General features: G+C 72.4%; 106 protein-coding genes, 2 tRNA genes and 1 pseudogene (2 of these 109 cut by a window edge). 45 read left to right on the top strand and 64 right to left on the bottom strand.

Going from position 1 to position 112203, the window contains the following annotated elements; all coding sequences use genetic code 11:
* Positions 1 to 533, bottom strand: the 5' portion of a protein-coding gene (locus ACFP1Z_RS09355) for a hypothetical protein (protein WP_390315471.1). It extends 16 nt beyond the left edge of the window; 533 of the gene's 549 nt are visible here — the first part of the coding sequence; it begins with the start codon at positions 531 to 533; its stop codon lies beyond the left edge, outside the window.
* A gap of 192 nt (positions 534 to 725) precedes the next feature.
* On the opposite strand from ACFP1Z_RS09355, the gene ACFP1Z_RS09350 reads away from it, so the two are divergent.
* Complete coding sequence (locus ACFP1Z_RS09350; protein ID WP_390315470.1) at positions 726 to 1157, top strand: GIY-YIG nuclease family protein; 432 nt, start codon at positions 726 to 728, stop codon at positions 1155 to 1157.
* Here ACFP1Z_RS09350 and ACFP1Z_RS09345 read toward each other — a convergent pair.
* Complete coding sequence (locus ACFP1Z_RS09345) at positions 1154 to 1321, bottom strand: Rmf/CrpP fold protein (RefSeq protein ID WP_390315469.1); 168 nt, start codon at positions 1319 to 1321, stop codon at positions 1154 to 1156. The genes ACFP1Z_RS09350 and ACFP1Z_RS09345 overlap by 4 nt on opposite strands.
* 11 nt (positions 1322 to 1332) lie before the next feature.
* The gene (locus ACFP1Z_RS09340) at positions 1333 to 3156 is read right to left on the bottom strand and encodes a phage minor capsid protein (protein WP_390315550.1); all 1824 of its coding nucleotides are present in this window, start codon (positions 3154 to 3156) and stop codon (positions 1333 to 1335) included.
* Between the two features lie 68 nt (positions 3157 to 3224).
* Between ACFP1Z_RS09340 and ACFP1Z_RS09335 the strand changes: the two genes are divergently transcribed.
* Entirely contained in the window at positions 3225 to 3884 is a 660-nt protein-coding gene (locus tag ACFP1Z_RS09335) for a hypothetical protein (RefSeq protein ID WP_390315468.1), read from the top strand.
* On the opposite strand, the gene ACFP1Z_RS09330 is transcribed toward ACFP1Z_RS09335, so the two are convergent.
* The 15 genes from ACFP1Z_RS09330 to ACFP1Z_RS09260 form a co-directional block, all read right to left on the bottom strand.
* Positions 3829 to 5301, bottom strand: a complete 1473-nt coding sequence (locus ACFP1Z_RS09330) for a phage portal protein (protein ID WP_390315467.1) — start codon at positions 5299 to 5301, stop codon at positions 3829 to 3831. The genes ACFP1Z_RS09335 and ACFP1Z_RS09330 overlap by 56 nt on opposite strands.
* 66 nt (positions 5302 to 5367) lie before the next feature.
* Entirely contained in the window at positions 5368 to 6615 is a 1248-nt protein-coding gene (locus tag ACFP1Z_RS09325; RefSeq protein ID WP_390315465.1) for a PBSX family phage terminase large subunit, read from the bottom strand.
* 3 nt (positions 6616 to 6618) lie between these two features.
* Positions 6619 to 7131 (bottom strand): helix-turn-helix domain-containing protein, encoded by a 513-nt coding sequence (locus ACFP1Z_RS09320; protein ID WP_390315464.1) that lies wholly within the window; start codon positions 7129 to 7131, stop codon positions 6619 to 6621.
* Positions 7132 to 7199: 68 nt separating this feature from the next.
* A complete protein-coding gene (locus ACFP1Z_RS09315) occupies positions 7200 to 7685 on the bottom strand; it encodes a DUF732 domain-containing protein (RefSeq protein ID WP_390315462.1) in 486 nt (161 codons plus the stop codon).
* Between the two features lie 921 nt (positions 7686 to 8606).
* Entirely contained in the window at positions 8607 to 9452 is an 846-nt protein-coding gene (locus tag ACFP1Z_RS09310) for a hypothetical protein (protein WP_390315461.1), read from the bottom strand.
* A gap of 122 nt (positions 9453 to 9574) precedes the next feature.
* The gene (locus ACFP1Z_RS09305) at positions 9575 to 9826 is read right to left on the bottom strand and encodes a hypothetical protein (protein ID WP_390315460.1); all 252 of its coding nucleotides are present in this window, start codon (positions 9824 to 9826) and stop codon (positions 9575 to 9577) included.
* Positions 9823 to 10059 carry a hypothetical protein gene (locus ACFP1Z_RS09300; RefSeq protein WP_390315459.1) on the bottom strand — a complete coding sequence of 79 codons (237 nt, stop codon included), beginning with the start codon at positions 10057 to 10059 and terminating at the stop codon, positions 9823 to 9825. Before ACFP1Z_RS09300 ends, ACFP1Z_RS09305 begins: the two co-directional genes overlap by 4 nt.
* Positions 10060 to 10188: 129 nt before the next feature.
* Positions 10189 to 10647 carry a single-stranded DNA-binding protein gene (locus ACFP1Z_RS09295; protein WP_390315458.1) on the bottom strand — a complete coding sequence of 153 codons (459 nt, stop codon included), beginning with the start codon at positions 10645 to 10647 and terminating at the stop codon, positions 10189 to 10191.
* A 78-nt stretch (positions 10648 to 10725) separates the two neighbouring features.
* Positions 10726 to 11439: a zinc finger domain-containing protein gene (locus ACFP1Z_RS09290; protein ID WP_390315457.1), complete on the bottom strand. Its 714-nt coding sequence runs from the start codon at positions 11437 to 11439 to the stop codon at positions 10726 to 10728.
* Positions 11439 to 12275: a hypothetical protein gene (locus ACFP1Z_RS09285; protein ID WP_390315456.1), complete on the bottom strand. Its 837-nt coding sequence runs from the start codon at positions 12273 to 12275 to the stop codon at positions 11439 to 11441. The genes ACFP1Z_RS09290 and ACFP1Z_RS09285 overlap by 1 nt, the downstream gene beginning before the upstream one ends.
* Before the next feature lie 131 nt (positions 12276 to 12406).
* The gene (locus ACFP1Z_RS09280) at positions 12407 to 12955 is read right to left on the bottom strand and encodes a hypothetical protein (RefSeq protein WP_390315454.1); all 549 of its coding nucleotides are present in this window, start codon (positions 12953 to 12955) and stop codon (positions 12407 to 12409) included.
* The gene (locus tag ACFP1Z_RS09275; protein WP_390315453.1) at positions 12952 to 13968 is read right to left on the bottom strand and encodes a hypothetical protein; all 1017 of its coding nucleotides are present in this window, start codon (positions 13966 to 13968) and stop codon (positions 12952 to 12954) included. Before ACFP1Z_RS09275 ends, ACFP1Z_RS09280 begins: the two co-directional genes overlap by 4 nt.
* Positions 13969 to 14033: 65 nt before the next feature.
* Entirely contained in the window at positions 14034 to 14387 is a 354-nt protein-coding gene (locus tag ACFP1Z_RS09270) for a hypothetical protein (protein WP_390315452.1), read from the bottom strand.
* An 81-nt stretch (positions 14388 to 14468) separates the two neighbouring features.
* Entirely contained in the window at positions 14469 to 14720 is a 252-nt protein-coding gene (locus ACFP1Z_RS09265; protein ID WP_390315451.1) for a DNA-binding protein, read from the bottom strand.
* Positions 14717 to 15067 (bottom strand): helix-turn-helix domain-containing protein, encoded by a 351-nt coding sequence (locus ACFP1Z_RS09260; protein ID WP_390315450.1) that lies wholly within the window; start codon positions 15065 to 15067, stop codon positions 14717 to 14719. Before ACFP1Z_RS09260 ends, ACFP1Z_RS09265 begins: the two co-directional genes overlap by 4 nt.
* Positions 15068 to 15362: 295 nt before the next feature.
* Between ACFP1Z_RS09260 and ACFP1Z_RS09255 the strand changes: the two genes are divergently transcribed.
* A complete protein-coding gene (locus ACFP1Z_RS09255) occupies positions 15363 to 15758 on the top strand; it encodes an XRE family transcriptional regulator (protein ID WP_390315448.1) in 396 nt (131 codons plus the stop codon).
* Positions 15759 to 15900: 142 nt separating this feature from the next.
* Complete coding sequence (locus ACFP1Z_RS09250; RefSeq protein ID WP_390315447.1) at positions 15901 to 16131, top strand: hypothetical protein; 231 nt, start codon at positions 15901 to 15903, stop codon at positions 16129 to 16131.
* A gap of 2 nt (positions 16132 to 16133) precedes the next feature.
* Here ACFP1Z_RS09250 and ACFP1Z_RS09245 read toward each other — a convergent pair whose 3' ends face one another.
* From ACFP1Z_RS09245 to ACFP1Z_RS09225, 5 genes are all read right to left on the bottom strand, one after another.
* A complete protein-coding gene (locus ACFP1Z_RS09245) occupies positions 16134 to 17384 on the bottom strand; it encodes a tyrosine-type recombinase/integrase (RefSeq protein ID WP_390315446.1) in 1251 nt (416 codons plus the stop codon).
* Between the two features lie 112 nt (positions 17385 to 17496).
* Positions 17497 to 17569, bottom strand: a tRNA-His gene (locus ACFP1Z_RS09240).
* Between the two features lie 105 nt (positions 17570 to 17674).
* A complete protein-coding gene (orn, locus tag ACFP1Z_RS09235; RefSeq protein WP_390315445.1) occupies positions 17675 to 18283 on the bottom strand; it encodes an oligoribonuclease in 609 nt (202 codons plus the stop codon).
* Between the two features lie 5 nt (positions 18284 to 18288).
* Positions 18289 to 19572 carry a helix-turn-helix domain-containing protein gene (locus tag ACFP1Z_RS09230; protein WP_390315444.1) on the bottom strand — a complete coding sequence of 428 codons (1284 nt, stop codon included), beginning with the start codon at positions 19570 to 19572 and terminating at the stop codon, positions 18289 to 18291.
* 368 nt (positions 19573 to 19940) lie between these two features.
* Positions 19941 to 20294, bottom strand: a complete 354-nt coding sequence (locus tag ACFP1Z_RS09225) for a hypothetical protein (RefSeq protein ID WP_390315443.1) — start codon at positions 20292 to 20294, stop codon at positions 19941 to 19943.
* Between the two features lie 406 nt (positions 20295 to 20700).
* Between ACFP1Z_RS09225 and ACFP1Z_RS09220 the strand changes: the two genes are divergently transcribed.
* The gene (locus ACFP1Z_RS09220; protein WP_390315441.1) at positions 20701 to 21222 is read left to right on the top strand and encodes a universal stress protein; all 522 of its coding nucleotides are present in this window, start codon (positions 20701 to 20703) and stop codon (positions 21220 to 21222) included.
* A gap of 409 nt (positions 21223 to 21631) precedes the next feature.
* Here ACFP1Z_RS09220 and glmS read toward each other — a convergent pair whose 3' ends face one another.
* The 6 genes from glmS to ACFP1Z_RS09190 all read right to left on the bottom strand — a co-directional run bounded on the left by glmS (position 21632) and on the right by ACFP1Z_RS09190 (position 29873).
* Positions 21632 to 23452, bottom strand: a complete 1821-nt coding sequence (gene glmS, locus ACFP1Z_RS09215) for a glutamine--fructose-6-phosphate transaminase (isomerizing) (protein ID WP_390315440.1) — start codon at positions 23450 to 23452, stop codon at positions 21632 to 21634.
* A gap of 72 nt (positions 23453 to 23524) precedes the next feature.
* Complete coding sequence (locus tag ACFP1Z_RS09210; protein WP_390315439.1) at positions 23525 to 23800, bottom strand: hypothetical protein; 276 nt, start codon at positions 23798 to 23800, stop codon at positions 23525 to 23527.
* Positions 23801 to 23960: 160 nt separating this feature from the next.
* The gene (locus ACFP1Z_RS09205; RefSeq protein WP_390315437.1) at positions 23961 to 25127 is read right to left on the bottom strand and encodes an acyl-CoA dehydrogenase family protein; all 1167 of its coding nucleotides are present in this window, start codon (positions 25125 to 25127) and stop codon (positions 23961 to 23963) included.
* A gap of 5 nt (positions 25128 to 25132) precedes the next feature.
* The gene (locus tag ACFP1Z_RS09200; RefSeq protein WP_390315436.1) at positions 25133 to 26074 is read right to left on the bottom strand and encodes a hydroxymethylglutaryl-CoA lyase; all 942 of its coding nucleotides are present in this window, start codon (positions 26072 to 26074) and stop codon (positions 25133 to 25135) included.
* The gene (locus tag ACFP1Z_RS09195) at positions 26071 to 28227 is read right to left on the bottom strand and encodes an acetyl/propionyl/methylcrotonyl-CoA carboxylase subunit alpha (RefSeq protein WP_390315434.1); all 2157 of its coding nucleotides are present in this window, start codon (positions 28225 to 28227) and stop codon (positions 26071 to 26073) included. The genes ACFP1Z_RS09200 and ACFP1Z_RS09195 overlap by 4 nt, the downstream gene beginning before the upstream one ends.
* Positions 28228 to 28241: 14 nt before the next feature.
* Positions 28242 to 29873, bottom strand: a complete 1632-nt coding sequence (locus ACFP1Z_RS09190; protein WP_390315433.1) for a carboxyl transferase domain-containing protein — start codon at positions 29871 to 29873, stop codon at positions 28242 to 28244.
* A 90-nt stretch (positions 29874 to 29963) separates the two neighbouring features.
* Here ACFP1Z_RS09190 and ACFP1Z_RS09185 point away from each other — a divergent pair, with 90 nt between their 5' ends.
* The 3 genes from ACFP1Z_RS09185 (at position 29964) to ACFP1Z_RS09175 (ending at position 32247) form a co-directional block, all read left to right on the top strand.
* Positions 29964 to 30620 (top strand): SACE_7040 family transcriptional regulator, encoded by a 657-nt coding sequence (locus ACFP1Z_RS09185; RefSeq protein ID WP_390315432.1) that lies wholly within the window; start codon positions 29964 to 29966, stop codon positions 30618 to 30620.
* Between the two features lie 177 nt (positions 30621 to 30797).
* Entirely contained in the window at positions 30798 to 31955 is a 1158-nt protein-coding gene (locus ACFP1Z_RS09180) for an acyl-CoA dehydrogenase family protein (RefSeq protein WP_390315431.1), read from the top strand.
* A gap of 49 nt (positions 31956 to 32004) precedes the next feature.
* Positions 32005 to 32247, top strand: a complete 243-nt coding sequence (locus ACFP1Z_RS09175) for a hypothetical protein (RefSeq protein WP_390315430.1) — start codon at positions 32005 to 32007, stop codon at positions 32245 to 32247.
* 13 nt (positions 32248 to 32260) lie between these two features.
* Here ACFP1Z_RS09175 and ACFP1Z_RS09170 read toward each other — a convergent pair whose 3' ends face one another.
* Positions 32261 to 33058 carry a phosphatase gene (locus tag ACFP1Z_RS09170; protein ID WP_390315429.1) on the bottom strand — a complete coding sequence of 266 codons (798 nt, stop codon included), beginning with the start codon at positions 33056 to 33058 and terminating at the stop codon, positions 32261 to 32263.
* Positions 33059 to 33270: 212 nt separating this feature from the next.
* Here ACFP1Z_RS09170 and speB point away from each other — a divergent pair, with 212 nt between their 5' ends.
* The 4 genes from speB to ACFP1Z_RS09150 all read left to right on the top strand — a co-directional run bounded on the left by speB (position 33271) and on the right by ACFP1Z_RS09150 (position 36216).
* Positions 33271 to 34248, top strand: coding sequence for an agmatinase (gene speB, locus ACFP1Z_RS09165; protein WP_390315428.1), 978 nt, complete (start codon positions 33271 to 33273; stop codon positions 34246 to 34248).
* A gap of 141 nt (positions 34249 to 34389) precedes the next feature.
* The gene (locus ACFP1Z_RS09160; RefSeq protein WP_390315427.1) at positions 34390 to 34971 is read left to right on the top strand and encodes a Uma2 family endonuclease; all 582 of its coding nucleotides are present in this window, start codon (positions 34390 to 34392) and stop codon (positions 34969 to 34971) included.
* Between the two features lie 36 nt (positions 34972 to 35007).
* Positions 35008 to 35784 carry an alpha/beta fold hydrolase gene (locus ACFP1Z_RS09155; RefSeq protein WP_390315426.1) on the top strand — a complete coding sequence of 259 codons (777 nt, stop codon included), beginning with the start codon at positions 35008 to 35010 and terminating at the stop codon, positions 35782 to 35784.
* An 84-nt stretch (positions 35785 to 35868) separates the two neighbouring features.
* Positions 35869 to 36216, top strand: coding sequence for a hypothetical protein (locus ACFP1Z_RS09150; RefSeq protein ID WP_390315425.1), 348 nt, complete (start codon positions 35869 to 35871; stop codon positions 36214 to 36216).
* A 149-nt stretch (positions 36217 to 36365) separates the two neighbouring features.
* On the opposite strand, the gene ACFP1Z_RS09145 is transcribed toward ACFP1Z_RS09150, so the two are convergent.
* From ACFP1Z_RS09145 to ACFP1Z_RS09120, 6 genes are all read right to left on the bottom strand, one after another.
* Positions 36366 to 37493 carry a methyltransferase domain-containing protein gene (locus tag ACFP1Z_RS09145; RefSeq protein WP_390315424.1) on the bottom strand — a complete coding sequence of 376 codons (1128 nt, stop codon included), beginning with the start codon at positions 37491 to 37493 and terminating at the stop codon, positions 36366 to 36368.
* Between the two features lie 9 nt (positions 37494 to 37502).
* The gene (locus tag ACFP1Z_RS09140; protein ID WP_390315548.1) at positions 37503 to 38633 is read right to left on the bottom strand and encodes a methyltransferase domain-containing protein; all 1131 of its coding nucleotides are present in this window, start codon (positions 38631 to 38633) and stop codon (positions 37503 to 37505) included.
* 53 nt (positions 38634 to 38686) lie between these two features.
* Positions 38687 to 38821 carry a hypothetical protein gene (locus ACFP1Z_RS09135; protein WP_390315423.1) on the bottom strand — a complete coding sequence of 45 codons (135 nt, stop codon included), beginning with the start codon at positions 38819 to 38821 and terminating at the stop codon, positions 38687 to 38689.
* Between the two features lie 294 nt (positions 38822 to 39115).
* Positions 39116 to 39391, bottom strand: coding sequence for a DUF7848 domain-containing protein (locus ACFP1Z_RS09130; protein ID WP_390315422.1), 276 nt, complete (start codon positions 39389 to 39391; stop codon positions 39116 to 39118).
* Positions 39388 to 39873, bottom strand: a complete 486-nt coding sequence (locus ACFP1Z_RS09125) for a recombinase family protein (RefSeq protein WP_390315421.1) — start codon at positions 39871 to 39873, stop codon at positions 39388 to 39390. Before ACFP1Z_RS09125 ends, ACFP1Z_RS09130 begins: the two co-directional genes overlap by 4 nt.
* A 94-nt stretch (positions 39874 to 39967) precedes the next feature.
* Complete coding sequence (locus ACFP1Z_RS09120) at positions 39968 to 41179, bottom strand: helix-turn-helix domain-containing protein (protein ID WP_390315547.1); 1212 nt, start codon at positions 41177 to 41179, stop codon at positions 39968 to 39970.
* Between the two features lie 273 nt (positions 41180 to 41452).
* Between ACFP1Z_RS09120 and ACFP1Z_RS09115 the strand changes: the two genes are divergently transcribed.
* Complete coding sequence (locus ACFP1Z_RS09115; protein ID WP_390315420.1) at positions 41453 to 41818, top strand: hypothetical protein; 366 nt, start codon at positions 41453 to 41455, stop codon at positions 41816 to 41818.
* 155 nt (positions 41819 to 41973) lie between these two features.
* Here the strand turns inward: ACFP1Z_RS09115 and ACFP1Z_RS09110 are convergent, their stop codons facing one another.
* Positions 41974 to 42489 carry a DUF6879 family protein gene (locus ACFP1Z_RS09110; protein WP_390315419.1) on the bottom strand — a complete coding sequence of 172 codons (516 nt, stop codon included), beginning with the start codon at positions 42487 to 42489 and terminating at the stop codon, positions 41974 to 41976.
* A gap of 287 nt (positions 42490 to 42776) precedes the next feature.
* Positions 42777 to 43133, bottom strand: coding sequence for an NUDIX domain-containing protein (locus ACFP1Z_RS09105; protein WP_390315418.1), 357 nt, complete (start codon positions 43131 to 43133; stop codon positions 42777 to 42779).
* 426 nt (positions 43134 to 43559) lie between these two features.
* Here ACFP1Z_RS09105 and ACFP1Z_RS09100 point away from each other — a divergent pair, with 426 nt between their 5' ends.
* On the top strand, positions 43560 to 43877 hold the full coding sequence (locus ACFP1Z_RS09100) for a helix-turn-helix transcriptional regulator (protein ID WP_390315416.1): 318 nt from the start codon (positions 43560 to 43562) through the stop codon (positions 43875 to 43877).
* Positions 43878 to 44026: 149 nt separating this feature from the next.
* On the opposite strand, the gene ACFP1Z_RS09095 is transcribed toward ACFP1Z_RS09100, so the two are convergent.
* Positions 44027 to 44173 carry a hypothetical protein gene (locus tag ACFP1Z_RS09095; protein WP_390315415.1) on the bottom strand — a complete coding sequence of 49 codons (147 nt, stop codon included), beginning with the start codon at positions 44171 to 44173 and terminating at the stop codon, positions 44027 to 44029.
* A 155-nt stretch (positions 44174 to 44328) separates the two neighbouring features.
* On the opposite strand from ACFP1Z_RS09095, the gene ACFP1Z_RS09090 reads away from it, so the two are divergent.
* From ACFP1Z_RS09090 to ACFP1Z_RS09040, 11 genes and pseudogenes are all read left to right on the top strand, one after another.
* Positions 44329 to 45504 (top strand): helix-turn-helix domain-containing protein, encoded by a 1176-nt coding sequence (locus ACFP1Z_RS09090; RefSeq protein WP_390315414.1) that lies wholly within the window; start codon positions 44329 to 44331, stop codon positions 45502 to 45504.
* A gap of 30 nt (positions 45505 to 45534) precedes the next feature.
* Positions 45535 to 45744: a hypothetical protein gene (locus ACFP1Z_RS09085; protein WP_390315413.1), complete on the top strand. Its 210-nt coding sequence runs from the start codon at positions 45535 to 45537 to the stop codon at positions 45742 to 45744.
* Positions 45728 to 46237, top strand: coding sequence for a DUF6879 family protein (locus tag ACFP1Z_RS09080; protein WP_390315412.1), 510 nt, complete (start codon positions 45728 to 45730; stop codon positions 46235 to 46237). Before ACFP1Z_RS09085 ends, ACFP1Z_RS09080 begins: the two co-directional genes overlap by 17 nt.
* Positions 46221 to 46436, top strand: a pseudogene (locus ACFP1Z_RS09075) (helix-turn-helix domain-containing protein); the annotation flags it as partial. The gene ACFP1Z_RS09080 and the pseudogene ACFP1Z_RS09075, both read left to right, overlap by 17 nt.
* A gap of 133 nt (positions 46437 to 46569) precedes the next feature.
* A complete protein-coding gene (locus tag ACFP1Z_RS09070; protein ID WP_390315411.1) occupies positions 46570 to 47049 on the top strand; it encodes an NUDIX domain-containing protein in 480 nt (159 codons plus the stop codon).
* A gap of 6 nt (positions 47050 to 47055) precedes the next feature.
* Positions 47056 to 47823 carry a phosphotransferase family protein gene (locus ACFP1Z_RS09065; protein ID WP_390315410.1) on the top strand — a complete coding sequence of 256 codons (768 nt, stop codon included), beginning with the start codon at positions 47056 to 47058 and terminating at the stop codon, positions 47821 to 47823.
* Between the two features lie 417 nt (positions 47824 to 48240).
* Positions 48241 to 49176 (top strand): hypothetical protein, encoded by a 936-nt coding sequence (locus tag ACFP1Z_RS09060; RefSeq protein ID WP_390315409.1) that lies wholly within the window; start codon positions 48241 to 48243, stop codon positions 49174 to 49176.
* Between the two features lie 135 nt (positions 49177 to 49311).
* Positions 49312 to 51489 carry a potassium-transporting ATPase subunit KdpB gene (gene kdpB / locus ACFP1Z_RS09055; RefSeq protein WP_390315408.1) on the top strand — a complete coding sequence of 726 codons (2178 nt, stop codon included), beginning with the start codon at positions 49312 to 49314 and terminating at the stop codon, positions 51487 to 51489.
* A 133-nt stretch (positions 51490 to 51622) separates the two neighbouring features.
* Positions 51623 to 55534: an ABC transporter ATP-binding protein gene (locus ACFP1Z_RS09050; RefSeq protein ID WP_390315407.1), complete on the top strand. Its 3912-nt coding sequence runs from the start codon at positions 51623 to 51625 to the stop codon at positions 55532 to 55534.
* A 33-nt stretch (positions 55535 to 55567) separates the two neighbouring features.
* Positions 55568 to 56542: an NADP-dependent oxidoreductase gene (locus ACFP1Z_RS09045; RefSeq protein WP_390315406.1), complete on the top strand. Its 975-nt coding sequence runs from the start codon at positions 55568 to 55570 to the stop codon at positions 56540 to 56542.
* Between the two features lie 131 nt (positions 56543 to 56673).
* On the top strand, positions 56674 to 58107 hold the full coding sequence (locus ACFP1Z_RS09040) for a S28 family serine protease (RefSeq protein WP_390315405.1): 1434 nt from the start codon (positions 56674 to 56676) through the stop codon (positions 58105 to 58107).
* Between the two features lie 2 nt (positions 58108 to 58109).
* On the opposite strand, the gene ACFP1Z_RS09035 is transcribed toward ACFP1Z_RS09040, so the two are convergent.
* The 3 genes from ACFP1Z_RS09035 to ACFP1Z_RS09025 all read right to left on the bottom strand — a co-directional run bounded on the left by ACFP1Z_RS09035 (position 58110) and on the right by ACFP1Z_RS09025 (position 60625).
* On the bottom strand, positions 58110 to 58736 hold the full coding sequence (locus ACFP1Z_RS09035; RefSeq protein ID WP_390315404.1) for a hypothetical protein: 627 nt from the start codon (positions 58734 to 58736) through the stop codon (positions 58110 to 58112).
* A 356-nt stretch (positions 58737 to 59092) separates the two neighbouring features.
* Positions 59093 to 59713, bottom strand: a complete 621-nt coding sequence (locus ACFP1Z_RS09030) for a TetR/AcrR family transcriptional regulator (protein WP_390315403.1) — start codon at positions 59711 to 59713, stop codon at positions 59093 to 59095.
* Between the two features lie 72 nt (positions 59714 to 59785).
* Positions 59786 to 60625, bottom strand: coding sequence for a sugar phosphate isomerase/epimerase family protein (locus ACFP1Z_RS09025; RefSeq protein ID WP_390315402.1), 840 nt, complete (start codon positions 60623 to 60625; stop codon positions 59786 to 59788).
* A 107-nt stretch (positions 60626 to 60732) separates the two neighbouring features.
* On the opposite strand from ACFP1Z_RS09025, the gene ACFP1Z_RS09020 reads away from it, so the two are divergent.
* The 5 genes from ACFP1Z_RS09020 to ACFP1Z_RS09000 all read left to right on the top strand — a co-directional run bounded on the left by ACFP1Z_RS09020 (position 60733) and on the right by ACFP1Z_RS09000 (position 67873).
* Positions 60733 to 61857 carry a Gfo/Idh/MocA family protein gene (locus ACFP1Z_RS09020; RefSeq protein WP_390315546.1) on the top strand — a complete coding sequence of 375 codons (1125 nt, stop codon included), beginning with the start codon at positions 60733 to 60735 and terminating at the stop codon, positions 61855 to 61857.
* The gene (locus tag ACFP1Z_RS09015; protein WP_390315401.1) at positions 61854 to 63011 is read left to right on the top strand and encodes a dihydrodipicolinate synthase family protein; all 1158 of its coding nucleotides are present in this window, start codon (positions 61854 to 61856) and stop codon (positions 63009 to 63011) included. Before ACFP1Z_RS09020 ends, ACFP1Z_RS09015 begins: the two co-directional genes overlap by 4 nt.
* The gene (locus ACFP1Z_RS09010) at positions 63008 to 63916 is read left to right on the top strand and encodes a sugar phosphate isomerase/epimerase family protein (RefSeq protein ID WP_390315400.1); all 909 of its coding nucleotides are present in this window, start codon (positions 63008 to 63010) and stop codon (positions 63914 to 63916) included. The genes ACFP1Z_RS09015 and ACFP1Z_RS09010 overlap by 4 nt, the downstream gene beginning before the upstream one ends.
* Positions 63917 to 64164: 248 nt before the next feature.
* Entirely contained in the window at positions 64165 to 66375 is a 2211-nt protein-coding gene (gene recD2 / locus ACFP1Z_RS09005; RefSeq protein ID WP_390315399.1) for an SF1B family DNA helicase RecD2, read from the top strand.
* Positions 66376 to 66586: 211 nt separating this feature from the next.
* The gene (locus ACFP1Z_RS09000) at positions 66587 to 67873 is read left to right on the top strand and encodes a citrate synthase (protein ID WP_390315398.1); all 1287 of its coding nucleotides are present in this window, start codon (positions 66587 to 66589) and stop codon (positions 67871 to 67873) included.
* A 486-nt stretch (positions 67874 to 68359) separates the two neighbouring features.
* On the opposite strand, the gene ACFP1Z_RS08995 is transcribed toward ACFP1Z_RS09000, so the two are convergent.
* Positions 68360 to 68596, bottom strand: a complete 237-nt coding sequence (locus ACFP1Z_RS08995; protein WP_390315397.1) for a heavy-metal-associated domain-containing protein — start codon at positions 68594 to 68596, stop codon at positions 68360 to 68362.
* Positions 68597 to 68811: 215 nt separating this feature from the next.
* Positions 68812 to 69018 carry a helix-turn-helix transcriptional regulator gene (locus ACFP1Z_RS08990; protein WP_390315396.1) on the bottom strand — a complete coding sequence of 69 codons (207 nt, stop codon included), beginning with the start codon at positions 69016 to 69018 and terminating at the stop codon, positions 68812 to 68814.
* Between the two features lie 356 nt (positions 69019 to 69374).
* Here ACFP1Z_RS08990 and ACFP1Z_RS08985 point away from each other — a divergent pair, with 356 nt between their 5' ends.
* Together ACFP1Z_RS08985 and ACFP1Z_RS08980 are read left to right on the top strand one after the other, a co-directional pair.
* Positions 69375 to 70868 carry a CoA-acylating methylmalonate-semialdehyde dehydrogenase gene (locus ACFP1Z_RS08985; protein WP_390315545.1) on the top strand — a complete coding sequence of 498 codons (1494 nt, stop codon included), beginning with the start codon at positions 69375 to 69377 and terminating at the stop codon, positions 70866 to 70868.
* A 137-nt stretch (positions 70869 to 71005) separates the two neighbouring features.
* Entirely contained in the window at positions 71006 to 73099 is a 2094-nt protein-coding gene (locus tag ACFP1Z_RS08980; protein WP_390315394.1) for an FUSC family protein, read from the top strand.
* A 76-nt stretch (positions 73100 to 73175) separates the two neighbouring features.
* Here ACFP1Z_RS08980 and ACFP1Z_RS08975 read toward each other — a convergent pair whose 3' ends face one another.
* Positions 73176 to 73784: a TetR/AcrR family transcriptional regulator gene (locus ACFP1Z_RS08975; RefSeq protein ID WP_390315393.1), complete on the bottom strand. Its 609-nt coding sequence runs from the start codon at positions 73782 to 73784 to the stop codon at positions 73176 to 73178.
* Positions 73785 to 73921: 137 nt separating this feature from the next.
* Between ACFP1Z_RS08975 and ACFP1Z_RS08970 the strand changes: the two genes are divergently transcribed.
* The 3 genes from ACFP1Z_RS08970 to ACFP1Z_RS08960 all read left to right on the top strand — a co-directional run bounded on the left by ACFP1Z_RS08970 (position 73922) and on the right by ACFP1Z_RS08960 (position 77858).
* Positions 73922 to 74470 carry a PH domain-containing protein gene (locus tag ACFP1Z_RS08970; RefSeq protein ID WP_390315392.1) on the top strand — a complete coding sequence of 183 codons (549 nt, stop codon included), beginning with the start codon at positions 73922 to 73924 and terminating at the stop codon, positions 74468 to 74470.
* Entirely contained in the window at positions 74467 to 76032 is a 1566-nt protein-coding gene (locus ACFP1Z_RS08965) for a PH domain-containing protein (protein WP_390315390.1), read from the top strand. Before ACFP1Z_RS08970 ends, ACFP1Z_RS08965 begins: the two co-directional genes overlap by 4 nt.
* 110 nt (positions 76033 to 76142) lie before the next feature.
* Positions 76143 to 77858, top strand: coding sequence for a sigma-70 family RNA polymerase sigma factor (locus ACFP1Z_RS08960; protein ID WP_390315543.1), 1716 nt, complete (start codon positions 76143 to 76145; stop codon positions 77856 to 77858).
* 54 nt (positions 77859 to 77912) lie between these two features.
* Here the strand turns inward: ACFP1Z_RS08960 and ACFP1Z_RS08955 are convergent, their stop codons facing one another.
* The 3 genes from ACFP1Z_RS08955 to ACFP1Z_RS08945 all read right to left on the bottom strand — a co-directional run bounded on the left by ACFP1Z_RS08955 (position 77913) and on the right by ACFP1Z_RS08945 (position 81417).
* Positions 77913 to 78665 (bottom strand): succinate dehydrogenase/fumarate reductase iron-sulfur subunit, encoded by a 753-nt coding sequence (locus ACFP1Z_RS08955; protein WP_390315388.1) that lies wholly within the window; start codon positions 78663 to 78665, stop codon positions 77913 to 77915.
* 64 nt (positions 78666 to 78729) lie between these two features.
* Positions 78730 to 80676 carry a fumarate reductase/succinate dehydrogenase flavoprotein subunit gene (locus ACFP1Z_RS08950; protein WP_390315542.1) on the bottom strand — a complete coding sequence of 649 codons (1947 nt, stop codon included), beginning with the start codon at positions 80674 to 80676 and terminating at the stop codon, positions 78730 to 78732.
* A gap of 36 nt (positions 80677 to 80712) precedes the next feature.
* Complete coding sequence (locus ACFP1Z_RS08945; protein ID WP_390315387.1) at positions 80713 to 81417, bottom strand: succinate dehydrogenase cytochrome b subunit; 705 nt, start codon at positions 81415 to 81417, stop codon at positions 80713 to 80715.
* Between the two features lie 88 nt (positions 81418 to 81505).
* On the opposite strand from ACFP1Z_RS08945, the gene ACFP1Z_RS08940 reads away from it, so the two are divergent.
* Positions 81506 to 82399 (top strand): LysR family transcriptional regulator, encoded by an 894-nt coding sequence (locus tag ACFP1Z_RS08940; protein ID WP_390315385.1) that lies wholly within the window; start codon positions 81506 to 81508, stop codon positions 82397 to 82399.
* A 3-nt stretch (positions 82400 to 82402) separates the two neighbouring features.
* On the opposite strand, the gene crcB is transcribed toward ACFP1Z_RS08940, so the two are convergent.
* The 3 genes from crcB to ACFP1Z_RS08925 are packed head-to-tail and all read right to left on the bottom strand — an operon-like array spanning position 82403 to position 83564.
* A complete protein-coding gene (crcB, locus tag ACFP1Z_RS08935; protein WP_390315384.1) occupies positions 82403 to 82762 on the bottom strand; it encodes a fluoride efflux transporter CrcB in 360 nt (119 codons plus the stop codon).
* Entirely contained in the window at positions 82759 to 83100 is a 342-nt protein-coding gene (locus tag ACFP1Z_RS08930; RefSeq protein WP_390315383.1) for a DUF190 domain-containing protein, read from the bottom strand. Before ACFP1Z_RS08930 ends, crcB begins: the two co-directional genes overlap by 4 nt.
* On the bottom strand, positions 83097 to 83564 hold the full coding sequence (locus tag ACFP1Z_RS08925; protein WP_390315382.1) for a FluC/FEX family fluoride channel: 468 nt from the start codon (positions 83562 to 83564) through the stop codon (positions 83097 to 83099). The genes ACFP1Z_RS08930 and ACFP1Z_RS08925 overlap by 4 nt, the downstream gene beginning before the upstream one ends.
* Before the next feature lie 558 nt (positions 83565 to 84122).
* On the opposite strand from ACFP1Z_RS08925, the gene ACFP1Z_RS08920 reads away from it, so the two are divergent.
* Entirely contained in the window at positions 84123 to 85091 is a 969-nt protein-coding gene (locus tag ACFP1Z_RS08920) for a polyprenyl synthetase family protein (RefSeq protein ID WP_390315380.1), read from the top strand.
* Between the two features lie 191 nt (positions 85092 to 85282).
* Positions 85283 to 85555 carry a chaplin gene (locus ACFP1Z_RS08915; RefSeq protein WP_390315379.1) on the top strand — a complete coding sequence of 91 codons (273 nt, stop codon included), beginning with the start codon at positions 85283 to 85285 and terminating at the stop codon, positions 85553 to 85555.
* A gap of 300 nt (positions 85556 to 85855) precedes the next feature.
* On the opposite strand, the gene ACFP1Z_RS08910 is transcribed toward ACFP1Z_RS08915, so the two are convergent.
* A tRNA-Arg gene (locus ACFP1Z_RS08910) sits at positions 85856 to 85928 on the bottom strand.
* Between the two features lie 300 nt (positions 85929 to 86228).
* Here ACFP1Z_RS08910 and ACFP1Z_RS08905 point away from each other — a divergent pair.
* The 6 genes from ACFP1Z_RS08905 to ACFP1Z_RS08880 all read left to right on the top strand — a co-directional run bounded on the left by ACFP1Z_RS08905 (position 86229) and on the right by ACFP1Z_RS08880 (position 95176).
* Positions 86229 to 87941, top strand: a complete 1713-nt coding sequence (locus ACFP1Z_RS08905; RefSeq protein ID WP_390315541.1) for a dynamin family protein — start codon at positions 86229 to 86231, stop codon at positions 87939 to 87941.
* A gap of 88 nt (positions 87942 to 88029) precedes the next feature.
* Positions 88030 to 89928, top strand: a complete 1899-nt coding sequence (locus ACFP1Z_RS08900) for a GTPase (RefSeq protein WP_390315539.1) — start codon at positions 88030 to 88032, stop codon at positions 89926 to 89928.
* A 148-nt stretch (positions 89929 to 90076) separates the two neighbouring features.
* Positions 90077 to 90655 (top strand): single-stranded DNA-binding protein, encoded by a 579-nt coding sequence (locus ACFP1Z_RS08895; RefSeq protein ID WP_390315378.1) that lies wholly within the window; start codon positions 90077 to 90079, stop codon positions 90653 to 90655.
* Between the two features lie 328 nt (positions 90656 to 90983).
* Entirely contained in the window at positions 90984 to 92426 is a 1443-nt protein-coding gene (locus tag ACFP1Z_RS08890; RefSeq protein WP_390315377.1) for an LAETG motif-containing sortase-dependent surface protein, read from the top strand.
* A 214-nt stretch (positions 92427 to 92640) separates the two neighbouring features.
* Positions 92641 to 94305 carry an energy-dependent translational throttle protein EttA gene (gene ettA / locus ACFP1Z_RS08885; RefSeq protein WP_390315375.1) on the top strand — a complete coding sequence of 555 codons (1665 nt, stop codon included), beginning with the start codon at positions 92641 to 92643 and terminating at the stop codon, positions 94303 to 94305.
* A gap of 43 nt (positions 94306 to 94348) precedes the next feature.
* The gene (locus ACFP1Z_RS08880; protein ID WP_390315374.1) at positions 94349 to 95176 is read left to right on the top strand and encodes a DUF8010 domain-containing protein; all 828 of its coding nucleotides are present in this window, start codon (positions 94349 to 94351) and stop codon (positions 95174 to 95176) included.
* 85 nt (positions 95177 to 95261) lie between these two features.
* Here the strand turns inward: ACFP1Z_RS08880 and ACFP1Z_RS08875 are convergent, their stop codons facing one another.
* From ACFP1Z_RS08875 to ACFP1Z_RS08825, 11 genes are all read right to left on the bottom strand, one after another.
* The gene (locus tag ACFP1Z_RS08875; protein ID WP_390315372.1) at positions 95262 to 95666 is read right to left on the bottom strand and encodes a globin; all 405 of its coding nucleotides are present in this window, start codon (positions 95664 to 95666) and stop codon (positions 95262 to 95264) included.
* Between the two features lie 68 nt (positions 95667 to 95734).
* Positions 95735 to 96697, bottom strand: a complete 963-nt coding sequence (locus tag ACFP1Z_RS08870) for an FHA domain-containing protein (protein WP_390315371.1) — start codon at positions 96695 to 96697, stop codon at positions 95735 to 95737.
* Positions 96698 to 96703: 6 nt separating this feature from the next.
* Positions 96704 to 98152, bottom strand: a complete 1449-nt coding sequence (locus tag ACFP1Z_RS08865; RefSeq protein WP_390315370.1) for a vWA domain-containing protein — start codon at positions 98150 to 98152, stop codon at positions 96704 to 96706.
* A 111-nt stretch (positions 98153 to 98263) separates the two neighbouring features.
* Positions 98264 to 99568 carry a protein phosphatase 2C domain-containing protein gene (locus tag ACFP1Z_RS08860; protein ID WP_390315369.1) on the bottom strand — a complete coding sequence of 435 codons (1305 nt, stop codon included), beginning with the start codon at positions 99566 to 99568 and terminating at the stop codon, positions 98264 to 98266.
* 3 nt (positions 99569 to 99571) lie between these two features.
* Positions 99572 to 102154, bottom strand: a complete 2583-nt coding sequence (locus ACFP1Z_RS08855; RefSeq protein WP_390315368.1) for a serine/threonine-protein kinase — start codon at positions 102152 to 102154, stop codon at positions 99572 to 99574.
* A complete protein-coding gene (locus ACFP1Z_RS08850) occupies positions 102151 to 103482 on the bottom strand; it encodes a hypothetical protein (RefSeq protein WP_390315367.1) in 1332 nt (443 codons plus the stop codon). The genes ACFP1Z_RS08855 and ACFP1Z_RS08850 overlap by 4 nt, the downstream gene beginning before the upstream one ends.
* A gap of 160 nt (positions 103483 to 103642) precedes the next feature.
* Complete coding sequence (locus ACFP1Z_RS08845; RefSeq protein ID WP_390315366.1) at positions 103643 to 104698, bottom strand: glutamate ABC transporter substrate-binding protein; 1056 nt, start codon at positions 104696 to 104698, stop codon at positions 103643 to 103645.
* 18 nt (positions 104699 to 104716) lie between these two features.
* On the bottom strand, positions 104717 to 106192 hold the full coding sequence (locus ACFP1Z_RS08840; protein WP_390315365.1) for a hypothetical protein: 1476 nt from the start codon (positions 106190 to 106192) through the stop codon (positions 104717 to 104719).
* 177 nt (positions 106193 to 106369) lie between these two features.
* Positions 106370 to 107482 (bottom strand): N-acetylglucosamine kinase, encoded by a 1113-nt coding sequence (locus ACFP1Z_RS08835; RefSeq protein WP_390315364.1) that lies wholly within the window; start codon positions 107480 to 107482, stop codon positions 106370 to 106372.
* Positions 107473 to 108741: a 6-phospho-beta-glucosidase gene (locus ACFP1Z_RS08830; protein WP_390315363.1), complete on the bottom strand. Its 1269-nt coding sequence runs from the start codon at positions 108739 to 108741 to the stop codon at positions 107473 to 107475. The genes ACFP1Z_RS08835 and ACFP1Z_RS08830 overlap by 10 nt, the downstream gene beginning before the upstream one ends.
* 103 nt (positions 108742 to 108844) lie before the next feature.
* Positions 108845 to 109915 carry a mechanosensitive ion channel family protein gene (locus ACFP1Z_RS08825; protein ID WP_390315362.1) on the bottom strand — a complete coding sequence of 357 codons (1071 nt, stop codon included), beginning with the start codon at positions 109913 to 109915 and terminating at the stop codon, positions 108845 to 108847.
* A gap of 261 nt (positions 109916 to 110176) precedes the next feature.
* On the opposite strand from ACFP1Z_RS08825, the gene ACFP1Z_RS08820 reads away from it, so the two are divergent.
* Positions 110177 to 110713 carry an HNH endonuclease gene (locus ACFP1Z_RS08820; RefSeq protein ID WP_390315361.1) on the top strand — a complete coding sequence of 179 codons (537 nt, stop codon included), beginning with the start codon at positions 110177 to 110179 and terminating at the stop codon, positions 110711 to 110713.
* 180 nt (positions 110714 to 110893) lie between these two features.
* Here the strand turns inward: ACFP1Z_RS08820 and ACFP1Z_RS08815 are convergent, their stop codons facing one another.
* Positions 110894 to 112203, bottom strand: partial view of a beta-N-acetylglucosaminidase domain-containing protein gene (locus ACFP1Z_RS08815; protein ID WP_390315360.1) — the 3' portion only. It continues 1891 nt past the right edge of the window; the window shows 1310 of its 3201 coding nt (coding positions 1892-3201); the start codon falls outside the window, past its right edge; it ends in the stop codon at positions 110894 to 110896.

The following is a 112203-nucleotide window of genomic DNA, read 5'->3' as shown; positions in this document are numbered from 1 at the left end:
CGGGCGGCGATGGCGTCGCGGAGGGTGGCGGGACGGCGATCCCCGGACGGGGCGCCGTTGAACTCGGCACCACCCCGTGCGGGCGCGGCCGGGACTGCGCGGTACAGGTCGGGGTCGGACTCGACCGCGGACGCGATCGCCGACTTCAGCGACTCGGCGAATGTGTCGGTGTCGGGGTCGAGTTGAGCGACAGCGGCGAGGAACGAGCGGGAGTTCAGCAGCCGGTCGGCCCGCGCACCCTGCTCGCCGGCGGCCTTGTAGGCGGCGAGCTCTACACGGGCCGTGCGCAGCTCGGCTGCGGCCTGGTCGAGCTGCTTGTCACGCTCGGCGACCGCTGCGGCGAGCGCGGCCGGGTCCTGCTCGCTGCCCTGGCTGTCGGGGTTGAGCGCCTTGTGTACGGCGGCGAGCGCTGCTTGGAACTGTTCGGCCCGCTCAGCCTCAGGGGTTGCGCGCTGCTGAGCCTCGGCTACCTGCTGTGCGGTGGCCAGATCGGGCGTAGCTGGAGCCGCAGACGAGGCTGTGACTTCGGGCATCTCAGGGCCCGTGGGGTCACTGGCTGTTGCGGTAGTCGTGGCAATGGTGTGAGACATGGGGATAGTCCTCCGGACCGGTGTGAAGGAGAAGGCCAGAGCCGTGGGGCTGTGGTTGTGGGTGGGCAGCGATTGCCTGGTGGCTCACGCGTACGCTCAGTGCAAGTGAGTTCACACCGTGAACAGGGAGAATGCGTGAGCGCCAGTCAGAGTCACGGCAAGTCCTGCGGCTGCACCCGAGATCAGAGCCGTGCGCACGTTGAGATGCTTCGTCGCTGGATGCCGGGTCCCAAGGTCTACGTCCTCGGGGGCCAGCATCCCGGTCAAGTGAAGATCGGATTCACCGAGCGGCCCGTTGCCGACCGCTTTGCTGAGATACAGAACATGTCACCGGTGACCCTGCACCTGCTCGCACAGTTCAAGGGAGGGCGAGACCTTGAGGCTGCGCTGCATCGACGCTTCGCTGATCGCCGCATCGGTGGCGAGTGGTTTGACTTCTCTGGGCTTCATCCCGTCGCAGAGATCATGAAAGCGGTGGTAGGCCTGGACCGTACCGGGTTGTCTCCCCAATCCCCATCGCCCCACCGGAACACCACACGCCCCACGCGTAAGCCCAAAGGCCGTTAGGATCCTTCCCCCTCGGGCAGGGGGCGGGCGACGACGTAGCCGCGCACCCATGCCAGCTGCAACAGGGACCCGGCCGGGTGGGGACAGACCGTCACGGGTCGGCCGCTGCGTGCCGCGTCGCGGCCGTCTTGGTAGGCGCGCACGGCGTCCTCACGGAAACCCATGGCAAAGCCCCTTATCGCTTGCGGCGCTGGTCGTGGGCAGCGCGGCGGGCGGTTTCGGCTGCGTCGCTGGCGACACCGGTCACCTGCTCTGTGAACTCGGCGAGCGTGACTCTCGGCGAGACCTCTTCCCAGAAGCGGCGCAGGTCCTCGCTCGCGCGGGCGTAGGCCACGTGCGCGGGGCCGGAGAAGAGTGAGCGCGGGTCGACGCCGGCGGCCTCGGCCTCGCGGGTGAGCATGTGCCCGCGCGTGGCGTCCTCGGCGGCGAGCCACTGCACATGGACGTGTTCGCGGTACATGGTGCGTATCTCCTTGCGGGTGTACGCGGTCTGCGCCTGCCGCTCGGCGAGTTCCTTCTCGTACGCCCAGCGTTCGGCGGCCGACATGTGCGCGGTGCCGTCCGGACCCCGGGTGATGTCGCGCCCATAGGCGCCCCACCCGTCGGGGGCCGGCCGTGGCTCATGCAGCCGGAGCGGGCCGAGCAGCCGGTCGAGCGCGGCCCGGTTCGCGGCGTAGTCGGCCACCGTCCCGCCCACGGCGGCCGGCGGTGGCGTGACCGGGTAGCGCCGGTCGAACTCCGCGGCAACACGGACATGGTCACGGTCGTCGAGGATGCCGGTACGCATCGCGGCGCCGAGCTGCTCGTCGCTCATCTCCGGCAGGGTCCGGCCGTCGCCGGAGCGCACCCGCGCGGCCTCGACCGCACCCTGCGACGGACGCTCGGTGTTCTTCGGGAGGTTGCCGCCGCCGATCTGCTCACGCTCACGGCGCCGGATCAACTCGGGGTGCGCGGTGAGGTGTTCGCGCTGCCGCTTCTGCCACTGCCGCACCTTGGCCTCGGCCGCGCGCTTCGCGTCCGGATCGGTCGCGGCGGCGGCCCTGTTCTTCCACTTCCTGATGCCGCGCTCTATCGCCCGCTGCCGCTGCGAAGCCTCGTATCCGCCCGGGTCTTGCGAGTGCTCTGCCGGTGCCGTGGTGACACCGGGCAAGTACGCGCTCAGGCTGTGCCGGCAATTGGGGTGCTGGAGTCCGGCCCGCCGCGCTTCGTCGACGCTGCCGGCGATCTGTACCTCGACGGTGCGACCGTCCTCGGTCGCGTGCTCGGCCTCGACCGTCCGCACGCCGTCGGCCCCGTCGAGGGACAGCACCTTGCCCTCCCAGCGGGAGCACAGGGGGCACTCGTGCGGGGCGTTGGAGACGATGACCAGGTCGAGACCGGCCGCGCGCAGACGGTCGCCGTGTGCCTCGACCGCGGCACGCCCCACAGCGGAGCGCACCGCCATCTCGGCATACGACGTCATCGACCACGACCGGCCGGCACGGTCCACGAACGTTTTCAACCCGCGGTCGGCAAACCGCGTCATCGCGGCCTGCGTTGCCTGCCGACGGGTATCGACACCGAGCAGCGGTGTACCGGCGACTTCGGCGACCACCTGCCGGTAACCGTCCTCGACGCCGCGGAGGATCCCACGGTGCGTCTGCTTGACCAGGTCGACGGTCTCGTGCGCGAGGCGATCAACCGCCCGGGCGTTGGGGGTGGATTCGGCGATGCGGCGGGCGTATTCGTCGGCCAGGGCGCCGAGTTCGTCCAGTCCGGCGCGGGAGCCAGCGTTGTACGCCTCGGAGACGGCGTCGAACACTTCAAGGCTGGTCGCCTTGCCGAGTTCCTCGACGACCGACTGCGCGGCCCGGCGTAGCGGCTGGATGTCGGCAAGTTTGGCCACCGCCCATCCGGGGGCCTCAAGGCCGACGGCCAACTGGCGGGCAACGATGCCCAGCAGCCGCGCCTCGGCGTCCGCGTACAAGTCTCGGACACCAGCTGAGAGGGATTCGGCCATTCCCGGGTGAACCAGCACGTGGATCACCTCGGCTCAGAACCCTTGGACGTGCATACAGGGGATGTGGAATGGGGGCGCTGGTGTCGAACAGCTCGGACAGATCTGGCGAGGGCAGAGCGGACAACAGCCTTGAGAATCCGCCGGAGTGGCAGGATTACGGGCAAACGTATGGGGCCGTCAACTGGGAGACGGTTGCCGCAACGGTTGCCTTGGTGCCGTTCATACAGGCACTGGCGTCCACGTTCGGCGAGAAGCTGGCCGGAGCGATAGGAGACGCCACGAGGGCTTCCCTTCGTCGCTTTATTAGACAGCACACCGGAAGTAACCAGGCTGAGGACTCCCCAAGTCGACCGATCTCCCTGGTGCTTGACGGACACGATGTGAAGGTGGAGATCTCCGAGGACACGCCTGCCGAAGCGATGGCGCAGCTCCTCAAGATGGATTTCGCCACCTTGCTGGCGTCTCCGTCGTTCGACTTCGTCCGCGAAATCTCGTGGTCGGGCGGAGTTGCCTGGTGCGCTGTGGGGGCCAAGGATTACATCCCGGTATCTGCTGCCTGGGATGCTGAACAAGGCCGGTGGAACGGCATCGAGTCCGCGGACGGTCCGCCTTCATCCCCCGGCACGCCCGATGCCAGCGGTCCGGACCCAGAACCCCCTTCCTCCGGTCAGCTCACACGAGGGCGCCGGACTGCATGGGGTCGTCTACTGCGGCGCCGGTCTCAGTGAGGATGCGCTCGACCTCATCCTGCACGGCGGCCTCGTCCCAATCCGGGTGCAGGATGCGCACCTTCGTATCGACGCTGACGGCCTGCGCCTGCTGGAGCAGGGAGAGGGTTTGCGCGACTGCCTGCGGGTCCTCGCTCACGGAGTCGCCGAACGTCACCCGCGGTCGGTCCACGGTGAGCCCGGGGGTGAACAGAGCACGGTCGAGCATGAGCAGGACGTGCAGCATGTCGCCGACGGCGGGTGCCCAGTACCGCGCCTTCTTGGCCCTGGTGATCATCGACCGGCGTTCACGGGCCGTGACTTCGGTGGCGGTTGCCGCCGTGCTGTCGCCAAGGCCGAAGCTCTGCGCCGCGTATCCGGCGCCCTGCACGGCCTGCCGCACGATGGCGTCGGCAGTCTGCTGATGCTCGGTGACCCGGATCGCGAATTGGCTCAGCGTGATGCCGGCGGACTCGTCCGGCGGGATGTTCAGCGCCTGCCAGATCTCCCGGTCGTCGTCGAAGCTTGCGCCGCGGCCGGGGCCGTGGTCGCGCAGGTAGCCGTCGGGGACGATGAGCCGTGCGCGGGCGAGGCGGATGTCGCGCAGCCACGAGGACCAGGTCTCGTCGAGGGCGTCGAACAGGTCGTGGCTCGACTGGTAGTCGCTGCGCCCGAACGGCGAGCCGCGGTGGCGGCGGTTGGGCAGAATGTTGGGGATGTACGCGGCGGTGAGCGCCTCGATACCGGTCTCGATGGTGTCGCCGGCCGGGCCGAGCGACTCGGCCAGCGGCGCCGTCTCCGGGTGCTCGACGAGCGGCACGCGGGTACCGATGCGATCCGGCGTGCCCTGGTACAGGGCGTGCACGATCCTGCCGGGCTCGTGCCGCTCCAGATGCCGCCACACGGCACCCGTCTCCGATGCGAGCTCACGCCAGAACGTGACAGCGCACAGCACGCCCCAGCGGAATTCCGGCAGCGCGGCATCGGGGTGCACGGTGGTGAGCAGAGGGCGGGCCGCCAGGGACGCATCCCAGGTGACCCGGAGGAACACACCGCCCAGCGCCGCACCGATTTCCGCAGACTCCAGCAGCGTGTTCGCCACGCCGCCGGCCTCGGTGATCTCGTCGAGCCGCTGCTGCGCCGCTGCATCGTCCACCGTGAACACCGGCGGCTCGCTGAACAGCAAGTCCGCGGATGTCGTGGCGATGTCGGCGGCGAGGGGGATGTGCAGCCGGCCGTCGCGACGGCCGGCCCGCGGCTGTTGTCCGCGCCCCCACAGCCGACGGCGGCCGTCCTCGCGGCGCTGCTGCTCGGTGCGGTAGACCTCGGCAAGGCGCTTCGGGTCACCGCTGTACCAAGCGGCGTCGAGCTGCATCTCGCGGTAGAGCGGCGCGAGTTCAGTGGGCGGCCATACGGCGCCGGACTCGGGCAGGGGCACGGTCGCACCTCCCGCCGGTTGATCAGGGCCGCGGCGACGTGGGCGCCGGTGGACGGGCAGGCAGGGCTAGGCGGCGGCGAGGGCGGCCGGTGTGGTGATCAGGTGGCGCCACTCGTGCGCGGTGGAGTGCACGGCGTAGCGCAAGGCGTCGAGGCTGTGGTCATCGCGCTTGATCGGGCGGTCCTCGCCCTTGGCCGATGCCGCGGGGTCCCATGCGTAGCCCGGGAGTTCGGAGAGCAGTCCCTCGCACGAGCGGTGCACGTACAGCAGGCCGGAGTCAAGCGCGGTTGAGACGCTGCGGATGCCGTCGAGCACCTCGTTGCGGGCGCGGGTGACTCCGGGGTGCCCGTCGTTCCACAACTGCACAGAGAAACTGGCGGCGCTCGGGTCCACGAACGTCCATTCAGGCTCGACGCCCTGCTGCTCCAGCCATGTGCGGATGCGGGCGGAGTATTGGGCGTCGGTGAGTTGGCGCCGGGTGATGCGGGAGTCGTAGCGCCACTCCGCGACGGCGTACAGCCGGTCGTCGGTGCCGAGACCGAGCAGCACGGCGGCGGTGGCGTTGGTGGTGCCGTAGTCGATGCCCAGCCATGTCCGGCGCATCGGCGGAAGGGTGTCGACGACTTGCCGCTGCTCGTCGAACATGTCGTAGATGGCGCCTTCGGCCACCACCCACGCGCCCTCGATCATGCGCAGCTTCCACAGTCCGACGTACTCGGCGGCGAGCGACCGGACGTAGGCGTCGGAGAGCGAGGGGTTGTCGGCGAGCTTGAAATGCCACTGCCGCAGGTCCAGTTCGCCGGCGCGGTCGAGGTATCCGACCTTGGCCCAGTGCCGTGGGGAGTCCGGGTTCGTGGTGGCGAGGACTTTCGCCCCCGGCACGCTCAGCCGCGCGAGCAACTGCACGAAGAACGCTTCGGGCAGCAGGGTGAGCTCGTCGACGTAGGCCAACGACGCGGTAAGGCCGCGTAGCCGGCCCTCGGCCCGTGCGTCGCTCGCGCCGATCAGGTGCACGGTCCGCCCGAGCACCGTTGCCGTGGTCGCACCGCGGGTGTGCCGGATCTGCGCCGCGACCGGCCCGAACAGGCTCGGGTCGGTGAGCGGTTCGAACACGTTCCGCTCGATCGTTTGCAGGGAGCGGCCGACAACGACGATCAGGCCGGACGGGGGCGCCTCGGCGACGGCGAGCAGCCACGCCAGGAGCGAGGCGATCGTCTTGCCGGACCGCACGGCGCCGTGCCATATGCAGATACGGGCCGTGGCCTGCGCGACGGAACGAAGTTGCTTGCGCGACAGGGGCAGGGTGTCGAGCACTGCTCACCCCTCCCCGGCGTCCCCCTCGTCGTCGGAGAACGCATCCCGCAACCCGCGGGCAAGATCAGTGAGCATCGACCGGACCTCACCGGCCCCAGTGCCAGCGTCGATCTCTACGAGCCGCGCGGCGCTGGTCAGGTACGAGCCGATGGCTTGGGAGTGGTGGCGCTCGTCCTGGGCCGGCGGCTCGTCGGAGACCAGCCGCACAGGGCGTCCGGTGGGCAGCAGCTCGACGCGCACATATTGCTCAGCCTCGACGCGGTCGAGGTTGGCGGCGGCCCGCCGGTACAGACGCTCGATCATCAGCCGCCGCGCCTCGGCGAGGTCGAGTTGGCGCGCCTCGGTGGCTGGAGCAACACGGGCTCCACCCTCGAACCGCAGTCCTTCCTCCCGGGCGATCTTCGAGACGGTCGAGGCGCTGCGCCCGATGGCTCGGGCGATGGCGTTGCGGCTCTTGCCCTTGGCGTGGAGTCGGCGGACCTGGTCGCGGTCGTCGTCGGTGATCGGCTCGCGCACGGCTCACCTCCTGCGGGTACACCAACGGCCCGACATCTGTGGGGAGTCGGGCCGTGGGGTGGTGTGGGTCAGTGCTTGGGGCAGAGGTGGGTCTGCACCGCGGAGAGGATCTGCTCGGCCTGTGCGCTGGTCACCTGGTGCGCGCCGCTGAACCGCTGCTGCGTTAGCGAAACGACCTTCGCGTGATCGTTGGGGAAGCTGTGGATGCTGCCGCACGTGTCGCGGCCGCGGCTGACGGCCCGGTCTTCCTTGCCGCCCACGAGCGTCGGCGAGATCGTGTTCAGGGCCCGGATGTAGGCGGCCTGTGTGGCGGCGTCGGGCTTGGGCGGGATGCCGGCCTTCGCTTCCGCGCTCGCCACCGGCTTGTCCGCGGCGGGCGGAGCTGCGGGGGCGCTCGACGCTGCCGCGGTGGGTGGGGGTGTGGTGGCGGGGCTCTTGGCGTCGCTGCTCTTGTCGCTGCCGCATGCGGTGAGGCCGGCAGCGGCTATCAGGATGGTGGTTAAGGCGGTGACGGTGCGGCGGTGGTGCACGGCTCTCCCCTGGCCGGTGGACATGATCGCCCATCCTGGCACGAAAGCACCCCCGTCACGAGGGGAGGATGTGACGGGGGTGCGGAGTTGGGGTGTTTCCGGGCATGCCGGAGACGCCCACGATTAGATCACGAAACGATAACGGTCGCAACTGGGGGTGCCTGTCGGGGGCCGCAAGGCGACGAGGGGCGGGGGGCGGGCAGGATGGCCACCCTCTATCGAGGGGAGGGTAAGAGGCGAAGTTGCCTCTTACCCTCGCCGGCCTCCTCCTGGTTGTGCCGGGGCACCGCATCCCGTGATGCGGTGGTGTGTGGCCCCTGGGGCTGGGGACCACCTACTCACATGAGTAGGTGGTCCTGGGCGGCACCCCGAAAATTTACGGGGTGGGGTCACCGGGGTAGGTGTCCCGCTGAGTGTCGTGCACTCTCTCACTGCGCGTGCTCGCGTGAGTAGGTGCAGGTTCCTGGTTGGTCGGCCCGGACTGGCTGTTCGCTGTCACGACGGCAGGTGCAACGTCGTCGAACAAGTACATCGAGGGCCTGTTAGTTGCTGAGTTCCGGCGAGTTAGGGGCTCAGCGGCTACAGTGAAGTCGCACACTCCAACCGATGTGCAGTTTGCCGTTAGGCCGATTGCGGTCCTGAGCTGGGCTTATGCCGGATCGGCAGATGTGCATCAATTTGGGGTGGGGTCGCGCCGGTTGGGCGCGACCCCCTGCCCGTCGCGCTACCGGCGGACAAGTGGAGTGCCGGGGTCCGGTTATGGAAGTGCTAGCGCCACAGTCGCCAGATCTCGACCATGAGTCGAGCTAAGCCGACCAGAAGCGCGAGCCTTCCTGTCGCCGGACCCTTCTCCTTGGGAGCTCGCCGTTTGCCACTCATAACCCCTCCTGATGCTCGATCTGACTGGGTGTCAGCAAGTAGGGAGTTACTTCGTGACGGGTGGCATCACTCGCCAGGGGCGACGATACGGTCTCTTCTTTGGCCGAGGGGGTGCATTCGCGAAACTGAAGAGGGCTCCTGCGGCGTGGTTTTCAGGGCCTCGGCGAGTGCCAGCAAGTCTTCCTGCGCCCACGCGCGCCGCTCGTGATTGTCGAGGCTGACGGGGGCGGGACACGATTCGCCGGTTGTGCAGGTCACGGTCGGCGTTTGCTCAGGTCCGGTGTGCAGGGTGAGATCGCCGCCGCACCACGGGCACGGCCGGTCGGGTATCGGGGTGGCGCGCTGTTCAAGGTCAAGGGTGCGGGCGATGCGCTGCTCGCTCTGCCGGGCGACGCGGGCGGCCTCGTGCAGCAGGTGCTCGGGCAGGGGGAGGAAGGGTGCCGGCACCGTTCGGCCGGTCTCGTCGAGTTCGGGGTCGGTGTCCTCGTCGAGCACGCGGCCCTCGACCCACACGCACGCCCAGTGCAGCCCGTGCCGGCGCGAACCAGCCGCAGTACGGGCGTCGGGCGCGCCGGGGTTCTGGTACGTCCAGCGGCGCGCGTCACCGGGGCTGGCGCGCTGGACGGCGGCCGCGAGCGTGTCGGCGAGAGCGAACACGGACCGCTCGACGAACAGTGCGGTGTCGAGGGCGTCGAGGTTGGCTGGCGCCGGGTGCTGCCGCAGTACGAGCGGCGCACGGTCGGCGACAAGCAACTCGCCCTCGGCAGCCCCGGTGTTGAGAAACCCGCGGGTCTCGCGCGGCGGCCACTCGCTTGAGGTGGGCGGGGTCTCGATCGCGGCGAGCATGGCGCCCCACTGCTCCCGGATGGTGCGCAGCCGGGCGGCGGTGCGGTGAGCGACGGGATGCTGCACGAAGGGGTACCTCCTCGGTGAAGTGGGCCGGGGCGCGCCGTGTTGGTTGCGCCCCGGCGGGGTTATGCGGTGTGGGTCAGCTGCTGGCGGCGAGGGTTTGCCCGGCGGCTTCGGCGCGCTGCTCAGCCTCCACGGCGGCGCTTTCGGCGGCGGCGACGCGCTGCTGCTCCCCGGCGTACCGCGGCCGTCTGTCCGCCGAGCCTGCGCCGTCCCCGGTTGCCGTCGGCGATCTCGGCCTCGACGCTGGCGCGCAGCAGGCGGGCCTCGTCGGGGAGCAGCACGCCGCGCTCGGCGCGGGACAGCAGCACGCCGAGGATGTCGCGGCGGCGGACGCGGGCGAGTTCGCGGTCGGCGGCCCGTCGGCGGCGGCTCACCGCAGACCCGCCACAGCGGCAAGGCGCGGCCCGTCGTCGTCGGGGACCGGGTAGGAGACGACGAGAACGCCGCTGTCGAGACGGGCCTCGGCGTCGGTCACCGGGCGGTCGGCTGCGGTGAGTTCGGCGTGCACGGTGTCGAGCAGCTCGGCGACGGCGTCGAGCGATGCGGGCAGGGGCAGCACGCGCTCGGCGCGGATCTGGGTCACGAGGCGGCGGGGCGGGGCGGTCACGGGATCACTCCGGGGAGGGTTGGCGGGCGGCGGCTCGCGCGCACGGGCGCGGCATCGACCGGTCGCGGCGGGGCGGGTCGGTCGTGATCGCGATGGTGTTGACGATGTCCTGCACCAGCGCGTTGGAGGCTAGAACGGGGCCTCGTCGGCGTGCGGCTGGGCGGTCCACGGGTCGGCTGCGGGCTGTCCGGTGGTGAACTGGCCTGGCTGCTGCGGCTGTTGGCTGCCGGGCTTGGTGACCTTCGCCGTGGCGTTCTTGAGGCTGGGGCCGATCTCGTCGACGTCGAGCTCAACCACCGTGCGCCTGACGCCCTCGCGGTCCTCGTAGGACCGCTGCTTGAGCCGGCCCTGCACGATGACGCGCACGCCGCGCTGGAGCGACTCGGCGACGTGCTCGGCGGCCTGGCGCCACACCGAGCAGCTCAGGAAGAGGGGGTCTCCGTCCTTCCACTCGTTGTTCTGCCGGTCGAAGGTGCGGGGCGTGGACGCGATGCGGAAGTTGGCGACTGCTGCGCCGGCGGGGGTGAAGCGCAGTTCGGGGTCGTCGACGAGGTTGCCGATGACGGTGATGGTGGTCTCGCCTGCCATGAGGCAAGCTCCTTTCAGAGGGTGAGCGATGTTGGGCCGTCCCTGCGCTTACCGGGGACGGGGCGGATTCGTCGGCGGTCAAACGGCCGTGGCGAGGCGTGCCGCCGCGAGGTCGACGCGGGAGGGGTGCGGCCGGGCGCGGTGGGCGTTGCTGCGGACGCTGCCGTCGGGGCGGGTGCGGCGGCTTCGGCACGGCTGGCCGGCGGGCGCCTGGCACCAGTCGCAGCGGACGCCGAGCGGGTCGGGCTGTCCGGCGGCGACGGCGGCCTCGCGGGCGGCGCGGGTGGGCCGGTAGCGGGCGAGCTCGGCGCGCGCGGCCGCAGGGATGCACGAGCCGATCGCGCGCAGCCGCGCCTCGACGTCCGGGTGCGGCCCGCCTGCGGTCAGGGCGCGGTGCTCGCTGGGCGGCTGCTGGCCGTGGGCGACGGCGTGCCGGGTACCGAGCAGCTCGGCGCGCCACGCGACGACATCGTCAGGGTCGGCCGTCGGCAACGGGTCCGTGTGACGGTTCATGAGCTCGGCCCGGTACGGCGCCCACGCGGCCAGCAGATCGGCGGGCTCGATCGGCCGGAACTGCGCCGACCGATCCCCGTGCGCCTGCTCGTAGTAGCGGCGGGCGGCGCGGGAGGCGTCCCAGTCGACCGTGTCGGCCACGGCCGGGACATGGGCAAGGGCCTCGGCCCACGAGCGGATCGTGGCGGCGGCCTGCTCCTGCGTGGCCATGCTGCGCCGAACTCGGCTGTCCACGGTGGCGCAGAAGTTCAGCAGGGCAGCGACGTGTTGGCGGTCCATCAGGCGAGTCCTTCCTGCTCCAGCAGGGCGAGCCCTGCGGCAAGGGTGTCGGTGTGGCTGACGGGGGCGGTGGTGGGGCGGAACGGGACGACGTTCGAGCCAGGGGAAGCGGCGACGGGGGCGCGGTCGAGGTCGCCCCACACACGCAGCCAGTACCGGGCGGGCTTGGGCGCGTCACCGGGCGCGGTGCGGTGCGCGGCGAGCTCGACCAGGGCGGCGGCGCCGTGGCGCTGGACGAGGCGCCAGATGTCGCGCTGCTCGCCGAGGCCGAGACTCCAGCGCACGCCCACGCCGGCGGCGTCGAGCGCGGCAGCGAGCGGACGCAGCGCCTCGGTGACCCCGGAGGCGACCGGGGCGCTCGCGCGCGGCTGCTGCTGTTCTTTGCGTTCTCTTGTGTTTCTTGCGTTCTGGGGGCCGGAATCCGTACCCCCGGGGGTCGGAATCTGACCCCCTGCCGGGCCGGAATCCGTACCCCTGGGGGCAGGAACCTGACCCGGGTCGGAATCCGTACCGGGCCGGAATCCGGCCCTCTCAAATCCGGGCTCATCGGACATGCCGCGGGTGTGGCCTACGGCGCGCGGGAGGCGGTATACGGTCTCGCCGCGCGGCCCCCGTGCCCCCTCGACGACCGCGAGTTCGCCGGACGCGATCAGCTTGTCGACTGCCTCCTTCACAGCCGTACGCGACGCGTTGGTGCGCTGGACGAGCATGGCCGTACCGGCGTAGGCCGTCGCATCCGGGCTGGGGCACTTGTCCGCGATGACCAGCAGCACGAGCCTGCTCGTGCCCTTGGACGCGGACTTCGTCCAGACCCAATCCATGGCATCGAGACTCAACGGGGTGTCCTCCGAGGCAGCGGGGCGGGGGCTTCAGAACGGGCGGCGGGTGACGGCCCGCGAGGCGGGTGCCGGGCGCGTTGTGGTGGCGACCGGCACCCTTCGGCTGGGCCCACGCAGGTGGGCTCCGCTCATGCGGGTTCGGGCTCTGAGGGCCCAGTGAGGGCGGCGAGTTGGGCGGCGAGCTCGCCGGAGTGCCAAGCGGCGGCGACAGCGGCCTTACCGTCCCGCCGCCACGTCAGGGCGTGCGTACGGGCGCGGGTCGTCCGGATCGCTACACCGGGCACGGTGAGCACTTCGCCTGTCTCCCGGTGCACGATCTGCGGGGCGCCGGTCGCGGTCATCTCCGCGAGGAGCTCGGCCGCCTTCCACGGCCTGACCTCGCGCACCACACGCACGCTCGTCCACTGCTCACCGGGGAAGGTCTCGCGGACCCAGCGAGCGAACGCGCCCTCGTCGACGACGGCCGCGCCGGTCTCACCCTTGCGGAGCGAGACGGTGGCGACGACTTCCCCGGACGGCAGCGACGCGGCGACCCGCTCGACGCCGTCCGACTCGGCCGCCGCATCGAGCGCGGCCTGCATCCGCTTCCGCACGTCCTTCTTCGCCTCGGCCACCCGCGCGGCGAGCAGATCGATCACAGCCTCTTCCGCGGCAAGGTCCTTCAGTGACGCACTCACGCGGCACCCCCGGCCGCCTCGCGCAGGTCGACCGTCTGGGCGCGCAACTGCTCGACGGTGGCGACGGCGGCGGCGCACCCGTGCGCGGTGCGGAATGCCTCGTCGGCCTCCTCGGCGTCGAGGCCGGCGGCCTGCGCGGCGTCGTACATCTCCTTTCGGGCCGCGGCGGTGTCGGCGGCGAGCTGCGCGTCGCTCACCGCTGCGTCCTCGACCGGCTCGGCCTCGACGACGTCCTCGGCCGGCTGCGGCTCGGCGACGCGGGCACCGGGCTTGTCCCGGCCGATCGCGGCGAGCAGGGCGAGGTAATCCTGCGGCGCACCGGCGGCTTTCGCCTCCTCCCACACCGCCCTGACGCCCGCCGCGTCCGGCGCCTGCTCGGCCTCGGCCACGAAGTCCCGGTGCGGGCCCGCCGACGGCTGCTCGACGTGATCGCGCTGCATCTCCCCGGCGATGTAGACGGGGTGGCCCTCCTGGTCGACGACCGCGTCGAGCTCCTCGGGCGTGTAGTGGACGCCGAGCAACGCCTCTTCACATGCGTCCCGGGCGACCGCAGAGATCGCGCGGGCCTTGAGCATCGCCGCCGGGTACCTCTTCCACACGTCCTTCCCGAGCAGCCCCGCACGGCGCGCGTCCTCGATCGTGAACCGGACCTCGAACACCCAGTCGTCGTCATCGGCGCGGATGATCTGCGCGACAGCGGCCGTGGTGTCGCCCTTCACGCGCAGCTTGTGCCCGGCACGGCGCACCAGAGCGGAGATCAGGGCCGACGAAGCGCTCGGCTTGCCGTCGATCACGTGGATACCGGTGATCGCGACCATGGGGTGAAGGCCGAGGCTTCCGGCGTACTCGACCGCGTACAACAAGTTGGCCGGCTGGTTGCGGTACTGACGCGGCAGCATCCCGGACCCGGCCAGCGCACGGCAGTACGCCAGCTTGTCGTCGATCGACAGCCGCGCCGGGGCCGCCGGGGCACCGACGGGGGCAAGCTGCTGCTCGGGAAGGGACACGGTCACGCGGCGACTCCTGTCAGATGCGGGGAAGGGGAAGGACCTGAGCGGGACGGGCGGCTCGTCGCGGCTCACCGGTTGCCGCCGAGGGCGGGCGGGAGCTGCGGGGCGCCCCGCTGGACCAGGTGGCCGGTGCGGACTTCGTAGCGGTGCGGGCGGCTCCAGTTCGCGCGGCTGAAGTCACGGCGCAGTACGTCGCGGACGATGCGCGCGGAAGCAGCCGTGATGCCGACCGGGTGTCCGACCTCGTCGAGCAGCGCGACGACGGTCGCGGCACAGGGGAAGCCGTCGCGGTCGGTCCTTACGGGAGTCAGAAGCACGGTGGCGGCCTCGGGGGACAACACCCGCAGTTCGCGGGCGATTCGGACGGTGCGAACGGCCTCGGCGGCGCGAGGGGGACGGTGGCGGATAGGGTTGGACTGCACGACCTGCTCTCTTTCTTCGCGGAGACGGGGTTGGTCGGGCACGGCCGTTCCCGGGCGCAATCCGGGGGCGGCCTTTGTCGTTCAGGCGGTGCGGGCGCGGCGGCCGGAGGACGGCCGGAGCGGAAGAGGGCGCAGGGACGCCACGGCACCGGTCGACGGGATCGCGGTGATCGGCTGCACGTGGTGCATCGCGTCGATGGCGCTCAGGTCCTCGGCGGAGAACGTCACGACCCGCCCTTTCTTCTTGTGGGGGAGTCGGCTGATGTTCCGGCGCAGCCAGCGCTCCGGCACGCGGAGTTGCTCGGCGGCCTCGGGGTAGGTGTACGCCTTCACGCCGCTGCCCCCTCGGGCACGGCCGGCGCCAGCGACGGCCGTGCCGCGGTCGACGCGCGCCCGACGGGGGTGAACAGGATGAGGACGTCGACCCCGATCCCCTGAGCGATGGCGTGCGCCGTCACCGCGGGGACGCTGGACTGCTGCTCGGCGAGCAGGTTGCCGACGGTGCTCCGGCTGCACCCCGCCGCTTCCGCGAGTCCTCGAACGGTGATCGGGGCACCGGTCCCCGTGCGACGCATCAGCGTGCGCAGCAGGCCCGGGTCGACCAGGCGGTACATGGGCAGAGCGGCAGGCATGTTCACCCCATTGGGCAATCCGTTTATCTCGATGAACGATTCGAGCATGCCATACGGATGGACGAAGTGTCTATCGAGATAAACAAGCCGTCCGGCGGTGCCTCGGGGGTGGTGTGGTTGCACTCAGGGTGGGCAGGCGGCCGTGCGGGGGCTCGCGGGGTGGAAGCGATGACCATCGCATTGCTCTGCGCTGGCCGATCGATTGAATGAATTCGTCTATCATCATGGACAGGCTGTCCATCGCATGGAACAACTTGCGGTAATGCTGGACAGGTCGCCGGCGCTTGAAGCAGGTGGCGCGTCGGCGTGGGGGGTCGGCGATATGGGGGCGATGGGATGAGTCATGGCTGAGCAGCGGACGGACCTGTCAGACCTCGTCAGAGATCGACGGGCCGAGCTGAAGCTCGGCCTACGCGTGCTGGCAGACCGATGCACCGATCCGGAGTCGGGCGAGCAACTCAAGTTCGGATGGCTGCACCGCCTCGAAAAGCGCGAACCAGTCATCCCGCCTCAGCTGCCGGGCTTGCGCGCCTTGGCCGCAGGGCTGGAACTACCACTGTCCGTCGTGCAGGAAGCGGCCGGAGCGCAGTTCATGGGGATCGTCTCCGACGTATGGAGCGAGGACGAAGGCGCGCGGGCCCTCGTCGCGTACTACGGCGAGATGAACGACGTCGAACGCCGGCAGCTGGCAGCCATGGTCGAGGCGTTCGTGCGGAGTCGCCCGGGTGACGGGAAGTGAGATCCCGCCCAAGTGTGTGCACTTGGGAGACGAAGCGGTGATCTCGTGCGGACGCAGTGTCAGTGGCCTTCGGTAAAATACCCCGTGCGCTGTTTGTCGAACTGATGGACGGTTGCGAGTCCGGGACTGCTTAGGGGGCCCTTTGTCCACTCCTGTCGTCAGCGTCACCTTGGTCGATGAGCTGCCCGGTGGCCGGAAGGCGCTGCTCCTTGAGCGCGAGGGCGCGTTCGAGCTGTGCGTCGCCCGTGACGACATGAGTGAAGAACTTCGCGACGAGCTCGCCCTGCTCCTCCAGAGCGCTGCCGACCGGGGAGCCCTGGTGCAGCGCTGGGGCGGCCTTGTCGAGCCGCCCCAGCAGCGACGCGCCTCCTAGCCCTACCCGGCGATCCTCAGCACGGGCGCGGCCTCGGGGGCTGCCAACGCAGCTTCGACCGCCGCGCTGATCTCCGTGTCGAGCTGCCGCACGAGGTGCCCGTACCGGTCCACGGTCGTCGTGATCGACTCGTGCCCGAGCCGCGCCTGAATGGCCGGAAGCGGGATGTTCGCGGCGATCAGCCACGAAACATGCGTATGGCGAAGATCGTGGATGCGGGGCTTCTTGGGCAGCCCCTTCTTCACAGCCTCGGCTACGGCCGGCTTCCACTTCCGGTTGTAGAAATTCGCGTGCCGCCAGTGCTTCCCCATGGCCGTCCGGAACACGAAGTCCTCCGGCTGCCGCCCGGCCACGTGGCGCCGCAGGATCTCCGTCTGTGCCGGCGCGAGCGCGATCGTCCGCCGGGCCTTCTTGGTCTTGGGCGGACCGATCCGGAAGGTGTGGTCCTCCTGTCGCTTCCATGCCCGCTGGACGCGCAGGGTCGGCGTCTCCCCGTTCAGGTTGAGATCACGGACCTGGACAGCGGTCGCCTCGCCCCAGCGGAGCCCGGTGCTGACAAGGAAGTCGGCGAGGTCCCGCGCGACCGGGTCCGTGATCTCGATGCGTATCCGCTGGTACTCCTCGCGCTCAAGGAACACCATCTCGTCCTCGATCTCGTTGTCGACCCGCGGCAGCTTGGTCTTCGCGCACGGGTTCTTGGTCCGCAACTGCGGCTCCGCCTCCACGGCGGCCTGAAAAATCGCGTACAGGAGCCCGTGGCGGTTGGCTATGGACTTCGGGTCCGCCGGCCGCCGCAGCCACGTCTCAGGGTCCTTCTCGTCCCTCTGACCGTCCTCCTCGGCCCGCACCCAGTCGGTGATGTCGTCGGCCGTCACGTTCATGATCGTCGCCTGCTGCCGGAGTCCCGACCGGGTCGTGTGGACGATCGCCGAGAAGTGCAGATCGATCTCGCGCTTGTAGTCGACGCGGGTACGCGGCTCGACTCCGGTGAGGCGGTCGACGTACCGGTGCGCCCACTCCGCGAGGGGGACGTCGTCGGGGTCCGCGTCGGGTTCGACGAAGCCGTGCCCGCGGACCCAGCCCGGGGGCCAGTGCTGCCCGTGGGCGTCCACGAGCTTCTTGAACTGCTCCGCCGAGTCCCGCTCGCCGAACTTCTCGTTCTGCTGAGGGCCTTGCCGGGTCCCGCCCTCGCGCCACTTCACCTGGAACGTGATCGTTCCGTCCTTGTTGGGTCGCTCCACCACGTAGGCCATGATCGAGAAGATAGGCCGTCAGACCGACAGCCGTGCTCCCGTGGTGCTCCCACGACTTGGGCAAACGACGAAGCCCCTGACCTTTGTGCAGGTCAGGGGCTTCGCCTCTGAGGGTGAGTAACGGGACTCGAACCCGCGACATCCTGGACCACAACCAGGTGCTCTACCAGCTGAGCTATACCCACCACGACCGGCGTTTCGTTTCCGTGTTTCCCACCGGCCGAGAAAAAGTGTACAGGGTCCCGGGGGGTGCTCGCTCCCGGCTCGGGGTGAGCCGGGAGCGAGCTGCGTCACTCCCCTTCAGCAGGCAGGACGTGCTTGGCCGCGATGGCCTTCGCGGTCTCGGAGTCCGGGCCGGGCGGGGCGACGAAGACCGCCTCGCGGTAGTAGCGCAGCTCGGCGATGGACTCGCGGATGTCGGCGAGCGCCCGGTGGTTGCCGTTCTTCTTCGGGCTGGCGAAGTAGGCCCGCGGGTACCAGCGGCGGGCCAGCTCCTTGACCGAGGAGACGTCGACGATCCGGTAGTGCAGGTGGTTCTCCAGCGTGGGCATGTCGCGGGCGAGGAAGCCGCGGTCGGTGCCGACCGAGTTTCCGCACAGCGGTGCCTTGCCCGGCTCCGGGACGTGCTCGCGGACGTAGGCGAGGATCTGCTGCTCGGCGTCTTCGAGCGTGGTCCCCTTGTCCAGTTCCGCCAGCAGCCCGGAAGCCGTGTGCATCCGGCGCACCACTTCGGGCATGGTGGTCAGGGCCTCGGCGGGCGGGCGGACGACGATGTCCACGCCGTCGCCGAGGATGTTCAGCTCCGAGTCGGTGACCAGGGCGGCCACCTCGATGAGCGCGTCGTTCGACAGCGAGAGTCCGGTCATCTCGCAGTCGATCCACACCATGCGATCGTTCATGCATCTCACCCTACGGGGCGTTCCCGCTGACCGGGCAGGCGTGGGGTGTACAGGTCGGACTCCGGCTTGCCGGGCTCGGTGCCGCCGTGCCCGGACGGTGTGGTCATGACCGCGCCGGAGACGGCGTGGGCACCGGCCAGGGCCGCCCGCCGCATCGCCATCACCGACGGCTCGCCGCCGCGCTGCTCGGCCGCCTCCGCGCGCTCGAAGCGGTCGGCCCGTTCGCCCCGGCCCTCGCGCTCGCCGCGCTCGGGGCGGTCCGCCGTGCCGTTCTGCGGGCGGCGGGCCCGGTAGGCGGCGCGGTAGGCGGCGGGGGAGGAGCCCAGTTGCCGGCGGAAGTGGCCGCGCAGCGCGACGGGTGAGCGGAACCCGCAGCGTCCCGCGACCTCGTCCACGGAGTAGTCCGAGGTCTCCAGCAGCCGCTGCGCCTGGAGCACCCGCTGGGTGATCAGCCACTGCAGCGGGGCGCTCCCGGTGAGCGAGCGGAACCGCCGGTCGAAGGTCCGGCGGCTCATATAGGCACGGGCCGCGAGCGTCTCCACGTCGAACTGCTCGTGGAGGTGCTCCAGGGCCCAGGCGACGACCTCGGCCAGCGGGTCGGCGCCGATCTCCTCGGGTAAAGAGCGGTCGAGGTAGCGCTCCTGCCCGCCGCTGCGGCGCGGCGGGACGACGAGCCGGCGGGCGAGCGCCCCGGCCGCGTCGGCGCCGTGATCGCTGCGGACGATGTGCAGGCACAGGTCGATGCCCGCGGCGGTGCCCGCGGAGGTCAGTACGTCGCCGTCGTCGACGAACAGCTCCCGGGGGTCCACATGGACCGACGGATAGCGTTTGGCGAGCGTCGGCGCGTACATCCAGTGCGTGGTCGCCGGGCGTCCGTCGAGCAGGCCGGCCGCGGCCAGGACGAAGGCGCCGGTGCACAGGCCCACGATGCGGGCGCCCTCCTCGTGCGCGCGGCGCAGGGCGTCGAGCGCGGCGGTCGGCGGCGGCTGGGTGATGGAACGCCACGCCGGCACGACGACGGTGCCGGCCCGGGACAGCGCCTCCAGGCCGTAGGGCGCGGTCAGTTCCAGGCCGCCGGTTGTTCGCAATGGCACATCCTCGCCCGCGCACACCAGCAGGCGGTAGCGCGGGACGCCGGCGTCCTGGCGGTCGATTCCGAATACGGAGAGCGGAATGGAGCTTTCGAAAATAGGGCCGCCGCTGAAAAGCAGTACTGCGACGATCTCCCGGCGGCGGCGTCCGGAGAGCTTGCGCGTGGTCTCCGGTACGGTCGTGGAGTCCTGGCTCATGGCGCTAAGCCCCCCTCGGCGGTCGAGTCCTCTCGGTCCTGCACGTTTCCCCTCGGTCCTGAACGGTTCCCCCGCCGGTCATGGCCAAGATCGAATCTACTGCGTCGCATGGAGACGCGGTGACCAGTTCACCACCCGGCTCTATGTCGACATGGCAACTTGGCGCGAAGCGTTCGATCACGAAGCGTTGCACTTGCAGGGCTCGGTGAAAAGTACGCCTCTCGCCCATGCCCACTCCCCGTAGGCGGCAACCGCCCTTCCAGCTCCCTTCCTTGCTGGTCGACAGGCTGTTGGGGGGTGCTCAGGCCAAGCTGTGGGGTTCGGCCTGAAGTTGGCCGAAAACCGGTGGGTCCACGCGTACGAAGACGTCATTCCCCCGGTGGACCGGAGCCGGGGTGACGGGCACCTCGGTGCGCCCCGCCGCCGGTGCGGCCGTGCCGGCCGCGGTGCGGGAGGGTCTGCTCCGCCGCGATCCGGGCGGCGCCGCGCTCGGACTGGCGCAGCAGCGCGCGGCAGGCGCAGGTGAGGGCCACGAGCCCCGCCGCGGTGCCCGCGGCGCCCCCGAAGGACTGACCGCACATCAGCAGCGCGACAGGCACCAGGACACAGCTGAACGCGCTCCAGCGCACCACGTCGCTCACCGGATCGGGGGAGCCGCCGGCGGGGGCGGACCGCCCGTCCCCGGGGTCGTCGGCGCGGGCGTGATCGCGGGTTCCGGGCACGGAGCGCCTCCCTGGTGGCGTCGGCTGGCGCTGGTACAACGGCGGGCCGGGGCCACGGGTCACTGCGGCGGGTCCAGGAGGACCGCAACGGGGGCATTGCGCTCCGCGCCGCCCTCGTGCATGCTCCGGGGAACGCCCGAACCTGCGGGGCATCGCGTGCCGCCCCGGCGCGCCCGGGAGCGCGCCGCGCGCGGTCCCCGGGGGTGGTGGGCGCCCCTGGGCAGGCGGGGCGTGGCGCCGTACCCTGGTGGGTAAGTGATTGAAAAGATGAATCCCGGACGGATTTTTCGATCCGTGGGTCCCTGAGCCGCAGCGGACTCCGCAGCCGGGCGGCGCACCTTCTGACAACTCCAACAGTCCACCGCCGAGCTCCCTCCGCCCGAGGACACCCTTCGCCGAGATATCGATGGCCGGTCACGAATTCTCCGAACCCGCGGACCGCAAAGGGATCGCCGATCACTCGGTGCACCCCGAAGCGGCGGAAGAAACACGCCATTCCTGCGATCCGGCGTTCCAGCACGGCGTCGTGGTGGGCTTCGACGGCTCGACGTCGAGCGAGCGAGCGCTTGCGTATGCAATCGGCATGGCCCGGCGCTCCGGCTCGGGGCTGATCATCGTGCATGTCGCCAACCGGCTGCCGACGACCGTGTGGGCGGGCTGCGAGCCCCCCGTCTTCGTGGACGTCCCCGACCACCGCACCGAGGTGCTGGGCCTCGAACTGGCCTGTGCGGACTATCTGTCGGAGGTTCCCTGGATCCTCGTCGAGCGCGGCGGCGACATCTGCCACGAGCTGGAGGAGGTCGGCCGGGAGTACTCGGCGGACGCGATCGTCGTCGGCTCGACGCACGGCCTGGTGGGCCGCATCTTCGGCTCGGTGGCCGGCCGGCTGGCGCGGCGCGCGCAGCGGCCGGTGGTCGTCATCCCGTAGGTCCCCCAGCCCCGTCCGTATCCCCAACTCCCGCTCCCCGCACGGGCAGTGGTCGCTGTCGCCGTGCCGCGGACCGCTGAATCTACCCGTCCGTAGGGGGTGACGGCGCCGTCGCGCGGGGGTAGACATCCGCGCATACGGCGTGCCTCGCCGTCGGGCGGGAGGTGACGGTTCCCGCGCTTCCGGCGGCGGCATCGCCGGCGAGGGCGACGCCGGCGTACAAAAGGCGGCCCCCTTCGCGCGCATTGGTGGCACGCGCGAAGGGGGCCGCCTTCCCCGCGGTGGAGCGGCCGCCGCGGGAGGACGGCCGATCGAGCCGTGACAGGTCGGCTCGAAGGGTCGTCCCGGTCAGGGGTGTTCGGGGGAGTACGGGCCGTACGGCCCCGAACGGCCGGGAGTCCCCAGGGGGTTACTCGACGGTCACCGACTTCGCCAGGTTGCGCGGCTTGTCGATGTCACGGCCCATGGCCTTGGCCGTGTAGTAGGCGAGGAGCTGCAGCGGGATGCCCATGAGGATCGGGTCGAGCTCGTCCTCGTTCTTCGGCACCACGATCGTGTGGTCGGCCTTCTCCTGCTCCTGGTGCGCGACGGCGAGGATGCGGCCGCTGCGGGCCTTGATCTCCTCCAGCGCGGCGCGGTTCTTCTCCAGCAGGTCGTCGTCCGGCACGATCGCGACGGTCGGCATCGCTGGCTCGATCAGTGCCAGGGGGCCGTGCTTGAGCTCGGAGGCCGGGTAGGCCTCGGCGTGGATGTAGGAGACCTCCTTGAGCTTCAGGGAGGCCTCGCGGGCCACCGGGTAGCCCCGGACGCGGCCGATGAACATCATCGACTTGGCGTCCGCGTACTCCGCGGCCAGCTTCTCGATCTGGGCCTCGTTCGCCAGGATCTCCTCGATCTGGGCGGGCAGCCTGCGCAGGCCCTCGATGATCCGCTTGCCGTCGGCGACGGACAGGTCGCGGGTGCGGCCCAGGTGCAGGGCGAACAGCCCGAAGGCGACCACCATGTTGGTGAAGCACTTGGTGGAGACCACGCACACCTCGGGGCCGGCGTGCACGTAGATGCCGCCGTCGGTCTCCCGGGCGATCGCCGAGCCGACCACGTTGACCAGGCCCAGCACGCGGGCGCCCTTGCGCTTGAGCTCCTGGACGGCGGCGAGCACGTCGTAGGTCTCACCGGACTGGGAGACGGCGATGTAGAGGGTGTCGGGGTCCACGACCGGGTTGCGGTAGCGGAACTCCGAGGCGGGCTCGGCGTCGGCGGGGATCCGGGCCAGTTCCTCGATCATCTGGGCGCCGATCATGCCCGCGTGGTACGAGGTGCCGCAGCCGAGGATCTTCACGCGGCGCACCGCGCGCGCCTCGCGGGCGTCGAGGTTCAGCCCGCCCAGGTGCACGGTGGAGAAGCGGTCGTCGATGCGGCCGCGCAGCGCGCGGTCCACGGCCTCGGCCTGCTCGTGGATCTCCTTGTGCATGTACGTGTCGTGGCCGCCCATGTCGTAGGACTCGGCCTCCCACTCCACGGTGGTCGGCCGGGCGGAGGTCGAGGAGCCCTCGGTGGTGTAGGTGCGGTAGTCGTCGGCCTTGAGGGTGGCCATCTCGCCGTCGTCGAGGGTGACGACCTGGCGGGTGTGGCTGACGAGCGCGGCGACGTCGGAGGAGACGAACATCTCCTTCTCGCCTATGCCGAGCACGACGGGCGAGCCGTTGCGGGCGACGACGATGCGGTCGGGGAAGTCGGCGTGCAGGACGGCGATGCCGTAGGTGCCCTCGACGTGGCGCACCGCCTCGCGGACCTTCTCCTCCAGGGTGGCGGCTTCGGAGCGGGCGACGAGGTGGGCCAGGACCTCGGTGTCGGTGTCGGAGACGAGGACGAAGCCCTCGGCCGTCAGCTTGTCGCGCAGCTCGGCGGCGTTGTCGATGATGCCGTTGTGGACGACGGCGACCTTCTCCTGGGCGTCCAGGTGCGGGTGGGCGTTGACGTCGTTGGGGGCGCCGTGGGTGGCCCAGCGGGTGTGCGCGATGCCGGCGGTGCCGTTGAAGCGCTTGGGCAGCCGGGCCTCCAGCTCGCGGACGCGGCCCTTGGCCTTGGCGGCCTTGAGGCCGCCGGCCTTGCCGGAGGCGTGCAGGGCGATGCCGGCGGAGTCGTAGCCGCGGTACTCCAGCCGCTGCAGGCCCTCCAGCAGCAGCGGGGCGACGTCGCGCTTCCCGATGTATCCGACGATTCCGCACATGGTCGAAGACCCTCCCTGGCAGCAAACGATCAGTGGATGCCCGACGGCGGCAGGAGCCGCCGTTTCGCTGTCTCAGCCGTAGACGATGCGGCGCAGTTGCCGCAGCGAGAGTTCGGGCGGGGCCACCGCGCGGTGCGGCAGCTCCGTCGAGATCCGCTCGAAGATCTCCGCGTTGGTCAGCCCGCCGGACTGCAGTTCGCGGTGTCGGCGGCGGACGAACGTCTCGGTCGTCTCGTCGAAGTACGCCAGCACGTCCAGGACCACCCGGGCTGCCTCGCCGCGCTGCAGCGGCGTACTGCGGACCAGGTGGTCGATCAGGTCGTCGTGGGACATCCGGCGTTCGAGCACCCGTCGATACTGAGGGCTGGGAGAGCCGTTCGCAAGAATCTTGCCCGAATTCGGGCAGGGAGGGGCTGGTCCGGGGGTGGAAATCGGGCGAACCCGGAGAAGTGGATCACTGGCTTCCGGAAGCGGGACGCGCGGAGCCCGCTTCCGGGCCGTACCTCCCCTACCCCGCCAGCCCCAGTTCGCGGGCGATCAGCATGCGCTGCACCTCGCTCGTGCCCTCACCGATTTCGAGGATCTTGGAGTCGCGCCACATCCGGGCCACCGGGTACTCGTTCATGAAGCCGTAGCCGCCGTGGATCTGGGTGGCCTCGCGGGCGTTGGTCACCGCGATCTCCGACGAGTACAGCTTCGCCAGCGCCGCCTCCTTCTTGAACGGCTCCCCGTGCACCAGCCGGGACGCCGCGTCGCGCCACGCGAGACGGGCCGTGTGCGCCCGCATCTCCATGTCCGCGATCTTGAACTGGATGGCCTGGTTCGCCCCGATCGGCCGGCCGAAGGCGTGCCGCGTCCGCGCGTACGCGAGCGACTCGTCGACGCAGCCCTGCGCGAGCCCCGTGGCCAGCGCGGAGATCGCGATCCGGCCCTCGTCGAGGATCCGCAGGAACTGCGCGTAGCCGCGCCCGAGCTCGCCGAGCAGGTTCGCGCGCGGCACCCGTACGTCCGCGAAGGACAGCTCACGCGTGTCCGAGGCGTTCCAGCCCACCTTGGAGTAGGGGGCCGCGACCGTGAACCCGGGCGTCCCGGACGGCACGATGACCGCGGAGATCTCCGGCCTGCCGTCCGCGTCGTGCCCCGTGACGGCCGTGACCGTGACCAGCCCGGTGATGTCCGTGCCGGAGTTGGTGATGAAGCACTTGGTGCCGTTGATCACCCACTCGTCCGTGGCCTCGTCGAGCCGCGCGGTGGTACGGGTCCCGCCCGCGTCCGAACCGCACTCCGGCTCCGTCAGCCCGAACGCGCCGAGCATCCCGCCGGAACACAGCTTCGGCAGCCAGGTGCGTTTCTGCTCCTCGGTACCGAACCGGAAGACGGGCATCGCGCCCAGCGAGACGCCCGCCTCCAGGGTGATCGCCACCGAGGAGTCGACGCGGGCCAGTTCCTCCAGGGCCAGGCCCAGCGCCAGATAGTCGCCGCCCATCCCGCCGTACTCCTCCGGGAAGGGCAGCCCGAACAGGCCCATACGGCCCATCTCCCGCACGATCTCGTACGGGAACTCGTGACGTTCGTAGAAGTCGCCGATCTTCGGTGCCACGACGTCGTGCGCGAACTCCTCGACGGTGCGGCGGAGTTCCTCGTGCTCAGGGGTGAGGCGGTGGTCCAGCGGCATGGCTTTCACGTCTCCTGTCGGGAGAGGGCGCGGACGGTGCGGGAGGGGCTGGGCCGCCCCAGCCGGTCGGCCATCCACACGCTCGTGGCGGTGAGCAGGCCGAGGTCGACCCCGGTCGCGATACCGAGGCCGTCGAGCATCCACACGAGGTCCTCGGTCGCGAGGTTGCCGGTGGCGCTCTTCGCGTACGGGCAGCCGCCAAGGCCGCCCGCCGAGGCGTCGACCGTCGTCACCCCGTGCCGCAGCGCGGCCAGGGTGTTGGCGAGGGCCTGCCCGTAGGTGTCGTGGAAGTGCACCGCCAGAGCGGCCGCCGGCACCCCCGCCGCGCGCAGGGCGCCCAGCAGGGCGCCGACGTGGCCGGGCGTGGCGACGCCGATCGTGTCGCCCAGGCTCAGCTCGTCGCAGCCCAGCTCCAGCAGCCTCCGGCTGACGCCGACGACCTGGGGGACGGGCACCGGGCCCTCCCACGGGTCGCCGAAGCACATCGACAGATAGCCGCGCACCCGCAGCCCGGCGTCCTTCGCCCGGGCCACGACCGGGGCGAACATCTCCAGGGACTCCTCCACCGTGCGGTTGAGGTTCGCCTTCGCGAAGGACTCGGTGGCGCTGCCGAACACGGCGATCTCGCGGACGCCGAGGGCCAGGGCGCGCTCCAGGCCGCGCTCGTTCGGCACGAGCACCGGCAGCCGGGCGTCCACGTCCGCCAGGAGCGGCATCAGCTGCTCGGCGTCGGCGAGTTGGGGCACCCAGCGGGGATGCACGAAGCTCGTCGCCTCGATCGTGCCGAGGCCGGCGGCGGCGAGACGGTGGACGAACTCCGCCTTCACCTCCAACGGGACGACCGTCTTCTCGTTCTGCAGCCCGTCGCGCGGGCCGACTTCGTGGATCCGGACCCGGTCCGGGAGGCCGGGCTCCCGTACGGTCATGGGCAGGCCGGCGGCGGTCATGGCGCCTCCTTCGGGTCGGCGGGCTCCGCCGGGGCGACGACGGCGAGCACCTGGTCCATGGCGACCGTCGCGCCGGGGGCCACGCCCAGCTCGGTGACGGTGCCGTCGTGGGGGGCGGCGATGACGTGCTCCATCTTCATCGCCTCCACGACGAGCAGGCTCTGCCCGGCCCGGACGCGCTCGCCGACGCTCGCCTTGACGACGGTGACGGTGCCGGGCATGGGGGCGGTGAGGGTGTCGGCGCGGCCGTACGCGGTGCTGTCGCGGGCCTGCACGGGGTCGTGGTGGGGGAGGTGCCAGGTGTCGCCGTCGCGGCTCAGCCACGTGCCGTCCGGGCCGGTGGCGCAGGTGAAGGTGTGGGTACGCCCGTGGAGTTCGGTGGTGACGGTGCCGGGTTCGATGCGGGGGTCGGTGCGGGTGAGGAGGCGGGCGCGCACGGTTTCTTCCCCCTCCCCGCCCCTTCCCTCCCCCAGACTCCGTCCGGGGGTGCCCCCAGGGGCTCCGCCCCCAGACCCCCGGTCCTCAAACGCCGGACGGGCTTGGGGTGGCAGGCCCAGTTCCGCCTCGTGTGCCCGCCCCCGGACCCGTACCCTCACCGGGTCCCCTCCCGGCACCCGGAAGTCGTAGGGCGTCCAGGCCGCCTCGCCGCCCAGGCGGAAGCCCGTGGGCAGGGAGAAGGGGTCCGTCCAGCCGGGGGCGGACGGTGGTTCCAGTGCGGCGTGGCGCAGGAGGGCGGCCGTCGCGTACGCCTCGGGTGGGACGGGCGTACGGGCGAGGGCCGCCGCCTCGCGGTCGACCAGGCCCGTGTCGAGGTCGCCGGAGACGACCGCCGGGTGCCCCAACAGCCGCCGCAGGAAACCCGTGTTGGTGTCCACGCCGAGCACGACGGTGCCCGCGAGCGCGGCGCGCAGCCGGCGCAGGGCCGTGGCCCGGTCCGGGCCGTGCGCGATCACCTTGGCGAGCATCGGGTCGTAGGCGGTGCCGACCTCCGTGCCCTCGGCGAGGGAGGAGTCGACGCGCACGCCGGGTCCGGAGGGCTCGCGCAGCGCCCGTACCGTACCGGCCGACGGCAGGAAGTCCACGCGCTCGCCCGCGCCGGAGGCGACGACGCGCGCGGTCTCGGCGCAGATACGGGCCTCGACGGCGTGCCCGGTGAGCGCGATGTCGTCCTGGCCGAAGCCGAGCCGTTCGCCGGCGGCGGTCCGGATCTGCCACTCGACGAGGTCGAGCCCGGTGACCAGTTCGGTGACGGGGTGCTCGACCTGGAGGCGGGTGTTCATCTCCATGAAGCAGTACGCGCCCGGGTCGTCGCCCGGCACGATGAACTCGACGGTGCCCGCGCCCGTATAGCCGCAGGAGCGGGCGGCCTGCACGGCGGCGGCGCCCATCGCGGCCCGCGTGTCCGGATCGAGCAGGACGCTGGGCGCCTCCTCGACGATCTTCTGGTGGCGGCGCTGGAGGGAGCACTCGCGCTCGCCGAGGTGGACGACGCCTCCGTGGCCGTCGGCGAGGACCTGGATCTCGATGTGGCGGGGGCGGTCGATCCACCGCTCGACGAGCAGGGTGTCGTCGCCGAAGGAGCCGCGGGCCTCGCGGCGGGCGGCGGCGATCTCCTCGGCGAGGGCGGCTGCGTCCCGGACGAGCCGCATGCCCTTGCCGCCGCCGCCAGCGGACGGCTTGAGCAGGACGGGCATGCCGATCTCCCGTGCGGCGGCGGCGAGTTCGGCGTCGCTCAGACCGCTGCCGGAGGAGCCGGGGACGACGGGCACGCCCGCTGCCCGTACGGTCTCCTTGGCGCGGATCTTGTCGCCCATGAGCTCGATCGCCGTGGCGGGCGGCCCGATGAAGACGAGCCCGGCTCCTGCGCAGGCGCGCGCGAAGGCCGCGTTCTCGGCGAGGAAGCCGTAGCCGGGGTGGACGGCCCGCGCGCCGGTGCGGGCGGCGGCGTCCAGCAGGCGCTCGGCGGACAGATAGCTCTCGGCGGCGGCGGCCGGCCCGAGGCGTACGGCCGTGTCGGCCTCCCGTACGTGCCGGGCGTCGGCGTCGGCGTCGCTGAAGACGGCGACCGAGCGGATGCCGAGGGCGCGCAGCGTACGGATGACGCGTACCGCGATCTCGCCCCGGTTGGCGACCAGAACGCTGTCGAAGACCATGCGCGGTTCCCCTCTCACATCCGGAAGACGCCGTAGCCGGGCGCGTCCGGGTCCTTCTCGGGCAGTGGCGCGTTGGCGCACGCGGTGAGCGCGAGGCCGAGGACGGTGCGTGTCTCCAGCGGGTCGATGACGCCGTCGTCCCACAGCCGGGCGGTGGCGTAGTAGGCGTTGCCCTGCCGCTCGTACTGTTCGCGGACGGGTGCGCGGAAGGCGTCCTCCTCCTCGGCGCTCCACTGCTCGCCGCGTGCCTCCAACTGGTCGCGCTTGACGGTCGCGAGGACGGACGCGGCCTGCTCGCCGCCCATGACGGAGATCTTCGCGTTGGGCCACATCCACAGGAAGCGCGGTGAATAAGCGCGGCCGCACATCGAGTAGTTGCCCGCTCCGTAGGAGCCGCCGATGACGACCGTCAGCTTCGGCACACGCGTGCAGGCCACGGCGGTGACCATCTTCGCGCCGTGCTTGGCGATGCCGCCCGCCTCGTACTGCCGGCCCACCATGAAGCCGGAAATGTTCTGCAGGAACAGCAGGGGGATGCCGCGTTGGTCGCACAGCTCGATGAAATGGGCGCCCTTCTGTGCTGATTCGGAGAACAGGATGCCGTTGTTGGCGACGATGCCGACCGGATGGCCGTGAATCCGGGCGAAACCGGTCACGAGGGTCTGTCCGAACTCGGCCTTGAACTCCGCGAAGCGGGACCCGTCGACGAGCCGGGCGACGACCTCGCGCACGTCGTACGGCGTGCGCGGGTCGGCCGGCACCGCGCCGTGGAGGCCGCTCGGGTCCACGGCCGGCTCCTCGGCGGGCTCGACCGGCCAGGGGAGCGCGCCGCGACGGGGGAGTGTGGAGACGACGGTGCGGACGATGCGCAGGGCGTGCGCGTCGTCCTCGGCGAGGTGGTCGGTGACGCCGGAGACCCTGGAGTGGACCTCGCCGCCGCCCAGCTCCTCGGCCGTGACGACCTCGCCGGTGGCCGCCTTCACCAGCGGCGGCCCGCCCAGGAAGATCGTGCCCTGGCCGCGCACGATGACGGCCTCGTCGCTCATCGCCGGCACGTACGCGCCGCCGGCCGTGCACGAGCCGAGGACGGCCGCGATCTGCGGGATGCCGGCGCCGGACATCCGGGCCTGGTTGTAGAAGATCCGCCCGAAGTGCTCGCGGTCGGGGAAGACCTCGTCCTGCATCGGCAGGAACGCGCCGCCGGAGTCCACGAGATACAGGCACGGCAGCCGGTTCTCCAGCGCGACCTCCTGCGCGCGCAGGTGCTTCTTGACGGTCATGGGGTAGTACGTGCCGCCCTTGACCGTCGCGTCGTTGGCGACGATCACCGTCTCGCGCCCGGAGACCCGGCCGACGCCGGTGACGATCCCGGCGGCCGGGGCCGCCCCGCCGTACATCCCCTCGGCGGCCAGCGGCGACAGCTCCAGGAAGGGCGAGCCGGGGTCGAGCAGCGCGTCCACCCGCTCGCGCGGCAGCAGCTTGCCGCGCGACGCGTGCCGTGCCCGCGCCTTCTCGCCCCCGCCCAGCCGCGCCGCGGCCAGCCGCTCCCGCAGCTCCGCCGCGAGCGCGCGGTGCGCCGCGGTGTTCGCCGCCCACGCCTCCGAGGCCGGGTCGGCGGCGCTGTCCAGCACCGGTGCCTGCTGCATGTACACGAGCTCCCTTGCTCGGTTAATGAGCGTTAACACACTTTTCCTTCAGGTTAACGGCGGCTAACCGCGCTGTCTACAATTGCGTGCGTGAATGAAGCAGGTACCCGCACCCCGGCCGCACCGGCCCCCACCCGCCGTGAGCAGATCCTCAGGGAGGCGGCCCGGCTCTTCGCCGAGCGCGGCTTCCACGGCGTGGGGGTGGACGAGATAGGGGCGGCGGTCGGCATCAGCGGCCCCGGCCTCTACCGGCACTTCGCGGGCAAGGACGCGATGCTCTCCGAGCTGCTGGTCGGCATCAGCGAGCGGCTCTTCGAGGGCGGCCGGCAGCGCGCCGCCGAGGCCGCGCGGGCCGGCGACCCGGCCGCCGTGCTGGACTCGCTCATCGACGGGCACATCGACTTCGCGCTCGACGACCGGGCGCTGATCACCCTGCACGACCGGGAGCTCGGGCAGCTGCGGGAGGGCGACCGCAAGCAGGTGCGCTCCCTGCAGCGGCAGTACGTCGAGCTGTGGGTCGGGGTCGTGCGCGCGCTGCACCCCGGGGCGGACGAGGCGGAGGCCCGGGCCGCCGTGCACGCGGTCTTCGGGCTGCTGAACTCCACTCCGCACCTCGGGCGGCCCGGCGCACTTCCGGGGCGCGCGGCGACGGCGGCGCTGCTGCGCCGGCTCGCGCTCGGCGCGCTGGCGGCACTCTCGGACGGCGACGGGCGTTCAATGGACGGGTCCACGGATCAGGAAGACTGAATCAGGAAGACCGAGTTCCGCTGAACGGCCCGCCCTGGACAGGGTGTTGACCGAGGAGTAGCTTCGCGGGTGTCCGCGAGAGGCTGAGCAAGCGCTTGGTCGGTGACGTCCGGCAAAGGTAACTCCCCGGGCCGTCCAGGGCTTCGGGGAGTTCGGCGACGAGGGAGGGTGGTGCGCGTGCGCCGCACGGTGTTCGGCGAGGAGCACGAGGCGTTCCGGGAGACCATCCGCGACTTCATCTCCCGCGAGGTCGTGCCGTACTACGACGACTGGCGCGAGGCCGGTGTCGTCCCGCGCGACTTCAACAAGAAGCTCGGCGCGCTCGGCGTCTTCGGCATCCAGGTGCCGGAGGAGTACGGCGGCGCCGGACAGCACAGCTTCAAGTTCAACGCGGTCATCACCGAGGAGTGCGCCCGCGCCGGCGTCAGCTTCGGCGGCAGCGGCGTGCACACGGCCCTCGTGCTGCCGTATCTGCTCGCGTACGGCACGGAGGAGCAGAAGCGGCGCTGGCTGCCGCCGTTCGTCTCCGGCGACATGATGACGGCCATCGCCATGACCGAGCCGGGCACCGGCTCCGACCTGGCCGGCATGCGCACTACCGCGAAGCTCTCCGAGGACGGTAGTCACTACGTCCTCAACGGCGCCAAGACCTTCATCACCGGCGGCGTCCAGGCCGACCGCGTGCTCGTGTGCGCGCGCACGGCCCCGGCCGGCGAGCAGGACCGGCGGTCCGGGATCTCCATCCTCGCCGTCGACACGAGCTCCCCGGGCTACCAGGTCGGCCGCAAGCTGGAGAAGCTCGGGCTGGACGCCTCCGACACCGCCGAACTCTCCTTCACCGACGTCGAGGTGCCCGTCCACGACCTCCTCGGCGAGGAGGGCAAGGCCTTCGGATACCTCGGGCGGAACCTGCCGCAAGAGCGGCTCGGCATCGCCATAAGCGCGTGCGCGCAGGCCGCCGCCGCCGTCGAGTTCGCCAAGGAGTACGTGCGGGAGCGCACTGTCTTCGGCAAGGCCGTGGCCTCGTTCCAGAACACGAAGTTCGTGCTCGCCGACTGCAAGGCCGACGTCGACGCGATGCAGGCCGTCGTCGACCGCGCCCTCGACGCGCACGACGCCGGCGAACTGACGGCGGCCGACGCCGCGTCCGCCAAGCTGTTCACGACCGAGCGCGCGGGCGTCGTCATCGACAAGTGCCTCCAGCTGCACGGCGGTTACGGCTACATGATGGAGTTCCCGATCGCGCGGCTGTACGCGGACACCCGGGTGACGCGGATCTACGGGGGGACGAGCGAGGTCATGCGGTCGATCATCGCGAAGTCGATGGGGCTGTAGAGTCCTCCGCAGGATTACGGGGTGTCAGGTACGGGGGAAGGGGATACGGATGACGGCTGCGGCGGCACCGATGAGCGGAGCGGCCAGGGGGCTGCTGATCGGTGCCGGGGCGCTCGTCCTCGGCCTGGGCATCCTCCTGCTGTTCTTCTGGCACACGCATGTCGTCGAACTCGTCGGTACGGACCGGCTGATATCGGGCGTCGGGCTGCGGGTGGCCGAGGCGGCGGTGCTGTACGGGGGCACGTGGTGCGTGGTGCGCGGCTGGAATGGCCGCGGGGCCGGGGCCTCCTGAGCGCGGGCCCCGGCTACTCCTGCTCCAACAGCCCTGCGGCGTCCAGCAGATACGCGGTCATCGGCTCGTAGAAGCGCGGGTCGGCGACGTGGTCGTCGATCGGGACCGCCACGCGCAGGGTGCCCTCCGCCTCCGCGAGGAAGAGGGCCGGGTCGTTGCTGTCGGCGTAGCCGATCGCGTCCAGTCCGCGCCGGGCCGCGCAGCCCGCCCAGCCGTGGTCGGCGACCACCAGCTCGGGCAGCGGGTCGCCCCGCCGCTCCAGGGCGTCGAGGATCGCGGCCATCGGCTCGGGGGAGTGCGTGTGGTGGATCGTCGCGCCGTACTCGACCACGGCCACGTCCCCGAAGGGGACCACGGCGCCGCCGTCGGCCGTCAGCCCGTCCGGTACGGACACGATCGCGCAGCCGGCGGCCCGCAGGGCGTCGGCCGTGCGCCGGTGCACGTCCAGCAGCCCGCCGGGATGCCCGGTCGCCACGAGCACCCGCTGCCGGCCGTCCGCCGCCTTGCGCAGCAGCGCCGCCGCGCGCTCCAGGGCGGCCACGGTCAGCTCGGGGTCGATCGTGTCCTGCCCGCTGCCGTGCGCGGGGTCGGGGCTCACGCCGCAGCGCTCGGCCATCACGGCCAGGACGTCCCGCTCGTCCGTCCAGCGGTCGCCCAGCTCCAGCCCGAACCAGAAATCACGGTCGCCCGCGGCGAGGCTGCGGTAGTGACCGAGGTTGTTCTCGCGGGGCGTGGCCACCGGGCCCGCGATCCGGGTACGGACGAGGTGGTCGATCAGCTCGGTGCGGTTCGGCGGTGGCGTGCCCTTCATGGTCTCCCCCGGGGACAGGCGCGGGTGGGTGTGCTGAACGCGATGTGCTGAACGTGGTGTGCTGGACGTGATGTACATACAGAGCGTCCGGACCCTGCAGTTCCGTACATGTGCGGAGCCCGCCGCCCTGCCTACCCTCGGGTACGGCCGGTGCCGCTGTACAGGCGTCGACCCGACCGTAACGCGTCCGTGATCTTCGAGAGGCCCCAGGCATGAGCACCTCCGCCCCCCGTGAACCGCGCGGCCCCGTCGACTCCTCCCGCATCCCGCGCTACGCGGGCCCGGCGACGTTCGCGCGGCTGCCCCGCATCGACGAGGTCGGCGGGCGGGCCGACGTCGCCGTCGTCGGCGTGCCCTTCGACACCGGCGTCTCCTACCGGCCCGGCGCCCGCTTCGGCGGCAACGCGATCCGCGAGGCGTCGCGGCTGCTGCGCCCGTACAACCCCGCGCAGGACGCCTCCCCCTTCGCCCTCGCGCAGGTCGCCGACGCCGGTGACATCGCCGCCAACCCCTTCAACATCGACGAGGCCGTCGAGACGATCGAGGCGGCCGCCGACGAGATCCTCGGCACCGGCGCCCGCATGATGACCCTCGGCGGCGACCACACGATCGCGCTGCCGCTGCTGCGCTCCGTCGCGAAGAAGCACGGCCCGGTGGCCCTGCTGCATTTCGACGCCCATCTCGACACCTGGGACACGTACTTCGGCGCCGAGTACACGCACGGCACCCCGTTCCGGCGGGCCGTCGAGGAGGGCATCCTCGACACCTCCGCCCTCTCGCACGTGGGCACGCGCGGCCCGCTGTACGGCAAGAAGGACCTGGACGACGACGCCAAGATGGGCTTCGGCATCGTCACTTCCGCCGACGTCATGCGCCGCGGCGTGGACGAGGTCGCCGACCAGCTGCGCCAGCGCATCGGGGACCGCCCCCTGTACATATCCATCGACATCGACGTCCTGGACCCGGCCCACGCCCCGGGCACCGGCACCCCGGAGGCCGGCGGCCTGACCTCCCGCGAACTGCTGGAGATCCTGCGCGGCCTGTCCGACTGCCACCTGGTCTCCGCGGACCTGGTCGAGGTCGCGCCGGCCTACGACCACGCGGAGATCACGTCGGTGGCGGCCTCGCACACGGCGTACGAGCTGACGACGATCATGTCGCGGCAGATTGCGGGGGCGCGGGGCGCGTAAGGCTGTTGGGGGTTGAGGGGGTGCCCGGGGGCGGGGGTCCGGGTGCCCCCCCGGAAGCCCCTTACGAGTGAACCGGCCCGGAAAGGGGCCGTTGCCCGGCGTGGCCGGTCATGCTGGCGTTCGACCGCAAGGAGGTGCAGCATGACGGTTATGGCACATGAGCCTGCGCCGACGCAGGAAGAGACCCTCCTGGATTACTTCCTCGCCCTGGAGACCCCTGAGGGCTTCCGGGCCGAGCTGATCGAGGGGGAGATCTTTGTGTCACCGGCTCCGGACGGAGATCACGAGGACCACGTCAGCGGCATCGTCAGGGAGGTGCTGCGCAAGTCGTCCACCGACATGGACGTCTCCGGTCACAAGGGGCTGAAACTTCCGCGTGGTGGGCTGTGCCCCAAGAACTACGTCATCCCTGACGCGACCTTCGCGCCCCGCGAGCTGCGCCTCTTTCGGGGCGCGCCGTCCTGGATGGCTCCCGATGGCATTGCGATGGTCGTCGAAGTGACCAGCACCAAGCCGGAGCGCGACCGCGTCGCCAAGCGGCACTGCTACGCGCGTGCGGGCATCCCTCTCTATCTGGTCGTCGACCGCAAGGAGAGCGTGGTGCTCCTCTTCAGCGAGCCGATGGACGACGACTACGCGAAGACGCTGTCCGTCGCCTTCGGGAGTGCCCTTCCTCTCTCGGCGCCCTTCGAGTTCGAGCTCGACACCGTCGACTTCCTCTGAGTTTCCGGGACTCCGGCCACGGATAGGCTGCCGACTGTGCCGTACGCCAAAACCGAAGACGGAGCCCGCATCGCGTATCAACCGGTCGGCGACGGGCCCCCACTCGTCCTGCTCGCCGGCCAGGCCAACAGTCACCACTGGTGGGACGGCCTCCGCGAGGACTTCCACGGTGCCCGCAGCACCGTCACCCTCGACTATCGCGGGACCGGAGACAGCGACGAGCCGCAAACCCCGTGCAGTACGCGCCAGTTCGCGCGGGACGTGATCGCGGTGCTCGACGAACTCGGCGCCGACCGCGCGGACGTCTACGGCACGTCCATGGGCGGACGCGTGGCCCAGTGGGTGGCCGTCGACCACCCGGATCGGGTCCGCAGGCTCGTCCTCGGATGTACGTCGCCGGGCGGACCGCACGCGGTCGACAGCGCTGACGACGTCCGCCGGTCCCTGGCCCAGCCGGACCCCACGGAGGCGCGACGGGCGCTGCTCGACCTGATGTACACGCCGGACTGGCTCGCGCATCACCCCGGCCCGTACGGGACGTTGGGCGACTCCGGCATGTCCGCCCGGGCCCGGCGCGGGCACCTGGCCGCCAGCAGACAGCACGACGCGTGGGACGCGCTGCCGGGGATCACTGCCCCCACACTGGTGCTGCACGGCACCGACGACCGCCTCAACCCGGCGGCGAACGCACCGCTGCTCGCTGACCGTATTCCCGGCGCGCGGCTGCGTCTGATTCCCGGGGCCCGGCATGCGTACTTCGAGGAGTTCCGGGCCGTCGCCGCCCCGCTCGTGCTGGATTTCCTCGACGGTTGACAAGACTCCACTGCGTGGAGCGCTCCGGACATGGGTGAGAATATTCCCCGAATTCCCAATGTCTCAGGAAGCGTCAGGAGCTTCATGCACAAGCGCCGCCTCTGGGCACCCGGGCTCGCGAACCTCGGGCTCGGGGTGCCGGCGATGGTGCCCCTGTATCTGGCATGGTGGCTGCTCACGAAGTATCTGCCAATGGACTGCCACAGCACGGCGGAAGCCGCCCGTTCCGGGCTCACCAACTGCGACTTCCACACGCTCGATCACGCGGATGCCGTGAAGTTTCTGCTGGTGGTGACGGGGCTGTTCGTGGTGTGGCTGATCGTCCTGGTGGATGTGCTGCTGCCACGGCGACGGGGTGCGCGGGTGCGGATGTGGGCGGGGTCGGCGGTGTTGGTTCCGGTTCCGTTTGGGGTGTGTTTGGGGTTGGCCTGAGACCCAGGACACGGGGGCGTTTCCGCAGGAAAGCTCTTCATGTACGCGACGAGGTGGGCGAGTTGGCAGTCGAAGCCCGAATGACGAGACCCGGGCTTCGGCAACCGGTTCACACGTGTCAGACCGAGTGCATCTCGGGCACGATCGGATCAGAGTTTGGCCACCCAGTGACCGCGAGCGAGATAGGTCGTTCCGTCGGGTTTGACGAACACCTTGGCGCCCCGTACAGGGAGTTCGCCCTGAGCGAGCCAGTGGTCACGGATGTCGTCGAGGGCGTCCCACAGGCGCTGCGGGCCGCTCTGGTGGACAGTCGGCGGTTCGGTGCCGTGGGCGGTGGCGCGGGCCCATGAGCCGTCGGCGTGGGCCATGAGGGCGAGGCGGCGGCCGTCGCGTGCTTCGTAGTGGTGCTCGATGCCCGGGGCTGTGATGTCGAGCATGGAGGCGAGGTCCCACGCCTCGGCGACATCGACGACGGGATAGCGGCCCGTGCGGACCTCCTCCCCCTCCAGATCGCGGGCGCGGCCCAGCAGTTCGGTCGGGCGGGGCGGATAGTCAGGACCGGTGCGCGTGTGCATGAATCCCGCTCGGTCCCATTCGACGCGCCCGGTCGCACCCCCGTCCCCGTCCTTCTCGGCGGTGACGAGCAAGGACGTGCCGGCGATCGTGGTCACCAGGCGCCCGCCGGGTTTGAGCGCGGCGAGCCAGCTCGCAGGGATGGGGCGTACGGCCACGGTGGCGACGATCCGGTCGTACACGCCGGGGAGCTGGGCGGCGGCGTCCATGGTGGCGAGAGCGGGACGCAAGCCAACGGCTTCGAGGCGTTCACGTGCGGCCGTGGTGAGGTACGGGTCGACGTCCACGCTCGTCACCCGGTGACCACCGAGGCGGCGCGCGGCGAGGGCGGCGCCGTAGCCGGACCCCGTACCGACGTCGCACAACACGTCGTTGTCCCCGAGACGCGCATGCTGGAACATGCGGACGACCAGGCTGGGCAGAGTCGCGGACGAGGTGGGCAGGCCGTACGGGCGCTCCTCGGACTTGGCGTGGTCCGCGTGGAGCGGTCCGACGCTCGTGACGAGCGAGGTGTCACTGTACGCGGCCTCCAGCCACCGTGAGGCGTCCGCCGGGCCGTCCCGCAGCGCCCAGCCGTCGGCCGTCCGCGACCACCAGCGCGGTACGAACAGGTGCCGGGGAAGGGCAGCGACGTGGGGGCGCCACCGTGACGTGGCGTGGGTGACGCGTTCGGCCAATGCTGAGGCGTGGGCTTCCCACTGCATGGGCTGCTCCTAGTATTTCGGCGCGCACGCCTCGGTGTTGTCCGGGTCGTCCAGCCAGACCCTGTGCTCTTCTGCCGTGAGTGTGAGTCCGAACCGTTCGTGTCCGGGCCTGCCTTCGTCCTCCCACCATCGCAGGGCGGATTCCGTTTCGTCCCACAGGCGCCGGGGGCCCGACTGCCATACGCGCGCCGCGTCGCCGTCGCGGAACATCACGCAGGCCCATGAACGGTCGCTGAGCCCGTAGAACCAGACGGGCCGGGCACCGTCCCGTTTGTCGGCGACAACGCAGGCACAATCCGGCACGCGGATCCCCAGGGCGAACTGCAAGGGGCCGAACTGCCCGGCGACGAAGCGGTCTTCGGTGACAGTGGTCGTCGACTCGTCGCCGTCGGCCACCGTGCCCATGACGTAGTCGGAGTGCTTTACCGGAGGGCGGCGCTGTGCGCGCAGTTTCATGAATTCCACCGGGCCGGTGAAACGTCCTGACGCGGAGGTGCCGTCATCGGCCACGACCAGGCGGGCCACGGCATCGGCGTTGCTGTAGTGCGTTCCCCAGGGGGCCACGACGACCCCGCCGGGGCGGCACTGTTCCACCCAGGAGAACGGGACGGCCCGCAGCCCGCACGTGGCGATGACACGGTCGTAGGGCGCGGCTTCCGGGAAACCTCGGGCCCCGTCGCCGTGGACCACGCGAACCGGAAACCCACGACGCTCAAGAGCCGTGCGCGCGGCACTCGATACGGCTTCGTCGATTTCCACCGTGACCACGTTCCCGGCGCCGAGCCGATGCGCGAGGAGAGCGGCGTTCCAGCCGGTTCCGGTGCCGATTTCCAGGACGCGGTGCCCGGGGTGTACGTCCAGGTCGCGGAGCATGCCGAAGACCACGCTGGGCATGGACGCCGATGAGGTGGACACGTGTCCCGGGGCGGTGCCGGTGTGCCGGCCGTCGTCCCACTGCGTCACCACGGGAGTGTCGGAGTCGGCATACCGCTGCCACACGGCCGGCTCGTCGGCCCTGTTGACGGTCACGGTCTGCCCGGTACTCATGTCGAACGGCCACATCAGGTCGGGCAGGAACGCGGAGCGGGGTACGGCGGCGAACGCGGGCACCCAGTCGGACGTCAGACTGCCGTTGGCCATCAGGGAGCGCCCCAGCTCCGTACGGCCGGGGCGCTCCTGGCGTGCGTTGACGGTCACGGGCCGGTCACCTTCGGCGGGTTGGGCACGCCGGGGCCTCCGTCGGGGGTGGGCGGGGTTTCGGGCCCGGGCCACGGCTGGCCGGGGAGTTTGTCGCCGTTGCCGGGGTTGTTGCTCGGGATGGCGGTCATGGCTGTTTCTCCTCTGCGGGTATCGGAGGTGTGCGAGACAGGCACGGCCGGACGTCGGCAGTGGCCGCTCATGCGTGCGCCTCCTGGTGGTGTGGTGTGCTGTTGTCCGGGTGGTTCATCAACGGGGCGCTGAAGTCGAGTTCGAACCACACATTCTTGCCGGGGGACTGTGAGGCAGTACCCCAGCGGGTGGCGAGGGCATCCACGAGCAGCAGGCCGCGCCGCGCTCTTCGTCCGTCTGCGCGACGAGCGGCCACACATCGGGCCACGGGCGCGCGACGGCCGGGGCGAACGTCACACCGTGTCGCCGGTTACCCGCGCAAGTTCGGCAAGTCCGGCCGGGGGCCGCATCACCGCGTAGTCGCCGAAGTCGCGGCGGTAGCGCCGGTGTCCGGTCTCCTGGGTGTGCCTACGCTGCCACTCCTCGACCGGGCCCGGGTCGCGGTGCGTGCCGGACTCCGCACCGCACTCGGTGTCGTCACCGGAGACGCACCGGGCCTCGTACTCCGGCTCTGCCGTCCGGTCCTGTTCGACGGTGAACGGGACGTAACGGAACACGCGCCGGGTCACCGCGCTGCCTCCTGCCCGTCGCGCGCCGAGTCCTTGACGTGCAGGAAGCCGCCCGCCTTCTCGATCTCGCGCGCTACCTCGTCGTACTCCTGCGGAACAGGCGAGATCATCGAGCGCCACGCCGTGAGAACCGCCCCGGCTTCGCCGCTCTTGACGCACTCGACGGCCTGCCGCAACCCGTCACGCCCTTGCGGCGGCAGCAATCCCGCGCGTTCCTCGATCACGTCCGTGACCTCCCACCCGAACGCCTCGGCGTACCCCGTGCACTCCCGGCGAGGTCCCGCGATGTTCGTGTTGGGAGCACCGCACAGGTAGATCACGCAGCGGAACCGCCCGATCGTCGCGGCCTCGGCCGGTCCATCGGCCTCACCCGGCGGGAGACCCGCCGCCGCGTCAGCCAATTCCTGACGCCGTCTCAGTTCACCTTCGGTTCGGCGGACCCTGGTCCGTCCCTGCCCCTGCCAGTTCTCGACGCTGATCACGCATCAATCGTGCCCACCTGACCACGCACAGTGAAGTGACGAGGCGTAGGACCGGGCGAGGTCGCCCGGCCCCAACTCGTACGCCCCGTAGGACTCATGCGATCAAGGGCACGCCGATGAGTTCGCTGATGTTCCGCACGCGCGCTGTGGACACCTTCGCGAGACGCTTCCCGATGACACCGGGCAACGCCTGATGCTTGACCCACTCCGGAGCGTCGAGCCCTACCTCGATCAGTGTGTCTCCCGCCTGGTCGTAAAGGCCGGCCGCGCACTGCGCGAGGGCAACATCGAGCTTGTAGCGGTTGCGGGCCACCTTCGACATGGACTTGGGGAGCTTCTTCATGTCCGGGTGACTGGCGAGCTTGAGTGCGCGCCCGTAGTTCTTCAACGCGACGTGGATCCCAACGGCCTCGGTCTTCGCCGCCGTTGGGCCGAAGCTGGTTCCGTACAGCTTCTCGTCCCGGCCCAGCCTCGCCGCTGCGGCGTGCGCCTGCGAAATGTAGTCGTCGGCCGCGCTCTCGTCCTCGCGCCTCGACGCCGCCACGGCCGCGGAGATCATCAGACGCCCGTACGCGAGCAACTGCGGACGTGACCCGCTGCTGAACGACGGCTCGATCGCCAATGCCGCGCGCTCGGCCACGGACACGGCGCGGGGCAACTTGGCGCCGCGCAGGTAGATCCATGACAGCGTGGACTCAAGCAGCGCCGTCATCACGGGGTCATCGACGTTCTTCGCAAGGTGTTTTGCCGACGTGAGCGCGCTCAACGCAAGGTCGCGTTGCCCGAATCCGTTCGAGCACGACGCGGCTACGCGGTACGTGCTCGCCAGGATCGAGCCCACTTGCTCGCGCTCGCTGCCGGTGGCACCGGCGTACCTGACCTGTCCTTCCATGAGGACCTTTGAGGCGTAGCCACTCACCTTGGCCGTGTCGCTCGCCCAGTAGGAATCCCACGCGCGGTCGCGCGCCTCGCGCAGTTCCTCGACGGTGCTCGGGTCGTCGATGCCCTCCCACTCGCCGAGAGCGCTCTCGTGCACGGCATCGGACAGTTGGCGCAGCGCGGCACGGTCGCTCTGATCCATGCCCCGACGCGGTGCCTGCTGCCCCAGGATCACGGATACGTCCGTGTTCAGCGCGTGGGCGAGCTTGAGCAGAGAACCGACGGACAACTCGCCGCGGTCCTGCTCGGCTTTCTGCACCAAGGCGAGGGACAGCCCAGCTGCATCGGCGAGTCCCTGCTGCGTCAGGTCGGAGCCCCGTAGGCACTTGATGCGCTTACCGTTCGTAAAGTCGGCCCAGTTGCTCACGATCACCCCAGTGCGTTTGCTCCGGCTGCTGAACTCCGATGGTAGGTCCAGGCGCCCGGACGCCCAGCGTGAACGGAACCGGCGCAGGACCCGAGCGCGCTCGGCCCAGCTCTCAGAGGCTGAACGGCCGGCTCGTGGGTCTTCCCCGGGGTGCCTCGCCCGTAGACTTCGGACCCCGCGAGACGATCTGGACTCTCCCTCCCGTGACGATCGCTTCGCGGCGCTGAGAGCCGGGATCGCCGCCTTGTGCCGGACACGATGAGAGGGGTCGGCTTGTCGGAGAACGAAGGTGCGCGACTGTTCCGCGAAACATGGATCGCCGGGGTGCACAGGCACTTCCCCGGTGAACCGAAAGCCGGCTACGTGACCCCCTGGGAGGACACACCCGGCTGGGAGCGTGCTGCCGCAGGGTCCGTGTACGAGCAGGTCCGCCACTTCCTGGAGCTCAGCGACGGCCACGCTTCGCGGTTGTCGCGTGAGCAGAAGGGCCGGTTCGTCGCCACGTGCTGGACGGCCCAGATGTACAAGCACTTCACGGACCCCAAGCCGGGCTACGTGGCGGACTGGGCGGAGCTGCCGGTTTGGCAGCGGGAGACCGACGCGGACATCTTCGAAGCGATCGAGAAGTCCCTGGGCTGAGCACACGACGAGACGCCGCCCCGCGTCAGCGCTCATGAGTGCTGACGCGGGGGCCTCGCGTACGTGAACACGTGCTCGCGTTCGCGGAGAGGGGGTGCACCGGGCGCGCTCTCGATATCGCGCACCGTCTCCCACCAAGGCCGTTGAACGCGAGCTCAGGCCGGCCGGTACTCCTCGTGCGGCACGGCTCGCTCCCACACGGCCTCGAACGCCGAAGCGCAGAGCTTGGCCAGCGCCGGTTCGATCACGACCTCCTCGTCCGTGAACTGCCCGTCGCCGCCGAAGTGGTTGACCACGACCGTGCTGCCGTCGAGCAGCCAGAAGTCGTTGCCCGGCAGAGCGAGATCGGTGGCACGGCGACGCGGTAGCCAGCGGACCTGTTCGCCTGCCGCGACGTTGGTGAACGTCACGTCGTACTCGAACTGGACGTAGTCCGAGACCGGTTCACTGACCAGACGCGCGCGGCGCACTGGCACACCGCGCGCCGTCGTCTCCTGGATGAGGGTCAGCCAGGGGCGCCACCACGACGCACGGTCGGCCGGGTCGTCCCGGTGCCCCTGCTGCCAGGCGATGAACATGGGGTCGTCGCGCATGTAACCGTCGCGCATCTCCAGATGAACCGCCGATCGCTCGCACCGGCGCAGGAGATCTTCAAGCGGTGGGCCCGCCACTGTTCACCTCCGGGAAGAACTGCAGCATGCGGGGTCCTTGCCCAGCTTGGGCAGAGCCATGCCGTGCCTCCTGTGTGTCGGGGCGGCGCTTGTGTGAACGAGCTTGCGCCAGGCTCGGCCAGCGGCGCCATCGGGGATGTTCGGTCCTGCAGCCTCGCTGAAGTCAGGGCCACCAGTGTGCCCGTGTCCATGACAATCACTCGCCGAACCTTGTCTCGCGCGCACGCGACCGATGAGGGCATGCGCCTTTTTCTATAGTGGCGTGCGGCCTTGTGCGTGGCCGACCTTCACGCCTCCGCTGCTCCTCTCCCCGTATCCTCGCGGAGATACCGCGGCACCCCGTCGCCGAGCGCGGCCACGGCGGATCTGAAGCGATGCGCGAGGCGCGGTCGGAGCAGTCCGGTCGCTTCGTCAGCGGGGAAGAACGCGAGCTGGGAGAGTTCTCCGTCGCCAAGGCGGAGTGCGGCCACAGCCTCGGCATCGATTTCACCGGCATCGAAGATAAAGGCCAGTTGGTCGTCCCACGGTCCGTGAGGAGCAACCCAGTCCACCACCAGCAGGCTACGGATCACCGCTGTCAGACAGAGCTCCTCCCGGAGCTCCCGGACCGCCGCGAGGTCGGGAGCCTCGTTGGCTTCGGCCATGCCGCCAGGAAGGTCCACCATCCTGGCTTGTAAGTGGGTTTCACCAAGAGGAAGTTGCCAGCTGTGTTCCGGAGCAGCACGTCCGCAGCCACACGTTTTCTGGCCTGTTTGGCATTGCCCTCGGCAAGGTATGCGTACCAGGCGTCGGGATCTGAAGGCGTCGGTGTCATGTCGCGAGCCTTTCGAAGTCCGACGTGGCTGCGTGCAGTGCTGCACTGGGTCCGGCCCCGGCCCCGGCCCCGGGATGACGCATGGCACCATGATGCTCGCCGACCGGCAGCGCGTCATCGACGAGACGTCTGGTACGGGCCGGGGTCGGGCCTTGTAAGGTCTTCGGCGTGGCACCGGTAACCGGCCTGTGGTGGACGGGACTTGCCGGAGTGCGGGCGTTGAGGCTCCGCAGCCAGACGGCCCAGGAGGAGCCCCATGAACCCTGTGTCCCGGCAGACCCTGCACGGTCGCTCCGAGCTTCCGGAGACCGCCACCGGGCATGAACAGATCCGCCTTTCAAAGGAACTCGGCCGACTCGTTCATGACCGCCGGACCGAGGCCGGCGTGAGCGAGGAGGACCTCGCCGTGTGCCTTGGCCTCACGCCCGAGGCTGTCGAGCGCATCGAGCTCGGCGGCGTCCTGCCGATCACGTGTGAGCTGCTGCTCAGGATCGCGGCCGCACTCGACGTTGCCGTGGAGCTCTGCCTTGCGTCAACGAGCAGTGCCGTCCGTTTTGAGGCAGGGGCCGCGTAGCCCTACGCGGCCGAGAATCGCCGTGCTCGCTCGGAACCGGGCATCGACCAAGCCCCTGCATTCCGAGCAACTGGCCGCTGTCGGCGGCACCATCACGCTCGGCCCCGACGTGTGCGGCAGCGCCACGACGTGTCGAGGGTGCGTGCCGCTCACGAGCGGGCCCCGCACTGGTGTCGGCGCAGTTCCTCTTCGAGCTCGGTGACTCGCTTCATTCTGCCTTCGCGGAGGGCCACCGCGCGGGCGAGGATGAGCCCGGCGCAGAAGCGGCACAGTCGCGGTGGGAGGGTCAGGCGCATGCGTGATGTTCCCCTTCAGGGTCGGCCGGGTCCGGGACCTGAGCTTCTGCCCCGCGACCATTCGGGGTTCATGGTCGCGAAGCCACTGATCCAGTGGGGAGTTGACAAGTGATGACTATGATGTATGGCAACGGTCAACACTCCCGGAGCCCGCAATGAGCGACTTCGCCGCGTGCGCCCGCCGCGCCCTTGAGGACCGGGGGCTGACCATGCGCGGGGCGGCCCGCGCCCTGAAGTACGACCCGGGCTATCTCAGCCGTGTGCTCAACGGGAAGCAGCGTCCCTCCAGGCAACTGGCCGAAGCCTTGGACGCGTTGGTAGAAGCCGGCGGAGAACTGGCTGCCAAGGCCGTCGGAATCGGGTGCGGGGATGTGAGGCGTCCACGTGAGGAAACGCCCGGTACGGACATCGGGCATATCCGTGAGGCCGTCGCGCACTTCCTGGAGCACGATGGCCGGTACGGCGGCGACGCGGTGGCATCTGCCGCGACGCAGGTGTGGCGGGCGGGGCAGCGCGAGTTGGAGAGCGGAACCGTTCCCGAGCGGCTTGAGCGCGAGTACGTGGCGGCCGTCGCGGAAGCGGCCGAGGTCGCGGGGTGGCTGGCCTTCGACGCGGGTCGGCAGGAATCCTCCCGTGCCGGTTTCCTCGAAGCGCACCTGCTGGCCCGGCACGCCGGCGACCGGCCGATGCAGTGGTTCGCCCTGGACATGCTCGCGATGCATGGGATCCAGTACGGTCACCCCCGCGAAACGCTGCGCATCGCGGACGAGGTCCTCACCCAACTCCGGGTTCCGCCGCGCGTAGCGCTGCTGGCGCGCGTACGCAAGGGACGGGCACTGGCTCTCGCCGGGAGCCGGACGGGCGCCTTGTCGGAGCTGGAGGCGGCGAGGGCCGGGCTGGGGGAGTCCCTCGACCCCCGGGATCCGCCATGGACCTGGTGGGTGGACGAACTCGAAGTCGCCGGGCATCGCGGTGAAGTACTCCTCGCGCTCGGGGATGCCGACGCGGCCGTACCCGAACTCCGGCGTGCCCTCGAACTGGCGGCGGCGGTCCGCCCGGTGGGGCGGGGGGTGCTCTACTACCAGGTCGCCCTGTTCGCGGCGCATGCGAAGGCCAGGGACTGGCGTGCGTGCGAAGCGACCTTGGCGGCTGTCCAGCCGTTGCTGGAGCTGGTGAGCTCGGGACGGAGCCGACGGCGGCTGTGGGGGACGGTGCGCGATATCGAGAGTGCTCCTGGTGTGCCCGGTCGGCTGCTGGAGGCATCGGCGTGTTTATGCGAGTACGTGACTGGAGGCCCAGTTCCCCTTGCCCGGCGGCACCACGCTCCGTAACTTGCTGATACCGCTACGGGAGGGGATCACTTGAAGCTGACATTGATCGCCGGAGGTTCGTGCAGCGGCGCGGGCAACGGCGACTGTGACTCCGGAGACTGCCCCAGTGTCTTCGCCACAGACCGGGGCACCATCGCCGTCCAGGGACACGACGTGGACCACGAGACGCCGGAAGGCGAGTCCATGGTGGAGATCCCGCAGGAGCTTCTGAGGGAGGCCGCACGTGTTCTTGGATGGTGAGGACTGGGCTGCCTACTTCCGTGAGTTCAAGCGGTCGGCCTGGCGGCTGGAAGTACAGCCCACGTACACGATGCCCGCAGAGGCCGAGAGCCTCGCCCGGTTCCTGCGCGGCGAGCCCAAGCCCGTCGACCACAACGCACGTTGGCACGGGACCGTACGGGCAGCGGTCGGCGCGGACAAGACTATTGGGCGGGTGCGTGTGGTGCGTCAGCCGCTCACCGAGTATCAGCAGTACCAGTTTGCGTGGGGCATCCCCGGCAACATCTCGGCCGGCGAGGACATCCGGGTCCTTGACCTCACAAACCAGGATGTGGACCTTCCGGACCAGGACTTCTGGCTGTTCGATGAAACCACCGTCGTGCACCTCAACTACCGGCCGGACGGCACTCAGATCAATCGCGAGCTGATCGAAGCACCGGACATCGGCAAGTATCTCGCCTGGCGGGATCGGTCGGTAGAGATTTCTGTTCCATTCCGTGACTATCGAGCCTGAGCGTCACGGAAGAGAGCGCAAGGACTTGGCGGAGGCCCTGAGGGACCTCCGCCGAGCTGCTGGGCTGAGCGGGGAGCGGCTTGCTGTCCGCTGCAACATGAGCCAGACGAAGATCAGCCGAATCGAGACCGGGCGAGCTCTGCCCACGGTGCTAGATGTCGAGCGGATCCTGACAGCTCTGGGAGTGCCGCAGGAAGCAGCCGACGAACTCTTGAGACTGGCGCGCCGGGCAAACGTCGATTATGCGTCCTGGCGAGCCTATGCCCGTGTCGGCTTGTATCGGAAACAGGCTGAACCTTTCCCGCCACCAAGACACTTGAGTTGGAGCCACCGTGGACGCACCAGTCACCCCGACCATCCGTACCTCTGCCAAGGCCGTCGTCGTGCACGACGGCCGAGTCCTGCTCCAACGGGCCAACTGGGAAGGCCAGGAATGTTATTTCTTGCCCGGTGGCGGCCAGCACCCCGGTGAACCACTCGACGAAGCCGCCCGCCGCGAGGTCCACGAGGAGACCGGCCTGACCGTCACCGTGGACCGGATGCTGTGGCTGCGCGAGTACATCGGCGCCAACCACGAACATGCCGAAACCGAAGCAAGCACCCACCGCATCGAGGCGATCTTCCACTGCACCCCCGAAGGCGACCCCGGCCAGCTCGGCGGACATGCCGAAGATGACGTGCAGACCGGCCTGGAATGGGCGGAATTGGAGAAGGTGCCCGGCCTGAACCTGTTGCCTCACGCTCTGCGTCAGCCGATCGCCGCCCTCGCCACCGGGCAGCCCTCGCCCGGCTACCTCGGCGACGTCAACTGACGACCCGTGATCGTCATAGACGGCCGGGTCCCGGACGAGGCCCGGGAGATCACCACAGGCCAGGCCAACCGCGTCTGGTATGTCGACGGCCCGGTGTCGTACGTGCTCAAGCACTACGGCGACCCGGCCCGCGCAGCCAACGAGGCTGTCGCCCTCACCCTCCTAACCCAGCATCAGGCCCCGGCGCCCCAACTCCTGGGTGCCGACCCGGGAGCACAGCCGGCGTGGACCGCGCAGGCCACGGTCCACGCCGAGCCCGTGCCCGCCACCCAGCTCCTTCACGAACTCGCTGACCCCCTAGCCGTCGTCCACCGCATCCGAGGCTCCCACGTCGGACGGCTCGCCGGAGCCCGACGCCACCGCACTTGGCGCGACTACCTCCGTGGCCGACTCGACAACTACGCCGATGCTGCCCCCGACCTCGCCCATGCAGCCGCAGTCCTCAGCCGCGAACTCGACGTCACTGACGTGGACACCGAGCCCAGGCTGCTGCATCACGACCTCCAGCCGGGCCACCTTGTCCGCTCCCTGAGCGGCAGGTCACTACTGCTGGACTGGGAACTTGCCGTCTTCGGCGATCCGCTGTCCGACCTCGCCCGCCTCGCCGTCCGCCTCGACCTCCCCGACCCCGCGGATGTCCTCCACCTCACTCACCGGCCTGCTCCAGCCGCTGGCCGTCGAATTCACCTGTACTGGCGCATACACCAGCTCGCCGACGCCGCCCTCAGTACCGATCCCGTCGTACAGCAACGCGGCCGGAGTCGCCTCTCTTAAGGACGAACACACGCGGCTCGGGTCTCGTCATTCGGGCTTCGCCCGCCAACTCGCCCACCCCGTCGCGTACATGAAGACTTTTCCTGCGGAAACGCCCCCGTGTCCCGGGTCTCAGGATTCAAGATTCGGCGTTCGAGACAGTTATTCAAGGAATGGGAGGAAGTTAAAACCCACCCTCCCGCCCTCCCCCGCGCGAGCGCGGGCAACGCGCGCGTAGCGTACGCGCATCCACGCGCACAACGCGCGTCTACCACACCCGAGTTGACTTCCGCCAATCCGCCGTAACGGCCCATGCGCGCCGTGTAACGTGCGCAGCAACAAGCAACCCCCGCGGGTGCGCAATCACCACACGGGGGTCTCACCCTCAAGATCGCTGAGGTCGATCCGATGGCTGCTGCCCAGCTTAGCGCTATCCCTATGGCTCCTGCCGGATACGGCAAGCATTCGGCCCCCGAGCAGCCCCCGCTGCGTGCCGACACCTTCGCCCACCTGCCCGCGCGCGAGGCCAGTCTCGCGATGTACATCGAGCGGCTGCCCGAAGGCGCCGCGATGGGCATCAAGGACCTGGCGGGGACCACCGTCTACGGGCAGATGGCGGTGTCCACCAGCTTGAAGTACCTCGAAGACGCAGGGCACTTGCGGCGCAAGCGCCGGACCGTGGGCGAGAACCGGCCGCAGTGGGTTTGGCTCACGTACTGGTCCCGGGTGCCCCGCAGTGACGCCTGGTGGGACGCCCTCCTCGGCGGGGACACCCCCGCAGCGCCGCCGGACGAGCCGCCCCCGCACGAGCCGACCCCTGCCGTCCCCGAAGCCCACGCACCCGTACCGGCGGAGCCGGAGCCGCACCCCACCCCCACCCCGCCACCCCCCTCCCGCGCCTACGCCGTCCTCGCTCAACTCGGCCGTGCCGACCACCGGATGACGCTCTCCGCCGCCGACTGCGCCGAGCTCGCGCCCCTCGCCGAGGAATGGTTCAGACGTGATGTGACCGGACCTCAGCTCATCACCGTCCTCACGTCCGGGCTCCCGGACCTCGTCCACTCCGCGGTCGACTTCGCCCGCCGCCGCCTCATCCGCAAACTCCCGCCCGCCCCGGCCCGTACCCCCGAAACCCTGGCCCAGCCCACCGCCCCCACACCCCGCCGCATGGCCGAATGCCGACGCCCCCAATGCCGCCGCCCCGGCCCCCCGGAAGCCTTCCGTGACGGCCTCTGCCGTGAATGCCGCGGGGACACCACCCGACCCCACGAGTCCGGGACAACGGCGACAGACGAACACGTACGCGCCTGTATCGCCGACCTGCGCACCACCATCCGCAGCCATCGCGGCGCACTCCGTCCCGCCTTCACGTAAGGGGCCGCGTCAAAGCCCCGTCAACCCGCCCCCTCCCCACGACAAGGCCCCGTAAGGAACCGCATCCCCCGTATTCCGGCCACGGTTGGCTGTGGCGGTCGTCCCTCACCCCCCGTACCGTCGAAGGCCCCGCAGATGCTGCACCTCGCCCCCGAGGCACCTCGGGCACCGCAGGCACCCCAACAGCAGGACGTCACTCCTCAGCCGGACCCCGGCCCGCCGGGCCGTCGGCACCGGCACCGCCGGGTCGCGGCAGGCGTGCTCGAACCCCGGCAGCTCGTCGCGGCCCTCCCGGAGGCGGTCCGCAAACTGCACCCCAGGGTCATGGTCAAGCATCCGGTGCTGTTCGTGGTCGAGGTCGGATCCGTCCTCACCACGTTCTCCGCCGTCGTCTCGCCGTCCGTCTTCACCTGGCTGATCAGCGTCTGGCTGTGGCTGACGGTGGTCTTCGCGAACCTCGCCGAGGCCGTCGCGGAAGGGCGCGGCAAGGCGCAGGCGGAGTCGCTGCGCCGGACCCGGGCGACGATCGTCGCGCGCAGGCTGCGTACGTGGCGGGTGGGGATCGACCGGCGGGACTGGGTGGAGGAGCGGGTTCCCTCCGGGGAACTACGGCCGTACGACTTCGTCGTGGTGGAGGCGGGGGAGGTGATCCCCGGGGACGGCGAGGTCGTCGAAGGGGTCGCGGCCGTCGACGAGTCGGCTGTCACGGGCGAGTCCGCGCCGGTCATCCGCGAGGCGGGCAGCGACTGTTCGGGGGTGACGGGCGGAACGGCCGTACTGTCCGACCGGATCGTCGTGCGGATTACGTCTCGCGCCGGACACACCTTCCTCGACCGGATGATCGCCTTGGTCGAGGGGACGAGCCGGCAGAAGACACCCAACGAGCTCGCCCTGAACATCCTGTTGGCCTCGCTCACCGTCATCTTCATGCTCGCGGTGGTCTCGCTGCAGCCGATGGCGGAATGGGCGGGCGCCCCGCAGACGATCACGGTGCTGGTGGCGCTGCTGGTGACGCTGATCCCGACGACGATCGGGGCACTGCTGTCCGCGATCGGCATCGCGGGCATGGACCGGCTCGTGCAGCGCAACGTCCTCGCCCTGTCCGGACGGGCCGTAGAGGCGGCCGGGGACGTGGGCACGCTGCTGCTCGACAAGACCGGCACCATCACCCTCGGCAACCGGCAGGCCGTCGACTTCGTCCCCGTCAAGGGGGTCTCCCGCGAAGTACTCGCGGACGCCGCCCAGTTGTCCTCACTGGCCGACGAGACGCCCGAGGGCCGTTCCGTCGTAGTCCTCGCGAAGGACAAGTACGGACTGCGGGAACGAGCCCAAGGGGAGTTGCAGCAGGCGCGGTTCGTGCCCTTCAGCGCGCGTTCCCGCATGAGCGGCGTCGACTTCGCCTGGCAGGGCGGCGTCTGCCGTATCCGCAAGGGCGCGGGCAACGCGGTCGTCCAGTGGGTGACCCAGTGCGGCGGGAGCGTGCCCGACGACGCGCACTGGATCGTCGACTCCATCGCGGCGGGCGGCGGTACCCCGCTGCTCGTCGCGGTCCAGGACGGCACCGGTACGCGCGTGCTCGGCGCCGTCCATCTCAAGGACGTCGTCAAGCCCGGCATCGCCGAACGCTTCGCCGCCCTGCGCGCGATGGGCATCAAGACCGTCATGGTCACCGGCGACAACGCGCTCACCGCGAAGGCCATCGCCGCCGAGGCGGGCGTCGACGCGTTCATGGCCGAGGCCACCCCCGAGCACAAGCTCGCCCGGATCCGCGAGGAGCAGGCGGGCGGCAATCTCGTCGCGATGACCGGCGACGGCACCAACGACGCGCCCGCGCTCGCCCAGGCCGACGTCGGCGTCGCGATGAACACCGGCACCTCCGCCGCCAAGGAGGCCGGGAACATGGTCGACCTGGACTCCAGCCCCACCAAACTCCTCGACATCGTCGAGGTCGGCAAACAGCTGCTCATCACCCGGGGCGCGCTCACCACCTTCTCCATCTGCAACGACGTCGCCAAGTACTTCGCGATCGTGCCCGCCATGTTCGGCGGCGTCGACGGCTACCGGGGCCTGGAGAAACTCAACATCATGGGCCTGCACAGCCCCACCACCGCCATCGCCTCCGCGATCGTCTTCAACGCGCTGATCATCGTCGCGCTGATCCCGCTCGCGCTGCGCGGCGTGCGCTACGTGCCCGCCTCCGCGCACGCGCTGTTGCGGCGCAACCTCGGACTGTACGGGCTGGGCGGGCTGATCGCGCCGTTCCTCGGCATCAAGGCCATCGACCTGCTGATCCAGTACATCCCCGGGATCTGATCCCGGCCTCCCTTCGCCTCCCCTCGTTGCCACCGCGTGGCAGCGGGATAGCAGCGGGATGAAAACCGCAGCCCAGGACGTTGCCACCCCCGGCAGACCACACACACGCACAGCAGAGACGGGGGAGGTCCGGGTGGCGACAGGGACTCGGGGGACGGCGGGGCAGGGGTGGGCCCGGCGGCTCGCCCGCTACTGCTGGCGATACCGCGGAGCGGTACTCATCGCGCTCGCCTCGTCGCTCGGCGGCATGGCGGTACAGGCGCTCGTCCCCCTCATACCCAAGCTGATCATCGATGACGTGATCGGCGCCCACGAGCGCCCCCTCGCCCCCTGGGCGACCCTCCTGATCGCCGCCGCGGCCGCCGTCTACGGGCTGACGTACCTGCGCCGCTACTACGGCGGCCGCCTCGCCCTCGACGTGCAGCACGACCTGCGCACCGAGATGTACGCGGCGATCGCCCGGCTCGACGGCAGACGCCAGGACGAACTGTCCACCGGGCAGGTCGTCGGCCGCGCCACCAGCGACCTCCAGCTGATCCAGGGCCTGCTGTTCATGCTCCCGATGATGATCGGCAACATCCTGCTGTTCCTCATCTCGCTGGCCGTGATGGCCGCCCTCTCCCCGCTGCTCACCCTCGTCGCCCTCGCGGTCGCGCCCGCGCTGTGGTTCCTCGCCAACCGCAGCCGCACCCGCCTCTACCCGGCGACCTGGTACGCCCAGCAGCAGGCCGCGGCCGTCGCAGGCGTCGTCGACGGCGCCGTCACGGGCGTACGCGTCGTCAAGGGCTTCGGACAGGAGGAGCAGGAAGCGGGCAAACTCCGCGAGGCCGGACGGAAACTGTTCGCCGGGCGGCTGCGCACCGTACGCCTGAACTCCCGCTACACACCCGCCCTGCAGGCCGTCCCCGCGCTCGGCCAGGTCGCGATGCTCGCGCTCGGCGGCTGGATGGCCACCCGCGGACAGATCACCCTCGGCACGTTCGTCGCCTTCTCCACCTACCTCGCGCAGCTCGTCGGACCCGTCCGCATGCTCGCCATGATCCTCACCGTGGGGCAGCAGGCCCGCGCCGGCGTCGAGCGCGTCCTCGAACTCGTCGACACCGAACCCTTCGTCAGCGAACGGCCCGACGCCCACGAACTGCCCGCCGACGCGCCCGCGACCGTCGAGTTCGACGACGTGACCTTCGGCTACGACAGCGAACGCCCCGTCCTCGACGGCTTCTCGCTGCGGATCGAGGCCGGCGAGACCGTCGCCGTCGTCGGCACCTCCGGCAGCGGCAAGTCCACCGTCTCCCTGCTGCTGCCCCGCTTCTACGACGTGACCGGCGGCGCGGTACGCGTCGGCGGCCACGACGTGCGCGACCTCACCCTCGCCTCGCTGCGCGCCGCGATCGGGCTCGTGCCCGAGGACAGCTTCCTGTTCTCCGACAGCGTCCGCGACAACATCGCCTACGGGGCACCCGGCGCCACCGACGAGCAGATCCGCGCCGCCGCGCGCGCCGCCCAGGCCGACGGCTTCATCAGCGCGCTGCCCGACGGCTACGACACCACGGTCGGCGAACAGGGCCTGACCCTCTCCGGCGGGCAGCGCCAGCGCATCGCCCTCGCCCGCGCGATCCTCTCCGACCCGCGCCTGCTGCTCCTCGACGACGCGACCTCCGCCGTCGACGCCCGCGTCGAGCACGAGATCCACGAGGCGCTGCGCGGCGTCATGGCGGGCCGTACGACCCTGCTCATCGCCCACCGCGCGTCCACGCTCGCCCTGGCCGACCGGATCGCCGTACTGGACGCGGGCCGGCTCGTGGACATCGGCACGGCCGAGGAACTCCAGGAACGCTGCCCGCTGTACCGGCGGCTGCTCACGGACCCCGAGGAACTGGGCCGCGCGGCCGCACCGGGGGCGGAAACGGACTACGTCCTGGGGGAGGGGGCGGACTACGCCCCGGGTACGACCTACACAGCCGGCGCCGGAGTCCGTCCCGCGACGGACGCCTCCCCCGCCCGTAAGACCGCGGAGTCCGTCGTCGTACGGACCGCCGAAACCGCCGCCCTCGCTGGCCACTTCAGCGACAGCGCCGCCCCCGGACCCGCCGGAACAGGCACCCGCCCCGAGGGGCGGCAGCGCGGACCCGTCGACGGCGTCACCCCCGCCCTGTGGCAGCGCAAGGACACCCCCGGGCCCTCGGCGCACCACCCCGGCGACGGCCCCGCCTCCGAGGAACTGCTGGCCGCCGTCGCCGCCCTGCCGCCGGCCGACGACACCCCCGACGTCGACGAGGACCGGGCCGCGCACTCCGAAGCCTCCTACGGGCTGCGGCAGTTGCTGCGCGGCTTCAGGGCACCGCTGCTCGTGAGCCTGCTGCTCGTGGCCGTCGACGCGGTCGCCGGCCTGCTGCTGCCCGTCCTGATCCGGCACGGCATCGACCAGGGCGTCGAACGGCTCGCGCTCGGCGCGGTGTGGGCGGCCTCCGGACTGGCCCTGCTCGTCGTGCTCGGCCAGTGGGCCGCCCAGGCCGGCGAGACCCGGCTGACCGGCCGCACCGGCGAACGCATTCTGTACGCGCTGCGCATGAAGATCTTCGGGCAGTTGCAGCGGCTCGGCCTGGACTACTACGAGCGCGAACTCACCGGCAAGATCATGACCCGGATGACGACGGACGTCGACGCGCTCAGCTCCTTCCTGCAGACCGGACTGGTCACCGCCGTCGTCTCCGTCCTCACCTTCTTCGGCATACTCGTCGCCCTGCTCGTCCTCGACACCGAGCTGGCCCTCGTCGTCTTCGCGACGCTGCCGCTGCTGGTGATCGGCACGGTGGTGTTCCGGCGGCGGAGCGTCAAGGCGTACGAACTCGCCCGCGAGCGCGTCGGCCTGGTCAACGCCGACCTCCAGGAGAGCGTGGCGGGGCTGCGGATCGTCCAGGCGTTCCGCCGGGAGACCTCGGGCGCGGCCCGCTTCGGCGAGCGCAGCGCCGGCTACCGCGCGGCCCGTATCCGCGGCCAGTGGCTGATCTCGGTGTACTTCCCGTTCGTGCAACTGCTGTCGTCCGTCGCGGCAGCGGCCGTACTGATCGTGGGCGCGGGCCGGGTGGACGACGGCACGCTGACAGCGGGCGCGCTGGTGGCCTACCTGCTGTACATCGACCTGTTCTTCGCGCCCGTCCAGCAGCTCTCCCAGGTCTTCGACGGCTACCAGCAGGCCACCGTCGCGCTCGGCCGCGTCCAGGAGCTGCTGCGCGAGCCGACGACGACCCCGGTCGCCGAGCGGCCGCGTGCCGTCGGCGAGTTGCGCGGCGAGGTCGTCTTCGACGACGTGCGCTTCCGCTACGCGGGTGCCGAGGACGACAAGCCGGACGCCCTGGCCGGGGTGTCGCTGACGGTCCCCGCCGGGCAGACCGTCGCGTTCGTCGGCGAGACCGGCGCGGGCAAGTCCACGCTCGTCAAGCTCGTCGCCCGCTTCTACGACCCGGTCGCGGGCGCCGTCCGCGTCGACGGGCACGACCTGCGCGAGGTGGACCCCACCGGCTACCGGCGCCGCCTGGGCGTCGTCCCCCAGGAGCCCTACCTCTTCCCCGGCACCGTGCGCGACGCCATCGCCTACGGACGCCCCGACGCCACCGACGCGGAGGTCGAGGCCGCCGCGCGGGCCGTCGGCGCGCACGGCATGATCGCCACGCTCGACGGCGGCTATCTGCACCCCGTCACCGAACGCGGCCGCAACCTCTCAGCGGGACAACGGCAGTTGCTCGCCCTGGCCCGCGCCGAACTCGTCGACCCCGACATCCTGCTGCTGGACGAGGCCACCGCCGCCCTCGACCTGGCCACCGAGGCCCTGGTCAACGAGGCCACGCGGCGGCTGTCCGGCCGGCGCACCACGCTCGTCGTCGCGCACCGGCTGACCACGGCCGCCCGCGCCGACCGCGTCGTCGTCATGGACCACGGCCGTGTCGTCGAGGACGGCACCCACGCCGAACTGCTGGCCCTGGACGGGCGGTACGCGCGGCTGTGGCGTACGTTCACGGGGGAGTTCGAACCGAGCGTCGCCTGAGCGGCGGGCGCGCGGACGCGTATCTTCACGGGCATGAGCACCGCGCAGCCCGCCGTACCGCGCATGAAGGCCGTCGTGATGGAACGCCACGGCGGGCCCGGCGTGCTGCGGTACACCGACGTGGCACGGCCCGTGCCGGGACCCTGCGAGGTCCTGGTACGGGTGCGCGCGGCCGGCGTCAACCCCGTGGACGTCAAGACCCGCGCGGGCGAAGGCGTTGCCGCGCTGCTGGGGCCGCCGCCGTACGTCCTGGGCTGGGACGTCTCCGGCGTCGTCGAGGAGACCGGCTTCGGCGTGACGGGACTGCGGTCCGGGGAAGAGGTGTACGGCATGCCGCGCTTCCCCGGCCCGGCCGGCGCGTACGCCCAGTACGTGACCGCGCCCTCCCGGCACTTCGCCCGCAAACCCGCCTCCCTCACCCACACCCGGGCGGCCGGGCTGCCGCTCGCCGGGCTCACCACCTGGCAGACCCTCGTCGACCTCGCCGAACTGCGGGCCGGACAGCGGGTACTGGTCCACGCGGCGGGCGGCGGCGTCGGGCACCTGGCCGTACAGCTCGCCAAGTCCCGCGGCGCGTACGTCATCGGCACCTGCGGGCCCGTCAAGGCGGGCTTCGTGCAGTCGCTGGGCGCCGACGAGACCGTCGACTACACCGCTGTGCGATTCGAGGACGTCGTACGGGACATGGACCTCGTCGTCGACCTGGTCGGCGACAAGGAACACCAGCGGCGCTCCCTGCGGACGCTGCGGCCCGGCGGACTGCTCGTCGCCGTGCCCTCCGGTGTCGACGAGGACGTAGTCCGCGAGGCGGAGGAACGCGGTCTGCGGACGGCGGCGGTGCTCGTCGAGCCGGACCGTGCCGGGCTCGACGCCCTCACCGACCTTGTGGAATCAGGGCGGTTGCGCGTCGAGATCGACGTGGCCCTGCCGCTCGCCGAGGCCGCGAAGGCGCACGAACTGGTCGAGACGGGCCGTACCCGGGGCAAGGTCGTGCTGACCGTCGACTAGCGGCCCAAAGCACCGTCCGGACGCGGCGCGCGGCGCCGATTCGCCTGCGCTTCCCGGAAGTTGGCTCTGGCGTGGCGTCCTCGACCCCCTATAGGTTCACGGCGACCTGTGCGAACCCAAGGGGAGGGCGTATGCGCAAGGCTCTCAGATGGCTGCTGGCACTGGTGGTGCTCCTGGGCGCCGTCGGTGTCAGCGGCACGGCGACGGCGGCACCCGCCGCGGCCCCCACCGAACCCGACATCAAGGAACGCATCCTGAGGATCCCCGGGATGAGTTTCGTCGAGGAGAAGCCCTACGAGGGCTACCGCTACCTCGTACTGACCTACACGCAGCCCGTCGACCACCGGCACCCGAAGGCCGGCACCTTCCAGCAGCGCTTCACCGTGCTGCACAAGTCCACCGACCGGCCCACGGTGTTCTTCACCTCCGGCTACAACGTCTCCACCAACCCCGGCCGCAGCGAGCCGACCCGCATCGTCGACGGCAACCAGGTCTCCATGGAGTACCGCTTCTTCACCCCGTCACGGCCGCAGCCCGCCGACTGGTCCAAGCTCGACATCTGGCAGGCCGCCAACGACCAGCACCGCCTCTACCAGGCCCTCAAACCCGTCTACGGGAAGAACTGGCTCGCCACCGGCGGCAGCAAGGGCGGCATGACCGCCACCTACTACCGGCGCTTCTTCCCCGACGACATGAATGGCACGGTCGCCTACGTCGCCCCCAACGAACTCCACAACGGCGACACCGAGCCCTACGACGAGTTCTTCGCGAACGTCGGCGACGCGGCCTGCCGCAAGCAACTCGACTCCGTGCAGCGGGAAGCACTCGTGCGGCGCGACGAGATCGTCGACCGCTACGAGCAGTGGGCCGACGCCAACGGCAAGACCTTCGACGTCGTCGGCAGCGCCGACAAGGCGTACGAGAACGTCGTGCTCGACCTCGTGTGGTCCTTCTGGCAGTACCACCTGCAGAGCGAGTGCGCCTCCGTGCCCGCGACCGACGCCTCCACCGATGAGCTCTACAAGTTCATCGACACCGTCTCCGGCTTCGACGGCTACACCGACCAGGGGCTCGCCCGGTTCACGCCGTACTACTACCAGGCGGGCACCGAACTCGGCGCGCCCACCTTCGACACCCCGCACCTGAGGGGCCTGCTGCGCTACCCCGGCATCTACACGCCGCGCTCCTACGTGCCGCGCGACATCCCCATGACCTTCAAGCGCGGCGTCATGGCCGACATCGACCGCTGGGTGCGCCAGGACAGCAAGCGGATGCTGTTCGTCTACGGGCAGAACGACCCGTGGGGCACCGAACCCTTCCGGCTCGGCCGGGGCGCCGAGCAGCGTGAGGACTACCGGTTCTGGGCGCCCGGCGGCAACCACAGCTCGAACATCTCCCAACTCGTCGCCGACGAACGGGCCAAGGCCACCGCCGAGGTCCTCCAGTGGGCCGGAGTCGCTCCCGCGGCCGTCGCCAAGGACGCCTCGCGCGCCGAGCCGCTCGCGCCCTTCGACGCGAAGCTGGACCGGCCGGCCGTCGAGAAGCAGCAGAGCCTGCGCCCGTAGGCTCATTGAAGGCGGCGGGCGCACCCGATGGGTGTCCCGCCGCCGACGTGCACATACAGATCGGTCTCCGGCGGGCACTCGGCGCGCCCCTCGACCTCGCGCGTGATCTTGTACTGCGGCGCGCGCGGCCCCGAGCCGTCGCAGGCCGTCTCCCGCACCAGGCCGCCCGGCTCGGTGGCGACGCAGTCGCCGGTCACCGTCAGCGGGCCGCCGCCCATGCCCGGGTCCCCCGGATGCGGCGGCCGCAGATTGCGCAGACACGCGTAGCCCTCACGGGCATGCGCCTCCCCCGTGATCCCCAGCACGAAGTCGGTGGGCTCCGGGCAGCGCGGGCCGCGCGACTCGGGCCCGGAGTAGCGGGCGAGGACCCGCGCCGAGGCCCGCGCGTCCGCGCAGTCGACCTGGAACCAGGAGCCGCCACCGCTCATCGCGCAGGTGTCCCGGTCCAGAAAGATCCCGGTGCCGCCCGTCCGGTCCGCCGCCGTGCTCGTCCGCGCCGCACCCGGCTCCGCCCCGGCCGCCCTGCCGGGAACGATCCGCTGCAACGGATGGCAGCCGACGAGCGGCACGGCACAGCCGAACACCACCGCCAGCGCGAACAGCACAGCAGGCAGCGCGCGTTGCCGCATGAACTCCCCCGTAGCCTCGCAACCCCACGGCTCCCCGAGCCCCGTGCGTACGGGTGTGGCTTCCCGCGGCCACCGAGCCTCAGACGTGCGTGTGGGGGTGCGCGGTGGGCGCGCGGCGAGGGGTGCGCGCCGCGAATTCAAGCCCGTCCGGCGTTTGAGGACCGGGGTCTGGGGCGGAGCCCCAGTTTCGGGAAGGGGCGGGGTGGGGAAGGCCCGCCGCAGGCGCCCCCGACCCGCACCCGGAAACGCACCCGGCAACGCACCCGGCAACGCACCCGGAAACGCACCCGGAAACGCACCCGGCAACGCACCCGGAAACGCACCCGGAAACGCACCCGGCAACACCCCCGCACCGCCTACCTCGCCCCCCGCCTCCTACCCAACCGCGCCGGCAACCGCCGCGTCAGAAATCGCACCCGCGGCGCCACCCGCCGAGCCATCGCGAACACCGACTCCGTCCGCGACCGATCCGCATCCAGCACCGCGAACAGATTCACGCCCAGATAGAACGTGATGGCCGCGTTCGCCAGATCGCGCGGCGGCGTCAGCCGCCCCAGCGGCGTGCCCCCGATGACGCGTTCCAGGATCTGCTCGATGAAGTCGATCCACGGCTCGGCCCGCACCCGGATCTCCTCGCGCAGCTCCGGCTTGGCGACCGCCGCCGCCACGAGTTCGGAGAACAGCGTCAGATGCCCGGCCTCCAGGTCGTGCCGGTAGATCGTCGTGCCGGCCGCGACCAGCTCCTCCAGGGTGCGTACGTCGGCGACCGCGTCGGCGAGCACTTCCATCCGCTCGGCGGACGAGCGGTCCAGTGCCGCGAACAGCAGCTGGTCGACCCCGCCGAAGTGGTAGAAGACGAGGGCCGAATTGACGCCCGCCTCCTTGGCGATGGTCCGCGCGCTGGACTTGGCGTACCCCTGCGTCCTCAGCACGGTGCCCGCCGCGCCGATCAGCCGTTCCTTGGTGTCCACCGTCATGTCCGTGCGCCCTCTCGCCAGGGCTGCATCATACGGTTCGGGCAGTGGCGCAAATCGAGCGGTCGGCAGTGGTCAGAACGGTCCGCCGGACGGTCCTCCGCGCGGCGGGCCGGCGGGCTGCGCGCCGTCCGCCAGGGCCCGCAGGAACTGCCTCCCGGCAGCGGACAGTTCGCGGAAACCGGCCGCCCGCGGATACCACCGCTTCTCGTACTCCCAGCACAGCCACCCGTCCCAGCCGGCCGCCGCGAGGACGTCCACGCACGCGTCGAGCGGCAGTACGCCCGCGCCCAGCGGCACCGGGTCGAGCAGCCGGGCGGAGGCCACGTCCTTGACCTGGACGTAGCCCAGGTGCGGGGCGAGCACGGGCAGGCTCACGGCCGGTTCCTCGCCGCCCAGCCACGTGTGCAGGACGTCCCACAGGGCGCCGATGTGCGCGTGCCCCACGGGGCCCAGGACGCGGGCCGCGTCGGCCGCCGTGCGGTGCGAGTCGTGGGTCTCCAGCAGGACGCGCACGCCCAGGTCGGCGGCGAGCGGCGCGACGGCCCCCAGACGGCGTGCGGCCACCGCGTCGGCCTCGGGCGCGGGCCGGGTGCCGCCGCCGGGGAAGACCCGCGCGTAGGTCGCGCCCAGGTCGTGCGCGAGCCGCACCAGGGCGTCCAGTTCGCGCAGCACGGGCCCGTCCTCGCCGGGGGCGGCGACGCGTACATATCCGGCCACGGCGAACAGCTCGACCCCGGCCCGCGTGAACTCTCCCCGCGCGGCCGCCCGTTCCTCCGGCGGGGAGCCGGGGTGCACCGGCTCCTCGGGGTGGGCCCGCAGCTCGACCCCCTCCCAGCCGTCCGTACGGGCCAGCCGGGCCACCTCCGCGAGGGGCATCCCGGGCACACCGAGGGTGGAGAACGCCAATTTCATGCCCGGACGGGTTCCCCGGCATCCGCGCGGAAATGCTTCCGCTACGGCAGAAGGGGGTCACCGTGGGGGCGACCGGCGGCGCGGGCACGAGAACCATCGGTATCGCCATGAACGGCGTCACCGGGCGCATGGGCCACCACCAGCACCTCGTGGGCTCGGTCCTCGCCCTGCGCGCGCGGGGCGGCATCGACGCCGGTGACGGCACCGTGCTGTGGCCGGAACCCGTCCTCGTCGGCCGCGACGCGCGGCGGCTGCGGGCCCTCGCCGAGCGGTACGGCATCGACCGCTGGACCACCGACCTGGACGCCGCCCTCGCCGAACCGGACGTCAGCGTCTACTTCGACGCGCAGACCACCGCGGCCCGCGAGAGCGCGCTGCACAGGGCCATCGCGGCGGGCAAGCACGTCTACTGCGAGAAACCGGTCGCCGGGGACGTCGGCGGCGCGCTCGCCCTCTACCACGCCGCCCGGCAGGCGGGCGTCAAGCACGGCGTCGTCCAGGACAAGCTCTTCCTCCCCGGCATCCGCAAACTCAAGCGGCTGCTGGACGGCGGCTTCTTCGGCCGCGTGCTGTCCGTGCGCGGCGAGTTCGGCTACTGGGTCTTCGAGGGCGACTGGCAGCCCGCCCAGCGGCCCTCGTGGAACTACCGCGAGGAGGACGGCGGCGGCATCACCGCCGACATGTTCCCGCACTGGGAGTACCTGCTGCGTGAACTCTTCGGCCCCGTACGGTCCGTACAGGCGCACCTGGCCACCCACATCCCGCGCCGCTGGGACGAGAACGGCATGCCCTACAGGGCGACGGCCGACGACGCCGTCTACGCGGTCATGGAGCTGGAGGGCGGCGTCGTCGCCCAGTTCAACTCCTCCTGGACGGTGCGGGTGCACCGGGACGAACTGCTGGAGCTCCAGGTCGACGGGACCGAGGGCTCGGCCGTGGCCGGGCTGCGGCACTGCCGCGTCCAGCACCGCTCGTGCACGCCCAAACCGGTGTGGGATCCCGACCGGGCCGCCGCGGGCGACTTCCGTGCCGCCTGGCAAGAGGTCCCGGACAACGGGGAGTTCGACGGTGCCTTCCTCGCGCAGTGGGAACTCTTCCTGCGCCACGTCGCCATGGACGGACCCTGGCGCTTCGGCCTGGACGCGGGCGCGCGCGGGGTGCACCTGGGCCTGCTGGCCCGGATGTCCGCGCAGGACGGCCGCAGGCTCCACTGGGGGGAGCTCGCGCCGTGATCCGGCTGCCCGACGCCTCCGGGGCCCTGCGCCCGTACACGCCGCGCGGGCGGCCGCTCGCCCTCGCCCCGTCCGCCGAACCGTTCGTCTCCCGCCGGGTGTACGCGGCCGCGCACGTCGTCGCCGACCCCTTCGGGGACACCACGCCCGGCGCCCCCGCCGCGCTCGACTGGGACGCCACCCTCGCCTTCCGCCGGCACCTGTGGGCGCACGGGCTCGGGGTCGCCGAGGCGATGGACACCGCGCAGCGCGGCGCGGGCCTGGACCCCCGCACCGCCGCCGGGCTGATCCGGCGCACCGCCGCCGAGGCGCGGGCCGTGGGCGGCGCCCTGGTGTGCGGGGCCGGCACCGACCAGCTTGCGGCGCCGTACGGCACGCTCAAGGACGTCACGGCCGCCTACGCCGAACAGCTCGCCGCCGTCGAGGCCGTGGGCGCCCGCGCGGTCGTCCTGGGCTCGCGTGCCCTGGCCGCGCTCGCCCGCGACGCCGACGACTACCGCACGGTCTACGGCACGTTGCTGCGGCAGACGTCCGCACCGGTGATCCTGCACTGGCTGGGCGAGATGTTCGACCCGGCCCTGGCCGGCTACTGGGGCAGCACCGACCCCGACGCGGCGGCGGACATCCTGCTCGGCATCGTCGCCGAGCACCCGGGGAAGGTCGAGGGGGTCAAGGTCTCCCTGCTGGACGCCCGCCGGGAGACGGCACTGCGCCGCCGGCTGCCCGCCGGTGTGCGCTGCTACACGGGCGACGACTTCCACTACCCGCAGCTCGTCGCAGGGGACGCCGACGGCCACAGCGACGCCCTCCTCGGTGTCCTCGACCCGCTGGGGCCGCTCGCCGCGCACGCCGTACGGGCGCTGGACGCCGGTGACCGGCGGCGCTTCCGGGCCCTGCTGGACCCCACCGTCGCGCTCGCCCGGCACCTGTTCGCACCGCCCACGCACGCCTACAAGACCGGCATCGTGCTGCTGGCCTGGCTCGCGGGCCACCAGGAGCACTTCACGATGGTGGGCGGCGCGCACGCCGCGCGCTCCCTGCCGCACCTGGCGCGCGCCTACGAACTGGCCGACGGGCTCGGCCTGTTCCCCGACCCCGAACGCGCGGAGGAACGCATGGCACGGCTGCTGGCGGTGCACGGGGTCCTGCCATGAGTTCTTCAACCTCCTCGATGGTGAAGGACCTTGATGATTTCGCTCTGAATCAGCAGACCGTGCGGCAGTGGTCGCTGCCCCGGCTCGCGGCCGGCTGCGCGGCAGCCGGGGTGCGCCATGTCGGGCTGTGGCGCGAGCCCGTGCGCGCGTACGGGCTCCGGGCGACGGCCCGGCTGCTGCGGCAGTACGGGCTGTCCGTCAGCAGCCTGTGCCGGGGCGGCTTCCTGACCGCGCCGGGAGCCGCGGCCCGTACGGCCGCGCTCGACGAGAACCGGGCGGCCGTCGACGAGGCCGCCGCCCTGGGCGCCGGAGTCCTGGTGATCGTCGCGGGCGGACTGCCGTCCGGCTGCCGGGACCTGGCCGCCGCGCGTCGCCGCGTCACCGACGCGCTCGCCGAACTCGTCCCGTACGCCCGCGCGCACGGTGTCCGTCTCGCGGTGGAACCGCTGCACCCTATGTACGCCTCCGACCGCTGCGTGGTCTCCACCCTGTGCCAAGCCCTCGACATCGCCGAGCAGTTCACCGCCGACGCGGTCGGTGTCGTGGTCGACACCTACCACCTGTGGTGGGACGACACGGTCGCCGCCCAGCTCGCGCGCGCCGGGCAGGGCGGGCGCGTCGCGCTCTTCCAACTCGCCGACTGGGTCACCCCGCTGCCCGACGGCGTGCTCGTCGGCCGGGGGCAGCTCGGCGACGGCTGCGTGGACCTGCGCTGGTTCCGCCACCGGGTCGCGGCCGCCGGCTACCGGGGCCCGGCCGAGGTGGAGATCTTCAACTCGCGGCTGTGGTCGCGCGACGGGGGAGAGGTGCTCGCCGAGGTGCTGAACCGTTACCGACGGTATGTGCTGGCTCCACGGGGTGTCGACGACGGACCGCCCACACCCCCGAAATCGTACAAGGGGTAACGGATGGATAACTCCTTGAAAGGGCTGCAACCCTCCGGCCGCCCTGGGGGTCGTATCAGGCACGGGCTTCCCGGGGAGGGATCCGGGGGGATCGGGGAAGCCGTCACAGGGGGGAAGCCGGAGGGGCCCGCAGTCGGACGCGGGCCCCTCCGATGTGTCCGGCCCCAGTGCCCCTCCGATGTGCCCGACTGATGTGCACGACCGATGTGCCCGACCCCGGTGTCCGACCCCGGCGGTACTGTCGGGCCATGCAGTGGGCAGTGGTCGAAGGCGTGCTGGAGCGCATCACTTACGCCAATGAGGAGAACGGCTACACCGTCGCCCGTGTCGACACCGGGCGCGGCAGCGGCGACCTCCTGACGGTGGTCGGCTCCCTGCTCGGCGCGCAGCCGGGCGAGTCGCTGCGTCTGGAGGGCCGTTGGGGCTCCCACCCGCAGTACGGACGGCAGTTCACGGTGGAGAACTACACCACCGTGCTGCCCGCGACGGTCCAGGGCATCCGCCGCTACCTCGGCTCCGGCCTGATCAAGGGTATCGGCCCGCGCATCGCCGACCGCATCACCGAGCACTTCGGCACCGACACCCTCGACGTCATCGAGAAGGAGCCCGGACGGCTCATCGAGGTCCCCGGCCTCGGCCCGAAGCGGACCAGGATGATCGGCGCCGCCTGGGAGGAGCAGAAGGCCATCAAGGAGGTCATGGTCTTCCTCCAGGGGGTGGGCGTGTCCACCTCCATCGCGGTGCGCATCTACAAGCAGTACGGCGACGCCTCGATCTCCGTCGTGCGCAACCAGCCCTACCGGCTCGCCGCCGACGTGTGGGGCATCGGCTTCCTGACGGCCGACCGCATCGCCCAGTCCGTCGGCATCCCCCACGACAGCCCCGAGCGCGTCAAGGCCGGTCTGGAGTACGCCCTGTCGCAGTCCGCCGACCAGGGGCACTGCTATCTGCCCGAGGAGCGGCTCATCGCGGACGGCGTCAAACTCCTCCAGGTCGACACGGGGCTCGTCATCGACTGCCTCGCCGGACTCGCCGCCGACGGCGAGGACAGCGCCCGCGTCGTGCGCGAGAGCGTGCCCGGCCCCGACGGCGGAGAGAGCGTCACCGCCGTCTACCTCGTCCCCTTCCACCGGGCCGAACTCTCCCTGGCCGGACAGCTGTCGAGACTCCTGCGCGCCGAGGAGGACCGCCTGTCGGCCTTCCAGGGCGTCGACTGGGACAAGGCGCTGTCCTGGCTCGCCGGCCGCACCGGGGCCGAACTCGCCCCCGAGCAGCGCCAGGCCGTCCAGCTGGCCCTGACGCGGAAGGTCGCCGTGCTCACCGGCGGCCCCGGCTGCGGCAAGTCCTTCACCGTGCGCTCCGTCGTCGAACTGGCCCGCGCCAAAGGGGCGAAGGTCGTGCTCGCCGCGCCCACCGGGCGCGCCGCCAAACGCCTCGCCGAGCTCACCGGCGCCGAAGCCTCCACCGTGCACCGCCTGTTGGAGCTCAAGCCCGGCGGAGACGCCGCCTACGACCGCGACCGCCCCCTGGACGCCGACCTGGTCGTCGTCGACGAGGCGTCCATGCTCGACCTGCTGCTGGCCAACAAGCTCGCCAAGGCCGTCGCCCCGGGCGCGCACCTGCTGTTCGTCGGTGACGTCGACCAACTCCCCTCCGTCGGCGCGGGAGAGGTCCTGCGCGACCTCCTCGCACCCGGCAGCCCCGTCCCGGCCGTACGGCTCACCACGATCTTCCGGCAGGCGCAGCAGTCCGGCGTGGTCACCAACGCCCACCGCATCAACTCCGGTGTCCCGCCCGTCACGTCCGGCCTCGCCGACTTCTTCCTCTTCGCGGAGGAGGACGCCGAGGAGGCCGGACGGCTCACCGTGGATGTCACGGCCCGCCGCATCCCCGCCCGGTTCGGGCTCGACCCGCGCCGCGACATCCAGGTCCTCGCCCCCATGCACCGCGGCCCCGCCGGCGCCGGAACCCTCAACGGCCTGCTCCAGCAGGCCATCACACCCGCCCGCCCCGGCCTCGCCGAACGCCGCTTCGGCGGGCGGATCTTCCGCGTCGGCGACAAGGTCACCCAGATCCGTAACAACTACGAAAAGGGTGCGAACGGGGTCTTCAATGGCACCGTCGGCATCGTCACCGGCCTCGACGACATCGAGCAGACCCTGACCGTGCGCACCGACGAGGACGAGGACGTGACGTACGACTTCACCGAACTCGACGAGCTCGCCCACGCCTACGCGGTGACGATCCATCGGTCGCAGGGCAGCGAGTATCCGGCGGTGGTGATCCCGGTCACCACGAGCGCCTGGACCATGCTCCAGCGCAACCTGCTGTACACCGCCGTCACCCGCGCCAGGAAGCTCGTGGTCCTCGTCGGTTCCCGCAGGGCGCTCGGCCAGGCCGTCCGCACGGTCTCGGCGGGCCGCCGGCACACGGCCCTGGACCACCGGCTCGCCCGATAGCTCCCGGAAGGCCGGAAAGGTCCGAGGTGGCGTTCGTCTCTCAACGGTTTACCAACTCGGGCGAAGGGGGCAGTATGGCCAGGCTGGCGGCACTCAGTGCCGTCTTTAGGCCCTATGGCCGACCCCGAGTGCACGGTCATCGTCCAAATGGGGGAAGGTAGGGGTAGTCAGGGCACCTCGAAGAAGAGGCACAACGTCGGTGAGGGATGACGTGAGCGAGAACTCTGTAGTACTGCGGTACGGGGACGGCGAGTACAGCTACCCGGTGGTCGACAGCAGTGTCGGCGACAAGGGCTTCGACATCGGCAAGCTCCGTGCCCAGACCGGTCTGGTGACCCTGGACTCCGGCTACGGCAACACCGCCGCCTACAAATCCGCGATCACCTATCTCGACGGTGAGCGGGGCATCCTGCGCTACCGGGGCTACCCGATCGAGCAGCTCGCCGAGCGCAGCACGTTCCTGGAAGTGGCCTTCCTGCTCATCAACGGCGAGCTGCCGACGGCCGAGGAGCTGGCCGCCTTCAAGGGCGAGATCACCCAGCACACGCTGCTGCACGAGGACGTCAAGCGCTTCTACGACGGCTTCCCGCGCGACGCCCACCCGATGGCCATGCTGTCGTCCGTGGTCAGCGCGCTGTCGACGTTCTACCAGGACAGCCACAACCCGTTCGACGACCAGCAGCGCCACCTGTCCACGATCCGGCTGCTCGCCAAGCTGCCGACGATCGCGGCCTACGCCTACAAGAAGTCCGTCGGCCAGCCGGTGGTCTACCCGCGCAACGACCTCGGCTACGTCGAGAACTTCCTGCGCATGACCTTCGCGGTGCCGGCCGCCGACTACGAGCTCGACCCGGTGGTGGTCAGCGCCCTGGACAAGCTGCTGATCCTGCACGCCGACCACGAGCAGAACTGCTCCACCTCGACCGTGCGCCTGGTCGGTTCCTCGCAGGCGAACATGTTCGCCTCCATCTCCGCGGGCATCAGCGCCCTGTGGGGCCCGCTGCACGGCGGCGCCAACCAGGCGGTGCTGGAGATGCTGGAGGGCATCAAGGACAGCGGCAGCGACGTCGACTCCTTCATCCGCAAGGTGAAGAACAAGGAGGACGGCGTCCGCCTGATGGGCTTCGGCCACCGCGTCTACAAGAGCTTCGACCCCCGGGCGAAGATCATCAAGGCGGCGGCGCACGACGTCCTCTCCGCGCTCGGCAAGTCCGACGAGCTGCTGGACATCGCGCTGAAGCTGGAGGAACACGCGCTCTCCGACGACTACTTCGTCTCGCGCAACCTCTACCCGAACGTCGACTTCTACACCGGCCTGATCTACCGGGCCATGGGCTTCCCGACCGAGATGTTCACCGTGCTCTTCGCGATCGGCCGGCTTCCCGGCTGGATCGCCCAGTGGCACGAGATGATCAAGGACCCGGGCTCCCGCATCGGCCGCCCGCGCCAGATCTACACCGGTATCGATCTGCGCGACCTGCCCGCCGACCGCGGCTGACCCGCCCCGGCAAGCACAGTGCCCCGCCTCCCCGTCGCAGACAGGGGAGGCGGGGCACTGCCGTGCCTCGGTACGGAAGGCGACGCGGGTACGGAAGGCGACACGAGTACGGAAGAAGACGCGGTACGAAAGAAGGCGCCCCGAATCCGATCCCCCCACGGGTCGGAGCGGGGCGCCTTCGCATCCCGGTACGGATTCCCCCCACGGGATCCGGCCGGGAGCCTGTGCGGCACCCGGTGCGCGGAGCCGGCGCGATCTGCCGGGACGCGTACGTACGGGAGGGCCGCTCAAAGCTCCCCGGGTACGTGCCCCGGCCACGCGTGGCCGGTACCGTCCCCCAAGACGATCCAGCACTGCCCGGTTAGACCATTGGCCCCCGCAAAGGTTGCGCAGCCCCTGTTGTGATCTAGGTCTCCGGACGGACGCGGCGCCGCCGCGGGCTTCGGGCCCGGGGCGGCGCGGCAGGGATCGGGGGCGTCGGGACGTTCAGACGCGGCCGACGAGTTCGTAGCCCGCCTCGTCCACGGCGGCGCGCACGGCCTCGTCGTCGAGCGGCGCGGTCGCGACCACGGTGACCCGGCCGGTCGAGGCGACGGCCTTGACGGAAGTGACACCCGGGATCGCCGAGACCTCCTCGGCGATCGCGGCCTCGCAGTGGCCGCAGGTCATGCCGGTGACCTGGTAGACGGTGGTGGCGCCGGCGGTGGTGGCCTGGGAGCTCATGCTGTCTCTCCTCGCGGGACGTCGGGTGACACGCCGGTCGGCGTGCCCGTACGGCCGTACGACCGTGCCAACACCTTACCCCCTGGGGGTATTTCCGTGCGGGCGGGCCGGCCGGGTCCGGCACCTCCGGAAACGGCGCGGGGCCCCGGTCCGGAGGTCGTCCGGCCGGGGCCCCGCGGCGGGGTCCTTGTGGCGGGGGAGGAGGGACGGCGCGGTCAGCGCCGGGGGACGCGCCGGGCACGGTTGCCGGGGCGGCGCGCGACCCAGTCGCGGATGGTGTCGGCGAACCAGTAGGGCTTGCCGGCCTCGTTGAGGTCGGGCGGGGGCAGCAGCCCGTGTTTGCGGTAGGAGCGCACGGTATCGGTCTGCACACCGATGTGTGCGGCGATCTCTCTGTAGGACCAGAGTCGACGGTCGGTCATCACTCGCGCCTCTCTGCTGCGCCACGGCGACGGACGACATCCGTCAGGGGGAGCCGGGCGCGGCCGCTGGTGATCACACAGCCTGTTCCCGCTGCACGACGCGCGGTGACCGGTGAGGGGCCGTTGTCGGACGGCTGTGACACACAGGCCGCACGAACGTGACGCCTGTGACGGGGAAGTGACCGTGTAACAAGCGCGCGTACCACCGTGTCGCGCGGGGATGTCCATCCGCAGGGCGAAAGAGCCGACACAGTGCCGGGGGCGTCCCGGGCACACGGCGTGCTGGGATGGGGCGCGGCGCGGACCTCGGCCGCCGTACCGTGGACAGTGACCTCGGGAAAGAGGGGCAGCAGGAGATGAAGACCGTCAACCACTGGATCGACGGCAAGTCCGTCGAGGGCACCTCCGGCACCTACGGGCCGGTGACCGACCCGGCGACCGGGGCGCGGACCACCCGGGTCGCCTTCGCCTCCGTCGAGGAGGTGGACGCGGCCGTCGCCGCCGCCAAGGCGGCCTACGGAACGTGGAGTACGTCCTCACTGGCCAAGCGCACCGCGGTGCTCTTCGCCTACCGGGCGCTGCTGGACGCGCACCGTGAGGAGCTGGCGCGGCTGATCACCGCCGAGCACGGCAAGGTGCACGCCGACGCGCTGGGCGAGGTGGCGCGCGGCCTGGAGATCGTCGAACTCGCCTGCGGGATCCCGGAGAAGCTCAAGGGCGAGCTGTCCACCGAGGTCTCCAGCCGGGTCGACGTCGCCGCGATCCGGCAGCCGCTGGGTGTCGTCGCGGGCATCACGCCGTTCAACTTCCCGGCCATGGTGCCGATGTGGATGTTCCCGCTCGCGATCGCCTGCGGCAACACGTTTGTCCTCAAGCCGAGCGAGAAGGACCCCTCGCCCGCGATCCTGCTGGCCGAACTCGCCCGGCGCGCAGGGCTCCCGGAGGGTGTCCTCAACGTCGTCAACGGCGACAAGGTGGCTGTGGACCGGCTGCTGGAGCACCCGGACGTCGCGGCCGTCTCGTTCGTCGGCTCCACCCCCATCGCCCGGTACATCCACACGACCGCGTCCGCCAACGGCAAGCGGGTGCAGGCGCTGGGCGGTGCCAAGAACCACATGCTCGTGCTGCCCGACGCCGACCTGGACGCGGCCGCCGACGCGGCGGTCTCGGCGGCCTACGGTTCGGCCGGCGAGCGGTGCATGGCGGTCTCGGCGGTCGTGGCGGTCGGCGGCATCGGTGACGAGCTGGTCGCGAAGATCCGCGAGCGCGCCGAGAAGATCAAGATCGGTCCGGGTGACGACCCGGCCTCCGAGATGGGCCCGCTGATCACCCGCGCGCACCGGGACAAGGTCGCCTCCTACGTGCACGGCGCGGCCGCGCAGGGCGCCGAAGTCGTCCTCGACGGCACCGGTTTCACCGTCGCCGGCCACGAGGACGGCCACTGGCTCGGGCTGTCGCTGCTGGACAAGGTGTCCGCCGACGCCGACGCCTACCGTGACGAGATCTTCGGCCCGGTGCTGTGCGTGCTGCGCGCCGACAGCTACGAGGAGGCCGTCGAGCTGATCAACTCCTCGCCGTGGGGCAACGGCACCGCGATCTTCACGCGGGACGGCGGCGCGGCCCGCCGCTTCCAGCTGGAGGTACAGGCGGGCATGGTGGGCGTCAACGTGCCCATCCCCGTTCCCGTCGGCTACCACTCCTTCGGCGGCTGGAAGGACTCCCTCTTCGGCGACCACCACGTCTACGGCAACGACGGCGTGCACTTCTACACCCGCGGCAAGGTGATCACCACCCGCTGGCCCGACCCCGAGGACCGGGGCGTGGACCTGGGCTTCCCCAGCCACCGCTGACCCGGCCGGCCCCGCCGTCACAGGCCCCGCCCCGGACCCCGGCGGCGGGGCCTGTGTGACGCAAGAGACGTATGAGCTGCGACAACGCGGGTGATCAACCTCCGTTCCGCCCCGCCGGTGCTCGTAAGCTCAAGGACATGACCTGGTCGAGCGCCCTGAGGAAGACGGTGCGCGCGGGGCTGACGGTCGAGCGGACCAGGCTGGAGCCACTGCTCGCGCTGCGCGCCGCGTGCGGGGTGGCGCTCGTCGTCGGGCTGATCCTGTGGCTCGGCAGCCCGACCCTCGCGGTCTCCTCCGCGTTCGGCGCGTTCGCCGCCGGGCTCGTGACCTTCCAGCGCAGCTGGCGGCCCCGCCCCGTGCTCGCCCTCGGGGTCGCCGTCGGCCTGGGCGTCAGCACCTTCCTCGGCTACCTGGCCGCCGCCGACCACGTCGTCTTCGGCGCGCTGCTGACCGTGTGGACCCTGCTGGCCGGCATGGCCTGGGCCCTCGGGCCGGTCTCCGGTCTGGTCGCCACGCAGACCATCGCCGTCATGCTGGTCACGGTCACCCTGCCCACCACCGTGCCGGGCGCCCTGGTGCACGCCGGGCTGATCGCCGTCGGCGGACTCGCGCAGGCCGCGCTCATCGTGCTCGTCCCCATCCGCCCCTGGGGCCGGCAGCGCGACGCCCTGGCCGACGCGCTCGCCGCCGAGGCCGACTACGCGCGCAGGCTGCGCCACGACCCCGTCGCCCTCTTCGACCCGCACCCGCTGATGGACGCCCGCGAGGCCGCCGCGCTCACCCCGCGGCAGGCCCGCAGCCGCCCCCGCCAGCTCGGCGGCCCCCGCGGCGTCGCCGAACGGCTGCGCCCCGTCCTCGCCTCGCTCGCCGACCCCGACGTGGGCGCGCCCGCCGAAGGGCCCGAACGCGAGCGCGTCCGCGACCTGCTGGCCGCCGCCGCGGCCGTCCTCGACGCCGTCGCCCGCGCCATCCGCCGGGGCCGGCCCGTACGGCTGCCCGCCGACGCCGTCGCCGTGCTCCAGGTGCCCGAGGGCGGACCGGTGCTGCACGGCGCCGCCCGCCGCTCCGCCCTGCGGCTGATGGCCCTGCTCGGCGACGTCGTCGAGGCCGCCGACGAACCCGTGCGCACGGAAGGCGGGCACGGGCCCGAGCCCCGGTTCCTGCTGCGGCCCTCGGTGCCCCGGCTGATCCCCGTGGGCCTGCGCGCGCTGCGCCGCGAGGCACGCTGGTCCTCCGCCGTCGGCCGGCACGCGGTGCGCTCGGCCGTCGTGGTCCTCATCGGCTACGCGCTCGGCCGTGCCCTGCCGCTGGGACACACCTACTGGGCGCCCATGAGCGCGATCATGGTCATGCGGCCGAACTTCGCGCAGACCTACGCGCGGGGCGTGGCCCGCGCGGCCGGGACGGTCGTCGGCGTCGCCGTGGCGGGCGCCCTCATGGCGCTCGCGCACCCCGGCGAGTGGGTGTCCGCCGCGCTCGCCGTGGTGAGCGTCGGGCTGCTGTACCTGCTGACGAACACCGGCTACAGCGTGGCCTCGGCGTGCATCGGCGCCTATGTCGTCTTCCTGCTCGGCATCGCCGGCGCAGGGTGGTCGCAGACCGTCTACGAGCGCGTGGCGCTCACCCTGCTCGGCGGGCTCCTCGCGATGGCCTCGTACGCGCTCTTCCCCGCCTGGGAGACACCCCAGCTGCGCGACCGGCTCGCCGACTGGCTGGACGCCAACGGCCGTTACGCCCTCGCCGTGCTCGCCGTGTTCGCGCGGCCCGCCGACCGCAGGCCGCGCCGCGTGCGCGAGGCGCTGCTGGACCAGCGGGCCGTCCGCTCCGCCTGGGAGGACGCCTCCGACCGCGCCCTGCACGAACCGGTCCGGCACCGCGGCCTCTCCCGCACCGCCGAGCGCGGCGCCGACGCCGCCCTCGCCACGATGGGCCGCGCCACCATGCTCCTGGAGGCCCACGTGCCGGATGCCGCAGCCCAACCCTCCAAGGGGGCCGCCGAGTTCGCCGCCGCCCTCGAAGCCGCGCTGCCGGACGCCGTACGGGCCGTACGCGAACGGCGCGCCCTGGACTGGTCCGGACCCCGCGCCGCCCTGGACGCCTGGCGCGAGCGCGAAGGCGACGACAGCGTGGACGTACGCGGCACGGAACTGCTGACGGACGCCCTGGACGAACTGGCGGTGGCTCTGTCCCCGGGCCCGGGCGGCCGCAACAGGGCGGCGCGCAGACCGTAGTTCGACGGTCGGCGGGCTTGATGGTTGGCGAGCTTGATGGTTCACGGCCTGAAATATTCAGCGCGTTGATGGTCCATCACACCGTGAACAGTCGCTCCAGGTGCACATCGATCAGCCGCAGCGCCTCCTCGGCCGACCACCCGCCCATCAGCGCGTGGTTGGCCAGCCCGTCGGTGAGCGCCATCAGCAGCATCGCCTCGGTGCGCGGGTCACGGTGGGCGGCGACCTCGCCGCGCTCGACGGCCCGGCGGATCTGGCCGGAGAAGAAGTCCAGCAGCAGCGGCAGCCCTTCCTGCGCGTGCGCGAGCATCCGCTCGTCGACGACGGCCCGCGCGAAGTAGGCGACCTGTACGAGGATTCCGCTGCGGCTCTCGTCGTCCAGCGGCAGCATCACCTTGGCCGTCTCGCGCAGGACGTCCCGGGGCGGCGGCTCGCCGGGACCCGTGTGCAGCGCCAGGATCCGCTCGCGCACCCGCTGTGTGGCGAGCTCGTTGATGTGGCCCAGGGCGAAGACCAGCAACTCGTCCTTGCCCGTGAAGTAATGCTGCAACTGCCCGAGCGACATGCCCGCTTCGGCCGCGACATCGCGCAGGCTCGCGCTCTCCAGGCCGCGTGTGCTCGCGATCCGCCACAGGGCCTCGGCGACCCGCCGGCGGCGCTCCTCGTGGTCCACCCTCTTGGGCATGTGTTCCCGCCTCCGCCTGTCGCTCCGCCGCACCCGGTGTGCCCGGCCCCACTTTTGCAAGTCAATCGTATTGCTATAGCTTGACGGGGGCAGACGAGAAGCACACTTGAGGTCCACACGCGTACATGGGGGCGGGCATGGCGGAACACGGACAGCGCCGGTCGCGGCGACCGCACACGGCACAACTGCGGCTGCGGCCACCGCGCAACCGCGTCGACCCGCGCGCCCTGCGCTGGTGGCGCGTGCAGGCCCTGGTGACCGTCAGCGGGCCGCTGCTGCTCATTGCCGCCGGACTGCTCGTGCTGTCCGTCGCGCTCTTCCCGGGCGCGCTGCCCTGGTACGGCCCCCTGGTGGCCGTCGTCCTCGTGCTGCCCGCGCTCGGCTACCAACTGCTCATGCCCCGCTGGCGCTACCGCGTCCACGCGTGGGAGCTGGGCGAGTCCGCCGTCTACGCGGCCGGCGGCTGGCTGTGGCAGCGCCGCCGCGTCGCCCCGCTCTCCCGCGTGCAGACCGTCGACACCGAACGCGGCCCGATCCAGCAGTACTTCGGACTCGCCACCGTCACCGTCACCACCGCCTCCACGGCGGGCAACGTGCGGATCGCGGGCCTGTCCGACGAGGACGCCGCCCACCTGGCCGAGCGCATCGGCACGGCCGCCCAGGCGATACCGGGGGACGCCGCATGACCGCCGACGCGGCCACCGGTCCGCAGCGGCCCACGGACAACGCGCCGCAGCAGGCCGGGGAGTGGCGCTCCCTCGACCCGCGCACCCTGGTCGCCCACTGCAAGTGGCTGTGCGCGCCGCTCGGCACCACCGCCCTCGCCGTCCTCGCCACCGGCGGCCGCCTCGATTCCGGCACGTGGATCAGGCTCGCCGTGATCGGCGCGGTCTTCGCGTGCATCACGGCCGCCGAACTGATCGTCTGGTGGCGCACCCGCTACCGCGTGACCGCCGACTTCTTCGAGATCCGCACGGGCCTGTTCACCGCGCGGCTGCGGTCCGTACCGCTGCACCGCGTCCGCAACGTCGACCTGACCGCCAACCCTCTGCAGCGCCTCCTCGGCATCGTCGTCCTGCGCGCCGGCACCACGGGCTCGCGGACCAGCGGCAGCGAACTGCGGCTGACCGCGCTCTCCCGCCCCGAGGCCCACCGCCTGCGCGCCGAACTCCTCGCCCGCGCGGGGGCCCACGCCACGGACGAACCCGTCCTCGCCACCACCGACCGGCGCCGGCTGCGGTACGCGCCGCTGACGTTCCGGGCCATCGGCGGGGTGTTCGTCGCGGGCGGCGCCGTCTGGCGGGTCCTCGACGGAGTCGGGGTGCAGCCGTGGCGGCTGGGCGTCGTCCGCCGGGCCTTCGACGAACTGGGCCGCAGCGCCCTGTGGCTGACGATCCCGCTCGCCCTGCTGGCGCTCGTCGCGCTCGGCGTCGTCGGCGCGGTCGTCCTGTACGCCGAGAACTGGTGGAACTACCGCCTGGAATGGACCGACGCCGACACCCTGCGCGTGCGCCACGGCCTGCTGACCGCCCGCTCCGTGTCGGTCGAGCGCGCCCGGCTGCGCGGCGTCGTCCTGTGCGAGCCGCTGCTGCTGCGGGCCGGCGGCGGCGCGTCCGTACGGGTCGTGGCGGGCGGACTGGGCAACCGCGACCAGAACCGCAAACGCAGCGTCGTCCTGCCGCCCGCTTCCCGCGCGGAGGCCCTGCGCGTGTGCGAGGGCGTGCTGCGGGAGCCGCTGGAGGCGGGGGAGCTGACCCCGCACCCGCGCGTCGCACTGCGCCGCCGCATCGTACGCGCCCTCGGCTGGGGCGTCCTGCCGGCGGCGCTCGTCCTGGCCGTCCTCGGAGCGCTCCTCACGCCCGTCCTGCTGTACTGCGCGGCCGCCTGGCTGCTGCTCGCCACACCCGTCGCGTACGCGCTCGCCCGCAGCGCCTACCGGGGGCTCGGCCACGGGCTGAACGGGCGCCGCCTCCTGGTGCGTTCGGGGACGTTCGGACGCGAGACCGTGGCCCTGGACCGCTCCGCGATCCTCGCGTGGACCTTCACCGACACCGTCTTCGCCCGCCGGGCCGGCGTGGTCACCGTGACCGCCGCCGTCGCCGCCGGGGAGGACGGCTACCGCATCCGCGACATGGCGGCGGCGGACGCGGCGGCCTTCGTGGAGGAGACGACACCGGGGTTCCTGCGGGAGTTCCTCGACGGACCCGAGGGCACCGCGGGGCGGGCCGAAACGGCCGGTGAAAAGTAGCCGGAAAGCAACCCCGGTTTTTGTTATGGCACCGCGCTCCGCGCATCTCCTATGTGTCAGGACGAACGGAAAGAGGTGCGCGAGACGTGAACGCCGGGAACGCCGGGAGCATGGTCAGCGTGGTCGAGGCGGCGCGGGCCGGGGACACCGCCGCGCAGGACGAGCTCGTCGCCGCGTACCTGCCGCTGGTCTACAACATCGTCGGCCGGGCCCTGAAGGGCCACGCGGACACCGACGACGTGGTGCAGGAGACCATGCTGCGGGTCATCAACGGACTGCCCGCCCTGCGCGACGCGGCCGGGTTCCGCTCCTGGCTCGTGGCCATCACCATGAACCAGATACGCGGCCACTGGCGGACGGAACGCCCCGAGACCCCCGTCAGTGGCCTCCAGGAACTCGGCGAAGTACCCGACCCCGAGGGCGACTTCGTCTCCCTCACCATCCTCCGGCTCGGCCTGGAGGGCCAGCGCAAGGAGGTCGCCGAGGCCACCCGCTGGCTCGACGAGGACGAGCAGGACGCGCTCTCCCTGTGGTGGCTGGAGGCCGCCGGAGAGCTGACCCGCGCCGAACTGGCCGCCGCCCTGGAACTCTCCCCGCAGCACGCCGCGGTCCGCGTCCAGCGCGTCAAGGCACAGCTCGACGTGGCCCGCGGCGTCGTCCGCGCCCTCGCCGCCGACCCGCTGTGCCCCCGGCTCGCCGACGCCGTCGCCCCCTGGGACGGCGTCCCGTCCCCGCTGTGGCGCAAGCGCGCGGCCCGGCACGTACGCGGCTGCGGCCGCTGCACGGGCGCCCTGTCCGCGCTCGTGCCCGCCGAGGGCCTGCTCGTCGGCCTCGGCCTCGTGCCGGTCGCGGGCGCCCTGCTGGGCTGGTGGGGCAGCGGCGCGGTACTGCGCACCCAGGCCGCAGGGCACACGGCCGGCGCGGACCGCGACAGCGCGGGGCAGAGTGCGGGGCAGCCGGGAGGAACGGGCGGCCACGGCGCGGGAACCGGCGCGGCCGGCAGGCACCGTACGGGCGCCACGAGCGGCCACCGCCGGCCCCGCACCCGGAAGCGGGCCGCTGCCGGAGCCGCCGCGCTGGTGGTCGCCGGCGCGGCCGTGCTCGGCGGCCTGTACCTCTTCACCGACTCCCCGGACAACGGGCGAATACCCCGAGCGGGGGCGGCGCAGGGCGAGATGAAGGCCCTGGACGCGTCGACGTCCGCGCTCCCGCCGAGCACCTCGGCCTCCCCGTCGGCCCCGGCCTCGGCATCCGCCCCGGCCTCCGAGCCGGCCTCACCGAGCAACAGCCCTTCCGCGACGCGCAGTCCGTCGGCGTCGGAGTCCGCCTCCCGGGCGCCGGAGACGGACTCCCCGAAACAGCCGTCCGGTGAAACGGACCGGAGCGTCACCGCCGGTCCCCGCCCGCGGCGCAGCGCCCCCCAGCCCCCGGCCGACCCGGGCGGCGGCCCCCTCGCCCAGCAGGTGACGAACCTGGTCAACGCCGAGCGCGCCAAGGCCGGTTGCGGTTCCGTCCGCCTCAACGCGCAGCTGACGCAGGCCGCGCAGCGCCACTCCGACGACATGGCGGCCCGCAACTTCTTCGACCACACCAACCCCGACGGCAAGGGCCCCGGCGACCGCATCACCGCCGCCGGCTACCGCTGGAGCACCTACGGCGAGAACATCGCCTACGGCCAGCAGACCCCTGCCTCGGTCATGGACAGCTGGATGCACAGCGACGGCCACCGCCGCAACATCCGCAACTGCGCGTTCGACGAGATCGGCGTGGGCGTCAACCAGGCCCCGGGCGGGCCGCGCTGGACGCAGGTGTTCGGGGCGCGGTGAACCCCGCGCGCCGGGCCCGCCCGTATCCGCGGGCGGGCCCGGCGCGCAGCGGTCCTACTTGCCCCGTCCCGCCTTCACGCTCGCCCGCAGGAACTCCCGGTTCATCCGCGCGATCGACTGCAGCGGAATCCCCTTCGGGCAGGCCGTCGCGCACTCGCCGGTGTTGGTGCAGCCGCCGAAGCCCTGCTCGTCCATCGCGTTCACCATGTCCAGCACCCGGGACTCCCGCTCGGGTGCTCCCTGGGGCAGAACGTTCAGGTGCACAACCTTCGCCGAAGTGAACAGCATCGCCGAGCCGTTGGGGCAGGCGGCCACGCAGGCGCCGCAGCCGATGCACTCCGCGTGCTCGAAGGCGAGGTCCGCGACCGGCTTGGCGACGGGCGTCGCGTGGGCCTCGGGGGCCGAGCCGGTGGAGACGGACACATAGCCGCCCGAGCCGATGACACGGTCGAAGGCGGAACGGTCGACGACCAGGTCCTTCACGACGGGGAAGGCGGCCGCCCGCCAGGGCTCGACGTCGATGGTGTCGCCGTCGGCGAAGTGCCGCATGTGCAGCTGGCAGGTGGTGGTGCGCTCGGGGCCGTGCGCCTGCCCGTTGATGACCATGCCGCAGGCCCCGCAGATGCCCTCGCGGCAGTCGTGGTCGAAGGCGACGGGCTCCTCGCCGGCGAGGATCAGCTGCTCGTTGAGGGTGTCGAGCATCTCCAGGAAGGACATGTCGGGGGAGATGCCGTCGACCTCGTAGCGGGTCATGGCACCGGCGGCGTCCGGCCCGGACTGGCGCCAGATGCGCAGGGTGAGCTTCATGAGGGGTACCTCGTGTCGTGGTGTCCGTGTCGTCCGGGTCCTGTCGCGCGCGGAGGGAGGCCGCTCACGCGTAACTCCGCTGCGTCGGGTGGACGTACTCGAACGTCAGCTCTTCCTTGTGCAGGACGGGCGCCGTGCCCGTCCCCGTGAACTCCCAGGCGGCCGCGTAGGAGAACTCGTCGTCCTGGCGCGCCGCCTCGCCCTCCGGCGTCTGGCTCTCCTCGCGGAAGTGGCCGCCGCACGACTCGCGGCGGTGCAGCGCGTCCAGGCACATCAGCTCGGCCAGTTCGAGGTAGTCCACGATGCGGTTCGCCTTCTCCAGCGACTGGTTGAGCTCCTCGCCGCTGCCCGGCACCTTGATCCGCCGCCAGAACTCCTCCCGCAGGGCGGGAATGCGGTCCAGGGCCTTGCGCAGCCCGGCCTCCGTACGCGCCATCCCGCACTCGTCCCACAGCAGTTCGCCGAGCTCGCGGTGGAAGGAGTCGGGGGTGCGGTCGCCGTCGTTGGCGAGCAGCCGCTCCAGACGCTCGGAGACGGCCGTGACGGCCTCGGTGACCGCCGGGTGGTCCTCGGCGACCGGCTCGTGCGGATGGCGGGCCAGATAGTCGTTGATGGTGGACGGCAGCACGAAGTAGCCGTCGGCCAGCCCCTGCATGAGCGCGGACGCGCCGAGCCGGTTGGCACCGTGGTCGGAGAAGTTGGCCTCACCGATCGCGAACAGGCCCGGGACGCTCGTCTGAAGGTCGTAGTCCACCCACAGACCGCCCATCGTGTAGTGGATCGCCGGGTAGATGCGCATCGGCACCTCGTACGGGTTCTCCGCGGTGATCCGCTCGTACATCTCGAAGAGGTTGCCGTACTTCTCCGCGACCTTCTCCTTGCCCATCCGCCGGATGGCGTCCGCGAAGTCGAGGTAGACGCCCTGTCCGCCGGGACCGACACCCCGCCCCTCGTCGCAGACGTTCTTCGCGGCACGGGAGGCGATGTCACGCGGCACCAGGTTGCCGAACGAGGGGTAGATCCGCTCCAGGTAGTAGTCCCGCTCCTCCTCGGGGATCTGCCCCGGCGGGCGGGTGTCGCCCTTGGCCTTCGGCACCCAGATACGGCCGTCGTTGCGCAGCGACTCGCTCATCAGCGTCAGCTTCGACTGATGGTCGCCGGAGCGCGGGATGCAGGTCGGGTGGATCTGCGTGAAGCAGGGGTTCGCGAAGTACGCGCCCCGCCGGTGCGCCCGCCAGATCGCCGTCGCGTTGGAGTTCTTGGCGTTCGTCGACAGGTAGAAGACATTGCCGTAGCCGCCGGAGGCGAGCACGACCGCGTCCGCGAAGTAGGTGTCGATCCGCCCGGTGACCAGATCGCGGGCGACGATGCCGCGGGCCCGGCCGTCGACGACGATCAGGTCGAGCATCTCGGTGCGCGGGTGCATCTCCACATTGCCCGCCGCGATCTGCCGGGTCAGCGCCTGGTAGGCGCCCAGCAGCAGCTGCTGGCCCGTCTGCCCGCGCGCGTAGAAGGTCCGCGAGACCTGCACGCCGCCGAACGAGCGGGTGTCCAGCAGCCCGCCGTACTCGCGGGCGAACGGCACGCCCTGCGCCACGCACTGGTCGATGATCTCCACCGACACCTGGGCGAGGCGGTGCACGTTGGACTCGCGGGCCCGGAAGTCACCGCCCTTGACGGTGTCGTAGAACAGCCGGTGGATCGAGTCGCCGTCGTTGCGGTAGTTCTTCGCCGCGTTGATGCCGCCCTGCGCGGCGATCGAGTGCGCGCGGCGCGGCGAGTCCTGGTAGCAGAACTGCACGACGTGGTAGCCCTGTTCGGCCAGCGTCGCGCCCGCCGAACCGCCCGCGAGACCGGTGCCGACCACGATGACCGTCTGCTTGCGGCGGTTGGCCGGGTTGACCAGCTTCGCGGAGAAGCGGCGGCGGTCCCAGCGCTCGGCGATCGGCCCGTCCGGGGCCTTGGTGTCGGCGACCGGCTCACCGGTCGCGTAGGCGGTGTAGTCGGACAGCCCGGAATCCGCTGCCTGTGCTGCCTCGGTCATCTCTCAGCTCACCAATCCACTCATCACGGCCACGGGCACGACGACGAAACCGCAAGTCAGCAACAGCGCGAGCCCGTTGGCGGAAGCCTTGAGCACCCGGTCGCGGCGCGGGCTGTTCGCGCCCAGCGTCTGCGCGGCGCTCCAGAAGCCGTGCCGGATGTGCAGACCGAGCGCGAGCATCGCGACGATGTAGACGACGTCGACGTACCAGCGGTCGAAGGAGGCCACGAGGTTCTCGTACGGGCGGCCCTGCTGCGCGTTGGGGTTCACCGTCAGCGTCGTCAGGTCGAGGATGTGCCAGACGATGAACAGCGCCAGGATCACCCCGCCCCAGCGCATCGTGCGCGTCGCGTAGCTCGCCCGGGCCCGGGTGCGCGCGTACTTCTGCGGACGCGCGGCCAGATCGCGCCGGCTCAGCTGGAACGCGGCCACCCCGTGCAGGACGACGGACACCACCAGGCCCGCGCGGACCAGCCACAGGAACCACTCGTAGTGCAGGGCGGGTTCACCGATGGTGCGCAGCCAGTGCGCGTAGCCGTTGAAGTCGCCGGCGCCGAAGAAGATCTTGAGGTTGCCCAGCATGTGGGCGACCAGATACGCCAGCATGGTCGCGCCGGTGATCGCCATGACCGCCTTCTTGCCGACGGTCGAGCGCCACACGGAGCCGATGAACGACGGAGAACGCTCCGTCCGGGTCGCCAGTGCCATGACAGCCGACGCTAGGTCGGGCCGGGTCGATGCGTCCAAGACATGCTGGGGCTCGTTTCCATAGGGAACGCCTATTTATGCTGGCAGAGTGCAACTTCAGCAGCTCCGCTACTTCGTGACGGTCGCGGAAGTCCGTCACTTCACCCACGCCGCCGAGGCGTTGCACGTCGCCCAGCCCTCGCTCTCGCAGCAGATCCGCGCCCTCGAACGCGAGCTGGGCGCCGAGCTGTTCCACCGCGCCCGCGGCAACATCACCCTCACCGACGCCGGCGAGGCACTGCTGCCGCTCGCCCGGCAGATCCTCGCCGACGCCGAGACCGCGCGCCGCGAGGTGCAGGAGGTCGCCCGGCTGCGGCGCGGCCGGGTGCGGCTCGGCGCCCCGCCGAGCCTGTGCGCGAGCCTCGTGCCCGACGTGCTGCGCACCTACCACGCCCGCTACCCGGGCATCGAGCTCGTCGTCGACGAGGGCGGCTCCCAGGACCTGGTGCGCACCCTCGCCGGCGGCGGCCTCGACCTCGCCCTGATCATCACCCCGCTCGCCGTCGGCGCCCCCGCGCTCGCCACCACCGAAGTGCTCCGCGAGGACCTCGTCGTCGTCACCTCGCCCGCCGCGCCCCCGCCCACCCGCCGCGCCCGGATCCGGGTGGAGGAACTGCAGGGCCTGCCCATGGTGATGTTCCGGCGCGGCTACGACCTGCGGGAGATGACGGCCGCCGCCTGCCGCGCCGCCGGCTTCGAGCCCGCCTACACCGTCGAGGGCGGCGAGATGGACGCGGTCCTCGGCTTCGTGCGCGCGGGGCTGGGCCTGGCCGTCGTCCCCGGCATGGTCGCCGCCCGCTCCGGGCTGCGCGTCACACCCTTCGAGGGCACCCGCATGCGCCGTACGATCGCCGTCGCCCACCGCAAGGACGTCGCCCCGCCGGGCGCGGCACGCGAACTGCGCGGGGTGCTGCTGGAGCACCTGGCGGCGGAGAGGGGATGAGCGTCACTTCCACATCACCCCCGCCAGCGCCACCCCCGCGCACGCCGCCGCCAGACCGCACACGACACTCACGGCCGCGTTCGCCGCCGCGTAGCCGCGGGCACCGTCGCGGGCCAGGCGCACCGTCTCGTAGGAGAACGTGGAGTACGTGGTCAGGGCGCCGCACAGGCCCGTACCGAGCAGGAGCTGGAGCCGGTGGGGGGCGGCCCCGGTCAGGAGCCCCAGCAGCAGACAGCCGGCCACGTTGACCGTGAGGGTCCCCCAGGGGAAGACGGAGTCGTGGCGGGACTGCACGGCCCGGTCGGTCAGATAGCGCAGCGGGGCACCGGCCATGGCACCCGCGACGACGAGCAGCCAGTTCACGCGCCTGCCTCGCCCTCGCCGTGCACGACCTCGACCTCGTCGAGGAACACCAGTCCCACGCCGGTCAGTTCCCGCAGCCGCGGCACGAACTCGCGCACGCGCGCGGGGGAGTCGACGATGACGACCGCCACCGGAAGGTCCTCGGACAGCGACAGCAGCCGCGCGGTGTGCACGCGCGAGGAGGCCCCGAAACCCTCGATGCCGCGGAAGACCGACGCGCCCGCGAGCCCGGCGGCGTGCGCCCGGTGCACGATCTCCGTGTACAGCGGCCGGTGGTGCCAGGTGTCGTCCTCGTTGACGAGAACCGTCAGCCGCAGCGCGTTCGTCCGCAACGTCATCGTGCCGCCCTCCGCTCCAGCAGCAGCCGGGTTGCACCCGCCGCCGCCCACACCGCCACGAGCGCGGTGACCAGGGTGCCCGCCAGATACGCGAACGCGAGGGCGGTCCGGCCCTCGCCGGCGAGCCGCTGGATGTCCACCGCGTAGGTGGAGAACGTGGTGAAACCGCCCAGCACGCCCGTCCCCAGGAAGGGCCGCAGCAGCCGGTGCGCGCCCAGCGCGTCGATGGCCGCCAGCAGCACCCCGATCAGCGCGCAGCCGACCGCGTTGACGAAGAACGTGGTCCAGGGGAACGCGCCGTCCGCGGTCGGCCACAGCAGGCCCGCCCCGTAGCGGGCCGCGGCGCCCAGCCCGCCGCCGAGCGAGACCACGCAGACAACGGGCAACTGGCCGCGGGCCGCGAAGCCGCGGCGCTGCGGGGTGTGGACGTGGGGGCTGTCGGTGACCGTGTCGGCCCGGCCCATGCCGCCTCCTGTTCGCAGGGCACCCACAAGGAGGGTGCGGTGGTACGCGCGAGGAGGGACCGTTGGCGGCGGCTGTGCCGCGGTTCTTCTCCGGCGGGCCCCACCGCCGGGTGCGCGGCGCACCGGGCCGCGAACGGCTTACAGGCTACCCCGGCGGCCCGGGCTCCGCTCTTTCGCGCCCGTTCCCTCCGGGCCGGCCCGGCCCGGCGGCACAAGAGCCGAATATGAGCCAAAAAATCCCGCCCCGGACCACCGGACCGCTCCGGGCGTCCCCGTTCCCGCCGCCCGGCCGGGCCCGCCTCCCCGGCGACCGGCACCGCCCCGGACCGATCATGTCCGCGCGCCGCCCGCCCCGGCCCCGCGCGGGGGCGCGCGCGGAGCGTACCGGGAGCTCGGGGGGACCCCGCATTCCGGTATGGCAGGAAACCATCGCTTCCCGCGCGCTCCCGTGGGCAGCCTTCTGGCCGGTCACCCTCCGCTACGGCAGCGGAGCACCCGCCCGGCAGGGTCGGCCGGCGGCCGAAGCCGATCCAGGGAGCCGATCCAGGGAGGCACACGATGACGACGCAAGGCCGGCTGCCGCGCGCCGCGGCGCCCCAGGAGGTGGCACCCCAGATCCAGCGCGCCGGGATGCTCGACCGGGTCGAGGAGCGGCTGCGCGGACTCCTCAACGACGAGCACCGCCGCTGGCGCACCGCCGACACCCGGGGCGCCGGCCTCATCGAGTCCCTCGCCGAGCTCGTCGCCGTCGGCGTCGACCGCGTCCGCCCGGTCATCGTCCTCACCGGCTATCTCGCGGCGGGCGGCGACCCCGAGGCCCCCGAGCCCGTGGACGCCGCGGCCGCCCTCGAACTCCTCGACACCTGCACCCTCATCCGCAGCGACGTCCGCGACAACGCCGCCCTGCGCCGGGGCATCCCCACCCTGCACGTCAGCCGGGCCGCCGAGCACGAGCGCAACGGCTGGGCGGGCGAGGCACGGCGGTTCGGGGAATCCACCGCCACCCTCGCCGGCGACCTCGCCCTGGCCCTCGCCGACCGGCTCACCGCCCGCCTGCCCGCGCCCGCCTGGCACATCTGGCACGAACTGCGCCTGGAGCGCACCGTCGGCACCTACGCGCACGAGGCGATGACCGCCGAGTACCTCGACGACCCGTGGCCGGGGCGGTGCATATCGGGATGCGACCGGGGCTGCACGGCGGGCTGGTACGCGCTGCGCCACCCGCTGCGGCTGGGCGCCGCCCTCGCCGACCGCCCCGACCTCGACGCCGCCTACGACGCCTACGCCCGCCATCTGCACGCCGCGTGGCGGCTGCGCGGCTTCCTCGACGGCGGCCCCGAGTACGACTGGGACGCGGAACTGCTGCGGGAGATCCTCCTGGAGCGCGAGGAGAGAGGCATCGCCGAGCGCCTCATCCGCGAACTCGTCGACCGGGCCTCGCGGACCGCCGCGACCACGGCCCTGGCCACGGGCTGGTGCGAGGAACTGACGGCGTTCGCGGCCCGCATGGCGGCGGAGCACGGCTGAGCGGCGCCGGGGGCGGTGCGGCCGGGCCGCCGGGGGACCGCCCCCGGCGGCCCGCCGCCCCGCCGGTCACCCGTAAGGTCGGTCACCCGTCCGCTTCACGGACGAAACCTTTGCGAACACCGGGCGTTGTTCCACACCCCGGCCGCCCCCGGCCGGGTGCCCTCTGTTCCACGAAGCAAAGGTGTCACCGCATGTCTCGTATCGCCAGAACCGCCGTAGTGACCGCCGCCGTGGGCGCCGCGATCGCGGGCCTCACCGGCAGCGCTGTCGCCGACTCGGAGGCCAAGGGCGTCGCCGCCGGCTCCCCCGGCATCGTCTCCGGCGACGTCATCCAGATCCCGATCCACCTCCCGATCAACCTGTGTGGCAACAGCATCGACATCATCGGCCTGCTGAACGCGGCATCGGGCAACACCTGCGTGAACAGCGGAGGTGGCCACGGCGGCCACGGTCACGGCTGGTAGGCCGTAGGCCATCCACTGGTGGCCGCCCTGCGCGCGGCCCCCGGCCCGGGCTCATGAAGGGCGGCCCGCGACCGCCCCGTGTGGCGCCCCCGACCAGCTGTCGGGGGCGCCACAGCCGTTGTGGCGCGGACCTCGGGGCGAGCCGGACCTTACGCCGCCGCGACGTGCTCCCCGCTAACCTCCCCACCAGGGCGAAAACGGCCGCGACGCGACCACGACGGGCCACGACGAAGCGACGACGACGCCACGAACGAGAAAACGCCCCTCCCGAAAGGGAGAGGCGTACGGGACGAACCGGAGCGCCCCCGGCAGGACTCGAACCTGCGGCCAAGCGCTTAGAAGGCGCCTGCTCTATCCACTGAGCTACGGGGGCCGGAATGGGTGGCGGTCGCGGACGGCTGACGCCCCGCGGGGTGCCGTGACCTTGCCGGGGACAAGGATAGGGCTCCGCTTGCCTCGTCCCGGTTGCTTCACCTCCGGCCCACCCTGTGGAGGTTTGGTGAAGCGGTCCTGATAATCGCAGGCGGGTGCGAATCTTGCACGGTTTTTGACGCCCCAGACGTCGGGTGTTGTGTACTCGTTATGCCTGGACCCCACGCGCCACGCCTCGCGCGCCAAGTGCCAAACACTTCAAAAACACCGCAGAATTGGGCATTCTGCACATGTGGTGACCTTGGACGTACGGCCCAGACTGCTCGACGCACTGTCCGCACTGCGTGACCGTGTCGACGCCGCACGCTTCCCGCTCCCCCTTCCCGGCGCCGCCCGCGCCCGCCGGAACCGCGCCGAACTCCTGGCGCAACTCGATGACTACGTGGTGCCCCGCCTGTGCGCCCCCGAAGCGCCGTTGCTCGCCGTGGTCGGCGGTTCCACCGGGGCCGGCAAGTCCACCCTCGTCAACTCCCTGGTGGGACGGCGGGTCACCGAGGCGGGGGTCCTACGGCCGACGACCCGTACGCCAGTGCTGGTCTGCCATCCTGACGATCATCACTGGTTCGCGGGACAGCGCGTGCTGCCCGCGTTCCGCCGGATCTGGGTACCGGCGCAGGACGCCGCCGTGGATCCGGCCCACTCGGCACACGGCGCCCAGAGCGCACCCGGAAGCCACGCTTCCCCCGGCGGCGCCCAGGCGGCGACGGCGGCAGCGGACCGGGCCGCGCTGCCGGAGCAGCCGGAGGGCGCCGAGCCGGACGAGGGGGACGGCGAGCCGCCGGCGCTGCGCGTCGAGACCGACCACGCCCTGCCGCGCGGCCTGGCCCTGCTCGACGCCCCCGACATCGACTCCCTGGTCTGCCGCAACCGCGAGCTCGCGGCCGAGCTGATCTGCGCCGCCGACATCTGGGTGCTGGTCACCACCGCGACCCGGTACGCGGACGCGGTGCCCTGGCACCTGCTGCGCACGGCCAAGGAGTACGACGTCACCCTCGTCACCGTCCTGGACCGGGTGCCCCACCAGGTCGCGGCCGAGATCTCCCGGCACTACGCGGCCCTGCTCACCGCCGCCGGCCTCGGCGACGTGCCCCGCTTCACCATCCCCGAACTGCCCGAGTCCGCGGGCGGCGGCAGCGGCCTGCTGCCCGCCACGGCCGTCGCGGGCCTGCGGTCCTGGCTCGACCAGCAGGCCCAGGACCCGGCCGCCCGCGCCGTGGCCACCGCCCGCACCGTGGGCGGGATCCTGGCCTCGCTGGGCTCGCGGCTGCCCGGGCTCGCCGGGGCCTCGGCGGTCCAGCACGCCGCGTCCGTCAAGCTGTCGGCAGCCGTGGAGGAGGCGTACGGGCGGGCGGCGGAGCGGGTGCGCGGCGAGGTCGCGGCCGGCGAGGTGCTCGCCGCCGACGCCCTGACGCACTGGCGCGGCCACCCCCACGACAGCACGTCGGACGAACTGCTCACCGCGCTCACCGGCGCCCTGGGCGCGCTGCTGGGCTGTGCCGTGGCCGGGGCCGACGAGGAGATCGCCGCGCACTGCGCCGGTGAACCGGCCGCGGAGGGCGTGCTCGCGCTGCGCGGGAACGGCGGCACCGCCGAGCGCGTCGGGATCGCGGTACGGCGCTGGCGGCGCTGCCTGGAGGAGCTCGCGGACGAGGAGGTACGGGCCGCCGAGCGCGGTGCCGCCCTCGACGCCGAACGCACGGCCGCCCTGCTCGCGGCCGCGCTGCTGGGCGGCCGGCGCGCCCGTACGGCCGGCGAGACGCTGGCCGAGACCCTCGGGGCACAGGGCGCGCTGCGGCTGCGCGACCGGGGCGGCCGGATGCTCGACGACTGCCTCGAAGGCGTCCTGGAGGAGGAACGGGACCGCCGCACCGCGGCCCTGGAGGCCCTCGACATCACCCCCGACCACCAGGTCGAGCTCATTGCCGCGCTGTCCGTACTGCAGAGGGAGAGATGACCCGGTGAACCCCGTCGGCCCGGCGAACCAGGACGAAGCGGCGAGGGCGGCGGCAGCCGCCGGTGGTTGCGGGGGCGGCGGTGAAGGGGTGGCGCCAGGACGGCGGACGCCCGAGCACGCGCACCCGTTCTGGGACGACGGGCTGATCGCGCGCCGCGCGCGCCCGGCGGACGAGGACGGTGCGCAGGACGCGACAGCACCGCGTACGGCTCCGCCCCCGCGCCCCCAGGGCACGGCCGCGCCCTCCGCCCGCGCCGGTGCCTCGCCCGTGGGCGCCGTGCTGCGGCCCCGGCTGGACGCGCTGCGCGAGCTCGTGGGGCTCTCGCGGGCCCGGCTGAACCGGCGCACGCTCGCCGAGGCCGGCCGGGTGCTGGAGGAGGCCCAGGCGCGGCAGCGGCACTCGCTCGACCTGACGGTCGTGGCCCTCGCCGGGGCCACGGGCAGCGGCAAGTCGACCCTGTTCAACGCCCTCGCCCGCACCCAGCTCTCCGAGGCCGGGGTGCGCCGGCCGACCACCACCGCCCCGGTCTCCTGCTCGTGGACCGAGCGCGCGGACGGCGCGGACGGGCTGCTGGAGCGGCTCGGCATCCCGCCCCGCTCCCGCCGGCAGCCGGTGCGCCCGTACGACCCGGGGCTCGCCGGACTCGTGCTCATCGACCTGCCCGACCACGACTCGGCGGCCGCCGGGCACCGGGAGCAGGTGGACCGGATGCTGGGGCTGGTGGACGCGGTGATCTGGGTCGTGGACCCGGAGAAGTACGCGGACGCCGTGCTGCACGAGCGCTATCTGCGGCCGCTGGCCGGATACGCGGAGGTCACCTTCGTCGTGCTCAACCAGGTGGACCGGCTCTCGCGCGACGCCGCCGACCAGGTCCTGGACGACCTGCGGCGGCTGCTCGACGAGGACGGGCTCGCCCTCGGCGAGCACGGCGAGCCGGGGGCCGAGGTGCTCGCGGTCTCCGCGCTCACCGGGGAGGGCCTGGGCGAACTGCGGGAGCTGCTGGTGCGGTTCACCTCCCGGCGGGACACCGCTGAGCGGCGGCTCGCGGCCGACGTCGACGGGGTCGCCGAACGGCTGCGGCCCGCGTACGTGGGGGAGGGGCGGCCGGAGCTGACCGAGATCGCGCGGCAGGACTTCGAGGACCGGCTCGCGGAGGCGGTGGGCGTCCGGGCCGCCGGGCTGGCGGCCGAGCGGGCCTGGCTGCGGGAGGCGGAGCGCGCCTGCGGGACGTCGTGGACGCTGGCCCGGCGCTGGTACGCGCGGCGGCGGGCGGCCCGTCCGCAGGACTCCCCGGCAGGTTCCGGGACGGCGCCGGACGCGGGCGCCCCGGCGGTGCGTACGGCCTCCCGCCCGCTGGTGGAGCAGGCCGTACGGACGCTGGCGTACGAGGCCTCGGCCGGGCTCCCCGACCCGTGGGCGCGGGCCGTCAGGGGAGCGGCGCGGCGCGGTGCGGAAGGGCTCGCGGAGGCGCTGGACGCGGCGGGCGGCGCGGCCCTGGCGGCCGCCCGCGCGAGCCGTGCCGCCGCCGGAGGGCACGCGGGCCCGGGGCGGCGCCGCGGCGGCGGGCGGCACGCGGCCTCGGGCCGTACGGGCGCCCGGAGCGGGAACCCGGGCGGCAGCGGCGGGGCGCGGCCGGTGTGGCCGCGGTGGTGGGCGGTGGCCGCGGTGGCGCAGAGCGTGCTGACGGTCCTGCAACTCGTGGGAGCGGCATGGCTGTTGGGTGTGGCCGGCGGGGTCTGCGGCGGTCAGTGGTGGATCCCCGGACTGCTGCTGGCGGCGGGCGGGCTGGGCGGCCCGCTGCTCGCCCTGTGCTGCCGGGCGGTGGCCCGGGGGCCGGCGCGCCGGTACGGCCTGGAGACGGAACGCCGGCTGCGGGGGGCGGCCGCGGGCTGTGGCCGCGCCCGCGTCCTGGAGCCGGTGGCGGCGGAACTCCTGCGGTACCGGGAGGTGCGGGCGCAGTATGTGATCGCGGCGGGTGGGGTGTGAGGGGCGAGTGGGGTGTGAGGGCCCGGGGTGAGTGACCCGGTTGTCCACAAGCGGGCCGTGATCCACAGGGCCCGGCGGGATCCGGCGAACGCGGGCAGCATGGACCGTGCCGCACCGCGCGGCAGCCGGACGGGGGAGGCGATCGCAGATGAACGAGACATTGGTGACGGTCGTGGGAAACGTCGCGACGCAGCCGGACTTCAAGGAGACGGCGGGCGGCTCGGCCGTCACACGGTTCCGCCTCGCGGCGACCGTGCGCCGCTGGGACCGGGTCAAGGAGGAGTGGGTGGACGCCCACACGAGCTTCTACACCGTGTGGGCATGGCGGACACTGGCCGCCAATGTGGTCGCCTCGGTCACCGTGGGCGAACCCCTCATCGTCCAGGGCAAGTTGCGCATCCAGGACCGCGCGAGCGAAGGAAAACGCTGGCTGTCGGCGGACATTGACGCCGTGTCGATCGGTCACGACCTCACGCGCGGCACCTCGGCCTTCCGCAGGGTCGTGCCCGCCAGACCGCTGCCGGTCGAGCCCGTGCGCATGGCGGGCGCGGCGGCACGGGCGGCCGCGGACCGCGCGGGACCGCGGCCGGTGGCGGCGGAACCGGGCGCGCGGCACGAGACGGACGGCATGGACGGCACGGACGGCGTGGTGGGGGTGGGCGAGGTCGCCGAGCGGATCGTGGCCCGGGCCGCGGCCGCCGCGCGGCCGGTCACGGCCGGGACGTAGCCGTCGCGGCGCCGCCGGGGCGGCGGGCAGTGGAGCTGCGGGCAGCGGAGCGCGCGTCGGTGAGCACGGGCAACACCCTTGCAAAATGGGGGATTTGTGGCGGGGATTTGTCGATAATCCCAGGTCAGGCCCGGTGTTCCGGTAACGATTCCGATTCGGATCGGTTGAGCAGGCCCTCGGGTGGGGATAGGGGCACCTTCGCTCTTTAAGATCACCTGCGCAGCAACGTGACAGGGGCTGGCAACGGGGGCTTCCGAGTTTTGAGTTCGCTGACGAGGCACAAGGGCAGGGTGCGTACGCGGGCCCGCGGGTGCCCGGAAGGAAGTCGATGATTTCTGGCAAGAGGCGGGGATCTGCCCGCCTTCTCACGGCGACCCTGGTGTCGGGCCTGGCCGTCGTGGGCACGGCGGCCGCGGCGGGCCCCGCCGTCGCGGACGACGCGCCGCGGAGCGCGGGCGGGGTCAGTGCCACGCTCGGCAGGATCACCGCCGGCTCCGAGGCCGTGGTGCACGACCGGCACAGAACCAGCACGGTCCCCGCCGGGCTGTCCGAGATGCGGGTCGAGGGCGGCGGGTCCCTGCAGACCTACAGCGTGGACGTCCTCACCCACGCCGTGGAGGGCGCCAAGTACAAGGAGACGGGCTGGAGCGAGTCCTCCCTGCACGCCAACCGCAACGCGGGCCGCGTCCGCTGGATCCTGCAGCACTCCTATCCACAGGTGAACGACCTCGCCGCGCTCGCCAAGGAGGCCGGTACGGACACCCTGGACGCGAACTCCGCCGCGGCGGGCACCCAGATCGCCATCTGGCGCTACGCCGACAGCGTCGAGGTGAGCACCAGGGACCAGGCCGCCGCGAAGCTCGCCGACCACCTCTACCGCAGCGCCCAGGACAGCGAGGAGCCCGAGGCGTCGCTGACCCTGAGCCCCGCGGCCGTCTCGGGGAAGTCCGGCGGGCGGCTCGGGCCGGTGTCCGTGCGCACCAATGCGAGCAGAGTGAGCCTCGAAGCCGTCGGTGACGCGGAGTCCAAGGGGGTGCGGATCGTCGACAAGGACGGCAACCCGGTCACCACCACCGGCGACGGCGGCGAGTTCTACCTCGACGTGCGGCCCGGGGCGGCGCCCGGCTCGATCCCGGTGCGGGCCACGGCGGCCACCAAGGTCCCGGTCGGCCGGGTCTTCGTCGGGGACCAGACCAAGACGCAGCCCCAGATCCTCGCGGGCTCCAGCGAGAGCACCGTCACCGCGACGGCGGACGCGACCTGGGCGGAGCAGGGCGCCATACCCGCGCTGTCGGCGCGCAAGAACTGCGAGCGGGGCGGCGTCGACATCACCGCCGACAACCGGGGCGACGCCCCCTTCGCCTTCGAGCTCGACGGGGTGCGGCACACCGTGCCCCCGGGCCGCTCGGAGACCACGCTGGCGAAGGTGGGCGAGGACCAGGCGTACCGCTTCGCGGTCACCGGGCCCGAGGGGCTGCCCGGCGCGTTCTCCGGGATCCTGGACTGCGCGACCGGCGCGGGCGCCGAGAGCGCGGCCCGGGGCGGCAAGGGCGCCGCCGCCACGACGGCCACGGTCGTCTCGCACGTCGGACCGGCCCCGGACCGGGACGCCCGCCGGGACCCGCGCGGCTTCGCCGGCCGGCGCGACCTCGCGGCCACCGGCGGTTCCAGCACCACGCCGACGATCGCCGGCATCGCCATCGCGCTGATCGTCGTCGGCAGCGGCGCGGTCTATCTGCTGCGCCGGGAGAAGGCGGCGTCCTGGGAGTGAGCCCGGGAGCGGGCGGCGCGGGCCCGGAGCGGGAGCGGGCCCCGCGCCGCCCGCCGCCGGCCCGCTCCGGGCCCCGGCGCGGGCGCGCCCTCCGTCCGGGGGCCGTGCCCGTATCTGGTTTCCGCCACGGGCATGCGGTGCGGCAAGATGGGTGTATCTGCCCTCACGCGGCGGAGCCGCAAATTGGTCCCTCTCGACTGCCGGACGGTTTCTCTTGGCTGAGTACATCTACACCATGCGCAAGACGCGCAAGGCGCACGGCGACAAGGTCATCCTCGATGACGTGACGCTGAGCTTCCTGCCCGGCGCGAAGATCGGTGTGGTCGGCCCCAACGGTGCCGGTAAGTCCACCGTGCTCAAGATCATGGCGGGGCTGGAGCAGCCGTCCAACGGTGACGCGTTCCTCTCGCCCGGCTACAGCGTCGGCATCCTGATGCAGGAGCCGAAGCTCGACGAGTCCAAGACCGTCCTGGAGAACGTCGAGGACGGCGTCGCCGTGATCAAGGGGAAGCTCAACCGCTTCAACGAGATCGCCGAGCTGATGGCGACGGACTACTCCGACGCGCTGCTGGAGGAGATGGGCAAGCTCCAGGAGGACCTCGACCACGCCAACGCCTGGGACCTCGACGCCCAGCTGGAGCAGGCCATGGACGCGCTGGGCTGCCCGCCCGGCGACTGGCCCGTCGTCAACCTCTCCGGTGGTGAGAAGCGCCGCGTCGCCCTCTGCAAGCTGCTGCTGGAGGCCCCCGACCTGCTGCTGCTCGACGAGCCCACCAACCACCTCGACGCCGAGTCGGTGAACTGGCTGGAGCAGCACCTGGCCAAGTACGCCGGCACCGTCGTGGCGATCACCCACGACCGGTACTTCCTGGACAACGTGGCCGAGTGGATCCTGGAGCTCGACCGCGGCCGCGCGATCCCCTACGAGGGCAACTACTCCACCTACCTGGAGAACAAGGCCGCGCGTCTGAAGGTCGAGGGCCAGAAGGACGCCAAGCGCCAGAAGCGCCTCAAGGAAGAGCTGGAGTGGGTCCGCTCCAACGCCAAGGGCCGGCAGGCCAAGTCCAAGGCGCGGCTGGCCCGTTACGAGGAGATGGCCGCCGAGGCCGACAAGATGCGGAAGCTGGACTTCGAGGAGATCCAGATCCCGCCGGGCCCGCGGCTGGGCAATGTCGTCGTCGAGGTCAACAACCTCTCCAAGGCCTTCGGCGAGAAGGTCCTCATCGACGACCTGTCCTTCACCCTGCCGCGCAACGGCATCGTCGGTGTCATCGGCCCCAACGGCGCCGGCAAGACGACCCTGTTCAAGATGATCCAGGGCCTGGAGACCCCGGACGCCGGCGACATCAAGGTCGGCGAGACCGTCAAGATCTCCTACGTCGACCAGGCGCGCGCCAACATCGACCCGAAGAAGACGCTGTGGGCCGTCGTCTCCGACGAGCTGGACTACATCAACGTCGGCCAGGTCGAGATGCCCTCGCGCGCCTACGTCTCCGCGTTCGGCTTCAAGGGCCCGGACCAGCAGAAGCCGGCCGGGGTGCTCTCCGGCGGTGAGCGCAACCGGCTGAACCTGGCGCTCACCCTCAAGCAGGGCGGCAACCTGCTCCTCCTCGACGAGCCGACCAACGACCTCGACGTCGAGACCCTCTCCTCGCTGGAGAACGCGCTGCTGGACTTCCCCGGCTGCGCCGTGGTCGTCTCCCACGACCGCTGGTTCCTCGACCGCGTCGCCACCCACATCCTGGCGTACGAGGGCAACTCCAAGTGGTTCTGGTTCGAGGGCAACTTCGAGTCCTACGAGAAGAACAAGATCGAGCGGCTCGGCCCGGACGCCGCCCGTCCGCACCGCGCCACCTACAAGAAGCTGACGCGAGGCTGACCGTGACGCGCCACCCGTCCGACTCCGAGGAGGCCCTCGCCGTATGACGGCGCATCGGCCCCCGCAGGGGCAGCGGCTGCGCTTCGCCGACGCCCGGGAGGCGGCCGACCTGGCCGCCTTCCTGGCCCGGCTGATCCACTACGACCGGGCGGCCGCGGTGCGGCTGCAGTCGGGCGGCGGCGTGCTCGCCGTCTTCGGCCGCCCGCCGTCCTTCGAGGTCCTCGCCGTCCGCACCGCCCGCCTGGCCTGGGGCGACGGCCTGGACGTCACCGTCTCCGCCGGCCGGCTCGCGGACGCCCTGGACGCCGCGGCCGCCGAGGGCCCGGCCGCCGGTGAGCCGGGGGCCGGCGAGCTGGAGGTCGGTGTGCCCGAGGCCGTCACCGGCCCGCCCTGGGCCGGGGTGCTGCCGCCGCGCGGCGGCTGGCGGCGCCTCGCGGGCCTGCCGGACGCGGCCACGGCGCTGGCCGCCGTCGCCGCCGCGGTCGCGGAGTTCCGGGCCCGCGACGAGGCGCTGCCCGAGCAGCGCCGCACCCGCGCCGAGCGCGACCGCATCGGCCGGGAGATCTGGTCCCGCACCCTGGGAGACACCCCGCTGCCGCTGCGCGCGGTCCACGCCGCCCAGTCGCTGGGCTTCCTGCGCCCGGTGCGCGGCGCGGCCCCCGCGCCGGCGGCCGTCGCCGCCTCCCGCTCTGGCACCGCGACCGCCGCGACCGCCGTGGCCCCGGCCCCGCCGGAGCCGCTCGCGCTGTTCGCGGCCCGCGGCTGGCTGCGCCTGCGCACGCCGTACGGCTCCGTCGCGGTCCGTACCGGCGGCATGACCGGACTGCCGGTCGCCGCGGCCCATCAGGCACCCGGACCCAGGCACACCTGAGTCCGGGCGCACCTGATTCCGGGCGCCCGGACCGTGTGTCTCAGCTCGTGGTGTCCCAGCCCGTGGTGTTCCGGCCTGTGGTGTCTCAGCCCGCCGTGTTGACCATCGACGCGGCCGCGTACGTCAGGTAGTTCCACAGCTGCTCGGCGTGCGCCGGTTCGAGCTCCAGCTCGTCCACCGCCGCCCGCATGTGCTTCAGCCAGGCGTCGTGCGCCGCGCGGTCCACGGCGAAGGGGGCGTGCCGCATCCGCAGCCTCGGGTGCCCGCGGTTCTCGCTGTACGTACGGGGCCCGCCCCAGTACTGCATGAGGAAGAGCACGAGGCGCTCCTCCGCCGGCCCGAGGTCCTCCTCCGGATACATCGGGCGCAGCAGCGGGTCCCCGGCCACGCCCTGGTAGAAGCGGTGGACCAGGCGCCGGAAGGTCTCCTCCCCGCCGACCTGCTCGTAGAAGGTCTGATCGGAAACGGTGCCGCGCGGAATCTCGTTCACCCCTCCATGCTCTCAAACCGTCCGGCCGAGGACCGGCGACGTAGGACCGGGGGCCGCCCCGCGGTCCCTCAGGAGATCCGGCGGAGGGTGATCGTGGTCCAGGCGCCGACGTGGACGCGGTCCCCGTCCCGCAGCGGGACCGGTACATACGGCTGGATCGGCTCCTCCGAGCCGTTGATCGTGGTGCCGTTCATCGAGTCCTTGTCGACCACGGCCCAGCTGCCGTCCGGCTGCTGGACCAGCATGGCGTGGGAGTGCGAGACGCCCGGGTCCTCCGGCGGGCGCGCGAGGTCGATGTCGGGGGACTCGCCCGTGCTGTGCCGGCGGCGCCCGATGCTCACCTGCGGCCCGCTGAGGGGGAGTTGCACCTCCGGCGCGTACGCGGGCAGGTTCAGCCCCGCCGCCTCCGGGCCGCTGCGGCCCATCATCGCCAGGAAGTACTCGCGGTCGGGAGCCACGACCGCGACCCACGAGGGCGGCGCCGGCGGCGGGTCCTGGGCCGCGGGCGGGGCCGGGGTGTACGGCCGGTACGGCTCGTAGGGCGGCTGCTGCGCCGGCACGGCCGGGGCCGGCGGCGGGGTGGCCGGCGGCGGCAGCAGCCAGTCGCCCTCCTCGTCGGTCAGCGGCTCGGCGGGGCGGTTGATCCGCGAGGGGCTCGACCGCTCGTACTCGTACGGCGACGGACCCCGCGACGGGGGCGGCACGGGCGGCGGGAACGACGCCTCCGTGTGCGTCAGGAAGTGGTACCGGCACTCCTCGCAGAACGCCGACCCGGCCTCGCGCGGCGTCCGGCAGCGCGGACACAGCTCCGCCTGCACGGTGGGCACTTCGTAGCCGCCGGGGACACCCTGCGCCCCGGTGGCCCCGGGCACCGGGGTCACCGGCGGATGCGGCGGGGGCGGCGGCGGTACGCTGCCCGCGCCCGTACCCCCCTGCGCGCCCGCGTCCGGTTCTCCCCCGGGCATCCGGTGGCCGCACACCTCGCACCAGTCCGTGTTCGTGGAATGGTGGCCCTTCGGGCAGCTCGGCATGGCGGTTCAGTCCCCCCTCTTCTTCACGCGCACGGTCCGGGTGGAGCGGGTCTCCAGGGTCATCTCCGCCTCCTCCGAGACCTTCGGCTTCAGCCGCACAGTACCGCTCGCGGCGTCGACCACGTCCACCACCTTGGCCAGCAGCCGGGCGGTGTCCTCGTTGCCGGAGCGGCTCGCCAGCTGCACGGCCCGCCCGAGTTTCGCCGTCGCCCCGTCGAGGTCTCCCGCCTTGCGCAGTTCGAGGCCCGCCTGGATGGCCCGGGCCAGCTCGGCCTGCCCGGTGTAGTGCGCGACCTGCGGGTTGATCGCCGTCGAGGCCGCCGGGTCGTCCGTCCACACCGCCCGCACCAGGCCCTGCGCGAGCACGCGGGGCGTCCCGGGCCCGGGCAGGACGAGCGAGACACGGGCGGCGAGCATCTCCTCGCCCACCGCAGCGACCGGCACCCGGACGCACACGTGGTAGTCGCGCGACTCCTCGCCCCACGAACCCGTCGGATAGTCGCCCGTGCGTGGCCCGGCCCCGGTGCGCCGGTCCGTCAAGTCCACGACGGACGGCGCGACTTGCTTGACGAAGCACACCTCGGCCCGCTGCGGGGTCCACACCCGCAGCGCCACGTCCGCGACCTCCTTGCCCATCGCGGTCTCCATCATCCGCCGGAAGTCCTCGGCCAGCCCGGCCGGATCGGCGACGATGTCGGCGGAGCCCAGCAGCGCGGAGGCGATGCCGGTGACCTCCTGGACCACCCAGTCCGTGCCCACGCCCCGCGCGTCGCAGGTGAACTCCCCGGCGCACTCGGCCAGTACGGCGCGCAGCTCGTCCGGCTCCTCGTGCTCGTTGCGGCCGTCGGTGAGCAGGATGCCGTGCCGTATCGAGACGTCCGCCGCGGCCAGCAGCCGGCGGGCGAGCCGCAGCCAGGTGCCGATCGCGGTGCCGCCGCCCGGCTCCAGCGCGCGCAGCGCCGCCCTGGCCTGCGCCCGGGTCGACGCGCCGGCCACCGCGAGCCGCCCGCCGCCCGGATAGACCTCCTTCGCCTGGTGCGTACCGGCGACCACCGCGAAGGCCACGCCGTCGCGCAGGGCCTCGACGGCGACCGCGGTGGCCTCCCGGGCGTTCTCCATCTTCGTCGGCGGGTAGTCCATCGAGCCGGAACAGTCGACCATGATCACCACGGCCGCGTCGGGGGCGCCCGGGGCGTGCTCGCGCGGGGCCCGGCCCGCCGCCTGGCCCTGCGCGGGGACGAACGGCAGACGCAGCTGCGAGGTGGGGCTCCCGTCGACAGCACCGGTCACAGCCCCGGCCGCGCCCACGGTGCCCGCGGCCCCGGACGCGCTGTTCGAGCCTGTCGCCGTGACCGTCACGATCGCGTCGACCTCGCTGCCGCCCTCCGGCAGATACGGGTTCTGGTACACCTCGACCGTGAACCGGGGCACATCCGTTGTCGCGAAACCGGTCATTGATCCGCTCCTCGGGTACTCCACTTGCCAAGCCGAACACCTGTGGACCATGGGTCACTTCAGGGGGCGGACCGGCGCACAGCACCCGCGCGCATCCCCCCGTTCAACCGCTCAGGACGCTCCTGCCCCGTCCGACGGACGGGGGAACGGCAGCACGGCCACCGTTACGTTGTCGTGGCCCCCGCACTCCAGCGCGTGGGCGACCAGCTGCCGGGCCGCCGCGAGCGGGCGGGTCCGGGCGTCGGACGGGGTGATCGCGGCCATCTCCTCGGCGGACTCCGCGTAGTTCCACAGCCCGTCCGTGCACACGAGCACCACGCCCGCCCGGTCGGGTGTGAAGGACGCGGTGTGCGGCTCGATCTCGTACGCGTCCGCGCCGAGCCAGCCGGTGATGGCGTGCGCGCGCTCGTCCGCGTACGCCTCGGCCTCCGACAGCAGTCCGGCCGCGACCATCTGCGCCGCCCAGGAGTCGTCCTCCGTGAGCCGGGCCGGCTCGGTCCCGCGGTCCTCGGGCACCCAGTAGGCGCGGCTGTCGCCGATCCAGCCGACCGTGAGCAGCTCGCCGGTGACCACGGCGGTCACGATCGTGCAGGCGGGGGCGTTGACCTGGCGGTACGGCTCGTGCTCGCGCGGCTCGTTGACGGCGGGCGGGGAGGCGAGCGCGGCGACGGCCTCCGCCGCCCGCAGGATCGCCTCGTGGGTGGCCCGCCTGGGGTCCGTGCCGGCGGGCAGGGCCTCGCCGAGCGCCTCCCCCGCGGCCGCGCAGGCCGCGGCCGACGCCTCGTCGGGCCGGGTCGCGGAGGACACGCCGTCGCTGACGACCGCGACGGTGGCGGTGGTGCCGTCCGCGAGGGCCGGGGCGGACACGGCGTAGGCGTCCTCGTTCCGGTGGTGGCGCAGGCCGCGGTCGCTGACCGCCGCCACGTCTGGCAGCTCGTGCTCCATGTGATCCCGTTCGCGCGGCTGTGCATGACCGCAGTGTTCGCAGTACCCGTCCTTGTCGATCATGCCGGATCGGCAGGCCGTGCAGGCGCGCCCCGCCCCGAGCGCGCCGGGGCGCGCCGCACCCGGCTCGCCCGGCGCTCCGCACAGCGCGTGCGCTCCCTGGCCGGGCACGGCCACGGCCGCGCGCGGGTCCCGCGGGTCGGGAGGGGCGGAGGCCGGGGGCGCGGTGGGCGACGCGGAGCAGTCGCTGCCGGGCGGCGGGCCGGGGAGGGGACCCGGCGCGGGGCGGGCGTCCGCGCGCCCGCCGCCCCGGCCGGGCACGCCGGTGCGCCAGTGCTCGCCCGGGGCGGCGGGCGGCGGGACCGCCGAGAGGTCGGCGCCGCAGCCGCCGCAGAAGTTGTCCGCCGGCTCCAGCGGCTCGTGGCAGGCCGGGCACGCCGTCAGCTGTGGGGGGCGCGGCAGTTGCGACATCGATCACACCCATGTCCTGGGGCGGAGGCGGTTGGCGCGCTCCACCAGTTCGATCCGTTCCTCGCCGCGCTGGGCGAGCCGTGCCAGTACCCGGTACGAGCGCTCCAGGCCGAAGCGCAGCCCCCGCTCGTCCAGGCCGCTGCCGAGCAGTGTGGGCCCGCCCGCGGCGCCCGGCGTCCCCGGCGCGCCAGGACCGCCGCAGAGCACCCAGTCCAGTGCGCAGCCCAGCACCTCCGTTGACAGCCGCTCCCGGCGCAGCGTGTCCAGGCCCGCGTCCGTGAGGCGCTCCACCTCGGCGGCGGCCGCCCGCAGGTCCGCGAGCAGCGCGTCGTGCGGGGAGCGCTGCCGCAGCCGGGCCCGTACGGCCGCGACCCGCGCCGCCGTGCAGTGGACCTGCGACGGCGGTACGGACTCCAGGGCGGCCACCGCGCCCGCGCGGTCACCGGTGGCCAGCCGTACCCGGGCCAGTCCGAAGGCGGCGCTGACGAAGGACCGGTCGGTGATCCACACCAGGCGGTAGTACTCGGCGGCGTTGTCGAGCTGGCCCAGCACCTCCGCGCACACGCCGAGCGCGAGCTTGGGCGCGGGCTCGCCCGGGAACGCGTCGTAGACGGCGTCGAAGGACAGCGCGGCGGTCCCGTGGTCGCCGACGGCCAGCCCGTGCAGGCCCCGGTACCACACGACGCGCCAGTCGTCGCGGTGCCCGCCCTCCAGGCTCGCGAGGGCCAGGGAGGCGTCGTCGTCCTCGCCGAGCTCCAACTGGGCCCGTACGCGCCGCAGTCGCAGCTCCGGCGAGTCGGCGGGCGCGGCCCGCAGCGCGGTCAGCAGCTCGGCGGGCCGGGAGGCGAGCAGGCCCGCGAGGAAGCCGGCGTTGGGGTCGCCCGGGTCCACCAGCGGCACCGGCAGCGCGAGGGCGGCGGCCCGGGTGTCGAGAGCGGCGACGGCCGGGGCGTCGGGTATCTCCGGTGCCGGGAGGGCCGACAAGGGTGCGGGGGGCGCGAGTCGCCGCTGCCGGGGCAGCCACGGCAGCGGCCTGCCCCCGTCGGCGTGCGGCTTCCGCTCGCCCAGGGCCGAGACGGGGCCGTCGTTCTCCTCGAAGAGCCTGCTGTCCACCACCCGCAGCTCCGGGCCGAACAGGGACGACAGCGCGGGCTTCGGCTCGCCCGTCCGCAGGGCCATGATCTCCCGCAGGACGCCCGTCAGCTGGTCGGCCATCTCCGCGGCGGAGGAGAAACGGCGCTCCGGGTCCGGGTCGGTGGCCCGGACGAGCAGCCGGTAGAAGGACTCGTAGCGGCGGAAGACCTCGATGTGCCCGGGGTCGGGCAGGCTGTCGGCGAAGACGGACGTGTAGCCCTGGAAGTCGAAGGTGAGCACGGCCAGCGTGCGGGCCACGGTGTACAGGTCGGAGGCGACGGACGGGCCCGACTCGGCGACCTCCGGCGCCTGGTAGCCGACCGTGCCGTAGATGGCGCTGTCGTGGTCGTCCATCCGCCGGACCGCGCCCATGTCGATCAGCTTGAGCTGGTCCCGCTGCTGTATCGCGTTGTCGACCTTGAAGTCGCAGTACAGCAGGTTGCGGCTGTGCAGATGGCCGAGCGCCTCCAGTGCCTCGATGCCGTAGGCGCAGGCCTGCTCCACGGGCAGCGGGTCCCGCCGCCCCTGGGGGGTGCGCCGTTCGTTGGCGATCTCCTTGAGCGACTTGCCGCCGACGTACTCCATCACGATGTAGCCGTCCAGGCTGCCCGTGCGCTGGTCCAGGTGCTCGACGAAGTTGTAGATGCGCACGATGTTGGCGTGCTCGATCTCGGCGAGGAAGCGCCGCTCGGAGACGGCGACCGCGAGCGCCTCCTGGTCGCCGGTGTCGAGCAGGCCCTTGAGGACCACCCAGCGGCTGTCGACCGCGCGGTCCATGGCCAGATAGGTCCAGCCGAGGCCGCCGTGCGCGAGACAGCCCACCACCTCGTACTGGCCGTGCACCACGTCGCCCGGCCGCAGCTTCGGGACGAACGAGTAGGGGTGCCCGCACTTGGTGCAGAAGCCCTCCGTGCGGCCCTTGCGGTCACCGCGCGAACGCCCCACAGGGGCACCGCACTCGCTCCTGCTGCAGAACCGCTTGCGCTCGGGCACCTCGGGATGCTCCAGTACCGCCGAGCGCGGATCGGGAGTCGGCACCTCCGGGACGCCCACGAGCCCCGCGCCGAGCTTGCCCCGGCCGACCGCCGGGCCGGACGCCGAGCTCGAACTGCGCACCGACACCGAGCGCGTGGCCGTGCCCGCCGAGCCGCCGGACTCCGCCGCCAGGGAGCGCGAGAGCCGCCCCGGCACCGAGCGGCACGAGCCGGAGGACCCCGAGGAGGAGGGCGAGGCGGAGGACGAACCGGAGGAGGAGCGCGCCTCACCGTCGCCCGCGCCCGGCGCGGAGGACTGCCCCGCGCGCCCCGGGCTCGTGATGCCCGTGGCCAGCGAGGCGAGCGTGCCGTTCGGCGCGACGACCGGGGCGAGCCCGCACGTGTCGCAGTACAACTCGCCGCCGCCGACGTCCTCGTAGCGGCCCTCGCAGCCGGGCCGCTGACAGCTCCCGCTCATGCTTCCCCCCTGTGGTCGCGGACCGGCAGCCCGCCGCCGGGGGCCGCCACCAGGGCCTCGGCCAGCGCCTGTTGATAGCGCAGCACGGCCCCCTCGGCGGCGACCAGATCGCACGGCGCGCTCCACAGCATGCGCCGCGCCGCGTCGTAGCGCTCGCCGAGGACACGGTCCTCGGCGAGCCCGTGCCGCGCCGTCTTCGCCCGGTACGCGTCGAGCCGGCCGCGCAGCTCCGCCCGTACCGCCAGCGGTGCCGTCACGGCCGTCAGCGACTCCCGGGCGCGCAGCAACTCCTCCTCCGCGCGCTGCTCCAGCCCCTCCAGCAGGGGTGAGAGCCGGTGCCAGCGGGCGTGCCGGCGGTGCTCGGCGGCCGCCGTCAGCTGCTCGTACAGCGCCGTCGGCGGGCCGGAGACGGCGGGCACCTCCGACGCCGCGATCTTCGACAGGACCTCGACGCGCGCCCGGCGGGCCTCGCCGAGCGTGCGGTCGGCGCGCGAGAGCACGTCGCGCACCCGCATCAGCCGCTGCTCGGCGTCCTGCCGCACGTCGAGCACGGCCTCGACCTCGCGCCGGACGTCCTCCAGGGCGCGGGCGGCGCGGTCGTAGCGGGCGGTGTCGGGGCGGCCGCCGCCGGGCGCGGAGCTGGGCGAGGACCCCGTCCAGAACGCGAGCGGGTCGGCGAGCACCTCGGCACGCAGCGCGGTCAGCTCCTCGGTGATGCGCTCCAGGTCGTCCCCGGAGGGGTGTTCGCCGGGCCGGACGCCCACCGAGTGGGCCAGGAAGCGGGTGCGCCGCAGCTCGGCGGAGAGCAGGTCGATACGGGCGGGCAGGGCCGTCCACACGGCGTCGGCGGTGACGACGACGTCGAGGGCCTGGGCGTACCAGCCGTTCATCCGGTCCAACAGCTCCTGCAGACCGATCTGTTCGCTGAGCCGGGCGGTGGCCGTGGGGGACTGCGGGTCCGTCGCGCCGCCCGCCGGCAGGACGTTGCCCGGCAGGGTGATGCCCTGGCCCCGCAACAGCTCGGTGAGCTCGGACAGTTCGCCCTGGGTGGGCCAGCGGCGCCGGCCGCGCAGCTCCCGGGCGGCCGTCAGGGCCGCGGTGTAGGCGTCGAAGCACGTCCACAGCCCGGCGATGAGCTGCTCGGCGAGCTCCCACCGGCTCTTGGTGACCCCGGTCAGCTCCGCGCCCTCCAGCAGCCGCCGCCCGGCGTGGTCCTGCAGGGCGAGCAGGGAGGTCTCCACGGCCTCGTGCTCCGCGCCGAGCCGCGCCAGGACGCGGTCGGCCTCCTCGCGGCTCAAGGCCGGCCCGGTGGGCCCCGCGACCGCCATCGATCCCCTCTCCTGCCGCGGCCGGTGCCGCGGACGTCCGGTGGTGCTGGTCAGTTGGTGCGGCCGCCCGCCCGGCGGCCCCCTTCGGCCCGGATGTGTCGGCCCAGATGTCGGTCCAGATGTCGGTCCAGGTGTCGGTCCAGGTGTCGGTCCAGGTGTGTCAGTCCAGGTATTTGGGCGCCGGCGGGGCGGTGATCCCCGGGAGGTCGGCGGCGAGCCACTTGCGGTAGGCCTGCATCCAGGGGCCGGCGGCACCGCCGCCGCGGTAGTCCTCCAGCACCTTGTTCACCCGGCGTACCAGGTCCGTGTCCTCCTGGTTCATCGCCACGCCGTACAGTTCCTTGGTGAACGGCTTTCCGAAGAGCTTCACGGACGGGTCCTGGGCCGCCTGCCCGGCCGCGAGCGCGCTGTCGGTGAGGACCGCGTCCGCCTGGCCGAGCTGCACTCTCACCAGGCAGTCCAGCTGATTGGGCACGGTCAGCACGCTCGCCCCGTGGTCGTTCTTCTTCAGTTCGGTCTCGGCCGTCGATCCCTTGGCCGCGCAGATCCTCTTCCCCCTCAGTGAGTCGTCGAACGCCGTGACGGCCGAGTCCTTGGGGGCCAGGAGCTGCTGGCCCGCCTCGAAGTAGGCGGTGGAGAAGGCGACTTTGCCGGCCCGTTCGCAGTTGATGGTCATCGTGCGCACGACGACGTCCACCTGGTGCTGCTGCACGGCCGGGATGCGCCGGCTGGTGGGGATGGCGAGGAAGACCACCTTGCCGCCGTCGCCCAGGATGTCCTTGGCGATGGCGCGCACGAGGTCGATGTCGAAGCCGACCGGCTCCCCGGACTCGGGGTCCCGGTAGCCCCAGCGGTAGCTGTTCTGGTCGATGCCCGCGACGAGATGGCCACGCTTCTTGATCTGCTGCACGGCGGGCCCGTCCGCCGCCGAGGGCCGCAGGCTCGCGTCGGCCTCCCCGTCCCTGCACGTGCCGCGCGCGGCGGCCGGCCTCCCCGCGCCCGCCGTGTCCGTCGCGTCCGTGTCCGCCGGCGCGGCGGGCCGGGCGGCCGTACGCGCCGCGGCCGGTGCCCCGCGGCCCGCGTGCCCCTCACCGGCGGGGGCCGGCCGCAGGGTCCAGGCCGTGGCGGTCAGCGCGCACCCGGCCGCGAGGGCGACCGCCGCCGTCGCGCGCCGCCGTCCCGCACGCGCGCGCGTGCCCTTCCCGATCACGCCCATGCTCTCCCCCGTTCCCCCTCAGCGGTACTCCGACAGCCTGCGGCCGATGCCCAGCACCGCGCCCGCCGCACCCAGCAGCGCGAGCACGGCCGCCCCGGCGTCGAGCCCCCACAGCGCCCCGCGCCCGTCGTGGGCCGACCGCCGGAACGCGCTCTGCTCGTGCTCCAGCGCCTGCCGCAGCGCCTGGTCCACCCGATCGAACGACTCGCCCGTACTGCCCTTGTCGTCGCCCTTCTTACCGATGACCAACGGCAGCGCCTCCTCGTACATCCCCGCGTCGTCCTTCGCGCGCGCCTCCTGGTGCCGCGCCTGCCACTGTCGTACCCCCGCGACCGCCTGCTCCACCGGGGCGCGGCCCTGCGCGTCGTGCGCGAGATCCAGCGCCCGCTCCAGCAACGTGCCCCGGCCCGGGGCGCCTTGTCCTCCGCCGGCGAGCGCGCGCATGCCCGACCGGTAGCTCGTCTCGTACACGTCCTCGCCCTTGTCGGTGAGGGCGGCGCCGCGCGCCACCAGGGTGAGGTTCTCGTCGCCGCGCGCCTGGAGGGAGCCGATCCGGGCCTCGCTGAGCACCCGCAGGGAGCGTGCCCCGTGGTCGTAGGAGGCCTGCAGTCCCGAACGGGCCACGGCATGCCCGGCGATCAGCCACAGCAGCGTCACCGCCGTCAGGCCCGTCGCGGCCAGCAGGCCGTGGTTGAAGACCCGGTTGGTGCGCAGGAACGCGCGCCGCTGCGCCCAGCCCAGCGCGCCGAGGGCCACGACGCCGACCGCGAGAGCCGCCCACGGCCAGGACTTGGCGTCGTCGTAGTCGGAGCCGAGCCGGCCGGTCTCCGCCTCGTAGAGCCGGCGGGCGGCGGGCAGCAGGTCCTCGCGCATCCGCTCGCTGGCATAGCGCAGATAGGCGCCGCCGAGCGGCAGCCCCTGCCGGTTGGTGGCGCGGGCGGCCTCGACCAGGCCCGTGTACCGGGGCAGTTGCTCGTTCATCCGCGCTATCTGCTCGCGCGCCGCCGGTGAACCGCCCGCGTTGGCCGAGGCCTTGGTCAGCAGCTCGGAGGCCAGGGCGACATCCTTCTCGTAGCGCTCGCGCACCGGGCGGGGCTCCTGCCCGCCCGCGAGGAAGCCGCTCGCGGCCGTGGTGTCGGCGTCGGCCAGCGAGCGGTAGATGTCCGCCGCGTTCGCGCTCAGCGGCTGGCTCTCGCCGACGACGGCGTCGGCGGCGGCCGAGCGGTCCGCGACCTGCCAGGCGGTCACCCCGCCGAACACCGCCAGCAGCACGGCCAGGACGGCGCCGATGATCCGCAGCCGCCCCGGCTCCGTGACGGCCGCCGCCCGCAGCCGCTCCAGCCCCTCCCGCCACGCCGTCACCGGCAGCAGCGGGACGGGGCGCCGGCCGGGCGGGCCCGGTGGCGGACCCGGCGGAGCCGCCGGGGCGGCGGGGGAGGGCAGGGCGGATCCGGGTCTTGCCGTGGTGCCGCCGGACTGCTGCGGGTGTGACACGAGACCTCCCCCTCGGTCGCTGCGGACGGCTCCCGTCCGCGTCGCGGAGAACGAGAGCGCCCGGCCAGCAGTATGGCCGCAGGGACCGACAAAGGCACTCGTGCTGCCCGATCTTGTGCGGACCGGGTCGCGTTCCGGGCCCCCGGGGCACCGCGTCGGCCGGGCGCGGCCTCCCTCTTACGGGCACGCGTGCCGGGGCCCGTCCGGTTCCCGTACGGCCAGGTCGTGAGCGCGCGATCCGTTCGGCGGAGCGGAGTCCGGCACGTCCGGCACCCGCTCCCGCCCCTGCGGCGCCCCGCCCCGCTCCCCGTAGTGCGCCCGCAGCCGCGCGTACGCCCCCGGCGCCGCCCCCGCGTGGTCCAGGGCCAGCAGCGCCGCGCCCAGCACCGGGGGAGCGGTCACCAGCAACGGGCGGGCCCTCGGGGCGCGTTCGGCCAGCGAGGAGACGACGCGGTCGTGCAGGAGCGGGTGCCGGGCGGCCAGGACGCCGCCCCCCAGGACCACCGGCACGTCCCTCTCCAGCAACTCCAGCCGGGCCAGGGCCACGTACGCCATGGTCGCGATCTCCTCCGCCTGCCGGGCCACGACCGCCCGCGCGACCACGTCGCCCCGCGCGGCCACCGCGAAGAGCACGGGCGCGAGTTCGTGCCGCCGCTCCATCGGCACCCGGCCCAGGTGCAGCGCCTCGATGACCTCCGGCATGCCGGGCAGGCCGAAGTGCGCGGGGACGGCGCGGGCCAGCTCGCTGGGCTCGCCCCGGCCGTCGGCGGCCCGCGCCGCCCACCACAGTGCCTCCTCGCCGAGGTGCCCGCCGCCGCCCCAGTCGCCGGAGATCCGGCCGATCGCGGGGAAGCGGGCCGTACGGCCACCGGGGGCCAGCCCCGCGCAGTTGATGCCCGCCCCGCACACCACGGCGACGCCCGCCGCCGGCTCCCCGTCGGGCAGGCCGGCCCGCAGCAGTGCGAAGGTGTCGTTGGCGACGGCGACCGTACGGCCCCAGCCGCGCGAGCGGAGCTCCGCGGTGAGCCGCTCCTCCTCCACCGGCAGATCGCAGTTGGCCAGGCACGCCTGCACATGCGCGGCCGGCGGCGGGCCGGGGCGCGCGGCCGCTCCCGCCGCCCGCGCGACGGTCTCCGCGAGCTGCGAGACCGCCTGCCGGGTGTCCGTGCGGGCCGGCCGGAAGCCCCCGCCGCGCGCCTCGCCGACCACGGTGCCGTCCGTCCTCAGCAGGGCCACGTCGCTCTTGCTGTTGCCCGCGTCGATCGCGAGCAGCACACCGCTCACGCCCACGCGAGGTACTCCTTGTTGTGGGCGAGGAGGGCGTCGGTCAGCCGGTCCGCGCGGTCCAGCCGGCCGATCAGCGGGTGGGCGAGCAGCGCCCGGAACACCCGCTCCCGGCCGCCTTTGAGGGCCGCCTCCAGCGCCAGGTGCTCGTAGGCGGTGACGTTCGCGACCAGCCCGGCGAACAGCGGCTCCAGCGGGCGCACGGGCAGCGGCCGCGCGCCCCGCGCGTCCACCGCGGCGGGCACCTCGATCACCGCGTCGTCCGGCAGGAACGGCAGCGTGCCGTTGTTGAGGGTGTTGACCACCTGGACGTCCTCCCGCGGCCCCCGGGGACCGGTCCGCAGCAGCGCCGCGGTCAGCGCGACGGCGGCCTCCGAGTAGAACGCGCCGCCCCGCTTCGCCAGCAGCTCCGGCTTCATGTCCAGCGCCGGGTCCCGGTACATGCGCAGCAACTGCCGTTCCATCTCCGCCACTTCGGCGGCCCGTGACGGCTTGGCGCGCAGTTCCCGGACGACTTCGTCGTGCTGGTAGAAGTAGCGCAGGTAGTAGGAGGGCACGACCCCGAGCCGGTCCAGGACGGAGCGCGGCATGCGCAGGGCCTCCGCGATCGCCGCGCCGTGCTCGGCGAGCAGGCGCGGCAGCACGTCCTCGCCGCCGACGCGCACGGACCGCTCCCACGTGAGGTGGTTCAGGCCCACGTGCTCCAGCGTCACCTCCTCGGGGGCGACCCCGAGGAGTCCGGCGAACCTGCGCTGGAAGCCGATGGCCACGTTGCACAGGCCGACCGCCCGGTGCCCGGCCGAGAGCAGGGCGCGGGTGACGATGCCGACCGGGTTGGTGAAGTCCACGAGCCACGCGCCGGGGTTGCGGCGGCGCACCCGCTCGGCGATGTCCAGCACCACCGGCACGGTGCGCAGCGCCTTCGCCAGCCCGCCCGCGCCCGTGGTCTCCTGGCCGACGCAGCCGCACTCCAGCGGCCACGTCTCGTCCTGCTCGCGGGCCGCCTGGCCGCCCACGCGCAGTTGCAGCAGCACCGCGTCCGCGCCGTCGGCGGCCGCCTCCAGGTCCGCCGTGCAGGTCACGCGGGCCGGGTGGCCCTGCCGGGCGAGGATCCGCCGCGCCAGCCCGCCGACGGCCTCCAGCCGGCCGGGATCCGGATCGACGAGGACCAGTTCGCCGACGGGCAGCACCTCGCGCAACCGCGCGAATCCGTCGACGAGTTCGGGAGTGTAGGTCGAGCCTCCGCCGACCACTGCCAGTTTCATCGGGTTCGTCCCTTGCCTGTGGGGCTGGAGCCGATCACGTGCCTGCCGGGTATGTTCCCCTCTCCGCCCAGGAAGTGTGAACCCTTATTTGAAGAGCGGGCCCTTATTTGTTGATCTGCGGTCCCGACTGCTGCTGCGGTATCGGCGCCGTCGCCTGCGACTGCGGGGAGGAGGGGTTGCCCAGCGCGGAGGGCGCCGACACCGCCGCGAGCGGATCGCCGCCCGCGCCCTGCTCGTCGCCCGGGCGCGCCTCGCCCATGCGGATGCCCTCGGCGTCCAGGGCCCGCTTGATGCGCCAGCGCAGCTCGCGCTCGACGGTGGCGGCCTGGCCGGGGAGCGTCTTGGCCTGCACCCGTACGACCATGGAGTCCAGGGTGACCGAGTCCAGTCCCATGACCTCGACCGGCTCCACCAGCCTCTCGTCCCACGGCGCGCTCTTGGCGAGCTGCTCGCCCGCGCCCGCGATGGCCTCGCGGGCCCGGTCGAGGTCCTCGTCGTGGCGCAGGGTCACGTCCACCTCGGCCATGGCCCAGCCCTGGCTGAGGTTGCCGATGCGCTTGACCTCGCCGTTGCGCACGTACCAGATCGAGCCGTCGGAGCCGCGCAGCTTCGTCACCCGCAGACCGACCTCCACGACGGTGCCCTTGGCGACCCCGGCGTCGATCTCGTCGCCGACCCCGTACTGGTCCTCGATGATCATGAAGACGCCGGACAGGAAGTCGGTGACCAGGTTGCGGGCGCCGAAACCGATGGCCACACCGGCCACACCGGCGCTGGCCAGCAGCGGGGCCAGATCGATCTGCAGCACGGAGAGCACCGTGAGCGCCGCCGTCCCCATGATCAGGAAGGAGGTGACGCTGCGCAGCACCGAGCCGATGGCCTCCGAGCGCTGCCGGCGCCGCTCCGCGTTGACGAGCAGACCGCCCAGCGCGGTGCCGTCGACGGCCTGGGCGGTGCGGTTCATCCGCGCTATCAGCTTGGTGATGGTGCGGCGGATCAGCGAGCGCATGACCACCGCGATCGTGATGATCAGGACGATGCGCAGGAAATCGGTGAGCCAGATGGACCAGTTCGCTTCCACCCAGCCCGCGGCGTCGTTCGCCGTTCGCTGCGCCTCGTCGAGAGAGACAGGACGAGACGTGGAGTCTGCGGCCAGACCAGCGGACCAGAACACGTGAGGAACCCTCCATGCGGTACACACGCCCGCGCCGGACGAGAGGCGTGGGCAGACCCACCACACTAACGGGGCAGCCGGGTTCTTCCGTTGCTGTGTTCGAGATGGGGCGGGTCTTGCGCGGGGGATGAACACAGTGTGTTCCAAAACACCCGAGACCCGTTACCCGGTGATGGTGGCGTTCCTGCCAGGGGCCGGGGGACACTTGCAGGAGATCGTCCCGGCGCGAGCCACGCGCCGCCGGCGTACAAGGAGGCACCCGTGCCGCATGTCCTGGTCCTCAACGCGTCGTACGAGCCGCTCGGCGTCGTACCGCTCCGCCGCGCGCTCATACTCGTCCTCAACGAGAAGGCCATCAGCCTGGAGGACACGGGCGCCTATCTGCACAGCGCGTCCTGCACGATCCCCGCACCGAGTGTCGTCCGGCTCAAACGGTTCGTCCGGGTGCCCTTTCGCGGCCCTGTCCCGCTCACCCGCCGTGCCCTGTTCGCCAGGGACGGCGGGCGCTGCGCGTACTGCGGTGGTGTCGCAACCAGCGTCGACCACGTCGTCCCGCGCAGCCGCGGCGGCCAGCACGCCTGGGAGAACGTGGTGGCGGCCTGCCGCCGCTGCAATCACGTCAAGGCCGACCGCCATGTCGCGGAGCTGGGGTGGCGGCTGCGGCACCAGCCCGCGCCGCCCACCGGGCTGGCCTGGCGCATCATCGGCACGGGGCACAGGGACCCGCGCTGGCTGCCCTACCTGGAGGCGTTCGGCGCCGAGGACGCGATGGCCCGGATCGACGGCATCTCCGCCTGAGCCGGCCTCTCTGCCCGAGCCGGCGTCTCCGCCTGAGCCGGTGTCTCCGCTCGGGCCGGCGTCTCCGCCCGAGCCGACGTCTCGGCCTGAGCCGGCGTCTCCGCCCGGGCCGGCCGGGCCGTTCCGCTCGCCGTCCCCCCTGCCGGGCCGGTGGCCCGGCGCGGCGGCCGGGCGGGGCCGTCACGGGGTCCTGGCCGGATCCTGTGCCGCCTCCTGCACGGCGTAGGCCTCGACCTCGCTCAGCGAGTAGCCGGCGTCGCCCGCCCGCTTCTCGCCCTGGATCCGTACGAACCGGGTGTCGGGCGCGTCCATGCGCACGGTCTCGGTGCCGCCCTCGCCGCTCCGCACGGCCGCCGCCTCGCGCCAGGTCCGCCCGTCGGGGGAGACCTGGATCCGGTAGCGGGCGGCGTACGCCTCCTGCCAGTGCAGCACCACGCGGCCCAGCCGCACCGGGCGCCCCAGGTCCATCTGCCACCAGGCGGTGTCGTCGGCCTTGGCGGACCAGCGGGTCTCCGCGTCGCCGTCCACGGCCGCCGCGGCCGGGAAGCGCCGGCTCTCGTCGCCCGAGGAGCTCGCCCGCGCGCCGCGGGCCAGGTCCGGGCCGCCGGCGGGCGGGTAGGCGGCGACGGTCAGCGTCCGCTCCTGGTCGCCGAGCCGCACCGGCACCGTGAAGGTACGGGCCCGGCCGCCGGCCGGCACCGCGAGCTCGACCCGGGCCGTGCCCACGCCGCCGCGCGGCACGGCCAGCTCCGCCGGGGCGCTGACCCTGACGCCCTCGGGCGCCGTCACCGTGAGCTTCTCGCGGACGGGCTCCGGCCGCCGGTTGACCATGCGCAGGCCGACGGCGGCGGGCCGCCCGCCCAGTTCCGCCTCCGCCCGGTCCCGCGAGAGCTCCAGCTCGGCGGAGGGGGTGTCGGCGAACCACGGGGCGATCTCGTGCACGGGCGGGGGCGTGGAGCCCGGCGCCCACACCAGGCGCAGCGCGTCGGCCCGTACGCCCCTGCCCGCCGCCTGTGTCCAGCCGCTGTCCGACAGCGTGCCGAGCGGCTGCCAGCCCGCCGACACGTCGTGCGCCTCGACCGTGCCGCGCACCGGCGCTCCGGGCGCGGTGAGCACGGTGACGGCGGTCAGCGGGTGCGTCCCGGGCAGTCGTACGGTCAGCGGGCCCGCGCCCGCCGCCGGGGTCAGCGCGGTGGCCGGGTCGCCGTCGGTGGCCGGGCCCGCGGTGCGCAGCGGGCGGTTCACGCCCGTCCAGCCGTCGGCGCGGGCGAGCGCCTGGTCGAGGAACGGGCCGAGCACGCCCTTGCCGACCGTCGCCGGGCCGGCGCCGATGACCTTGCGCAGCCGCAGCACGTCGAGCTGGGCCCGCCAGCCCTCGGCACCGTCCCCGCGCGCCTGCGCGGTGAGCATGTCCACGGCGCGGGAGCCGGCCTCGCCGTAGCGGCCGAGCTGCTCCAGCCAGGGACGTACCTCGTCGCCGTCGAAGACGC

Origin of the sequence: Streptomyces gamaensis (genome assembly GCF_042656465.1) — a bacterium.
Lineage (GTDB): Bacteria > Actinomycetota > Actinomycetes > Streptomycetales > Streptomycetaceae > Streptomyces > Streptomyces gamaensis.
Note: the sequence above shows the minus strand (reverse complement) of the source record. Positions and strands in the feature narration are given on the sequence as shown.

Bases quoted from the DNA above. Each gene is read 5' to 3' on its own strand.
- ACFP1Z_RS09345 (WP_390315469.1), bottom strand. From the start codon at position 1,321: ATGGGTTTCCGTGAGGACGCCGTGCGCGCCTACCAAGACGGCCGCGAC.
- ACFP1Z_RS09340 (WP_390315550.1), bottom strand. From the start codon at position 3,156: ATGGCCGAATCCCTCTCAGCTGGTGTCCGAGACTTGTACGCGGACGCC.
- ACFP1Z_RS09335 (WP_390315468.1), top strand. From the start codon at position 3,225: ATGGGGGCGCTGGTGTCGAACAGCTCGGACAGATCTGGCGAGGGCAGA.
- ACFP1Z_RS09315 (WP_390315462.1), bottom strand. From the start codon at position 7,685: ATGTCCACCGGCCAGGGGAGAGCCGTGCACCACCGCCGCACCGTCACC.
- ACFP1Z_RS09295 (WP_390315458.1), bottom strand. From the start codon at position 10,647: ATGGCAGGCGAGACCACCATCACCGTCATCGGCAACCTCGTCGACGAC.
- ACFP1Z_RS09290 (WP_390315457.1), bottom strand. From the start codon at position 11,439: ATGGACCGCCAACACGTCGCTGCCCTGCTGAACTTCTGCGCCACCGTG.
- ACFP1Z_RS09260 (WP_390315450.1), bottom strand. From the start codon at position 15,067: ATGCTCGAATCGTTCATCGAGATAAACGGATTGCCCAATGGGGTGAAC.
- ACFP1Z_RS09255 (WP_390315448.1), top strand. From the start codon at position 15,363: ATGGCTGAGCAGCGGACGGACCTGTCAGACCTCGTCAGAGATCGACGG.
- ACFP1Z_RS09245 (WP_390315446.1), bottom strand. From the start codon at position 17,384: ATGGCCTACGTGGTGGAGCGACCCAACAAGGACGGAACGATCACGTTC.
- orn (WP_390315445.1), bottom strand. From the start codon at position 18,283: ATGAACGATCGCATGGTGTGGATCGACTGCGAGATGACCGGACTCTCG.
- ACFP1Z_RS09230 (WP_390315444.1), bottom strand. From the start codon at position 19,572: ATGAGCCAGGACTCCACGACCGTACCGGAGACCACGCGCAAGCTCTCC.
- ACFP1Z_RS09220 (WP_390315441.1), top strand. From the start codon at position 20,701: ATGGCCGGTCACGAATTCTCCGAACCCGCGGACCGCAAAGGGATCGCC.
- glmS (WP_390315440.1), bottom strand. From the start codon at position 23,452: ATGTGCGGAATCGTCGGATACATCGGGAAGCGCGACGTCGCCCCGCTG.
- ACFP1Z_RS09205 (WP_390315437.1), bottom strand. From the start codon at position 25,127: ATGCCGCTGGACCACCGCCTCACCCCTGAGCACGAGGAACTCCGCCGC.
- ACFP1Z_RS09200 (WP_390315436.1), bottom strand. From the start codon at position 26,074: ATGACCGCCGCCGGCCTGCCCATGACCGTACGGGAGCCCGGCCTCCCG.
- ACFP1Z_RS09195 (WP_390315434.1), bottom strand. From the start codon at position 28,227: ATGGTCTTCGACAGCGTTCTGGTCGCCAACCGGGGCGAGATCGCGGTA.
- ACFP1Z_RS09190 (WP_390315433.1), bottom strand. From the start codon at position 29,873: ATGCAGCAGGCACCGGTGCTGGACAGCGCCGCCGACCCGGCCTCGGAG.
- ACFP1Z_RS09175 (WP_390315430.1), top strand. From the start codon at position 32,005: ATGACGGCTGCGGCGGCACCGATGAGCGGAGCGGCCAGGGGGCTGCTG.
- ACFP1Z_RS09170 (WP_390315429.1), bottom strand. From the start codon at position 33,058: ATGAAGGGCACGCCACCGCCGAACCGCACCGAGCTGATCGACCACCTC.
- speB (WP_390315428.1), top strand. From the start codon at position 33,271: ATGAGCACCTCCGCCCCCCGTGAACCGCGCGGCCCCGTCGACTCCTCC.
- ACFP1Z_RS09160 (WP_390315427.1), top strand. From the start codon at position 34,390: ATGACGGTTATGGCACATGAGCCTGCGCCGACGCAGGAAGAGACCCTC.
- ACFP1Z_RS09150 (WP_390315425.1), top strand. From the start codon at position 35,869: ATGCACAAGCGCCGCCTCTGGGCACCCGGGCTCGCGAACCTCGGGCTC.
- ACFP1Z_RS09145 (WP_390315424.1), bottom strand. From the start codon at position 37,493: ATGCAGTGGGAAGCCCACGCCTCAGCATTGGCCGAACGCGTCACCCAC.
- ACFP1Z_RS09140 (WP_390315548.1), bottom strand. From the start codon at position 38,633: ATGGCCAACGGCAGTCTGACGTCCGACTGGGTGCCCGCGTTCGCCGCC.
- ACFP1Z_RS09135 (WP_390315423.1), bottom strand. From the start codon at position 38,821: ATGACCGCCATCCCGAGCAACAACCCCGGCAACGGCGACAAACTCCCC.
- ACFP1Z_RS09105 (WP_390315418.1), bottom strand. From the start codon at position 43,133: ATGGCCGAAGCCAACGAGGCTCCCGACCTCGCGGCGGTCCGGGAGCTC.
- ACFP1Z_RS09100 (WP_390315416.1), top strand. From the start codon at position 43,560: ATGAACCCTGTGTCCCGGCAGACCCTGCACGGTCGCTCCGAGCTTCCG.
- ACFP1Z_RS09095 (WP_390315415.1), bottom strand. From the start codon at position 44,173: ATGCGCCTGACCCTCCCACCGCGACTGTGCCGCTTCTGCGCCGGGCTC.
- ACFP1Z_RS09090 (WP_390315414.1), top strand. From the start codon at position 44,329: ATGAGCGACTTCGCCGCGTGCGCCCGCCGCGCCCTTGAGGACCGGGGG.
- ACFP1Z_RS09060 (WP_390315409.1), top strand. From the start codon at position 48,241: ATGGCTCCTGCCGGATACGGCAAGCATTCGGCCCCCGAGCAGCCCCCG.
- kdpB (WP_390315408.1), top strand. From the start codon at position 49,312: ATGCTGCACCTCGCCCCCGAGGCACCTCGGGCACCGCAGGCACCCCAA.
- ACFP1Z_RS09045 (WP_390315406.1), top strand. From the start codon at position 55,568: ATGAGCACCGCGCAGCCCGCCGTACCGCGCATGAAGGCCGTCGTGATG.
- ACFP1Z_RS09040 (WP_390315405.1), top strand. From the start codon at position 56,674: ATGCGCAAGGCTCTCAGATGGCTGCTGGCACTGGTGGTGCTCCTGGGC.
- ACFP1Z_RS09035 (WP_390315404.1), bottom strand. From the start codon at position 58,736: ATGCGGCAACGCGCGCTGCCTGCTGTGCTGTTCGCGCTGGCGGTGGTG.
- ACFP1Z_RS09030 (WP_390315403.1), bottom strand. From the start codon at position 59,713: ATGACGGTGGACACCAAGGAACGGCTGATCGGCGCGGCGGGCACCGTG.
- ACFP1Z_RS09025 (WP_390315402.1), bottom strand. From the start codon at position 60,625: ATGAAATTGGCGTTCTCCACCCTCGGTGTGCCCGGGATGCCCCTCGCG.
- ACFP1Z_RS09020 (WP_390315546.1), top strand. From the start codon at position 60,733: ATGAACGGCGTCACCGGGCGCATGGGCCACCACCAGCACCTCGTGGGC.
- ACFP1Z_RS09010 (WP_390315400.1), top strand. From the start codon at position 63,008: ATGAGTTCTTCAACCTCCTCGATGGTGAAGGACCTTGATGATTTCGCT.
- recD2 (WP_390315399.1), top strand. From the start codon at position 64,165: ATGCAGTGGGCAGTGGTCGAAGGCGTGCTGGAGCGCATCACTTACGCC.
- ACFP1Z_RS08995 (WP_390315397.1), bottom strand. From the start codon at position 68,596: ATGAGCTCCCAGGCCACCACCGCCGGCGCCACCACCGTCTACCAGGTC.
- ACFP1Z_RS08990 (WP_390315396.1), bottom strand. From the start codon at position 69,018: ATGACCGACCGTCGACTCTGGTCCTACAGAGAGATCGCCGCACACATC.
- ACFP1Z_RS08985 (WP_390315545.1), top strand. From the start codon at position 69,375: ATGAAGACCGTCAACCACTGGATCGACGGCAAGTCCGTCGAGGGCACC.
- ACFP1Z_RS08980 (WP_390315394.1), top strand. From the start codon at position 71,006: ATGACCTGGTCGAGCGCCCTGAGGAAGACGGTGCGCGCGGGGCTGACG.
- ACFP1Z_RS08975 (WP_390315393.1), bottom strand. From the start codon at position 73,784: ATGCCCAAGAGGGTGGACCACGAGGAGCGCCGCCGGCGGGTCGCCGAG.
- ACFP1Z_RS08970 (WP_390315392.1), top strand. From the start codon at position 73,922: ATGGCGGAACACGGACAGCGCCGGTCGCGGCGACCGCACACGGCACAA.
- ACFP1Z_RS08965 (WP_390315390.1), top strand. From the start codon at position 74,467: ATGACCGCCGACGCGGCCACCGGTCCGCAGCGGCCCACGGACAACGCG.
- ACFP1Z_RS08960 (WP_390315543.1), top strand. From the start codon at position 76,143: ATGGTCAGCGTGGTCGAGGCGGCGCGGGCCGGGGACACCGCCGCGCAG.
- ACFP1Z_RS08955 (WP_390315388.1), bottom strand. From the start codon at position 78,665: ATGAAGCTCACCCTGCGCATCTGGCGCCAGTCCGGGCCGGACGCCGCC.
- ACFP1Z_RS08945 (WP_390315387.1), bottom strand. From the start codon at position 81,417: ATGGCACTGGCGACCCGGACGGAGCGTTCTCCGTCGTTCATCGGCTCC.
- ACFP1Z_RS08930 (WP_390315383.1), bottom strand. From the start codon at position 83,100: ATGACGTTGCGGACGAACGCGCTGCGGCTGACGGTTCTCGTCAACGAG.
- ACFP1Z_RS08925 (WP_390315382.1), bottom strand. From the start codon at position 83,564: ATGGGCCGGGCCGACACGGTCACCGACAGCCCCCACGTCCACACCCCG.
- ACFP1Z_RS08920 (WP_390315380.1), top strand. From the start codon at position 84,123: ATGACGACGCAAGGCCGGCTGCCGCGCGCCGCGGCGCCCCAGGAGGTG.
- ACFP1Z_RS08915 (WP_390315379.1), top strand. From the start codon at position 85,283: ATGTCTCGTATCGCCAGAACCGCCGTAGTGACCGCCGCCGTGGGCGCC.
- ACFP1Z_RS08895 (WP_390315378.1), top strand. From the start codon at position 90,077: ATGAACGAGACATTGGTGACGGTCGTGGGAAACGTCGCGACGCAGCCG.
- ACFP1Z_RS08890 (WP_390315377.1), top strand. From the start codon at position 90,984: ATGATTTCTGGCAAGAGGCGGGGATCTGCCCGCCTTCTCACGGCGACC.
- ACFP1Z_RS08880 (WP_390315374.1), top strand. From the start codon at position 94,349: ATGACGGCGCATCGGCCCCCGCAGGGGCAGCGGCTGCGCTTCGCCGAC.
- ACFP1Z_RS08870 (WP_390315371.1), bottom strand. From the start codon at position 96,697: ATGCCGAGCTGCCCGAAGGGCCACCATTCCACGAACACGGACTGGTGC.
- ACFP1Z_RS08865 (WP_390315370.1), bottom strand. From the start codon at position 98,152: ATGACCGGTTTCGCGACAACGGATGTGCCCCGGTTCACGGTCGAGGTG.
- ACFP1Z_RS08860 (WP_390315369.1), bottom strand. From the start codon at position 99,568: ATGTCGCAACTGCCGCGCCCCCCACAGCTGACGGCGTGCCCGGCCTGC.
- ACFP1Z_RS08855 (WP_390315368.1), bottom strand. From the start codon at position 102,154: ATGAGCGGGAGCTGTCAGCGGCCCGGCTGCGAGGGCCGCTACGAGGAC.
- ACFP1Z_RS08850 (WP_390315367.1), bottom strand. From the start codon at position 103,482: ATGGCGGTCGCGGGGCCCACCGGGCCGGCCTTGAGCCGCGAGGAGGCC.
- ACFP1Z_RS08845 (WP_390315366.1), bottom strand. From the start codon at position 104,698: ATGGGCGTGATCGGGAAGGGCACGCGCGCGCGTGCGGGACGGCGGCGC.
- ACFP1Z_RS08830 (WP_390315363.1), bottom strand. From the start codon at position 108,741: ATGAAACTGGCAGTGGTCGGCGGAGGCTCGACCTACACTCCCGAACTC.